The organism is Faecalicatena orotica (genome assembly GCF_003149245.1).
GTDB lineage: Bacteria > Bacillota > Clostridia > Lachnospirales > Lachnospiraceae > Faecalicatena_A > Faecalicatena_A orotica.
In genome coordinates this window covers 115,344-230,686 of sequence record NZ_QGDL01000003.1, presented here as the reverse complement: position 1 = coordinate 230,686, position 115,343 = coordinate 115,344, and the positions used below count along the sequence as shown (strand labels likewise).

109 protein-coding genes (2 of these 109 cut by a window edge) are annotated in these 115,343 nt (G+C 46.1%); 79 read left to right on the top strand and 30 right to left on the bottom strand.

Going from position 1 to position 115,343, the window contains the following annotated elements; genetic code table 11:
• From serC to A8806_RS06815, 5 genes are all read left to right on the top strand, one after another.
• Positions 1 to 239: the 3' end of a 3-phosphoserine/phosphohydroxythreonine transaminase gene (gene serC / locus A8806_RS06835; protein WP_109730439.1), read on the top strand. 844 nt of this gene lie to the left of the window's left edge; 239 of the gene's 1,083 nt are visible here — the last part of the coding sequence; its start codon lies off the left edge, out of view; its stop codon occupies positions 237 to 239.
• 1 nt (position 240) lies between these two features.
• The gene (locus A8806_RS06830; RefSeq protein WP_109730438.1) at positions 241 to 1,404 is read left to right on the top strand and encodes a phosphoglycerate dehydrogenase; all 1,164 of its coding nucleotides are present in this window, start codon (positions 241 to 243) and stop codon (positions 1,402 to 1,404) included.
• A 263-nt stretch (positions 1,405 to 1,667) separates the two neighbouring features.
• Positions 1,668 to 3,056 carry a 2-isopropylmalate synthase gene (locus tag A8806_RS06825; protein WP_109730437.1) on the top strand — a complete coding sequence of 463 codons (1,389 nt, stop codon included), beginning with the start codon at positions 1,668 to 1,670 and terminating at the stop codon, positions 3,054 to 3,056.
• Between the two features lie 22 nt (positions 3,057 to 3,078).
• On the top strand, positions 3,079 to 3,759 hold the full coding sequence (locus A8806_RS06820; protein WP_109730436.1) for a GntR family transcriptional regulator: 681 nt from the start codon (positions 3,079 to 3,081) through the stop codon (positions 3,757 to 3,759).
• Between the two features lies 1 nt (position 3,760).
• Complete coding sequence (locus tag A8806_RS06815; protein ID WP_109730435.1) at positions 3,761 to 4,957, top strand: NADP-dependent isocitrate dehydrogenase; 1,197 nt, start codon at positions 3,761 to 3,763, stop codon at positions 4,955 to 4,957.
• Between the two features lie 69 nt (positions 4,958 to 5,026).
• On the opposite strand, the gene abc-f is transcribed toward A8806_RS06815, so the two are convergent.
• On the bottom strand, positions 5,027 to 6,970 hold the full coding sequence (gene abc-f, locus A8806_RS06810; RefSeq protein ID WP_109730434.1) for a ribosomal protection-like ABC-F family protein: 1,944 nt from the start codon (positions 6,968 to 6,970) through the stop codon (positions 5,027 to 5,029).
• Positions 6,971 to 7,211: 241 nt separating this feature from the next.
• On the opposite strand from abc-f, the gene A8806_RS06805 reads away from it, so the two are divergent.
• The 34 genes from A8806_RS06805 (at position 7,212) to A8806_RS06640 (ending at position 44,006) form a co-directional block, all read left to right on the top strand.
• Positions 7,212 to 7,862, top strand: coding sequence for a redox-sensing transcriptional repressor Rex (locus A8806_RS06805; protein ID WP_109730433.1), 651 nt, complete (start codon positions 7,212 to 7,214; stop codon positions 7,860 to 7,862).
• Between the two features lie 123 nt (positions 7,863 to 7,985).
• Positions 7,986 to 9,491: an NAD(P)H-hydrate dehydratase gene (locus A8806_RS06800; protein WP_109730432.1), complete on the top strand. Its 1,506-nt coding sequence runs from the start codon at positions 7,986 to 7,988 to the stop codon at positions 9,489 to 9,491.
• Positions 9,488 to 10,654, top strand: coding sequence for an alanine racemase (gene alr, locus A8806_RS06795; RefSeq protein ID WP_109730431.1), 1,167 nt, complete (start codon positions 9,488 to 9,490; stop codon positions 10,652 to 10,654). The genes A8806_RS06800 and alr overlap by 4 nt, the downstream gene beginning before the upstream one ends.
• A 228-nt stretch (positions 10,655 to 10,882) precedes the next feature.
• A complete protein-coding gene (locus tag A8806_RS06790; protein WP_109730430.1) occupies positions 10,883 to 11,230 on the top strand; it encodes a type II toxin-antitoxin system PemK/MazF family toxin in 348 nt (115 codons plus the stop codon).
• 205 nt (positions 11,231 to 11,435) lie between these two features.
• Positions 11,436 to 12,167 carry a YebC/PmpR family DNA-binding transcriptional regulator gene (locus tag A8806_RS06785; protein ID WP_109730429.1) on the top strand — a complete coding sequence of 244 codons (732 nt, stop codon included), beginning with the start codon at positions 11,436 to 11,438 and terminating at the stop codon, positions 12,165 to 12,167.
• A gap of 322 nt (positions 12,168 to 12,489) precedes the next feature.
• Entirely contained in the window at positions 12,490 to 13,245 is a 756-nt protein-coding gene (locus A8806_RS06780; protein WP_109730428.1) for a CFI-box-CTERM domain-containing protein, read from the top strand.
• A gap of 11 nt (positions 13,246 to 13,256) precedes the next feature.
• Entirely contained in the window at positions 13,257 to 14,531 is a 1,275-nt protein-coding gene (locus A8806_RS06775) for an O-acetylhomoserine aminocarboxypropyltransferase/cysteine synthase family protein (RefSeq protein WP_109730427.1), read from the top strand.
• Between the two features lie 231 nt (positions 14,532 to 14,762).
• A complete protein-coding gene (locus A8806_RS06770) occupies positions 14,763 to 15,482 on the top strand; it encodes a ClpP family protease (protein ID WP_109730575.1) in 720 nt (239 codons plus the stop codon).
• Positions 15,483 to 15,561: 79 nt separating this feature from the next.
• Positions 15,562 to 18,024 (top strand): FtsK/SpoIIIE family DNA translocase, encoded by a 2,463-nt coding sequence (locus A8806_RS06765; protein ID WP_109730426.1) that lies wholly within the window; start codon positions 15,562 to 15,564, stop codon positions 18,022 to 18,024.
• A gap of 55 nt (positions 18,025 to 18,079) precedes the next feature.
• A complete protein-coding gene (locus tag A8806_RS06760; RefSeq protein ID WP_109730425.1) occupies positions 18,080 to 19,750 on the top strand; it encodes a formate--tetrahydrofolate ligase in 1,671 nt (556 codons plus the stop codon).
• Positions 19,751 to 19,826: 76 nt separating this feature from the next.
• A complete protein-coding gene (gene folD / locus A8806_RS06755) occupies positions 19,827 to 20,666 on the top strand; it encodes a bifunctional methylenetetrahydrofolate dehydrogenase/methenyltetrahydrofolate cyclohydrolase FolD (protein ID WP_109730424.1) in 840 nt (279 codons plus the stop codon).
• Between the two features lie 11 nt (positions 20,667 to 20,677).
• Complete coding sequence (locus tag A8806_RS06750) at positions 20,678 to 22,099, top strand: chitobiase/beta-hexosaminidase C-terminal domain-containing protein (RefSeq protein ID WP_109730423.1); 1,422 nt, start codon at positions 20,678 to 20,680, stop codon at positions 22,097 to 22,099.
• Between the two features lie 182 nt (positions 22,100 to 22,281).
• The gene (locus A8806_RS06745; RefSeq protein WP_109730422.1) at positions 22,282 to 23,463 is read left to right on the top strand and encodes an iron-containing alcohol dehydrogenase; all 1,182 of its coding nucleotides are present in this window, start codon (positions 22,282 to 22,284) and stop codon (positions 23,461 to 23,463) included.
• Positions 23,464 to 23,681: 218 nt separating this feature from the next.
• Positions 23,682 to 24,572, top strand: coding sequence for a sulfide/dihydroorotate dehydrogenase-like FAD/NAD-binding protein (locus tag A8806_RS06740; protein ID WP_109730421.1), 891 nt, complete (start codon positions 23,682 to 23,684; stop codon positions 24,570 to 24,572).
• Entirely contained in the window at positions 24,572 to 25,960 is a 1,389-nt protein-coding gene (gltA, locus tag A8806_RS06735) for an NADPH-dependent glutamate synthase (protein WP_109730420.1), read from the top strand. Before A8806_RS06740 ends, gltA begins: the two co-directional genes overlap by 1 nt.
• 78 nt (positions 25,961 to 26,038) lie before the next feature.
• Entirely contained in the window at positions 26,039 to 26,452 is a 414-nt protein-coding gene (locus tag A8806_RS06730; RefSeq protein WP_109730419.1) for a C-GCAxxG-C-C family protein, read from the top strand.
• Between the two features lie 17 nt (positions 26,453 to 26,469).
• Positions 26,470 to 26,949 carry a 23S rRNA (pseudouridine(1915)-N(3))-methyltransferase RlmH gene (gene rlmH / locus A8806_RS06725; protein WP_109730418.1) on the top strand — a complete coding sequence of 160 codons (480 nt, stop codon included), beginning with the start codon at positions 26,470 to 26,472 and terminating at the stop codon, positions 26,947 to 26,949.
• Between the two features lie 91 nt (positions 26,950 to 27,040).
• Positions 27,041 to 28,096 carry a 16S rRNA (cytosine(1402)-N(4))-methyltransferase RsmH gene (gene rsmH / locus A8806_RS06720; RefSeq protein WP_109730417.1) on the top strand — a complete coding sequence of 352 codons (1,056 nt, stop codon included), beginning with the start codon at positions 27,041 to 27,043 and terminating at the stop codon, positions 28,094 to 28,096.
• Positions 28,097 to 28,221: 125 nt separating this feature from the next.
• On the top strand, positions 28,222 to 29,127 hold the full coding sequence (locus tag A8806_RS06715) for a CAP domain-containing protein (protein ID WP_109730416.1): 906 nt from the start codon (positions 28,222 to 28,224) through the stop codon (positions 29,125 to 29,127).
• A gap of 297 nt (positions 29,128 to 29,424) precedes the next feature.
• The gene (locus A8806_RS06710; protein WP_109730415.1) at positions 29,425 to 30,201 is read left to right on the top strand and encodes an ABC transporter ATP-binding protein; all 777 of its coding nucleotides are present in this window, start codon (positions 29,425 to 29,427) and stop codon (positions 30,199 to 30,201) included.
• The gene (locus tag A8806_RS06705) at positions 30,191 to 32,263 is read left to right on the top strand and encodes an ABC transporter permease (protein ID WP_109730414.1); all 2,073 of its coding nucleotides are present in this window, start codon (positions 30,191 to 30,193) and stop codon (positions 32,261 to 32,263) included. The genes A8806_RS06710 and A8806_RS06705 overlap by 11 nt, the downstream gene beginning before the upstream one ends.
• A gap of 9 nt (positions 32,264 to 32,272) precedes the next feature.
• On the top strand, positions 32,273 to 32,983 hold the full coding sequence (locus A8806_RS06700) for a response regulator transcription factor (protein ID WP_109730413.1): 711 nt from the start codon (positions 32,273 to 32,275) through the stop codon (positions 32,981 to 32,983).
• The gene (locus A8806_RS06695) at positions 32,952 to 33,983 is read left to right on the top strand and encodes a sensor histidine kinase (RefSeq protein ID WP_109730412.1); all 1,032 of its coding nucleotides are present in this window, start codon (positions 32,952 to 32,954) and stop codon (positions 33,981 to 33,983) included. The genes A8806_RS06700 and A8806_RS06695 overlap by 32 nt, the downstream gene beginning before the upstream one ends.
• 116 nt (positions 33,984 to 34,099) lie before the next feature.
• Positions 34,100 to 35,167 carry a helix-turn-helix domain-containing protein gene (locus A8806_RS06690; RefSeq protein WP_109730411.1) on the top strand — a complete coding sequence of 356 codons (1,068 nt, stop codon included), beginning with the start codon at positions 34,100 to 34,102 and terminating at the stop codon, positions 35,165 to 35,167.
• A 105-nt stretch (positions 35,168 to 35,272) separates the two neighbouring features.
• Positions 35,273 to 36,334 carry an endonuclease/exonuclease/phosphatase family protein gene (locus A8806_RS06685; RefSeq protein ID WP_181368612.1) on the top strand — a complete coding sequence of 354 codons (1,062 nt, stop codon included), beginning with the start codon at positions 35,273 to 35,275 and terminating at the stop codon, positions 36,332 to 36,334.
• A 188-nt stretch (positions 36,335 to 36,522) separates the two neighbouring features.
• On the top strand, positions 36,523 to 36,990 hold the full coding sequence (locus A8806_RS06680) for an NADH-quinone oxidoreductase subunit NuoE family protein (RefSeq protein ID WP_242995972.1): 468 nt from the start codon (positions 36,523 to 36,525) through the stop codon (positions 36,988 to 36,990).
• An 89-nt stretch (positions 36,991 to 37,079) separates the two neighbouring features.
• Entirely contained in the window at positions 37,080 to 37,751 is a 672-nt protein-coding gene (locus tag A8806_RS06675) for a response regulator transcription factor (RefSeq protein WP_109730409.1), read from the top strand.
• A complete protein-coding gene (locus A8806_RS06670) occupies positions 37,739 to 38,983 on the top strand; it encodes a HAMP domain-containing sensor histidine kinase (protein ID WP_109730408.1) in 1,245 nt (414 codons plus the stop codon). The genes A8806_RS06675 and A8806_RS06670 overlap by 13 nt, the downstream gene beginning before the upstream one ends.
• Positions 38,984 to 39,124: 141 nt before the next feature.
• Complete coding sequence (locus A8806_RS06665; RefSeq protein WP_109730407.1) at positions 39,125 to 40,003, top strand: ABC transporter ATP-binding protein; 879 nt, start codon at positions 39,125 to 39,127, stop codon at positions 40,001 to 40,003.
• Positions 40,003 to 41,238: an ABC transporter permease gene (locus tag A8806_RS06660; protein WP_109730406.1), complete on the top strand. Its 1,236-nt coding sequence runs from the start codon at positions 40,003 to 40,005 to the stop codon at positions 41,236 to 41,238. The genes A8806_RS06665 and A8806_RS06660 overlap by 1 nt, the downstream gene beginning before the upstream one ends.
• Positions 41,195 to 41,812 (top strand): hypothetical protein, encoded by a 618-nt coding sequence (locus A8806_RS06655; protein WP_109730405.1) that lies wholly within the window; start codon positions 41,195 to 41,197, stop codon positions 41,810 to 41,812. The genes A8806_RS06660 and A8806_RS06655 overlap by 44 nt, the downstream gene beginning before the upstream one ends.
• Before the next feature lie 71 nt (positions 41,813 to 41,883).
• The gene (locus tag A8806_RS06650) at positions 41,884 to 42,168 is read left to right on the top strand and encodes a YabP/YqfC family sporulation protein (protein WP_109730404.1); all 285 of its coding nucleotides are present in this window, start codon (positions 41,884 to 41,886) and stop codon (positions 42,166 to 42,168) included.
• A 13-nt stretch (positions 42,169 to 42,181) separates the two neighbouring features.
• Complete coding sequence (locus A8806_RS06645) at positions 42,182 to 43,501, top strand: sporulation protein YqfD (protein WP_181368611.1); 1,320 nt, start codon at positions 42,182 to 42,184, stop codon at positions 43,499 to 43,501.
• A 148-nt stretch (positions 43,502 to 43,649) separates the two neighbouring features.
• Positions 43,650 to 44,006 (top strand): molecular chaperone Hsp90, encoded by a 357-nt coding sequence (locus A8806_RS06640; RefSeq protein WP_109730403.1) that lies wholly within the window; start codon positions 43,650 to 43,652, stop codon positions 44,004 to 44,006.
• A 71-nt stretch (positions 44,007 to 44,077) separates the two neighbouring features.
• Here the strand turns inward: A8806_RS06640 and A8806_RS06635 are convergent, their stop codons facing one another.
• Complete coding sequence (locus A8806_RS06635) at positions 44,078 to 44,563, bottom strand: hypothetical protein (protein WP_109730402.1); 486 nt, start codon at positions 44,561 to 44,563, stop codon at positions 44,078 to 44,080.
• A 416-nt stretch (positions 44,564 to 44,979) separates the two neighbouring features.
• On the opposite strand from A8806_RS06635, the gene A8806_RS06630 reads away from it, so the two are divergent.
• The 27 genes from A8806_RS06630 (at position 44,980) to A8806_RS06505 (ending at position 73,041) form a co-directional block, all read left to right on the top strand.
• Positions 44,980 to 45,990, top strand: coding sequence for a PhoH family protein (locus tag A8806_RS06630; RefSeq protein ID WP_109730401.1), 1,011 nt, complete (start codon positions 44,980 to 44,982; stop codon positions 45,988 to 45,990).
• The gene (ybeY, locus tag A8806_RS06625) at positions 45,990 to 46,487 is read left to right on the top strand and encodes an rRNA maturation RNase YbeY (protein ID WP_109730400.1); all 498 of its coding nucleotides are present in this window, start codon (positions 45,990 to 45,992) and stop codon (positions 46,485 to 46,487) included. The genes A8806_RS06630 and ybeY overlap by 1 nt, the downstream gene beginning before the upstream one ends.
• Positions 46,488 to 46,507: 20 nt before the next feature.
• On the top strand, positions 46,508 to 48,187 hold the full coding sequence (locus A8806_RS06620) for a putative polysaccharide biosynthesis protein (protein ID WP_109730399.1): 1,680 nt from the start codon (positions 46,508 to 46,510) through the stop codon (positions 48,185 to 48,187).
• 72 nt (positions 48,188 to 48,259) lie between these two features.
• Entirely contained in the window at positions 48,260 to 48,628 is a 369-nt protein-coding gene (locus tag A8806_RS06615; protein WP_109730398.1) for a hypothetical protein, read from the top strand.
• A gap of 62 nt (positions 48,629 to 48,690) precedes the next feature.
• Complete coding sequence (locus tag A8806_RS26100) at positions 48,691 to 48,912, top strand: DUF896 domain-containing protein (RefSeq protein WP_181368610.1); 222 nt, start codon at positions 48,691 to 48,693, stop codon at positions 48,910 to 48,912.
• Positions 48,890 to 49,468: a 5-formyltetrahydrofolate cyclo-ligase gene (locus tag A8806_RS06610; RefSeq protein WP_181368609.1), complete on the top strand. Its 579-nt coding sequence runs from the start codon at positions 48,890 to 48,892 to the stop codon at positions 49,466 to 49,468. The genes A8806_RS26100 and A8806_RS06610 overlap by 23 nt, the downstream gene beginning before the upstream one ends.
• The gene (locus A8806_RS06605; protein WP_109730396.1) at positions 49,462 to 49,644 is read left to right on the top strand and encodes a DUF4250 domain-containing protein; all 183 of its coding nucleotides are present in this window, start codon (positions 49,462 to 49,464) and stop codon (positions 49,642 to 49,644) included. Before A8806_RS06610 ends, A8806_RS06605 begins: the two co-directional genes overlap by 7 nt.
• 50 nt (positions 49,645 to 49,694) lie before the next feature.
• On the top strand, positions 49,695 to 51,149 hold the full coding sequence (miaB, locus tag A8806_RS06600) for a tRNA (N6-isopentenyl adenosine(37)-C2)-methylthiotransferase MiaB (protein WP_242995970.1): 1,455 nt from the start codon (positions 49,695 to 49,697) through the stop codon (positions 51,147 to 51,149).
• A gap of 122 nt (positions 51,150 to 51,271) precedes the next feature.
• The gene (locus tag A8806_RS06595) at positions 51,272 to 51,688 is read left to right on the top strand and encodes a putative ABC transporter permease (protein WP_109730394.1); all 417 of its coding nucleotides are present in this window, start codon (positions 51,272 to 51,274) and stop codon (positions 51,686 to 51,688) included.
• Between the two features lie 106 nt (positions 51,689 to 51,794).
• The gene (mutS, locus tag A8806_RS06590) at positions 51,795 to 54,446 is read left to right on the top strand and encodes a DNA mismatch repair protein MutS (RefSeq protein ID WP_330405278.1); all 2,652 of its coding nucleotides are present in this window, start codon (positions 51,795 to 51,797) and stop codon (positions 54,444 to 54,446) included.
• Between the two features lie 115 nt (positions 54,447 to 54,561).
• Positions 54,562 to 56,649: a DNA mismatch repair endonuclease MutL gene (mutL, locus tag A8806_RS06585; protein WP_109730393.1), complete on the top strand. Its 2,088-nt coding sequence runs from the start codon at positions 54,562 to 54,564 to the stop codon at positions 56,647 to 56,649.
• An 18-nt stretch (positions 56,650 to 56,667) separates the two neighbouring features.
• Complete coding sequence (gene miaA, locus A8806_RS06580; protein ID WP_109730392.1) at positions 56,668 to 57,612, top strand: tRNA (adenosine(37)-N6)-dimethylallyltransferase MiaA; 945 nt, start codon at positions 56,668 to 56,670, stop codon at positions 57,610 to 57,612.
• 60 nt (positions 57,613 to 57,672) lie between these two features.
• A complete protein-coding gene (locus tag A8806_RS06575) occupies positions 57,673 to 58,974 on the top strand; it encodes a methionine gamma-lyase family protein (protein ID WP_109730391.1) in 1,302 nt (433 codons plus the stop codon).
• Positions 58,975 to 59,099: 125 nt separating this feature from the next.
• Complete coding sequence (locus tag A8806_RS06570) at positions 59,100 to 59,765, top strand: hypothetical protein (RefSeq protein WP_109730390.1); 666 nt, start codon at positions 59,100 to 59,102, stop codon at positions 59,763 to 59,765.
• Positions 59,766 to 59,798: 33 nt separating this feature from the next.
• Positions 59,799 to 61,025, top strand: a complete 1,227-nt coding sequence (locus tag A8806_RS06565) for a BaiN/RdsA family NAD(P)/FAD-dependent oxidoreductase (protein WP_109730389.1) — start codon at positions 59,799 to 59,801, stop codon at positions 61,023 to 61,025.
• Entirely contained in the window at positions 61,012 to 62,616 is a 1,605-nt protein-coding gene (locus A8806_RS06560; protein ID WP_109730388.1) for an NAD(P)/FAD-dependent oxidoreductase, read from the top strand. Before A8806_RS06565 ends, A8806_RS06560 begins: the two co-directional genes overlap by 14 nt.
• A gap of 101 nt (positions 62,617 to 62,717) precedes the next feature.
• Positions 62,718 to 63,413 carry a RadC family protein gene (gene radC, locus A8806_RS06555; RefSeq protein WP_109730387.1) on the top strand — a complete coding sequence of 232 codons (696 nt, stop codon included), beginning with the start codon at positions 62,718 to 62,720 and terminating at the stop codon, positions 63,411 to 63,413.
• A 38-nt stretch (positions 63,414 to 63,451) separates the two neighbouring features.
• On the top strand, positions 63,452 to 64,474 hold the full coding sequence (locus tag A8806_RS06550) for a rod shape-determining protein (RefSeq protein ID WP_109730386.1): 1,023 nt from the start codon (positions 63,452 to 63,454) through the stop codon (positions 64,472 to 64,474).
• Position 64,475: 1 nt separating this feature from the next.
• The gene (gene mreC / locus A8806_RS06545; protein ID WP_109730385.1) at positions 64,476 to 65,348 is read left to right on the top strand and encodes a rod shape-determining protein MreC; all 873 of its coding nucleotides are present in this window, start codon (positions 64,476 to 64,478) and stop codon (positions 65,346 to 65,348) included.
• A gap of 38 nt (positions 65,349 to 65,386) precedes the next feature.
• A complete protein-coding gene (gene mreD, locus A8806_RS06540; protein ID WP_109730384.1) occupies positions 65,387 to 65,920 on the top strand; it encodes a rod shape-determining protein MreD in 534 nt (177 codons plus the stop codon).
• Positions 65,913 to 68,774 carry a penicillin-binding transpeptidase domain-containing protein gene (locus A8806_RS06535; protein WP_109730383.1) on the top strand — a complete coding sequence of 954 codons (2,862 nt, stop codon included), beginning with the start codon at positions 65,913 to 65,915 and terminating at the stop codon, positions 68,772 to 68,774. Before mreD ends, A8806_RS06535 begins: the two co-directional genes overlap by 8 nt.
• Positions 68,775 to 68,814: 40 nt before the next feature.
• Positions 68,815 to 69,459, top strand: a complete 645-nt coding sequence (locus A8806_RS06530; protein WP_109730382.1) for a septum site-determining protein MinC — start codon at positions 68,815 to 68,817, stop codon at positions 69,457 to 69,459.
• A gap of 35 nt (positions 69,460 to 69,494) precedes the next feature.
• Positions 69,495 to 70,286 carry a septum site-determining protein MinD gene (gene minD / locus A8806_RS06525; RefSeq protein WP_109730381.1) on the top strand — a complete coding sequence of 264 codons (792 nt, stop codon included), beginning with the start codon at positions 69,495 to 69,497 and terminating at the stop codon, positions 70,284 to 70,286.
• Positions 70,287 to 70,299: 13 nt separating this feature from the next.
• Entirely contained in the window at positions 70,300 to 70,509 is a 210-nt protein-coding gene (locus A8806_RS06520) for a cell division topological specificity factor MinE (RefSeq protein ID WP_109730380.1), read from the top strand.
• Positions 70,510 to 70,532: 23 nt separating this feature from the next.
• Positions 70,533 to 71,648, top strand: a complete 1,116-nt coding sequence (locus tag A8806_RS06515; RefSeq protein ID WP_109730571.1) for an FtsW/RodA/SpoVE family cell cycle protein — start codon at positions 70,533 to 70,535, stop codon at positions 71,646 to 71,648.
• 15 nt (positions 71,649 to 71,663) lie between these two features.
• Positions 71,664 to 72,068, top strand: coding sequence for a methylglyoxal synthase (locus A8806_RS06510; RefSeq protein ID WP_109730379.1), 405 nt, complete (start codon positions 71,664 to 71,666; stop codon positions 72,066 to 72,068).
• Complete coding sequence (locus A8806_RS06505) at positions 72,043 to 73,041, top strand: D-alanyl-D-alanine carboxypeptidase family protein (protein ID WP_330405273.1); 999 nt, start codon at positions 72,043 to 72,045, stop codon at positions 73,039 to 73,041. The genes A8806_RS06510 and A8806_RS06505 overlap by 26 nt, the downstream gene beginning before the upstream one ends.
• Before the next feature lie 66 nt (positions 73,042 to 73,107).
• Here the strand turns inward: A8806_RS06505 and A8806_RS06500 are convergent, their stop codons facing one another.
• Positions 73,108 to 73,311: a DUF378 domain-containing protein gene (locus A8806_RS06500; protein ID WP_109730377.1), complete on the bottom strand. Its 204-nt coding sequence runs from the start codon at positions 73,309 to 73,311 to the stop codon at positions 73,108 to 73,110.
• Between the two features lie 119 nt (positions 73,312 to 73,430).
• Between A8806_RS06500 and A8806_RS06495 the strand changes: the two genes are divergently transcribed.
• The 7 genes from A8806_RS06495 to A8806_RS06465 all read left to right on the top strand — a co-directional run bounded on the left by A8806_RS06495 (position 73,431) and on the right by A8806_RS06465 (position 79,250).
• The gene (locus tag A8806_RS06495) at positions 73,431 to 74,813 is read left to right on the top strand and encodes a biotin/lipoyl attachment domain-containing protein (protein WP_181368608.1); all 1,383 of its coding nucleotides are present in this window, start codon (positions 73,431 to 73,433) and stop codon (positions 74,811 to 74,813) included.
• Positions 74,814 to 74,862: 49 nt separating this feature from the next.
• Complete coding sequence (locus A8806_RS06490; RefSeq protein WP_109730376.1) at positions 74,863 to 75,555, top strand: YggS family pyridoxal phosphate-dependent enzyme; 693 nt, start codon at positions 74,863 to 74,865, stop codon at positions 75,553 to 75,555.
• Between the two features lie 75 nt (positions 75,556 to 75,630).
• Positions 75,631 to 76,161 carry a cell division protein SepF gene (locus A8806_RS06485; protein ID WP_109730375.1) on the top strand — a complete coding sequence of 177 codons (531 nt, stop codon included), beginning with the start codon at positions 75,631 to 75,633 and terminating at the stop codon, positions 76,159 to 76,161.
• A 38-nt stretch (positions 76,162 to 76,199) separates the two neighbouring features.
• The gene (locus A8806_RS06480; RefSeq protein ID WP_109730374.1) at positions 76,200 to 77,000 is read left to right on the top strand and encodes a YlmH family RNA-binding protein; all 801 of its coding nucleotides are present in this window, start codon (positions 76,200 to 76,202) and stop codon (positions 76,998 to 77,000) included.
• An 11-nt stretch (positions 77,001 to 77,011) separates the two neighbouring features.
• A complete protein-coding gene (gene lspA, locus A8806_RS06475; protein WP_109730373.1) occupies positions 77,012 to 77,536 on the top strand; it encodes a signal peptidase II in 525 nt (174 codons plus the stop codon).
• 1 nt (position 77,537) lies between these two features.
• Positions 77,538 to 78,446, top strand: a complete 909-nt coding sequence (locus tag A8806_RS06470) for an RluA family pseudouridine synthase (RefSeq protein WP_109730372.1) — start codon at positions 77,538 to 77,540, stop codon at positions 78,444 to 78,446.
• 156 nt (positions 78,447 to 78,602) lie between these two features.
• On the top strand, positions 78,603 to 79,250 hold the full coding sequence (locus A8806_RS06465) for a cytidylate kinase-like family protein (protein ID WP_109730371.1): 648 nt from the start codon (positions 78,603 to 78,605) through the stop codon (positions 79,248 to 79,250).
• A 94-nt stretch (positions 79,251 to 79,344) separates the two neighbouring features.
• Here the strand turns inward: A8806_RS06465 and A8806_RS06460 are convergent, their stop codons facing one another.
• Entirely contained in the window at positions 79,345 to 80,079 is a 735-nt protein-coding gene (locus A8806_RS06460) for a tRNA lysidine(34) synthetase (protein WP_109730370.1), read from the bottom strand.
• A 293-nt stretch (positions 80,080 to 80,372) separates the two neighbouring features.
• Between A8806_RS06460 and A8806_RS06455 the strand changes: the two genes are divergently transcribed.
• From A8806_RS06455 to A8806_RS06445, 3 genes are read left to right on the top strand one after another with little or no spacing between them, the layout of a single operon-like run.
• Positions 80,373 to 81,215 (top strand): hypothetical protein, encoded by an 843-nt coding sequence (locus A8806_RS06455; protein ID WP_109730369.1) that lies wholly within the window; start codon positions 80,373 to 80,375, stop codon positions 81,213 to 81,215.
• Positions 81,216 to 81,255: 40 nt separating this feature from the next.
• Complete coding sequence (locus A8806_RS06450) at positions 81,256 to 83,301, top strand: methyl-accepting chemotaxis protein (protein ID WP_109730368.1); 2,046 nt, start codon at positions 81,256 to 81,258, stop codon at positions 83,299 to 83,301.
• 10 nt (positions 83,302 to 83,311) lie between these two features.
• A complete protein-coding gene (locus A8806_RS06445; RefSeq protein WP_109730367.1) occupies positions 83,312 to 87,610 on the top strand; it encodes a DEAD/DEAH box helicase in 4,299 nt (1,432 codons plus the stop codon).
• Between the two features lie 23 nt (positions 87,611 to 87,633).
• Here the strand turns inward: A8806_RS06445 and A8806_RS06440 are convergent, their stop codons facing one another.
• Entirely contained in the window at positions 87,634 to 89,886 is a 2,253-nt protein-coding gene (locus A8806_RS06440; RefSeq protein WP_109730366.1) for an ATP-binding cassette domain-containing protein, read from the bottom strand.
• A 314-nt stretch (positions 89,887 to 90,200) separates the two neighbouring features.
• Here A8806_RS06440 and A8806_RS06435 point away from each other — a divergent pair, with 314 nt between their 5' ends.
• Entirely contained in the window at positions 90,201 to 90,821 is a 621-nt protein-coding gene (locus A8806_RS06435) for a DUF4317 family protein (protein ID WP_109730569.1), read from the top strand.
• A gap of 8 nt (positions 90,822 to 90,829) precedes the next feature.
• On the opposite strand, the gene A8806_RS06430 is transcribed toward A8806_RS06435, so the two are convergent.
• On the bottom strand, positions 90,830 to 91,897 hold the full coding sequence (locus A8806_RS06430) for a tyrosine-type recombinase/integrase (RefSeq protein ID WP_109730365.1): 1,068 nt from the start codon (positions 91,895 to 91,897) through the stop codon (positions 90,830 to 90,832).
• A 218-nt stretch (positions 91,898 to 92,115) separates the two neighbouring features.
• A complete protein-coding gene (locus tag A8806_RS06425; protein ID WP_109730364.1) occupies positions 92,116 to 92,481 on the bottom strand; it encodes a LysM peptidoglycan-binding domain-containing protein in 366 nt (121 codons plus the stop codon).
• A 225-nt stretch (positions 92,482 to 92,706) separates the two neighbouring features.
• On the opposite strand from A8806_RS06425, the gene lexA reads away from it, so the two are divergent.
• The gene (gene lexA / locus A8806_RS06420; RefSeq protein WP_109730363.1) at positions 92,707 to 93,321 is read left to right on the top strand and encodes a transcriptional repressor LexA; all 615 of its coding nucleotides are present in this window, start codon (positions 92,707 to 92,709) and stop codon (positions 93,319 to 93,321) included.
• 118 nt (positions 93,322 to 93,439) lie between these two features.
• Here lexA and A8806_RS06415 read toward each other — a convergent pair whose 3' ends face one another.
• The 18 genes from A8806_RS06415 to A8806_RS06330 all read right to left on the bottom strand — a co-directional run bounded on the left by A8806_RS06415 (position 93,440) and on the right by A8806_RS06330 (position 110,626).
• Positions 93,440 to 96,430, bottom strand: a complete 2,991-nt coding sequence (locus tag A8806_RS06415; RefSeq protein WP_109730362.1) for a bifunctional diguanylate cyclase/phosphodiesterase — start codon at positions 96,428 to 96,430, stop codon at positions 93,440 to 93,442.
• 89 nt (positions 96,431 to 96,519) lie between these two features.
• Complete coding sequence (locus tag A8806_RS06410; protein ID WP_109730568.1) at positions 96,520 to 97,989, bottom strand: extracellular solute-binding protein; 1,470 nt, start codon at positions 97,987 to 97,989, stop codon at positions 96,520 to 96,522.
• A gap of 27 nt (positions 97,990 to 98,016) precedes the next feature.
• A complete protein-coding gene (rsfS, locus tag A8806_RS06405; RefSeq protein WP_109730361.1) occupies positions 98,017 to 98,364 on the bottom strand; it encodes a ribosome silencing factor in 348 nt (115 codons plus the stop codon).
• A 22-nt stretch (positions 98,365 to 98,386) separates the two neighbouring features.
• Positions 98,387 to 98,956 carry a bis(5'-nucleosyl)-tetraphosphatase (symmetrical) YqeK gene (gene yqeK / locus A8806_RS06400; protein ID WP_109730360.1) on the bottom strand — a complete coding sequence of 190 codons (570 nt, stop codon included), beginning with the start codon at positions 98,954 to 98,956 and terminating at the stop codon, positions 98,387 to 98,389.
• 3 nt (positions 98,957 to 98,959) lie between these two features.
• Positions 98,960 to 99,565 (bottom strand): nicotinate-nucleotide adenylyltransferase, encoded by a 606-nt coding sequence (nadD, locus tag A8806_RS06395; RefSeq protein WP_109730359.1) that lies wholly within the window; start codon positions 99,563 to 99,565, stop codon positions 98,960 to 98,962.
• Positions 99,566 to 99,574: 9 nt separating this feature from the next.
• The gene (gene yhbY, locus A8806_RS06390) at positions 99,575 to 99,865 is read right to left on the bottom strand and encodes a ribosome assembly RNA-binding protein YhbY (protein WP_109730358.1); all 291 of its coding nucleotides are present in this window, start codon (positions 99,863 to 99,865) and stop codon (positions 99,575 to 99,577) included.
• A 16-nt stretch (positions 99,866 to 99,881) separates the two neighbouring features.
• Positions 99,882 to 101,165 (bottom strand): GTPase ObgE, encoded by a 1,284-nt coding sequence (obgE, locus tag A8806_RS06385; RefSeq protein WP_109730357.1) that lies wholly within the window; start codon positions 101,163 to 101,165, stop codon positions 99,882 to 99,884.
• A 241-nt stretch (positions 101,166 to 101,406) separates the two neighbouring features.
• Complete coding sequence (gene rpmA, locus A8806_RS06380; RefSeq protein WP_109730356.1) at positions 101,407 to 101,691, bottom strand: 50S ribosomal protein L27; 285 nt, start codon at positions 101,689 to 101,691, stop codon at positions 101,407 to 101,409.
• Positions 101,692 to 101,696: 5 nt separating this feature from the next.
• Positions 101,697 to 102,038, bottom strand: coding sequence for a ribosomal-processing cysteine protease Prp (locus tag A8806_RS06375; RefSeq protein ID WP_109730355.1), 342 nt, complete (start codon positions 102,036 to 102,038; stop codon positions 101,697 to 101,699).
• Positions 102,039 to 102,050: 12 nt separating this feature from the next.
• The gene (gene rplU / locus A8806_RS06370; protein ID WP_109730354.1) at positions 102,051 to 102,359 is read right to left on the bottom strand and encodes a 50S ribosomal protein L21; all 309 of its coding nucleotides are present in this window, start codon (positions 102,357 to 102,359) and stop codon (positions 102,051 to 102,053) included.
• Between the two features lie 102 nt (positions 102,360 to 102,461).
• Positions 102,462 to 103,247 carry an amidohydrolase family protein gene (locus tag A8806_RS06365; protein ID WP_109730353.1) on the bottom strand — a complete coding sequence of 262 codons (786 nt, stop codon included), beginning with the start codon at positions 103,245 to 103,247 and terminating at the stop codon, positions 102,462 to 102,464.
• 12 nt (positions 103,248 to 103,259) lie between these two features.
• Positions 103,260 to 103,673, bottom strand: coding sequence for a CBS domain-containing protein (locus A8806_RS06360; protein WP_109730352.1), 414 nt, complete (start codon positions 103,671 to 103,673; stop codon positions 103,260 to 103,262).
• 20 nt (positions 103,674 to 103,693) lie between these two features.
• Positions 103,694 to 105,013: an aspartate kinase gene (locus A8806_RS06355; RefSeq protein ID WP_109730351.1), complete on the bottom strand. Its 1,320-nt coding sequence runs from the start codon at positions 105,011 to 105,013 to the stop codon at positions 103,694 to 103,696.
• 224 nt (positions 105,014 to 105,237) lie between these two features.
• Positions 105,238 to 105,717: a Cys-tRNA(Pro) deacylase gene (gene ybaK / locus A8806_RS06350; RefSeq protein WP_109730350.1), complete on the bottom strand. Its 480-nt coding sequence runs from the start codon at positions 105,715 to 105,717 to the stop codon at positions 105,238 to 105,240.
• Between the two features lie 37 nt (positions 105,718 to 105,754).
• Positions 105,755 to 106,651, bottom strand: a complete 897-nt coding sequence (locus A8806_RS06345; protein ID WP_109730349.1) for an SPL family radical SAM protein — start codon at positions 106,649 to 106,651, stop codon at positions 105,755 to 105,757.
• A gap of 211 nt (positions 106,652 to 106,862) precedes the next feature.
• Entirely contained in the window at positions 106,863 to 108,056 is a 1,194-nt protein-coding gene (locus A8806_RS06340) for a ribonuclease E/G (RefSeq protein ID WP_109730567.1), read from the bottom strand.
• Complete coding sequence (locus tag A8806_RS06335; protein ID WP_109730348.1) at positions 108,019 to 108,777, bottom strand: TIGR03936 family radical SAM-associated protein; 759 nt, start codon at positions 108,775 to 108,777, stop codon at positions 108,019 to 108,021. The genes A8806_RS06340 and A8806_RS06335 overlap by 38 nt, the downstream gene beginning before the upstream one ends.
• Positions 108,761 to 110,626, bottom strand: a complete 1,866-nt coding sequence (locus tag A8806_RS06330) for a TIGR03960 family B12-binding radical SAM protein (protein WP_109730347.1) — start codon at positions 110,624 to 110,626, stop codon at positions 108,761 to 108,763. The genes A8806_RS06335 and A8806_RS06330 overlap by 17 nt, the downstream gene beginning before the upstream one ends.
• A gap of 403 nt (positions 110,627 to 111,029) precedes the next feature.
• Between A8806_RS06330 and A8806_RS06325 the strand changes: the two genes are divergently transcribed.
• The gene (locus A8806_RS06325) at positions 111,030 to 111,851 is read left to right on the top strand and encodes a hypothetical protein (protein ID WP_109730346.1); all 822 of its coding nucleotides are present in this window, start codon (positions 111,030 to 111,032) and stop codon (positions 111,849 to 111,851) included.
• 23 nt (positions 111,852 to 111,874) lie between these two features.
• On the opposite strand, the gene A8806_RS06320 is transcribed toward A8806_RS06325, so the two are convergent.
• The 5 genes from A8806_RS06320 to A8806_RS06290 all read right to left on the bottom strand — a co-directional run.
• Positions 111,875 to 112,282 (bottom strand): C-GCAxxG-C-C family protein, encoded by a 408-nt coding sequence (locus A8806_RS06320; protein WP_109730345.1) that lies wholly within the window; start codon positions 112,280 to 112,282, stop codon positions 111,875 to 111,877.
• A 38-nt stretch (positions 112,283 to 112,320) separates the two neighbouring features.
• Positions 112,321 to 112,923, bottom strand: a complete 603-nt coding sequence (locus A8806_RS06315) for a DUF1349 domain-containing protein (RefSeq protein ID WP_109730344.1) — start codon at positions 112,921 to 112,923, stop codon at positions 112,321 to 112,323.
• Between the two features lie 73 nt (positions 112,924 to 112,996).
• The gene (locus A8806_RS06310; protein ID WP_330405270.1) at positions 112,997 to 113,548 is read right to left on the bottom strand and encodes a YdeI/OmpD-associated family protein; all 552 of its coding nucleotides are present in this window, start codon (positions 113,546 to 113,548) and stop codon (positions 112,997 to 112,999) included.
• Positions 113,549 to 113,612: 64 nt separating this feature from the next.
• On the bottom strand, positions 113,613 to 114,083 hold the full coding sequence (locus A8806_RS06305) for a dihydrofolate reductase (protein ID WP_109730342.1): 471 nt from the start codon (positions 114,081 to 114,083) through the stop codon (positions 113,613 to 113,615).
• 1,037 nt (positions 114,084 to 115,120) lie between these two features.
• Positions 115,121 to 115,343, bottom strand: the final stretch of a protein-coding gene (locus A8806_RS06290; protein WP_109730339.1) for a YbhB/YbcL family Raf kinase inhibitor-like protein. 239 nt of this gene lie beyond the right edge of the window; the window shows 223 of its 462 coding nt (coding positions 240-462); its start codon lies off the right edge, out of view; the stop codon is at positions 115,121 to 115,123.

The following is a 115,343-nucleotide window of genomic DNA, read 5'->3' as shown; positions in this document are numbered from 1 at the left end:
GACTGTTTAAAGGCACGGTAGAGAAGAAAGACCGCTCCCTGATGAACGTCCCGTTTGTGACAGGAGATGCTGATTTGGATGCCAGGTTTGTGAAAGAGGCGAAAGCGGCAGGCCTTGAGAACCTGAAAGGGCACAGAAGCGTGGGCGGAATGCGCGCAAGTATTTATAATGCCATGCCATATGAAGGAGTGGAAGCACTCGTTGCATTTATGAAGAAGTTCGAGGAGGAGAATCTGTAAGATGTATAAGTATAATTGTCTGAATCCAATCGCTCATGTAGGACTGGAGAAATTTGATGAAAGTTATGTAAAAACCGAAAAGCCTGAGGAGGCAGATGCGATACTCGTAAGGAGTGCATCTATGCATGAGATGGAATTCAGTGGGAATCTGAAGGTGATAGCCCGTGCAGGAGCCGGGGTCAACAACATTCCTCTCGAAAAATGTGCAGAGAAGGGGATTGTCGTTTTCAATACACCGGGCGCAAATGCAAACGGTGTAAAGGAACTTGTGATTGCAGGTATGCTGCTTGCAGCGCGTGATATCATCGGCGGAATTAACTGGGTACAGGAAAATGAAGAAGACGGCGATATCGCAAAAATAACAGAAAAGAAGAAAAAAGCTTTTGCAGGGACAGAGCTGGAAGGCAAAAAACTCGGTGTAATCGGACTCGGGGCAATTGGTGTCCTTGTTGCCAATGCTGCAACACATCTGGGGATGGATGTATACGGATATGACCCGTATGTGTCTGTGGATGCCGCATGGAAGCTTTCAAGAAGTATTCACCACGCAAAAACGGTCGATGAGCTCTATAAAGAATGTGATTATATTACCATCCATGTTCCGGCGCTGGATGATACGAAGGGCATGATCAACAAAGATACAATCAGCCTGATGAAGAAAAATGTGGTCATCCTGAACTTTGCAAGAGACCTTCTTGTAAATGGCGAGGATATGGTAGATGCACTTGTATCCGGAAGGGTAAAGGGCTATGTAACAGACTTTCCGACACCGGAGGTCGCAGGAGTGAAGGGTGCAATTGTAATCCCGCACCTTGGCGCGTCCACAGAGGAGTCGGAAGACAACTGTGCGAAGATGGCCGTCAAGGAGACCATCGATTATCTAGAGAACGGCAATATCACACATTCTGTAAATTATCCGGACTGCGATATGGGTAAAAAAGAAGGCGGCTCCAGAATCACGATCCTTCACCATAACAAACCGAACATGCTGGGACAGTTTACCGCTCTTCTTGCAAAGGCAGACATGAATATTTCCCTGATGGCAAACAAGAGCAGGAAAGAATATGCCTATACCATGATGGATATCGACGGAGATGTCAGCAAAGAAGTAGAAGAGGAATTAAGCAGGATCGAGGGTGTTCTGAAGGTGCGTGTAATCCTGTAGTGTACAGGAAAGAAAACTGCACAGCCAGACACTTCCAATAAGGCAGGAGGTACCGGAAGGAGACGTTTGATTTTTAATAATCAGGCAGTTCTTTCCGGGTGCTTCCTTTTTTGTTTCAAAAATTCTCCATTTTCTCCACTTTTTTATTGACAGGAAAAAGAAGATTGTATACAATTATACAAGGATGCAAATATACAATATGTATCGAGGGCTTATTGCCTGTGTGAATAAAGCAGTTTGATTAGACCAGGAGGTATTTTAAAATGGAGAACAGGAAGGTATTTTTAAACAAGCATACGAATTTGCTGGAACTGGAAGAACATATGTATCCGCTGGTGGATGTGGATACTCCGAATGTTTTCCGGAATTTGTTTCATTATGACGAGATTCCGAAGATCGCTTTCAATGACAGGATCGTGCCGCATAATATGCCGGACGAGATTTGGATCACAGATACGACTTTCCGTGACGGTCAGCAGTCAAGGGCTCCTTATACGACAGAACAGATCGTGATGATTTTTGATTATTTACATAAACTCGGAGGCCATAAGGGAAAGATCAGACAGAGCGAGTTCTTCTTGTATAGCAAGAAGGACAGGGATGCTGTTTATAAATGTCTGGAAAAGGGATATCAGTTTCCGGAAGTGACAAGCTGGATCCGGGCAAGCAAGAAGGATTTCCAGCTTGTTAAGGATATCGGGCTGAAGGAAACAGGGATCCTCGTAAGCTGTTCCGATTATCATATCTTTTACAAGCTTAAGATGACAAGGAGAGAGGCGCTGGAACATTATCTTTCTGTAGTCAGGGAATGTATGGAGACGGGAGTACGGCCGAGATGCCATCTGGAAGATATCACCAGATCTGACATTTACGGGTTTGTGATCCCGTTCTGTCTGGAACTGATGAAGCTGATGGAAGAATATCAGATTCCGGTGAAAATCCGTGCCTGTGATACGATGGGATATGGGGTGAATTTCCCAGGTGCAGTTATACCGCGGTCTGTACCGGGAATCATCTATGGATTAATGACTCATGCCGGGGTTCCGAGTGAACTGATTGAATTCCACGGACATAACGATTTCTACAAAGCGGTCAACAACTCTACCACGGCATGGCTGTACGGGGCATCCGGCGTGAACTGTTCCCTGTTCGGAATCGGGGAGCGCACCGGAAATACACCGCTGGAGGCAATGGTATTTGAATATGCGCAGCTGCGCGGGACACTGGACGGGATGGATACAACAGTGATTACTGAGCTGGCCGAATATTACGAGAAAGAACTTGGCTACCGTGTTCCTTCGAGAACACCATTTGTTGGAAGGAACTTCAATGTTACACGTGCGGGAATCCATGCAGACGGTATGCTGAAGAATGAAGAAATTTATAATATTTTCGATACTGAAAAATACCTGAACCGGCCGGCGCTTGTTTCGGTTTCCAACACATCCGGCGCTGCAGGGATTGCATACTGGATCAATGCTTATTATAAACTTTCGGGTGACCGTCAGGTCGATAAAAATTCGCAAATTGTGAAAGAAATAAAACAGTGGGTCGACAAAGAATATGAAGAAGGTCGGGTTACGGTCTTGACAGATGAAGAATTAATTGCCAAAATAGACAGTGTATGCAGTGAACTGCATATAACACTCTGACCTGGGAGGACATAAAAACAAAATGGGAGATTATCAGGACAATTCCTTAAGCAGCCGTGTGTTTCAAAGAATCCGAGATGATATTCTGAAAGGAAAATATAAGGAACACGATGAATTAAGGGAGAACACGATTGGGAAAGAATTAGGGGTCAGCAGGACACCCGTGCGGGAGGCTTTAAGACAGCTGGAGCTGGAAGGGCTTGTTTCCATCATTCCCAATAAGGGGGCATATGTAACGGGCATTTCACCGAAGGACGTCAGTGATATCTACATGATCCGTTCCATGCTGGAAGGACTCTGTGCCAGATGGGCAACAGAAAATATTACGGACGAACAGTTAGATGAACTTGATGAGATTATGCTTCTTTCTGAATTCCATATGAAAAGAGAAGGGGGCGGCAGTGCAGAACAGATGGCAGAGCTGGACGGTAAGTTCCATGCGATTCTCTATGAGGCATCCGACAGCCGTATATTAAGCCATGTATTACTGGATTTCCACAAATATGTACAGCTGGCACGAAAGACATCTGTTGTGGCAGAAGAACGCGCCCGCAAGTCGATCCGGGAACACAAGCAGCTTTTACGTGCAATTCGTGACAAAGATGCAGACCTTGCAGAGCAGCTCGCTAACGAGCACATTCTGCATGTCATACAGAACCTGAAGAAACAAGGTTACGAAGAAATTTTAGGAGGAGACAGATAAGATGGAAAAGATTAAGATGACGACACCTATAGTTGAGATGGATGGGGACGAAATGACACGTATCCTCTGGAAGATGATCAAAGACAATCTTCTTGAACCATACATTGAACTCAACACAGAATACTATGACCTGGGACTGGAACACAGAAACGAGACAGACGATCAGGTAACCATTGATTCTGCCAATGCGACGAAGAAATATAAAGTAGCCGTAAAGTGTGCAACAATCACTCCGAATGCCGCACGTATGGATGAGTACGACCTGAAAGAAATGTGGAAGAGCCCGAACGGTACAATCAGGGCAATCCTCGATGGAACCGTTTTCCGTGCTCCGATTGTTGTTAAAGGAATCGAACCGTGTGTCAGAAACTGGAAGAAGCCAATCACTATTGCAAGACATGCATACGGTGACGTGTATAAAGGATCAGAGATGAAGATTCCGGGTGCAGGAAAAGTAGAATTAGTCTATACTGCCGAAGACGGGACACAGACAAAAGAGCTGGTACATAACTTTGCCGGACCGGGTATCGTGCAGGGAATGCATAACCTGAACCAGTCCATCGAAAGCTTTGCAAGAAGCTGCTTTAGCTATGCACTGGATACAAAGCAGGATCTGTGGTTTGCAACAAAGGATACGATCTCAAAGAAATATGACCACACCTTCAAGGATATTTTCCAGGAAATTTATGATGCTGAATTTGATGATAAATTCAAGGCTGCGGGGATCGAATATTTCTATACCCTCATCGATGATGCGGTTGCCCGCGTTATGAAATCAGAAGGCGGTTATATCTGGGCCTGCAAGAATTATGACGGTGATGTTATGAGTGATATGGTATCCTCTGCATTCGGCTCCCTCGCAATGATGACATCCGTACTTGTATCTCCGGAAGGATACTTTGAATACGAGGCTGCCCACGGAACTGTTCAGCGCCACTATTACAAACACCTGAAAGGGGAGGAGACTTCCACAAATTCTGTTGCCACTATTTTTGCATGGACAGGCGCACTCAGAAAACGCGGTGAACTGGACGGGAACAAAGAGCTGATGGAATTTGCAGACAGACTGGAAAAGGCCACAATTGACACGATTGAAGCAGGAAGCATGACAAAGGATCTGGCCCTGATTACCACTATTGAGAATCCTACAGTATTAAACAGCGAGGACTTCATCAAAGCAATCGCAGCACACCTATAGAATGTACAGCCCCCAAAGGGGCTGCAAAAAAGGAACACCCGGCACTTGCGTGTGTCAGGTGTTCCTCTTTTATTGGGCCAGTTCCTCCCACTTTTCATAAAGCAGTTCCAGTTCTTCTTCATTTCCAGATTTCTCTACGGCGAGCTCCTGACATTTCACAGAGTTGGAATAGACATCCTCATGTGTCATCAGCTCATCAATCCTGGCATTTCTTTCTTCCAAAACTGCGATCCTGTCCTCGGTCTTTTTCAAATCACTTTGCCGTTTACGTTCTTTCGCCTGCTGTTCCTTCTGTTCCTGCCAGCTTAAACGCCCATCTGGTGCAGATCCGATATCCTCCCCGTATGATGCGGTATTGTCTGAAACAGATGCCGGGGAGGCGGTGGAAGATGCATAAACCGCAGTCAGTTCTTCTTTCTTTTCAAGGTAATAATCATAATTCCCGATATAGTTCACGAACGTCTGATTGACAAGTTCCAGAATCCGCCCGGCCGTCTGGTTAATAAAATACCTGTCGTGTGATACATAGAGGACGGTGCCCGTATATTCATTCAGGGCCTTTTCCAGAATCTCCTTGGATGTGATGTCCAGATGGTTCGTCGGCTCATCGAGAATCAGGAAATTCGCCTCGGACAACATAAGCTTTGCAAGAGAAACGCGGCCTTTTTCACCGCCGCTCAAATCGCCAATAAGTTTGTAGACATCATCCCCGGTAAACTGGAATGCAGCCAGTGTATTGCGTATCTGCGTATTCGTGAGGGTCGGGTAATCATCCGAGATTTCATCGAAAATATTCTTTCCGTCATGGAGTACATGGTGTTCCTGGTCATAATAGCCTATCTTCACTTTGGAACCCAGAGTAAATGACCCGGTATCCGGCGAAACTACCTGATTGAGTATCTTGAGCAGGGTTGTCTTTCCAGTCCCGTTGTCCCCGATAACAGCCACGTGTTCCCCTCGTTTGATATCAAAGCTGATATTCTGGAACAGGGTCTGATGATCGAAAGATTTGGATAATTCTTCCACGGACAGAACATCATTTCCGCTGATGCAGGATGGTTCCAGGGAAAAGTGTATCTCTTTAGCGGGCTCCTGTGGCTTTTCCACAAGCGTCATCTTGTTCAGCATCTTTTCCCGGCTCTCTGCACGCTTGATAGACTTTTCGCGGTTGAAGGAGCGGAGCTTTTCAATGACAGCTTCCTGATGCTTGATTTCACGCTGCTGGTTCAGGTATTCTTTGAGCATGGCATCCCGGATCTGCTGTTTCTTATCCGCATACGCCTTGTAATTCCCGGCATACATGCGGACAGCCCCATTCTCAACTTCGATTACCTTTGTCACGACACGGTTCAGGAAGAAACGGTCATGGGATACAATAAAAACAGCACCCGGGTAGTTCAGAAGATAGGTTTCCAGCCAGGTGATGGAATTCAGGTCCAGATGGTTCGTCGGTTCATCAAGGAGCAGGATATCCGGTTTGGTCAGCAGCAGCTTACCGAGGGAGACACGGGTTTTCTGCCCGCCAGAAAGGGTGTCCGTCATCTTATTAAAATCTTCTTCACCAAAACCAAGACCTTTTAAGACGCCGGTGATCTCACTTTCATAGGCATATCCATTCTGTGCTTCAAACTGTGACATAAGGCGGTTATAGGTTTCCAGCCGCTTCTCAAGTTCCTCACCGTTTAATGACTTCAATTCATGTTCGATCGTGCGGATTTGCTGTTCCGTTGCAATAATATCGGCCTTAGCGGTCTTGACCTCCTCATAAATGGAACGTCCGCTTTCCAGCTTCTGCTGCTGTGCAAGGTAGCCAAGCGTCTTCCCCCTTGTCAGAACAACCTCACCGCTGTCTATGGGTTCTTCCTTCACGATCATCTTTAAAATGGTGGATTTGCCCGCCCCGTTTACGCCGACAAGTGCGGCCTTTTCTCTGTCTTCTATATGGAAAGACCCGTCTTTTACGATCAGCTGGTCTCCGAATGATTTATTAAGATTATGACATGCGAGTATCATAATTAACCTCCTGCATCTTAAGTGTGCCTTATTTTACAGCGTTTTGGCCGTAATAAGGAAATACATACTTATTTCATTATAGCGAAAATAAAGTAAAATACAACTAAAAAATTGACTTTGTCCACACAATTCTATATAATAAAATTCGGTACATTGTTTTGTAAGTACCTATGTATCATATTATGGAGAGCATAGATCATTACAAAACGATGTACTAGACTAAGTTTGGAGGGTGATAACTGTGGAAGAGAGAGAAATATCACGTGCGGTAATAGGAAGGCTGCCAAGATATTACAGATATTTGGGAGAATTACTGGATGCAGGGGTTGAGCGGATTTCGTCAAATGACCTGAGCAAGAAGATGAGTGTCACTGCTTCACAGATCCGTCAGGATTTAAATAATTTCGGCGGCTTTGGACAACAGGGCTATGGATATAACGTAAAGTATCTTTATACAGAGATCGGGAAGATCCTCGGTTTAAACAGACAGCATAATATGATTATAATTGGAGCCGGCAATCTCGGGCAGGCACTTGCGAATTACGCGTCTTTTGAGAAGAGTGGTTTCAGTCTGAAAGGACTGTTCGATGTGAATCCGAGACTCGAAGGTGTTTCTATCCGCGGCATACCGGTCCGCATGATGGATGAATTAAAAGACTTTTTAAAACATAACGAAATAGAAATTGCAGCGCTTACGATTCCAAAATCAAAAGCAATAGAAGTAGCAGACCTGCTTGTAGCAAATGGAATTAAAGCTATCTGGAACTTTGCACATACGGATCTGAACCTTCCGGATGATGTCATTGTAGAGAGTGTACACCTCTCAGATAGTCTGATGAAACTTTCCTACAATATCACAAGCTATAATGAGGAACACGGCAGCAAAGCGTAAACAGCAGAGATTTGAGTTTAACAAAGACGTTCAGGACGTGTAACGAAGGCGGTGCCTTTTTTACACGTCGTTTCATTTCGGCGGATTTTGGGAAATTTGAAAGTAAACAAGGAGGAAGAGCATATGAGATATCTGCCTACAGGGGAATGGATGCAGAAAGCGGACAGCTTTACCATCAATGAGATTGGCCTGCCGTCCCTGGTTTTAATGGAGCGGGCCGCCTTAAAAGTTGTGGAAGCTATGGAGCGGGAACAAATCAATCTGGAAAAACCACTTATATTCTGCGGTTCCGGCAACAATGGCGGGGATGGTTTTGCCGTTGCCCGGCTGCTGAAAGAAAAAGGATATGATGCTACGGCCGTATTTGTGGGCCATGAATCCTCCATGAGTGCCGACTGCCGCAGGCAGAAGGGAATTGCAGAAAAATGTGGCGTGCCGATGGTAACAACTGTATGCCGTCAGGAATATACTACTATAGTGGATGCAGTTTTCGGGGTAGGACTCAATAGAGAAATCACGGGGGACTATCTGGAGTCAATCGTAAAAATGAATGCTTTAAGCGGGCAGAAAGTGGCCGTAGACATCCCGTCCGGGATCTGTTCTGCCACGGGCAGGGTGCTTGGCTGTGCTTTTCAGGCAGATTTGACAGTTACCTTCCAGTGTGAAAAGCTGGGACTGATCCTCCATCCCGGGCATATGTATGCAGGAAAGACAGTTGTGGCTGATATTGGTATCCAATGCGGATTATTTGAAAAGGAAAATGATATCTGTTATACCTATGAGAAAAAAGATCTGCCGGTCCTTATGCCGCCCAGACGGCCGAACTCCCATAAGGGCACTTACGGGAAGGTCCTGATGATTACAGGAAGCAAAGGCATGTCCGGTGCCGCCTACTTAAGTGCAAAGGCTGCTTATACAAGCGGGGCAGGACTTGTTCAGATCTATACCTCAGAGGATAACCGCGTGATTCTGCAGCAGCAGCTCCCCGAAGCCATCATCTCAACATATACTGAATTTGAAGAGGAAAAACTAAAGAGCCTGCTTGGCTGGGCGGACGTGGTATGTATTGGATGCGGTCTGGGGCAGAGCAGGCTTTCAGAAAGTATTCTGGAAACGACACTGAAAGAAGTCAGGGTCCCCTGTGTGGCTGATGCAGACGGACTGAATATATTAAGCTGTCATCCCGAACTCTTGATAACGACAGAGAGACCTCTTATCCTGACACCGCATATGAAGGAAATGTCCGGCCTTCTCGGCTGTTCGGTAGCGGAACTTCAGGAAGAACGTTTTGAAAAGGTAAAAGCCTTTACAGAAAAATATGGTGTTGTGTGTGTCCTGAAAGATGCAAGGACGGTGGTGGCTAAGAGGAAAAAACATAATTTTGTAAATACTGCGGGAAACAGTTCTATGGCAAAAGCCGGTTCCGGCGATGTCCTTGCGGGGGTAATTGCCGGCCTTCTTGCACAGCATATGTATCCTTATGAGGCAGCTGTACTGGGCGTTTACCTGCATGCCTGTGGCGGCGATGAGGCAAAAGCCGCAAAGGGTTCTTACAGTGTACTGGCAGAGGATTTGATCGCGGGAATTGCTTCCTGCACAAAAAAGACAGAGGAGAGTATGGGAAAATGAAACAATACAGCAGAGTATTTGTCAGGGTAGACCTGGATGCAGTTGCATATAATATGGAACAGATGAAACTGCGGATTGGGGACGGCGCACAGCTTATAGCCGTTGTCAAGGCAGACGGTTATGGACATGGTGCGGTACCGATTGCCCGAATGCTTGAGGAAAATAACGATGTCTGGGGATTTGCAACGGCAACTCTGGAGGAGGCTGTTTTACTAAGAAAGGCTGGGATTAAGAAGCCTGTTCTAGTTCTTGGCTGTATCTTTCCGGAACAGTATGAGGAGATGTTGGAATACGACATCCGTGCCACAATTTACATGGAAGAAACAGCATCAGAGATTGCAAAAGCAGCTGACCGTCTCGGAAAAACCGCACGATTCCATATCAAAATAGACACTGGGATGGGACGGCTTGGCTTTCTGCCAGACCATGACAGTGTAAAAAAGATTCAAAAGATCAGCAGCATGCCCCATGTGGAGCTGGAAGGTGCATTCACACACTTTGCAAAAGCAGATGAGACGGATAAGAGCTATACGTTAGAACAGCACGAAAAGTTTATATGGATGAAGAACGCCCTTGAGGAACAAGGGATCCATATTACATATTATCACTGTGACAACAGTGCAGGGATCATAGATTTCCCTGACATGAAGCATAACCTGGTCCGGGCGGGGATATCCACATACGGCATGTATCCTTCCGACGAGGTGTGCTGTGAGGCGGTCGATTTAAAACCGGCACTTGAACTGATCAGCCACGTGATTTTCGTCAAGGAGATAGAAGCCGGGACTTCCATCAGTTACGGGGGAACGTTTACAGCCGAAAGAAAAATGAAGGTTGCGACCGTTCCGGTCGGTTATGCGGACGGCTATTCCAGGGGACTGTCCAACAAGGCGGACGTCCTGATCCGTGGAAAACGTGCCCGGATATTGGGCCGCGTCTGCATGGACCAGTTTATGGTCGATGTGACAGACATACCGGACGTGAAGTTTATGGACCAGGTGGTTTTGGTTGGATACGACGGTGAGGAACACATTCCTGTAGAGGAACTGAGCAGCATCTGCGGAAGGTTCAACTACGAATTCGTCTGCTGTCTCGGCAGGAGAATTCCCCGTGTTTATATGAGGGGCGGAGAGATCGTAGAACAGGTAGAATACCTCTCCTGATATTCTGATATGTCAGTCCATGCAGAGCACCAGTCTGCATGGAAAAAAATCCGTGCACTTGCATACATCCGAAAAAGTCGGGAATACTCAAGTATGCTTTCAAATAAGGAACAGGAAAGCTGATACTGCCAGGTATCCCCATATGACATTGCGAAGCACCGTGTTATTAAGCTTACGTGCACCCGCATGTTCATAGGTTAAAGTATGAGAATCGGAGTGTGAAGTGAATTGGTTATAAAAAGAGGCGATATATATTATGCGGATTTAAGTCCGGTGGTAGGTTCAGAACAGGGAGGAATCCGGCCAGTACTGATTATCCAGAATGATGTGGGCAATAAACACAGCCCGACAGTCATCTGTGCGGCAATTACATCAAGAATGAATAAGGCAAAACTCCCTACCCACATAGAGATCAGCGCAGAAAAATATCACATTGTAAAGAATTCCGTGATTCTGCTGGAACAGATCCGTACGATTGATAAACAAAGGCTCAAAGAATTTGTCTGTCATGTGGACAGCGGATTAATGAGGAAGGTAAACGATGCTATCCGAATCAGTCTGGAACTTCCTACATAACAGAGAACGTAAACGTTTAGGCAGTGCCCGGAATGCGGATGGAAAAGAAACTTAAAGAATGTCAAGAAAGAATTGAAATTTTGTATAAAGAGTGATAAAATTGTTACTGTTCAAACTGTGCCGTGCACTTTACTGCACGGCATAACTGTTCATGGGTTCTGAACAGTTACATCTGAGATAAGAAAAGGGAAAGAGGAGATTAGAAATGTCAGGACATTCTAAATTTGCGAATATTAAGCATAAGAAAGAAAAAAATGATGCTGCAAAAGGGAAGGTATTTACAAAACTTGGCCGCGAGCTTGCAGTAGCAGTAAAAGAGGGCGGCGGTCCAGATCCTAATAATAACAGCAGACTGCGCGATGTCATCGCAAAGGCAAAATCCAACAACATGCCGAACGATACCATTGACAGAAATATCAAGAAAGCAGCCGGGGAAGGTGCAGGGGACAACTACGAGCATATTACATATGAAGGCTACGGACCAAACGGTACAGCCATCATCGTAAGAACTCTGACAGATAATAAGAACCGTACAGCTTCTAATGTAAAGAATGCATTCACAAAAGGAAGCGGTAATGTCGGAACACCTGGCTGTGTATCCTTTATGTTTGACGAAAAGGGACAGATTCTTGTAGACAAGGAAGAATGCAGCATGGATGCCGATGAGCTGATGATGGTTGCACTTGATGCAGGCGCTGAAGATTTTACTGAGAATGAGGACAGCTTCGAGATTCTTACCACACCGGAAGATTTCAGTGCGGTCCGCCTGAAACTGGAAGAAGAAGGCATCGCTATGGCAGACGCCGAGGTTACTATGATTCCACAGACATATGTAGAACTGACAAATGAAGAGGATATCAAGAATATCCAGAAGACTCTCGACCTGCTGGATGAAGATGATGATGTACAGGATGTATATCACAACTGGGACGAGTAATTATCGTTTAGATTTTACCATTTACAAAAGAGCTTTGATATAACGCTATGATAAATATACAAAACCGTAGATTATATGTAATTCACTATAAGTGATACATAACCTACGGTTTTTTCTCTGTATTTATAGACGGACACCCCAAACGGCCAATATGTATCGCCGATTATTTGGGAATGGCTTTATCTTTTTTCATTATCCATAGCGAAACTCTTTTTTTATTGATAGCAACCCCGGGATATGATATAATATTCTGTAATGTATTGAAAGAATCGAATATTTTGTGAATGAAAACAACAAGTATACGTTATTAAGAGGAGATAAAATGGAACAGGAAAATTTACAGTCAGAGATGATAGCATTATTCGGAGAAACTGCCGGATATGCAAAAAAGTTCCATAAGAAGACCTATGAGTCGGATATGGATACTTTGATGAACAAGTACAGTGCACTTCTGGGACGGATCAGGGAAGCTTTCGAAGAATCTGACGAGAAGCTGGATGAAGTTGCCGCCTATATTCCGGATCACGTGGCAAAATTGCTTGACGGGGAACCTTCTAAGAGAAAACGCGGCATTGTCTGTCTGGACTACAATATGAACATGGTGTCCTTTTTCGTACCGCTGCTGGGTGAGATTACCAGCCTGAAGACGAAAGAATTCACGGCCAGAATGATTGAACTCTGGAACCAGAAGATGCCGGATAACAAGATCGGACTTTCTACCCGCGAACAGATACAGGGCGGATTTAAAAAAGGATTGTGCTACATTACAACAGCAGTCTGCAAGAGCCTGGATAAGCCGGATGACTGCTACGAACTGACACTCCTTCGGGACTACCGCGACCAGTATATGATGAATTCCAAAGACGGCATGAATACTGTAAAAGAATATTACAATATCGCACCGACGATAGTCAAAAGAATTGACCGCCAGAAGGATTCCGCAAAGATATATGAAGGTATCTGGGAAGAGTACTTAAGTCCCTGTGTCAGTCTGATCGAGGCCGGTAAGAGAGAGGAATGCAAGGTACTTTACAGTGATATGGTACACGAACTGGAAAAGAAATATTTATATTCATAGGAGGAAAGAAAATGAGCAGCTATAAGATTGAGACAAAATGTATACAGTCCGGTTATGAACCGGGAAACGGGGAGCCGAGAGTTCTTCCTATTTATCAGAGTACAACATTCAAATATACAAGCAGCGAACAGATGGGGCGTCTTTTTGATCTGGAGGAGTCAGGATATTTCTATACAAGGCTCCAAAATCCAACAAATGATGCGGTTGCCGCCAAGATCTGCGATCTTGAGGGCGGTGCGGCTGCGATGCTGACTTCCTCCGGACAGGCGGCGAATTTTTATGCAATTATGAACATTGCCGGGGCGGGTGACCACATTGTATGTGCATCCGCGCTTTACGGCGGTACATATAACCTGTATGCCCATACGATCAGAAAGATGGGAGTAGAGGCTACTTTTGTGGACCCTGACTGCACACCGGAAGAACTGGATGCAGCTTTTCAGGATAATACGAAAGCCGTGTTTGGTGAAACAATCGCCAATCCGGCTCTTGTTGTGCTGGATATCGAGAAGTTTGCGAACGCTGCACATACCCACGGCGTACCGTTTATCATTGATAATACATTTGCAACACCGATTAACTGCCGCCCGTTCGAGTGGGGGGCGGATATTGTGACACACTCCACAACGAAATACATGGACGGACATGCAACATGCGTAGGCGGTGCAATCGTGGACAGCGGCAATTTTGACTGGGAGGCATACGCAGATAAATTTCCGGGCCTGACAACACCAGATGAGACATATCACGGGATCGTATATACCCAGAAATTCGGGAAAGGTGCCTACATCACGAAAGCAACCGCACAGCTGATGAGAGACCTCGGTTCCATCCAATCTCCGCAGAACGCGTTCCTTCTGAATATCGGGCTGGAGACACTTCATCTGAGAGTGCCCTGTCACTGCGAGAATGCGCTGACTGTTGCAAAGTACCTTAAGAATCACGAAAAAGTGGCATGGGTTTCCTGTCCGTCACTGCCGGGAGACAAATACTATGACCTGGCGCAGAAATATATGCCGAACGGAACATGCGGTGTTTTGACATTCGGCCTGAAGGGCGGAAGAGATGCGGCAGTTGAGATGATGGATAAGCTGAAAATGATTGCGATCGTAACACATGTCGCAGATGCACGCAGCTGTGTCCTTCATCCTGCAAGCCATACACACCGCCAGATGAATGACCAGGAACTGATGGAAGCGGGTGTTCAGCCGGATCTGATCAGATTCAGCGTCGGAATTGAAAATGTGAATGATATCATTGCGGATGTAGAGCAGGCATTGCTTTAAACAGGATGGTATGGATGTATACAATTTGCATCCATACCATTTTTTGCTGTAAAACCACTGCTTCAATACAGTTTTCTGATTCCGTTTAAAGCTTGCAGATTATGTATAATTCCTGTGTTCTTCCACATAATAAGTGAAGCGCTAAATACTTTTTTGCAGCGAATACTTAAATGACGGGAGTGGAAATTTACCATGCAGGAAAATAAACAAAACCAGGTCAATCAGGACGAAATGAACAAGGAAGAACAAATCCAGCAGAATCAGGCCGGCGAGAATGAGGAGATTAAAGAGACCGGGACTCTGCGCCTTGGAAAAGAAAGCGGCAGACATAACATCCAGCTCATGACAATCATCGGTGAGATAGAAGGCCATGAGGCGGTATCCGGGAATACGAAGGCGACAAAGTATGAGCACCTGATCCCGCGTCTCGCCGAAGCGGAGGACAACGATGATATAGAAGGAATTCTGATTCTTCTCAACACTCTGGGGGGAGATGTGGAAGCAGGTCTGGCAATTGCTGAAATGATTGCGTCTTTAAGCAAGCCAACTGTGTCACTCGTACTTGGCGGGAGCCATTCCATCGGCGGGCCGCTTGCAGTATCGGCTGACTATTCCTTTATTGTCCCGAGCGGCACGATGATCGTCCATCCGGTCCGTTCCTCCGGCATGTTCATCGGTGTGATCCAGAGCTACAGAAATATGGAAAAGACACAGGACAGAATCACGAAGTTTATTTCTTCCCATTCGAAAATCACACAGGAACGCCTCGAGGAGTTAATGCTCGACTCCACACAGCTTGTAAAGGATGTCGGAACACTTCTGGAAGGCGGGGACGCGGTACGGGAAGGGATCATCGACGAAGTAGGAGGAATCAGCCAGGCACTTAAGAAGCTGCATGAAATGATAGAAGGGGATCAAAAAGCAGGTTCACTGGAACTGCCTCCGCTGTAAAGAAAATTTATTAATGACAGGCTTTTGAAAAAATGATATACTAATAACAGTATGTTTAAAAAGCCAAGGGGGAAGTATAATGGCTGCAAAGTCAACAAAAAAGAGAAAAAGCACAAGAAGCAAGCCAAAGAAGACACAGGGGAATGCTGCAATAAGAGATGAGATTCTGATTCTTGTCCTGTTGGCAGCATGCATCCTGCTAGTCATCAGCAACTTTGGTCTCGGCGGGATTGCGGGGGAGGCAGTTTCGTCGGTAATGTTTGGATTATTTGGATTTATGGCGTATCTTCTGCCATTTATCCTGTTTGCTGTGGCTGCCTTTACGATATCCAATAAAGGCAATGCACACGCTTACATAAAAGTGGGCGCGTCGGCAGTCCTTCTGCTGATGCTCACAGCATTTCTGGAATTGATTATGAATCCCTATGACGCAAAAGCAGGTCTTTTAACCTATTATAAACTTGCCAGTGAGCACAGGAATGCGGGCGGCCTTTTAGGAGGCTGCATTGTAAAACTCCTGTGTCCGCTGACCGGTGTTGTCGGAAGTTATGTGATCATCATTATCGTAATGGTAATCTGTATCATTCTGATTACGGAAAAGTCACTGCTGACACCTCTGCGCCATACAGGCAGGAAGGCGTATGACGATGCAAGGCGGAGAAAAGAGGTCTCCTCCACGAAGCGTATGGAACGCCGTCAGGAACGCGCTGCCGGAAAGAATACAGAAAAAGCAAAGAGACAGGATCATAAAGTGTCCGGTGTTTCTTTTGCTACCACATTATCGGACAAAGTGTCAGGGAAGAAGTCTCCTGAGATGAAAGAACTGACTCTGGAGGAAGAACTGCCGGGGACTGCACCAATCCCTTCGCCATTTGAGAATCTGGTCATCAACCGGCCGGAGCCTGTGGCAGGAGAGAACCCGGAACCCGTGGAAGAGATTATTCCGGAGGAGCCTGTGAAGACCACAGAATCCGCGAAGAAGCAAAAGACCAAGGAGAGCGCCCAGAGCGTGGCCGCCGAAGCGGACCAGGTGGAGGCAGCAGTCAAGGCGCAGGAAGAGAAGCCGCCCAAAGTATATAGAACGCCGCCAATCTCGTTACTGAACCGGGGCAAGAAGACAAGCGGGGATTCTGACGCCCACTTAAGGGCAACTGCTTTGAAGCTGGAGCAGACACTCCAGAATTTCGGGGTAAAGGTTCATGTAACCAATGCGAGCTGCGGCCCATCCGTTACCCGGTATGAACTCCAGCCGGAACAGGGTGTTAAGGTCAGCAAGATTGTAGGGCTCTCTGATGATATTAAACTGAACCTCGCGGTAACGGACCTGAGAATCGAGGCCCCAATCCCGGGGAAAGCAGCCGTGGGCATTGAAGTGCCGAACAACGAAAACACAGCCGTCATGTTAAGAGACCTGCTTGACACTTCAGAATTTAAGAACAGCAAATCGGGAATCTCATTTGCAGTCGGTAAGGATATTGCAGGGAAAACCGTAGTTGCAGACATTGCAAAGATGCCCCATCTGCTTGTTGCAGGGGCAACCGGATCAGGTAAGTCGGTCTGCATCAATACGCTGATCATGAGCATCATTTATAAGGCAAGCCCGGATGATGTCAAACTGATCATGGTCGATCCAAAGGTTGTCGAACTGAGTGTATACAACGGGATCCCGCATCTTTTGATCCCTGTCGTGACAGATCCGAAAAAAGCGGCGGGCGCCCTGAACTGGGCCGTGGCCGAGATGGAAAAGCGGTACAAGCTTTTTGCAGATTATAATGTCCGGGATTTAAAAGGATTTAATGATAAAATAGAGCAGATGGAACCTGGCGACGGTGTGCCAAAGAAGATGCCGAAGATCGTGATTATCGTAGACGAGCTTGCAGACCTCATGATGGTAGCGCCCGGGGAAGTGGAAGGCGCAATCTGCCGGCTTGCACAGCTGGCCAGAGCTGCGGGACTCCATTTGATCCTTGCAACACAGCGTCCGTCCGTGAATGTTATCACAGGACTGATCAAGGCAAATATGCCTTCCAGAATTGCCTTCTCGGTTTCATCCGGGGTAGATTCCCGTACCATCATTGATATGAACGGTGCGGAAAAGCTGTTGGGCAAGGGGGATATGCTGTTTTACCCGACAGGATACCCAAAGCCGGTCAGAGTACAGGGATCTTTTGTATCGGATAAAGAAGTGCAGAAGGTGGTCGACTATCTGATCGAGCACAATGGCAATGCATCCTACAGTGAGGAGATTGAGGAACATGTCAATTCCGGTACGGTGGGAGCCTCCGGTTCACTGCCGGGAGCGGCAGACTCCGGTAGCGAGAGGGATACCTACTTTGTAGAGGCCGGAAAGCTGATTATAGACAAAGATAAAGCTTCAATTGGTATGCTGCAGCGGATGTTCAAAATTGGTTTCAACAGAGCCGCCCGCATCATGGACCAGCTTGCGGAAGCAGGCGTCGTAGGCGAGGAAGAGGGCACAAAGCCAAGAAAGATATTGATGTCACCGGAAGAATTTGAACAATACATAGAAGAAAATGTGTAGATGGCCGGAGTCATGGACAGAAGCACGAAATTATAACATACAGGAGGATAAACAAATGAAAACAGATATTCAGATTGCACAGGAAGCAGAGATGCTGCACATAAAAGATGTGGCGGCAAGTATTGGGATTGAGGAAGATGATCTGGAGTTTTACGGGAAGTATAAGGCAAAACTGTCTGACGGGCTCTGGGATAAACTGAAAGACAAAGAGGACGGCAAGCTTGTTCTGGTGACTGCAATCAACCCGACCCCGGCAGGGGAAGGCAAGACAACAACAACAGTCGGCCTTGGACAGGCAATGGCAAAACTGAATAAAAAAGCGCTGATTGCCTTAAGGGAACCTTCCCTGGGACCATGTTTCGGAATCAAAGGCGGAGCCGCCGGCGGCGGATATGCGCAGGTCGTGCCGATGGAAGACCTGAACCTTCATTTTACAGGTGATTTCCATGCTATCACGTCCGCAAACAATCTGCTTGCTGCTATGCTGGATAACCATATACAGCAGGGCAATGCACTTTGCATTGATCCGCGGCAGGTAGTCTGGAAACGCTGTCTCGACATGAACGACAGAGTATTGCGCAATACGGTTGTAGGACTAGGAAATAAAATGGACGGGATGGTAAGGGAAGATCATTTTGTAATTACCGTTGCTTCAGAAATCATGGCGATTCTTTGTCTTGCAGATGACCTTACAGACTTGAAACGCCGTCTGGGCAGAATTATTGTTGCTTATAATTTCAGTGGTGATCCGGTGACCGCAGACGATCTTCAGGCAACAGGAGCCATGACTGCACTTTTAAAGGATGCCATCAAACCGAACATCATCCAGACCCTGGAGCATACACCGGCCCTTGTTCACGGCGGGCCATTTGCCAATATTGCACACGGCTGCAACAGCGTACGTGCAACGAAGATGGCCCTAAAGATCAGTGATATTACGATCACAGAAGCCGGTTTCGGAGCCGATCTTGGAGCTGAGAAGTTTCTGGATATCAAATGCCGGAAGGCCGGGCTGAAACCGGACGCAGTAGTTTTAGTTGCAACTGTACGTGCTTTGAAGTATAATGGTGGGGTTGCCAAAAACGACTTAGGTGAAGAGAACCTGGAAGCACTTGCAAAAGGGATTGTGAATCTGGAAAAACATATTGAAAATATACAGAAATACGATGTGCCAGTAATCGTTACTTTGAATTCATTTGTAACGGATACCGAAGCTGAAAACGAATATATCCGCAGATTCTGCGAGGAACGCGGATGTGAATTTGCACTTTCCGAGGTTTGGGAAAAAGGCGGGGAGGGCGGTATTGCACTTGCCCGGAAAGTTCTGGATACATTGGAAAACAAGGAAAGCCATTTCCATCCATTGTATGAGGATGAATTGACTTTGAAAGAAAAAATAGAAAAAATCTCGAAAGAGATCTACGGTGCGCGCGGCGTAGTATATGAACCCGCGGCTGATAAACAGCTCGCAAAAATCGAATCAATGGGATTCGGTTCATTCCCTGTATGTATGGCAAAGAACCAGTATTCCCTGTCGGATGATGCGAAAAAGCTGGGACGGCCGGAAAACTTTGATATTCATATCCGTGAAGTATATGTAAGTGCCGGTGCCGGATTTGTTGTAGCACTGACAGGCGCAGTCATGACAATGCCCGGACTGCCGAAAGTCCCTGCCGCAAACAACATTGATGTGACAGAGGATGGTAAGATTACCGGCCTGTTTTAATAAAACCAGTCAGAGTAGAATATCACTGCCGGCATGTCCGCCCGGCTCGCTGGCCGCGTGAATAAAGGAGAATGAAATGGCACAGATTATTGATGGAAAACTGATTTCTAAGCAGATAAAGGATGAGTTAAAAGAAGAAGTCCAGTCAATGAAGGCGCAAGGCACCAATATCTGTCTGGCTGTCGTGCAGGTCGGAAGCGATCCCGCTTCTTCAGTCTATGTAAATAATAAAAAGAAAGCCTGCTCTTATATAGGTATAGAGTCCAGAGCATATGAACTTGCGGATTCCGTGACAGAAGAAGAATTGACAGGTCTTGTGGAACAGCTGAACAATGACGAAGGTGTAAACGGGATTCTGGTCCAGCTGCCGCTGCCTTCCCATATTGATGAAGACAGGATTATCCGGACAATTTCGCCGGATAAAGATGTGGATGGTTTCCATCCGGTCAGTGTAGGAAGGCTGTGGATCGGAGAGAAGGGATTTCTGTCCTGTACTCCGGCAGGGATTATCCAGCTCTTAAAGCGTTCCGGAATTGAAATTGAGGGGAAGGAATGTGTTGTAATCGGCAGAAGCAACATTGTCGGCAAGCCGATGGCCGCACTGCTTCTCCGTGAAAATGCGACTGTCACTGTTGCACATTCCCGGACAAAGAACTTAAAAGAGGTTGCAAAACGCGCCGATATACTGATTGTGGCTATCGGAAAACGGCAGTTTATCAATTCAGATTATGTAAAAGACGGGGCTGTTGTCATTGATGTGGGGATGCACAGGGATGAAAATAATAAACTGTGCGGAGATGTTGACTTTGCAGATGTTGCAGACAGGACGTCTGCCATAACGCCTGTACCGGGCGGGGTAGGACCAATGACAATCGCGATGTTGATGAACAATTGTGTGGAAACTGCGCGTAAGTAGGAGGAGTTAAGATGAGATGTACAAATTGTGGTGCCATGATTCCGGACGATATGCTGTATTGTCCGGAATGCGGTATGGAAGTTCAGATTGTACCGGATTATAACCCTCTGGAAGATGTCCTCGCGCAGGAAGTAAAAGGATCTATTGAAGACGCCACAAGACAGATAAGGACGGACGATATCAGAAGATACCGCCGTGAGGGGTCAAGGGAATACAGCAATTCAACAAGGGTATTAAGTCAGGGGGAGCTGGACGAGATACGCGCCAAGAGGAATGCCGCCATGAGGCAGAGCCGCCAGGCCGGGAGAAATACGGCAGGGAACCAGCGGCAGACAGGCAGGAATACGACAGGAAATATAAGGCAGACGGGCAGGGGTACAACAGGGAACATGCGGCAGACACGTCCCGATACCAGTTCTATACGCAGACAAACAACAGGTAATCTACGTCAGAGGAGTGAAGCAGAGGAAAAGAGACGCCAACAGATCGCACGCAAGAAGCGGCTTGCTAAAAAACGCCGCCAGAGGGCGCTTATTATTATCCTGCTTTTGATTATTCTGGGAGGTGTTCTTGGTTTTGCCTATTACCAGAATTCTTATGAGGGACAGATAAGAAAAGGAAATCAGGCCCTCCAGTCAAGTGATTATTCACTTGCTGAGACATATTATAACAAAGCAATTTCAAAAAATAACAAAAAGGCGGAGGCCTATACCGGGCTTTCAAAGGTCTATATCCAGCAGGATGATCTGGAGGCTGCAGAAACAGTATTTTTAACAGCGATCGGCTCACAGCCCTCCAATGTCGAGATCTATAAGGCTGCGATCAGTTTCTATGTGGATACAAAGCAGCTGATCAAAGTCTCAGAGCTTTTGGATGACTGCGAATACGATGAAGTCCTGGACGGGGTCAGGGATTATGTTTCCACTGAGCCGGAATTCAGCCTGGAGGAAGGCACATATGAGGAAGTACAGCAGGTAACCTTAAGTACGGATAACGGGACAATCTATTATACAGATGATGGTTCCGAACCAGATACTTCCAGCAAGAAGTATACGGAACCGATCCTGCTGAATAAGGAAGGAACAAACGTTATAAAGGCAATCACCGTGAACAAGAAGAAGATCCCGAGCCTGACCGCTTCGAAAACATATGTCATCGAACTCCCGATCGAGGATGCGCCATCTGTCACCCCTTCCACGGGACAGTATGAGTCAGCAGGGCAGATTACCATTACCGTGCCGGAAGGATACACGGCATATTATACGATGGACAATACTGATCCGACAGATCCGGCTGTGAGTGCTGAAGAATATACCGGCCCGATAGATATGCCTGAGGGACAGACTATGTTCTCTGCCGTTCTCAAAAATAATAATTCCGGCAAGTATACACAGGTCACCAAGCGGAATTACGTACTGGAAATCAGTGAATAGAATGCTGTATAAATGAATATAAAGGAAGAAGTACCGTTGTGTTAAAAAATAAACAAAAACACAGCGGTATTTTTGTACAAAATTTAACGTGATTTTTATGTTACTATGGTTGCGTTAAAAGTTTAACAGTGCTATAATGAAAACGTTAAAAAAATAACGTACTTATAAAGGAGATGCATAAAATGAGCAGATTCACATTACCAAGAGACATTTACCACGGAAAAGGCTGTCTGGAAGAACTGAAAAACCTGAAAGGAAAAAAGGCTATCCTTGTAGTAGGCGGCGGTTCCATGAAGCGTCAGGGATTTCTTGACAGGGCAGTCAATTACTTAAAAGAAGCAGGAATGGAAGTTCAGTTATTTGAGGGTGTAGAGCCGGACCCGTCTGTAGAGACCGTTATGAAAGGCGCCGAAGCTATGCGGGCATTCGAGCCGGACTGGATCGTAGCAATGGGCGGTGGTTCACCAATAGATGCAGCAAAAGCAATGTGGGCATTTTACGAATATCCGGAAGTTACATTCGAAGACTTATGTATCCCGTTTAACTTCCCGGAACTGAGACAGAAGGCGAAATTCGCTGCAATTCCGTCAACATCAGGTACAGCGACAGAAGTTACTGCATTCTCTGTTATCACAAACTACCAGACAGGAGTGAAATACCCTCTGGCTGACTTTAACATCACACCAGATGTTGCAATCGTAGATTCCGAACTGGTTGAAGGACTTCCTGCAAAACAGGTTGCCTACACAGGTATGGACGCACTGACTCATGCAATCGAGGCATATGTATCTACATTAAACTGTGCTTTCACAGATCCGCTTGCAATTCAGGCAATTGAGATGGTATTTGATTACCTGCCGGCTTCTTACAGAGGAAACATGGATGCAAGGGCAGAAATGCACACAGCCCAGTGTCTGGCAGGTATGGCATTCTCCAATGCACTGCTTGGTATTGTACATTCTATGGCACACAAGACAGGCGCTGCATTCTCAACCGGACATATCACACACGGATGCGCCAATGCAATGTACCTGCCATATGTAATCAAATACAATGCAAAAGACCCGGTAGCTGCTAAACGCTATGCAGAGATCGCCCGCAGGGTGGGCCTTCAGGGTGCTTCAGAAAAGGCATTAATCAACAGCCTCTGTGAAAAAATTGACGACTTCAATGTACAGATGAGCATTCCGAAGACTCTCAAAGAATTTGGAATTATCGAAGAAGAATTCAAAGAGAAGATCGCAAAGATTTCCGAGCTGGCAGTAGGAGATGCCTGCACAGGCTCCAACCCAAGAAGCATAACACCGGCCGAAATGGAAAGACTGTTTAACTGCATCTACTACGGAACAGAGGTAGATTTCTAAGAAAAGAAATTAACAGGCAGGCTTTAGGATTCTTGAAAAAATACCGTTTGGAATGCAGGGGACCTGCATTTCAGGCGGTATTTTTTCATTTCATTAGGAAAGTACGCCCTATGAAATAAAAAGCCCTCCGGGGCGTGAATTCATTGAAAGAATACTTGCCAATCCTTTGTTTATAGCGTATTATAAGGAAAGGGTGATTTTTTACAAGGAGGAATAAGATGTACAAGATATTAAAAGCAGAAAAACTGGCTGATAAAATCTATCTTATGGATGTACACGCACCGCGTGTTGCAAGCCATTGCCAGCCAGGCCAGTTCGTGATTGTGAAGATGGATGACAAAGGAGAAAGAATCCCTCTTACAATCTGTGATTACGACAGAGAGGCGGGGACAATCACAATCGTGTTCCAGGAAGTTGGAGCATCTACAACTAAGATGGCAGATTTAAAAGAAGGGGACAGTTTCCGTGATTTCGTTGGGCCTCTGGGATGTCCATCTGAGTTTATTCACGAAGATCTTGAAGAACTGAAGAACAAAAAGATGTTATTTGTAGCCGGCGGTGTAGGTGCTGCACCGGTTTACCCACAGGTAAAATGGCTGCATGAGAACGGAATAGATGCAGATGTCATCGTTGGTTCCAAGACACATGATATGTTGATTCTTGAAAAAGAACTGGAAGAGGTTGCAGGCAATCTCTATGTTACAACAGATGACGGTTCCTACGGTCGTTCAGGAATGGTTACGGCTGTAATCGAAGATCTGGTGAAGAATGAAGGAAAACAGTATGATGTCTGTGTTGCAATCGGACCGATGATCATGATGAAGTTTGTATGTCTGCTTACAAAGAAGCTGGAGCTTCCTACAATTGTCAGCATGAACCCGATCATGGTAGACGGAACAGGTATGTGCGGTGCATGCCGTCTTCAGGTAGGAGACGAAATTAAATTCGCATGTGTTGACGGACCGGAATTCGACGGACACCTCGTTGATTTTGACCAGGCTATGAAAAGAAGCCAGATGTACAAGTCTGAAGAAGGCCGTGCTATGCTGAAATTACAAGAAGGAGACACTCATCATGGTGGCTGCGGAAACTGCGGAGGTGACAACTAATGGCTGATGTATTAAAGAAAGTGCCTGTCAGAGAGCAGGACCCGAAAGTACGTGCAACAAACTTTGAAGAAGTTTGTCTTGGATATAATAAGGAAGAAGCAATGGAAGAAGCAGTCAGATGTTTAGGCTGCAAGAACGCAAAATGTATTGCCGGATGCCCGGTTGCGATTGATATTCCCGGATTCATCAAGGAAGTAAAGGAAGGTAATATCGAAGAGGCTTATAAAGTGATTGGTAAGTCTTCAGCACTCCCTGCGATCTGCGGACGTGTATGCCCGCAGGAATCCCAGTGTGAAGGAAAGTGTATCCGCGGAATCAAAGGCGAACCTGTTTCTATCGGAAAGCTGGAAAGATTCGTGGCAGATTATGCGCTGGAGCATGATATCAAGCCGGAATGCCCTGAGACGACAAACGGCCATAAAGTTGCAGTAATTGGATCAGGCCCGTCAGGACTCACATGTGCAGGCGACCTTGCCAAGATGGGGTATGATGTTACTGTATTTGAGGCACTCCATGAGCTCGGCGGCGTACTCGTATATGGTATTCCTGAATTCCGTCTTCCGAAGCAGAAAGTTGTTGCCAAGGAGATTGAAAAGGTAAAAGAATTAGGTGTTAAGTTTGAGCCTAACGTTGTAATCGGTAAATCCACAACCATCGACCAGCTGATCGAGGAAGAAGGATTTGAGGCTGTTTTTGTTGGTTCAGGAGCAGGACTTCCAATGTTCATGGGAATCCCGGGAGAAAATGCGAACGGCGTATTCTCAGCAAACGAATATCTGACGAGAAGCAACCTCATGAAAGCATTCGATGACAACTATGATACCCCGATTGTTGCCGGCACCAAGGTAGCAGTAGTCGGCGGAGGAAACGTTGCAATGGATGCTGCCAGAACTGCATTAAGACTAGGGGCTGAAGTACATATTGTATACAGGAGAAGTGAAGCTGAGCTTCCGGCCAGAGTGGAAGAAGTACACCATGCAAAAGAAGAGGGTGTAATCTTCGACCTTCTGACGAATCCAAAAGAGATTCTTGTGGACGACAACGGATATGTAAAAGGCATGAGAGTTATTAAGATGGAACTGGGCGAGCCGGATGCATCTGGCAGAAGACGTCCGGTTGAAATCCCGGGTTCTGAATACGAGATCGAATTAGATACCGTTGTTATGTCACTCGGAACTTCACCGAACCCGCTGATCTCTTCTACAACAAAGGGACTCGAAGTAAACAGAAGAAAATGTATTGTAGCAGAGGAAGAAAACGGCCAGACATCCAAGGAAGGCGTTTATGCCGGCGGTGATGCCGTAACAGGGGCTGCAACAGTAATCCTTGCAATGGGTGCCGGAAAAGCCGGTGCAAAAGGAATCGACGAATATTTGAATCACAAATAGAAAGCTTCTCCATAGCTGTAAAGACTGCGGAACATTCTGCAGACGGCTATGGAGAAGTTCTTTTATCAGGAGGAAAAGATGACAAAAAAAGAACTTGCATTAGAATATCATAAAAAAGGATACAATTGCTGTCAGGCCGTTGCCTGTTCTTTCTGCAAAGACTTTGGGGTTTCCGAGGAGGAAATGTTCCGTATTTCAGAAGGATTTGGTTTCGGAATGGGAATGATGGAAGTCTGCGGGGCATTGTCCGGACTGTTTATGATCATCGGTCTGAACAACAGCGTAGGTGACCTTGACAAAGGGAAATCAACAAAGGCAGATACCTACAGGAAAGTTAAGGACTATGCTGAAAAATTCAAAGAGAAGAACCGCTCCCTCCTCTGCCGCGAGTTAAAAGGAATCGGCTCAGACCGGCCAATCTGCAGCTGTGACCAGTGTATTGCAGATGCTGTTGATCTTGTAGAAGAATATCTCCGGGAAAATCCGGCATAAGGAAGACGGCTGACCATATGAAAATTACAGTTTTAACCGTAGGAAAAATAAAGGAAAAATATCTAAAAGACGCAGTCGCTGAATACAGCAAAAGACTGAGCAAATATTGTAAGCTGGAAATCATAGAGGTGGCGGATGAAAAGACCCCTGACCAGGCGGGTGAAACCGTGGAAGAACAGATCCGCGGGAAAGAAGGGGAGCGTCTGGTGAAGTATATCAGGGACGATGCCTATGTCATTACCCTCGAAATTCAGGGCAGGCAGCTGACTTCGGAAGAACTGGCGGATAAGATCGACAAGCTGGGAATTTCCAGTATCAGCCATATTATTTTTGTCATAGGGGGGTCTATCGGACTGGGCAAAGCGGTCTTGGAAAGGTCTGATTACGCATTGAGTTTTTCAAAAATGACATTCCCACATCAGCTGATGCGTGTAATCCTTTTAGAACAGATCTACCGGAGTTACCGGATTATCCAAAAAGAACCATACCATAAATAATGGAGGTTTTAACCTTCTTATGTAATCACACGCGCATATAACAGGGGCGGCTTTGAGTAAAACCGTACTTTGCTCTCAGGAAAGGAATATCATGGACAATCAGGAACAGAAACATAAAAGGCGTCCCCGGTACAAGGGTACGCATCCGAGAAATTATAAGGAAAAATACAAAGAACTGCAGCCTGAAAAATATGCAGACACGATTGAAAAGGTTATCCAGAAAGGAAGTACCCCTGCCGGAATGCATATTTCCATCTGCGTCAGGGAAATCCTTGACTTTCTGGAGATTAAACAGGGGCAGCGGGGGCTGGATGCCACGCTAGGTTACGGCGGACATACACTGGAGATGCTGAAGTGTCTGGAGCATGAAGGACACATTTATGCGCTGGACGTCGATCCGATCGAATCAGCCAAAACGAAGGAACGTCTGGAAAATCTGGGATATGGCCCGGACATCCTTACAGTAAAGCTTCTGAATTTTGCGAATGTGGACCAGATTGCCAGTGAGGCCGGTTTATTTGATTTTGTGCTGGCTGATCTGGGTGTATCCTCTATGCAGATCGATAATCCCGAAAGAGGATTCTCCTATAAGACGGACGGTCCTCTTGACCTCCGGATGAACCCGGAAAAGGGAATTACCGCGGCAGAACGTCTGCGTACAATTGATGTACAGGAGCTTGAAGGGATGCTGACGGAAAATGCGGATGAACCTTATGCTGCCCTGATTGCCGAAGCGGTTGTGACTGAGATACAAAAGGGCAGGGAGATTGCCGCCACAAAGGATTTGCGGGATATTATCGCACAGACACTTGATTTTCTGCCCGCAGCCGAAAAAAAGGAAGCAGTCAAAAAATCCTGCCAGAGGACTTTTCAGGCACTCCGCATCGATGTGAACAGTGAATTCGAAGTTCTCTATGAGTTTCTGGATAAGCTGCCCCACATCCTTGCACCCGGGGGCCGCGCAGCCATTCTGACTTTCCATTCCGGGGAAGACCGGCTTGTGAAGAAGTCATTCAAACAGTATCAGAGAGAGGGCCTCTACAGCGAGATTGCAAAGGATGTCATCCGCCCATCCGCCGAGGAGTGTGCAAGAAACAGCAGGGCCCGTTCCACAAAGATGAGGTGGGCCGTCAGGTCAAATATGTAATATCAGGAATCTGTACCAGTTATTGCTTGTATCATTTTTTCACATTGCATGTTATTATCCTGTTTGTAACAATTATGTAATATCTACGTAATACTTACATAATAACAAAACAACAGGAGGTTCATATGAGAAGGCTATCAATTTTAGCAATTACAACAGCAATCGGGGTTGCGGGAAGTACCGTTCTCCCGGCGCAGGCAGCAGATACAGGCACAGGCAGTCAGAAAGTGGCACCGGGCTACGGGGTAACCATCATCCAGGGAGATGACCTGAACAGCCTGAAAGACAAGCTAAACGGTCTGGGCGGTAACATAGGGGGGATCTACTGGCAGGTATGCCCGCCGGATTTTGCTCCTCCGGGTGAAAGTACACCGGATTTACCGGACACGGATACTCCGGATGCAGATCAGCCGGACGTTCCGGACAGTAATCTTCCAGATAACAATCTGCCCGATACTGACCGGCCGGGGACAGATACCCCTGACATGAATCTTCCGGATACGGATCATCCGGGAACGGATAATGAAGTGCCGGGCGGCGGAACAGGCCAGCCGGATCAGGATATAGACGGGCCGGGAGAAGACGCCGACAAACCCGGCGGAGATATCAATCATCCGGAGGGGGATGACAGCCAGCCGGAAACAGATTCACAGGACCGTACTTTCATACAGCAGGTAGCAGATTTAGTAAATGCCGAAAGAGTAAAAGCAGGCCTAACCCCTCTTGCGATTGACAGCAAAATCGAGGCGGCGGCACTTGTGAGGGCAAAAGAGACAGAAACATCCTTTTCGCACACAAGGCCAGACGGGAGTTCTTTCAGCACAGCACTCACAGAACAGGGGGTCAGCTTTCAGGGCTCCGGTGAGAACATCGCATGGGGACAGCGCACTCCCCAGGAAGTTATGACAGGCTGGATGAACAGTGACGGGCACAGGGCGAATATCCTGAATCCCAAATTCACGAAAATTGGTGTTGGGTATTACCAGAATGCAGCCGGGCGCAATTACTGGACACAGTTGTTTACATACTAGAGTGTGTTTGAAAAGTTCTGTTGCAGGTTTGTCCGGCAGGCTCACACTGTGACAGTATCTCGATCAAAGCGGAACAGGGTCAGAAAACCTTGTTCCGCTTTTTGTACGGCAGGTAATTGTTCACATGACTATTCCTTTCTTTGGACACACACAGTACCTTCAATAGTATTTTTCCTGAATCCTTACAAAGACTGTAAGTGTTTTCCTGCACAGGAATCCTGTATACTATGAATAGAGATCCACCAAATGAAACAGTCAGCAGACTGACAGATAGAGTAGAAAGGGGAAAGGATTTAAATGAAGGAAAAATTACTGGACATCCAATCACTAAAGAAAAACTATGGAAAGAATGGTAACGTGACAAAAGCGTTAAACGGAATTACATTTCAGGTGTTGGACCGTGAGTTTCTAGGGATCATGGGAAGCAGCGGCTCTGGAAAGACGACTCTTTTGAACTGTATTGCGACCGCGGTGCACCCGACAGAAGGCGAAATCCTTTTAAACGGGGAGGACATCAGTGCCTATAAGGGGAAGAGACTCGCGGAATACCGGGGAAAGCGTATCGGTTACCTGTTTCAGAATTTTGAATTGCTCGATAATCTTACCGGCCGGGAAAATATTATGCTTCCGCCTGCAATCCAGAATGTGCCGGAAAAAGAGGGGGCGGCCCGTCTGGCACAACTGGCGGAATATCTGGAGATTGAGGACATTCTGGACAAATTCCCGTCACAGATGTCAGGGGGAGAGAAACAGCGTATCGCAGCGGCCAGAGCAATGATTCTGAATCCGGACATGCTTCTTGCGGATGAACCGACGGGTTCTCTGGATTCTAAGAATGCCAGATCGCTGATGGAAAAACTGTCTTTACTGAACCAGCAGGATGGCTCAACCATCCTTATGGTTACGCATGACTGCAATGCGGCAAGCTATTGCTCGCGTATCCTTTTCATTCAGGATGGAAGGATTTTCCATGAATTAAGGAGAAAATATCCAAAGGAGACACAGCAGGATTTTTACGAGCGCATTCTAAGTGTCATGGCTCAGCTGGGAGGGGGAAGCGCAAATGTTCTTTAAACTTGTCCTGAAAAACGGCAGGAGGAGCCGGAAAGAAAACGGTTTATTCTTCCTCTCACTGATTGTTTCTATCATTGCATTTTACATTATCCTGTCTCTTGAAAACCAGGATGTCATGAAATTTCTGCTCCGGATGGAAAGCGATGCGGTAAATAAGATCTACCGGCTTCTTCCGGTACTCTACGGTGTTTCGCTCTTCTTACTGTTCTTTCTCGTTTATTTTGCAGGAAAGTACCAGATCGAAAGAAGAAGCCATGAGCTGGGAATGTATCTGATGATGGGGATGCGGCGCTCAAAGCTCTTTGCCATGATGATGGCGGAAGATATCTTCAACAGCATCTTTTCGCTGCTGATTGGTATCCCGATTGCCATATTTCTTTCAGAAATGATCAGCCTGATTACTGCGAAAGTGGTTGGACTGGGAATCATAGGGCATCGCTTTACATTGTCATGGAAGGCGGTCTTATGGACCTTTATCGGATTCTTTACCATCAAATTTTTTGCAATGCTGCTATTTAGCGGTTCTGTCGTCAAAAAAGAAGTCATCAGCCTGCTGTCAGATACACAGGAGAAAAAACAGAAGAGGAAGAGACGCGGAATCGGGTATGTACAGGTCATTGCCGGAATCCTCTCTCTGGCAGTGGCTTACTATACGGCGATCCGTGGAAACGCATGGGAGTCGCCTCTCAGGTTTGGGATGACAGTTGTACTGGGAATTGCAGGGACCTTCCTTTGGTTTCATGGAGCAGGGCTTCTTCTGGAACTGACTTTCAGATTAAAGAAAACAAACAGGGGGCTGTCGACATTTACATTCCGCCAGCTGCAGGAAAATGTTTTTCTGCGCCCGGCCTCCCTGGCAGTGTCCTCCCTGCTCATTCTGGCCGCACTTTGCTGTTTTGGCTATGGCATGTCTGTAAGCCTCGAAGCATCCGGCAGTGAGGCACACCATATAGATTACACATTCATAGATTACAGCCAAAGCGTTCCTGACAAGGAGACAGCAGACGAAGAACCATCCGTCAAAGAGATTTTGAAAAACACAGGATTAGATGCGGAATTTTCGCAACTGTTCGAAGTAAAGACGGGGATGCCTGATGATGAAAACGCATTCTCCGGAGAAGGTTTTCGCCGTGCAGTAAATTCACTTGGAAATTCAGAAAACGTGCAAAGCCTGTCAGAGAGCCTTGAATATTTTACAACGCCTTATTTTATTTCCCTGTCCGGATACAACCAGATCCTTGAGACTGACGGGAAAGCCCCTATTGAGCTTTCCGGGAATCAGGCCGCGCTGTACAGTGACCAGGACTTTTATTTCGGAGAACGGCTGGACCTTTTAAATGAGGTACTCTCCCAAAATCCTGTTATAGAGCTCAATGGTGTCCCTTTCGAATTGAAGGATCAGGTATACCAGACAAATTTAGTTGTGGACCGCTCCATTACGCTTGCCCTCGGAGTCATTATCCCGGACAGCGTATATGACCGCCTTGTGACCAGAAATTCCGATTCTTACTGGAATGCGGTTTTAAAAGAGAACCTTGTTCAGAAAGAGGGGCTGATGCAGGCCATGATGGGTATTAATGAAAGATTGAATCAGACTTCCCTTGAATATGAAAGCTATCTGCAGAATATGGGCAGGCAGTTGTTCTATTTCATCGCATTGGGATATATTACGATCTACCTTGCCGTCATTTTCCTGATCATAGCCAATACTGTCATGGGAGTACAATTCCTGATGCACCAGCGGAAAACAGGCAGGCGTTACCATGTCCTGATCCGCCTCGGGAGTTCGTACAAGGCATTATGCAAAAGCGCAGACAAACAGATCAAATGGTATTTCGGCCTGCCCGTCCTGACCGCGGCAGTCAGCAGTTTCTTCGGTATACAGGCGCTGTTTGCAGGCTTTATTTCAATGGAAATGAAAACGGAGGTGCCCATGCTTTTAAAGCTGGGTTGTGCTATGATAATCCTGCTTGTTGTGGTAGAATTTATTTATATTGCTGCCGTAACGAGATTAAGCCGCAGGCAGCTTCTTGGTATGATTGAGAATAAGAGGGAAGAGTAGGAGATTTATATGAGCAGGATTGTAATAGCAGAAGACGAGGAATTTATGAGGGAAGAACTGGAGTATCTTCTCTCCGGGGCCGGCTATGAAACGGTAAGCCTGAACCATTTTTCGGATACGGCTTCGGAAATACTTGCAAACAATCCGGACCTTGTGCTGCTGGATATCAATCTGCCGGGGCAGACCGGATTCGAGGTATGCAGATTCATCCGCCGGAAAAGTCTGGTACCGGTACTCGTTCTGACAAGCAGGGACAATATGAAGGACGAACTGCATGCCCTGGGGCTTGGGGCGGATGAATATCTGCCAAAGCCCTGCCACAGGGACCGCCTGCTGGCGAGGATTGCCAATCTGCTCAGAAGATACAAGGACAAAGAGCACTTTCTGGAAGTGCCCGGAATCCGGTTGGATTTAAATACTTATACGATATATACAAATCAGACATCCTATGTACTCCCTGAGAACCAGGGAAAGATCGTGGAACAGCTGTTATCCCCATTGGGCAGAATTGTTTCGAAGGAGGAGCTTTTTCAGACGCTTTGGGGAACTTCCGAATATGTAGATGAAAATGCACTTCAGGTCAACATGACCCGGTTGAAAAAGACGCTGGAACGGCTGGCGCTGAACTATAGAATCGTTACTGTGCGCGGCACTGGATATTTTATTGAGCAAAAACAGGAGGATCCGCATGCTGAAGAAACTGCTTCATTACTGTTATAACCATAGCATCTGGCTGGCACTGCTTGTGTGTACCGATTTTCTGTTCATAATTTTCTTATGGCTGCTTAGTCCGGGCAAATTCCTGATCCTGCTCGGTGCCATGCTCTTTGTGTCTTTTCTCATGTTCAGCATCGCTCTGTGGATCGCTTACAGCAGTGATTCAAAAAAGGAAAAAGCCTATATGGAACTGTTGGAAAACCGGGAGCTGGCGGAAGATGAAAGCTTTCTGACCGCTTTTTGCGGAACAGATTATACGATTGCACAGGCTCTGGTGAAAAGGCTTCAGAGCGAATACCGCGAAAACAAGAAGCAGAAGAGTGATATTCAGGAATATGAAGATTATATGGAAACATGGGCACACGAGGTTAAGACGCCGCTGGCATTAATGACGTTTGTACTCGATAACAGAAAAGAGGAGATGTCCACCGGTGTTTTCCATAAGCTGGAGTATGCAAGAAGCCAGCTGCAGGAAGATATTGACCAGGTCCTGTACTATGCAGGACTGAAGGCCGTACATTCGGATTTCCTGTTCGAAAAGGTATCTTTAAGGGATTGTTGTACGGAGGCTCTGTCTGAATACAGGGCCCTGTTGGATGAAGCGGGTTTCCTGATACAAAACGAAACAGAGGACATCGGGGTTTTATCGGACAGAAAGGGACTCATTTTCATCATCGGACAGGCTGTCAGCAACAGCATCAAATACGCAGACCCGGAGAAAGAGAAAAATACTCTTAAACTGTATACAGAGTGGGCCCCGTCTGGGAATGAAACCATGCTGCATATCCGCGACAACGGTATCGGAGTCCCTGAATATGATATTCCCTTCATTTTCGACAAAGGATTTACCGGCGGAAATCTCAGGCAGCGGAAAAAAGCAACCGGCATGGGGCTCTACCTGGTTAGAGAATTAGCGAAAAGGCTCAAGATCCGTGTCGGCACAAACCCGGAATATAAGACTGGATTTGAACTCGTATTAACATTTCCCCGTGTGTCGAAGTAAACCACAGGTTAAATTCTGCCTCCGGTTAGTTGCCCGGTGGTAAATTGTAAAAGTGCCTCCTTAAATGATATAATTATTTTGTCAGGAAGAAGATAAAAAGTTTGGGAGGACAAATTATGCCGATTAATACAATTATCCGTGAAAAAAGGAAGGAACTGGGGCTGACCCAGGAGAGAATTGCCGAATATCTGGGTGTATCCACCCCTGCCGTAAATAAGTGGGAAAAGGGTTCGTCGTATCCGGATGTTACACTACTTCCGCCGCTGGCGCGCCTGTTGCAGGTAGATATGAATACTTTGTTTTGTTTCCATGAGGAACTCTCAGAACAGGAAATCGAATCTTTCTGCAAAGAATTATCACAGGCCATCAGCGAAAGCGGGCTCGATGCCGGTTTTACACTTTTACACGAAAAATTGCGGGCATATCCCCGCTGCGCCCCGTTGGTACATAAATCGGCCCTCCTGCTGGACGGTGCCCTAATCATGGCGGGAATGCCTGCTGACGAAAAAGGCCAGTATACGGACCAGATCATGGAACTGTATCATCGTGCAGTGGAAGACGGAGATGAAAAAATCCGGATTTCTTCTGCATTTATGCTTTCTTCCAAGTATGAATTGCGGGGAGATTACCAGAAGGCCCATGAAATGCTGGAACTGGTCCCGGAACGGCTGGGAATAGACAAGAAGCAGCAGGAAGCCTCGATTTATATGAAGGAGGGGAAGATGGATGACGCGGTCAGAATACTGGAACATTTGCTGCAAATGAGACTGAGTGAAATCATGATCATTCTGATGTATCTGGGCGAATGTGCCGTAAAAAAAGATGATCATGAGATGGCCGGATATGCTGCTAAAGCATGGGAAAAGACTGCCGAAACCTTCGGACTATGGGAGTACAGCAGCCAGGTGCTCAAGTTTCACACGGCAGTCCTTCTAAAAGATGAAGAAAGAGCGGTCTCTCTCCTAAAAAGAATGCTCTTTGCTATTCGGACTCCCTGGGATATGAAAAGCACCGTTTTGTTCCGGGATATAGCACCTGATATTTCTGGAATCGATGCGTCACAAAAACAGAACTCAGAAAAAAAGCTGCTTTCGGGACTGATGTCTGAAATGAAAAATAATCCAATGTATGATTTTCTCCAGACGAATGAAGAATTTTTAAGAATAGCAAAACGGTTTCTGTGAATGTTTTCTCCTCCTACTATACAAAATGTTAAGTTTAAGTTAAAATAAGTTCAAGGTATATACATCATTTTTATCCTTAAACAAAGTATGGAGAGAGGCGGTTTTATGAAAAAGAAGAGAAAAGGATTGAAAATAGCAGGAGGAATTGTAATTGCTGTCATACTGATTCTCGCAGTTTTAGTAGGATATCTGACGATACGGGAATACCGTCCGGAGGCGGTTGAAGCCGTTGAAACGGGAAATGGAACAGATTCGCTGGATATTGGGGATTCATTTACAATACTTACATACAATACCGGTTATGCGGGATTAAGTAAAGATGAAGATTTTTTTATGGACGGCGGTACAAAAGTGCAGCCGGAGAGCAAAGAATTAGTAGAAAATAATCTAAAGGGGATCACGTCCATTTTAGAGAAACAGGACGCGGATATTTATTTTCTTCAGGAAGTAGACCGGGATTCCAAACGTTCCTACCATATTGACGAGCAGGAATACTATGAGGATGCACTCGGGTTAACCGGAATGTTCGCATGCAATTTTAAGTGTGATTATGTTCCGTACCCGCTGCCACCGATCGGAAAAGTAAAAAGCGGCCTTGTCACCATGACTAGTCTGGAAGTCACGGATGCATCCCGTATCGCACTTCCGGAGTCCTTCAGTTGGCCGGTCAAGACCTGTAACCTGAAACGCTGTATGCTTGAGACGAGGGTCCCGCTTGAAGGCACAGACAAAGAACTCGTCCTGATCAATTTCCATCTCGAGGCTTATGACAGCGGCGAAGGAAAGATTGCACAGAGCAGGATGCTTGCAGAAAAACTGGAAGCCGAATATGAAAAAGGTAATTATGTCATTGCGGGTGGAGACTTCAACCAGACATTCGAGGGCATGGATAAATACCCGATCCACAACAAAGACAACTGGGTTCCCGGTATTGTCGGCACGGAAGATATCCCTGACGGGTTCTCCTTCGCTGTTTCCGACAACGTACCCACATGCAGGCTGTTAAACGGGCCTTACAGCGGAAACTACGAGGACTCACAGGTCTATGTCCTGGACGGATTTATCGTATCAGATAATATAAAGGTTAATCAGGTAGAGAATATCAATACTGACTTTGAATACACAGACCACCAGCCGGTGCGGATGGAAGGGACACTTTTAAATTAATATGTTTATGGCTCCTTTTGCAAAACAGAGGTCAACCATCAAGAACAAACCGCAGGACATCCGGCCCTGCGGTTTATCTATGCCTGCGGGGTATTGGACTTCATAAGGAACCTTTGACTGTATTAAGATTAAGGCTGACAGTTTCAGGTAATACTGATAAAATGGAAGAGAAACGGAGGTTAATAGAAATGAATGATTCTCAGAAAGCAGGGCAGACAGAAGAAATACTGCAGTATTACAGCCAGATGGACAACAAAAGCGATCAGGATAATATTGTACAGATGCTGAGGGAACTTCAGGAAGTCAACGGCTGCATCACCTCGGAGTTAAAGCGACGTGCGGCCGAAGCCGCCGGGGTCAGCCCTTCTGTCATTCAGGTATTGGTCAAAATCTACCCCTCACTGAAGGAGGCAGCCTACCAGCATGAAATCGTAGTCTGCACAGGAAAAGCCTGCACGGACAAAGGCTCACAGGAACTTTTGAAAATTCTGGGCAGGGAACTTAAGACCCAGAAAAACGGCATCTCAAAAGACGGCAAAGTATGTATAAAGACAAGGCCATGCCTGAAACAATGCCGGACCGCCCCCAACATACTCATCGACGGAAAACTCTACTCAAACATGACTGCAAAAGATGTTTTAAAATTGGTTAAATAATGCCAGTCCTATCTCCTTGTAGACTTTTTGTAGAGAATTTATTAGTATAATAACAACACGAACTCTGTAGAAAGTTGGATGAATATTATATGAAAAAAATTTTAGCAGTTGATGATGAGCCTGGAATCCTCCAGCTCTTAAAAGATTATTTTGAAATACAGGGATATCAGGTGATCACAGCCACGAACGGAACCGAGGTTTTCAGCAGGCTGTCCATGAAACCGGACCTTATCCTGCTGGATGTAAACCTTCCCGGGATTGACGGATTTGAGGTGTGTACGATGATCCGCAGCCATGTATCCTGCCCGATCGTCTTTCTGACCGCCAAGATTGAGGAGGAGGACCGGATACGGGGACTCCTTCTGGGCGGTGACGATTATATCGTTAAGCCGTTCAGTATCGAGGAACTGGGTGCAAGGGTTGAGGCACACCTGCGCCGGGAGGAGCGGAAGAATCAGACACAGGCTGTCAGAGTACAGGGGGCTCTGGCCATACACTATGAGGAGCGCTGTGTTTATTACGATAACCGGCCAGTGAACCTGACAAAAACAGAATTCAATATTGTGGAGCTTTTGTCCATGAACAGTGGACAGGTATTTTCCAAGGAACAGGTGTATGAGAAAGTGCGTGGCTACGACGGCTGCGGTGACAGCAGCATTGTGACTGAGCATATCCGACGCATCCGGCTGAAGCTGTCCGGGTTCACAAAGAAAACATACATAGAAACGGTATGGGGAGTGGGGTACAAATGGATTGGTTAGAAGAAAAAACATCTGTGGTCAGCCATAAAATACGCAATATCTCATTTCGAAGCGCAATCGCCGCATATATCCTCGTGTTTGCCGCGGCTGGGGCGGTACTGTCTTATCTGACGATAACGGCCTGCTACCGGTATGAAAGCATGATCTGGAGCAGATACAGCGGTGACAGCGAATTATGGTTCTTTACCATCAAATTGTCGGAGTGGCCGTTCTGGACGGACAGTTACACCGGTTTTCAGAATCACGACGGGCTCTGGATGCTCCTGCTCGACACGATACGTGTGTGGAGTCCCTTTGTCTATGGAGTAGCAGGGTCTATTGCCGCAAGCCTGCTTTTTTATAAGAAAAGATTGAAAAAACCGCTGAATATTCTAAAAGAAGGCACAGAGCAGGTACGGCGGAATAATCTGGATTTTGACCTGACATATGAAAGCAGGGATGAGATGGGGCTGCTCTGCCGTTCCTTCGACGAAATGCGGCTTGAACTCATACATAATAAGGAAATGATGTGGGAGCTGGTAGAGAACCAGAAACAGCTCAATGCCGCATTTGCCCATGACTTAAGGACGCCGCTAACCGTTCTGAAAGGATATTCTGACTTTCTGGAGCGCTACCTGCCGCAGGGGAAAATCAGTCAGGAGAAAATGTTAGAGACGCTCAGACTGATGTCAGAGCATTTAAGCCGTCTGGAACAGTACAGCAGGACAATGAAAGGAATCCGCAGCCTTGATGAGATTCCGGTACAAAAAGAACTCTATACGCCCGGGCAGATCCAGAGTGAAATTTTAGAGGTTATCTTTGCACTGAACCAGATCGGCGATGTGGAAATTATTCTCAGCGGACAAACTGAAACCCTGCCCTCAAAAAAAGCTGCTGTCGATGTAAATCTCCTTCTGGAGGTTCTGGAAAATCTGCTGTCAAATGCCATCCGCTTTGCATCCAGACGGATTACAGTCACACTTCAATATGAAGAAAGAGAAGAGATGTTGTATCTGGTCGTTCAGGATGACGGAAGCGGATTTACGGAATATGACTTTCAAAAAGCCCTCCTTCCTTACCACAGGGAGCACCGGAAACTGCCGGAAGAGAATGACGGTGAGAATCCCCATTTTGGAATCGGGCTCCATATCTGCAGGCAGCTTTGTGCCAAGCACGGCGGTGAGTTAAGTCTGGCCAACTCCATAGAAGGCGGTGCGGTTGTGACAGCTTCATTTTCCAGTAAGAATGAATGAAGAGAATCTTAAGTTTTCATAGAGAAAATATAGACATTTCTTCGGTATGATAGCTTCATAGACAAGAAGATCACATAAAAATGAAATGGACTAAGACAAAACAAGTCCGGGGATCTTCAGGAAAGAGAGGTTAATCAAAGAATGTCTGCTGAAATTAAGATTGAACATTTGAATCAATATTATGGAAAGAAACAGGCTTTAAAGGAGGTTGATCTGACCATTCAACAGGGAATGTTCGGACTGCTCGGGCGAAACGGCGCCGGAAAAACGACTCTTATGAAGGTGCTTGCCACACTGCTGCCAAAATCAGACGGACGGATTACAGTCTGTGGAATTCCGGTAGAAGACTCTGCCAGAATCCGTAAGATGACCGGGTACCTGCCCCAGGATTTTTCCATGTACCCGAATATGAGCGTCTATGAGGCAATGGATTATCTGGGCGTTCTCTCCGGACTGAGTACAGCCGAACGCAGAAAGAGAATTCCATATCTGCTGGAGAAGGTGAATCTCCAGAATGACAGAAAAACAAAAGTAAAGGCACTTTCCGGCGGAATGAAACGCCGCCTCGGTATCGCCCAGGCGATCCTGCATAACCCAAGAATTCTTATTGTAGACGAACCGACGGCCGGATTGGACCCGGAGGAAAGAGTCCGTTTCCGGAATCTTCTCTGTGAGATTGCAGAAGAACGCATCGTCATTCTCTCTACCCATATTGTAGGGGACATCGAAGCAACCTGCGAACAGATAGCCGTCTTAAATAATGGGGAAATCCTTTATCAGGGAACCGTTTCCGGCCTGATTGAAATGGCTGACGGAAAAGTTTATACTGCCCAGATCAGCAGACACGAACTTCCGCAATTAAAAGAAAGATACATCGTAACCAGCATGCTGACACTTGGAAACAATGTCATGATCCGTTTTATCGCAGAGAAGAAGCCCTTCGCTTCGGCCGAAAGCTGTGATGCGGGTGTAGAAGATGCTTACATGTATCTGATGAACGGAGAAGGGAGTGAGGCCTGATGTTTGGACATCTATTCATAAAAGAATGTAAACAGACGGCCAAAAGCATGATCTACTGGCTGATCATCCTGATCCTGCTTATTTTTTTCAACTCCCAGCTCGGCAGCATGGAATTTGCCGAGAAACCGGAACCGGGGCAGGAAGACTACGGCATGGTCGCAGGCGGTGATGAACAGGCCACAATGGAGGCAACGCTTGGATATCTGGTCAGTGAGTACAGGAGCGGCTCCTTTACAACGTACCCGATCGGGTTTTATAAAACAGTCAAGCCCAGTCAAAAGGAGTTAAAGAGGATCCATGAGATTGTTACTGAAACAACAGGGCTGTCCACAGATCAGGAGATCGACGATGCGATGACAGCGGCCCAGGGAGACAGCCAGATCGTATACGGCAGTTCGCCGGTCAAGCCAAAAGACGGGCTTACTTTTGAACGGTTCTGTGCATTAATGGAAGAAACAGACGATATGCTTGGAGGAGGTTCCAATTACAGTAAAGAGAGTCTTAAAACAAATGCAAAAACACCAATGACTTATGAACAGGCACTGCAGCAATATAATGACCTGACAGAAAAAGATCATTTTACCGGTGCATATGCAAGACTGTTTAGTGATTACATGGGAATTATGCTCGGGATACTGCCCGTATTTCTGGCAGCCACGCGGGGCATGCGTGACAGGCGTTCCCGCATGCAGGCGCTGATCGCATCAAGAAAGGCCTCTTCAGCCGTGATTATCTTCAGCCGTTACTTTTCCATGATTGTAATGCTGATGCTGCCGGTTCTCCTCATTTCCTGCATACCGCTGTCCGAATGTATCAAAGCTGCAGGAGGAGGTATCCGTCTGGATTATCTGGCATTCGTGAAATACAGTGTTGGCTGGCTGATGCCGACTGCCATGATCTCCACTGCCGTGGGAATGGTTCTGACGGAACTTACGGACACGGCTCTGGGTGTACTGGTACAGCTTATTTGGTGGTTTCTGTCTGTCTTTAGTTCCATGTCAGCCATGCACGGCGGAATATACGGCTGGGATCTCGTTCCCAGACACAACACACCGTTTAATTATGAAGGTTTTCATGCAGGTTTCAGCCAGCTGGCTGCAAACAGGGCGCTGTACGCAGGAATTTCCATCCTGCTCGCTGCAGTTACTGTCTGGATCTATTCATTAAAGAGGAAAGGGAGGCTTGATATCCGTGGCAAATTATTTGGAAATCGCAAGAGAGAACATAAGGCATAACCTGCCCGTCCATGCCGTCACGGCAGGCATCCTGCTCTGCCTTTCCCCGCTCGTACTGGGGGTAAAGAACCTGCCTTTGGCGGACACTGCCAAGGTTCTGGAAATGTATGTGGCCCTGATCGGGATTATCCTGATCCCCCCTGTCTTCCTTCCCGAGCAGAATCCGGATTTAAGAGACCTGATCCGGTCGAAATATACAAAAATAAGCACTGTTTACAGCATCCGGGCCATAGAGGCCGTGCTTGTCCTCGCATTATATCTCGGCGTATACATCTTAATCCTCCACATAAATGGCTGCCAGATGGAGGCACCGGCATACTATGCAGGGACACTCGCGGAAATGATCTTTATGGGAGGGCTCGGACTTTTGTTTTACAGCCTGACGGATAACCTGATTGCGGGTTACATGATCCCTGTATTCTACTATATCACCGCAATGGGGGCAGGCTCTAAATATCTGAAGGTATTCTATCCCTTCTCGATGACGAAGGGCAGCTATACCGAAAAATACTGGCTCCTTGCCGGGGGTGTTATTTTGATGGCCACAGCAGTCCGCATCAGAAGCCGGAAATAAGAATTCATAAGAATAGGACAATTGTGCCGCACATATACTTCAAATAAAGGGCGTATGTGTGGCATTTCTATATGGGCAGAGATTTAGATAACGAAAAATTCAAAGAAAAACTGGCATCTGCTGCAAGTATGCCAAAGGATGTAGTCCTCGGTGCAGCCGTTGTCACAATCGTGGGCTGTCAGGAAGTCTGCATCGAAAATTACCGCGGCATCATTGAATACACGGATGTCCTGATCCGTGTCCAGACCAAAGGGTGCCAGATCCGGCTTCAGGGGAAAAACCTTCAAATAGAGTATTATACCAACGATGAAATGAAGATTACAGGCAGAATTTGTTCGCTAGAATATTGTAAGTGAGGTAAGAAAAACTGTGATACAGTCAATCATCCGGTATGTACATGGCTATGTAAAGGTCCGCGTCGAGGGATATTCCCCCGAACGCTTTTTAAATCTGTGCAGCCACCATCAAATTTATATATGGGGACTGACTCCCTGCGGCAATGCGTATGAGATGTATATGAGCCTCAAAGGTTTTCGAAAGCTTCGACCGATCGTCCGTAAAACGCATACAAGAGTGGTACTGACAGGCAGGGCCGGTCTTCCTTTTTTTCTGCAGAGGTACCGGAAGCGGAAGCTGTTTTTTATCAGCTTCTTCCTTTGTCTCGGGCTTTTATACCTGTATTCCAGCTTTATCTGGGACATTCATTTTGAGGGAAACGAAAAATGGACAAACGAGACGCTGCTTGAATTTCTCGAGACGAAAGAGGTCACTCCCCATATGCCGAAAAAACAGGTTGACTGTGCACAGATCGTAAAAGAAATCCGAAAAGAGTACGACGATATCGTCTGGGTATCTGCATCCATTGACGGCAGCCGGCTCCGTATCCAGATCAAGGAAAATGAAGATACGTTCCGGGAGGACGGAGAGGATGCGGACCCTAAAAGTGCCTCCTCCGATTCCACTCCCCCAGAAGTCCCAAAAACCGAGAGCAGCCAGGCTCAGCCGAAGGAGCCGAAAGACCTGGTTGCAACGAAAGACGGTGTGATTACCAGTATCATCACCCGGACGGGAGTCCCGATGGTGCATGTCGGAGATACCGTCGCAAAAGGCGACATCCTCGTGTCCGGCAGGATCGAGGTCATGAACGATGCAGGCGAAGTCATCGACTACCAGTACCAGACTTCGGATGCGGATATATTTGCGGATACACAGATGGCTTACGAGGATACAATCAGCACAAAATATAAAAAGAAATACTATGAGAAGTCCCAGAGACGCTTGTATTATCTAAAAATCGGTTCCCGGATACTCTCAGTCGGCACACTGAAGAATGATTATAAAGAATGGGAGATGTACACAAAGGAGCACCAGCTGAAATTAGGTGAGAATTTCTACCTCCCTGTATCTTACGGCAGTAAGATTGTTAGATCATACACCTCCAAAGAGAAACCACACACAAAAGAAGACCTCCAGAAACAGCTGAGTGAAAACTTCAGCCTGTTCTCCAAAGATCTGGAAGAGAAGGATGTCCAGATGAAAGATAACAGTGTGAAAATACATATCGGTCAGGACACGGCAACAGCAAAAGGCATCTTATACCTGAATGAGCGGATCACACAGGAGAAGGACACCGAAATCATGCAGATTGAGAATAAGACTTCGGATGGAACAGAAGAAACACAGGAATGATCCCTATAAAGGAGAACCAGACGTGCATGGTAACGCTTGGTTCTCTTGTTTTGAATAGGGTTTTGAATAGGAAAGAGGTTCAAATTGCGTTACCCGGATAAGTATGGTAAAATATAGGAAAAGTTCTGGAAGAAAAGGAGTGTTAATTATGGACAAGGAAGTATTGAACTACGTTGTTGAGAAGACACACGAATTAGTGGACGCACCGACATGCAGCAGTGAGACAAAGGCTGCGGCTCTGGCATGGCTGGATGCCGTCGGCACAGAAGGGGAGGCCGCAGAAACCAGAAAGTATATAGAAGAACTGGAAGAGGATATTATGCCGGTCGACAATCTGATCGGATTTGCAGAGTCTGAAGCCGGGGCCCAGGTGTTCGGGGCGGATAAGGCAAAAGAAGTAGCGGCACACGCCCGCGAGATTAAGGCTGCCGGGGCAAAATACTGTGACTGCCCGGCCTGTGCGGCAGTGGAAGCGATTCTAGAAAAGAAAGATCTTATGATCTAAGGCAATTAGTTGCAAAAAGACACCTGTGCTTTTTCGAAACACAGGTGTCTTTTTGCATGGCAGGGGCAGACTTACCTTCTGCAGATCAGTTCTGTCGTCCTGCCGTCTTCTGTCAGACGGACAACGCCTCTGTGGATGAGTGGGTGTACATGTGATATTTCGCTGTATTTCTGTAAGATTGTCTTAAAAAATTCCCCATCCTCCAGAGAATGATAGACATAAATCTTATCCTTCCCGCCGAAATCCATTTCCAAAAGTCCTAGCCCGCACAGATACCTCAGATCTTCTGAGGATTCGAGTATCTCTTCATCCGTTTCCATGTCACTGGTGACATAAAACGGGTCTTTTGACATTTCGGCGTATACATGGCTTGTATCATACATATTCATGAGCCTGAATACCGGAAAACTTTTTGTCCTGTGCAGGAGGGTTAATAATGCGGCCTGCTGCCGGGATAGATATATTTCCCTGCATTCATCCCTGCCAGATCCGGAAGCCTTAGGACGATAGCGGCAAATATAATCATACTTTTTATTTGTTAAAACTTCAGTTCCCATTTCTTTGCCCTCCCTTTTCATTTACAATAAACATTTTACTTATTACTTATATTTATTATACCATTTTATATATTGTTATTCAATAATATGAAAGCACAATAAATTATCTGATATATTATTTGTATTAATTAAAGGTTACAGTTTATTAGCACCGATGAAAGTATTTTCAATCTGTACATATCTTAGAAATTAATTTTTTCTCATAGAAAATTTCATCCAGCGGTATCAACCTGATTTATGACAAATTTTTGAAATCATACATATCCGGGTGAAAAAGTTATACAATAAAATGAATGTGAAAATAATTAAAAGAAAATTTAATTCTTTTTTCTTAGGAAATACTGGAAAAGGGTATTCCAATTAAGAAAAATAGTGTTAAAATACACATAGAATATATATGGAAAGGAAAAAACAGGATGAGTCTGGCAGAACTGATGATTGACATACCGGCCGAACACGAGAAAAATGTATTCGGCCAGTTTGATGCATATGCGAAAAAGATGGAGCGCACATTTCACGTCACATTAATCGCCCGTGACGGACAGACAAAAATATTAGGAGAGGGACATGCCGCCGAAAAGGCAAAGAGGGTACTGGAACAGCTCACTGAGTTATCCCGGCGCGGAAACGTGATTACGGAACAGAATGTAGACTATGCCATATCCCTTGTCTTTGAAGACCAGGAAGAAGGGATCGTGGAGATCGACAGGGACCTGATCTGCCATACACTTCAGGGCAAACCAATCAAGCCTAAGACGCTCGGGCAGAAGAAGTATGTGGATGCGATCCGCAGCCGCATGATTACTTTTGGCCTAGGGCCGGCCGGGACCGGAAAGACATATCTGGCGATGGCAATGGCGATTACAGCTTTTAAAAGCAATGAGGTCAGCCGGATTATCATGACCCGTCCGGCTATCGAGGCAGGAGAAAAGCTGGGATTCCTCCCGGGGGACCTGCAGAGCAAGGTAGACCCTTACCTGCGTCCACTGTACGATGCACTGTATCAGATCATGGGGGCCGAAAGCTTTTTGAAGAATTCTGAAAAAGGGCTGATTGAGGTTGCCCCGCTGGCTTATATGAGAGGGCGCACGCTTGACAATGCCTTCATTATTCTGGATGAAGCGCAGAACACAACCCCCGCACAGATGAAGATGTTCCTGACCCGTATCGGCTTTGGATCCAAGGTTGTTATCACAGGCGATACCACACAGAAGGACCTGCCGCCGGGAACAGTCTCAGGACTCGATGTAGCGGTTAATGTCATAAAAAATATCGACGATATCAGTATCTGTACACTGACGAGCAAGGATGTCGTGAGACACCCGCTTGTGCAGAAGATCGTTAAGGCATATGAAGAATATGAAAAGAAAAGTATCCGGCCGGGTAATAAGGATGGCAGGAGAAACAGCGGCAAAAGGAGAAAGTAATGAGTCTATACATGGAAGAAGAAGGGGCAGTCAGACTGCCGTTTGATACTGAAGAAACCGCAGAGCTTGTCATAGAGGCTGCACTGGAATACGAAGGATGTCCTTATGAGGCGGAGATTAATCTGCTTCTGACAACCGATGAAGATATCAGGGAGATGAACCAGATGTTCCGCCAGATTGACAGGGCAACAGATGTCCTGTCATTTCCGATGCTGGAATATGGCACACCGGGAGATTTTTCCGGCCTCGAAGAGAATCCGGGGGACAGCTTCAATCCGGAATCCGGGGAGCTTATGCTGGGGGATATCGTGATTTCCAAAGATAAGGTCCTTGCACAGGCAGAAGCATACGGCCACACTCCGAAGAGAGAATATGCTTTCCTGATCGCCCATAGTATGTTACACTTATTTGGCTATGACCATATGGAGGAGGACGAACGCATCCAGATGGAACAGAAGCAGAGAGAGATCTTAGAAAAGATTCAGATATTACGGTAGCTGAATAAACGGAGGACTTTATGGCTGAAACACATAAGAATAAAAAGAAGAAAAAAGATGATTTCCTGATGCAGGGAGCCATACTCGCCGCCGCTGCCATGCTCACCAAAATTATAGGTGTTGCATACAGGATTCCGCTTGCAAATATACTCGGGGATGAAGGAAACGGATTTTATGGTTATGCATTTGAGGTATATTCCCTTGCATTGCTCCTTTCTTCTTTAAGCTTTCCGATCGTTGTCTCCAAACTGGTTTCCGCCAGAATGGCAATGCGGCAGCGCAGGAATGCTTTCCGGGTATTTACGTGTGCGCTGGCATTTTCGATCGTGATAGGCGCCGTCGTGGCACTTTTCATCTTTTTCGGCGCGGATGCCATTTCCACACACCTGATGGAATCCCCGCTGAGTGTATATGCATTGAAGGTACTGGCTCCCGGCCTGTTCATTGTATCCGTCATGGGTGTGCTGCGCGGGTATTTTCAGGGACTCGGGACCATGGTCCCGACTGCGGTGTCACAGGTTATTGAACAGATCATCAATGCCGTGATCAGTCTGGTCGGGGCAAGTGTGCTGTTTAAAATCGGGGCAGGCGCCGCCGAAAAAAATAACGAAGAACTCTTAGGACCCGCCTACGGTGCGGCAGGTGGAACCGTTGGTACAATTATGGGTGCACTGGCAGGGCTCCTGTTTTTGCTTTTTGCTTTATTTGCATTCAAGAATGTCATCCGCCGGCAGCTTAAAACGGACAGGACGAGACGGCAGGAGAGTTACAGCCGTATCCTGAAGATCCTGCTTCTTACTATGGTTCCGGTTATATTTAGTACGGCAATCTATAATATCAACCAGTTAATTGACCTGACGCTTTTTAATAAAATTATGGCTGCACAGGGATTTTCCGAGAAGGAGTATATGGCGCTCCAGGGAATCTATACCGGGAAGTATAATACCCTGATTAATGTTCCAATGGCTATGGCGAACGGACTGGCGGCATCTGTCATCCCGAGTCTGACGGCGGCTGTCCCGACAGGCAATAAGACTTTGATACATGGTAAGATCAGCCAGACCATCCGGTTTACCATGCTGGTGGCGATTCCGTGTTTTGTAGGTTTTGTCGTGCTGGCTTCACCACTTATGGTACTTTTATTTAATGACTCCCGCAAAACACCGGCGCTTCTCCTTTCCCTGGGGGCGGTTACCGTAGTATTCTACTGCTGGTCCACCGTGTCCAACTCCATTCTGCAGGGACTGGACAGGATTTCAACGCCCGCAAAGAACGCGGCGATTTCACTTGTTATACATATCGCTGCGTTACTGCTCATGCTCGTTGTTTTTAAATGGAATATTTACGCACTGGTTGGAAGTAATATCGTTTTCGCCGTCTGCATGTGTTTCTTAAATGCAAGGGCAATCGGCAAGGCGAGTGGTTATAAGCAGGAGATGGAGCGGACCTTTGTCAAACCGCTGATCGCCGCCGTGATCATGGGTATCGTGACTTATGCCGTGCATCTTGTGCTGGCTATCGTGTTCCCGGGGCGCGTCGTGGCAACGATGATATCCGTCCTTGCAGCCGTGGCTGTATACGCCTTTAGTATTTTGAAACTGGGAACGCTTACGGAACAGGACATCAAGGATCTGCCGCAGGGTTATAAGCTTTTAAGAATCTGCCGCCGCTTCCACCTTCTTCCTCGTAAAGAAGGATAATGAAAAAGTGTAAAACTGTATATTTTTTATATAAAAAGCCAATACTGTATGTAAAAAAGGAGTTGGATCCTTATGAAACCGAGATACTGTATTGGCTTTTTTGCGGGTGTGTTCCTGCTTGTTTCCGCAATCGGGATTGGTTACCAGTTAAGCTATAAATTTGCATTGGACAGGCAGCAGGCCAGGGTGGAGTCCGAGATTCCTAAACAAAATACGGAGAGCGTCACGACAAAAGGTGAAGCAACTAAGAACGAAGGATACTATATATGTGAACTGCACGGCTATGTAGTAGTCTATCTCTATGATAAGAAGACCATTTTCGAGGTTACCAATATTCCGCTTACAGACCTGCCCGAGGAAGTGCAGGAGGAAATCAGGGGTGCGAAATATATGGAAACAGAGGAAGCACTTTACGGATTTTTAGAAAATTATTCGAGCTGACAAGTAGACGAATGGTATCAAATAGTGTAATATAAAGGTTGGTTTACAAAAAGGAGATACAAATGGACGAACAAAAGATTAAACGAATTAATGAATTATACAGGAAATCAAAGGCTGAAGGGCTGACTGATGCCGAAAAAAAGGAACAGAAGATCCTGCGTCAGGAGTATGTGGATTCCTTTCGGAGAAATCTCCGCAGCCAGCTCGACAGAATTGACATTGAGGAAAAAGACGGAAGCGTCACGAATCTGGGTGAGAAGTTTGGAATCAAAAAAGGAAATTAGAAAAATAGTCCGATCAAAGAGAGCCGCCCTTCCTGAAGATGAGCGGCTTAAATACAGCGCCCTGATCAGGGACAGGCTCTTTGATCAGCCGCTGTACCAACAGGCAGACGAGGTATACTGTTATGTTTCCTTTGAGGAAGAGGTCATAACATACGGGATACTGGAACATGTCTGGAAATCGGGCAGGAAGCTTGCCGTTCCGAAAATTCTTACGGACAGCGGGCCCTTTATGCGGATGGAGTTTTTCTATATAGAGAGTCTGGCTGATCTGAAAAAAGGATATTTCGGCATTCCGGAACCGGATGAAGACAGACCTGCCGGGAATCCTGATTCTGGTAAAAATGTGCTGGTGGTCATGCCCGGTGTTGCCTTTGATAAGAACCGGCGGCGCATCGGCTATGGAAAAGGATTTTACGATGCCTATCTTAAACGCCATCCTGACTACCGGACGATCGCACTGGCTTATTCCATACAATGTCTGGACTCCATCCCATCCAGGGAACATGACATCCGTCCGGATATGATTATAACAGAAAGGGAGATATACACATGTTAAACAAACTTCCGGCTGACCCGGTCATTCTGCTCGGTATCATTAACACAAAGCTCAGAGATTATTACAGGACACTGGACGATCTGTGTGATGATATGGATATATCAAGAACAGAACTGTCCGGCAGGCTTAAAATGATTGATTATGAATATGATGCAGGGAGGAACCAGTTTATCTGACATGCACCATTGCTACATAACGAATGAATGATAGAAGAGGATTCATACATATGAACACGATTGATTATACGACGATTGACCCGTCAAAAGGGGCTCCGGCCAGAGAGCCGGAAAGACAGTACTATTTTATCGCAAAGGCAAAAGAATATTTAAAAAAGCAGTCTCAGGAAGCCGGAAGGCCGCTGACCTTCTGTGTGACCACTTTCGGCTGCCAGATGAATGCCAGAGACTCTGAGAAGCTCTCCGGCATTCTCGAGCAGATCGGCTACGTGGAAGAACCGGATGAAGAAAAAGCAGACTTTGTAATATACAACACCTGTACGGTCCGCGAGAACGCCAACCAGCGTGTCTATGGGCGGCTGGGACAGTTAAACAGGGTGAAAAAGAAGAACCCGCACATGATGATCGGCCTTTGCGGCTGCATGATGCAGGAACCTGAGGTAGTTGAAAAATTAAAGAAAAGCTACCGTTTTGTGGATCTGATCTTCGGAACCCACAACATCTTTAAGTTTGCCGAGCTGATTGTAACCCGCATGGAATCGAAACGGATGGTCATTGATATCTGGAAAGATACGGATAAGATCGTGGAAGACCTGCCGAGTGAGCGGAAGTATTCCTTTAAATCGGGTGTCAACATCATGTTTGGCTGCAATAATTTCTGCAGCTACTGTATCGTCCCTTATGTAAGAGGGCGGGAGAGGAGCCGGAACCCGGAGGATATCATCCGCGAGATACGCAGGCTTGTCGATGACGGTGTCGTTGAAGTTATGCTGCTCGGACAGAATGTCAATTCCTACGGGAAGACACTTGAGCACCCAATGAGCTTTGCACAGCTCCTCATGGAGATTGAAAAAATCGAGGGACTGGAACGGATCCGTTTCATGACTTCCCATCCGAAAGATCTTTCCGATGAACTGATCGAGGTCATGAGAACTTCGAAAAAAATATGCAGGCACCTGCATCTACCTGTCCAGTCCGGAAGTTCAAGGATTCTGGAAAAGATGAACCGCAGGTATACGAAAGAGCATTATCTGGAACTGGTTGAAAAAATCCGAGCCGCAGTGCCGGACATCTCCCTTACTACGGATATCATTGTCGGATTTCCCGGTGAGACAGAGGAAGATTTTCTGGAGACAATGGATGTTGTCAGAAAGGTCCGCTATGACAGTGCCTTTACCTTCATCTATTCCAAACGGACAGGCACGCCCGCAGCGGTAATGGAAGACCAGGTTCCGGCGGACGTGGTAAAAGACCGCTTTGACCGTCTGTTAAAGGAGGTGCAGCATATCTCCAGCGAAGTCTGCAGTATATACACGGATACTATTCAGGAGGTTCTCGTCGAAACTGTGAATGACCATGATTCGTTCCTGATGACCGGAAGAATGAGCAATAACCTGCTCGTACATTTTCCGGGAGATGAAAGCCTGGTTGGCAGAATCGTACCTGTAGAACTGAAAGAATGCAAAGGTTTTTATTATATCGGAGAACTGGTACGCGAATCATAAAAGAAAATGGATGCCGTATGGAGATTAGGAATAAATTCCAACTATATTTCAGGCAAAAACGTCCAAACTATATATCAATGACAGCAACAGACCGGAATGATATATAGGAGGACGTTTTTTCTGTGAAGAAAGTGAGCGAATATCTGGTGTTATTTGCACTGGGCGGGACAATTTATTATTCATTCGAGATGATTTTCAGAGGATTTTCACACTGGTCCATGTTTGTACTCGGGGGACTCTGCCTTGTCTTTTTTGGGCAGCAGGGACTCTGGATCAAATGGGAGGACCCACTGTGGCTCCAGCTGCTGCGCTGCACATTATTTGTAACGGCAGGAGAATTCATCACGGGAATCATAGTCAACAAATGGCTGAAATGGAATGTATGGGATTACTCGGACCAGCCGTTCCAGCTGTTCGGGCAGATATGCGCCCCCTTCACCATTCTTTTTTCGGGCTTATGCCTGCTTGGCATCCTGCTGACCGGGTACCTTTTATACTGGCTGTATGGCGAAACAAAGCCCCATTTTCATGTGCTATAGAGTTTTTTACTGAGAAAAATTATCTTTCACAACTTTTTAAAAAATGATATACTTTGGATAGCGTCTTTAGCCGCTATCCATTACAAAAGCGAAAGGAAGTAATAACGTGGCAGAATTAACCCCTATGATGCAGAAATACTTAGAGACAAAAGAAACTTATCCTGACTGCATCTTATTTTATAGATTAGGCGACTTTTATGAGATGTTCTTTGAAGATGCGGTTACCGCGTCCCGGGAACTGGAGATCACACTGACTGGCAAAAGCTGCGGCTTGGAGGAGAGGGCGCCAATGTGCGGCATTCCCTACCATGCAGTGGACGGCTATCTGAATAAGCTGGTTGCCAAAGGATATAAGGTAGCCATCTGTGAACAGGTGGAGGACCCGAAGCAGGCCAAGGGACTCGTAAAAAGGGAGGTTACACGAATCGTGACGCCCGGGACGAACCTGGCCCCACAGGCCCTCGATGAGACAAAGAACAATTACCTGATGTGTATCGTTTACATAGCCGACAGATATGGCATCTCTATTGCTGATATCACGACCGGTGATTATTTTGTAACAGAACTGGAAGACAGTGCAAAACTGATGGATGAAATCTATAAATTCATGCCCTCCGAGATCATTTGCAATGAATCCTTTTACATGAGCGGCATGGATCTGGAAGACTTGAGAAACAGGCTGGGGATTACGATCTATTCTCTGGATTCGTGGTACTTCGACGATGCAATCTGCAGGAAGAAGCTGCTGGAGCATTTCCACGTTTCTTCGTTTGCAGGCCTCGGCCTGGAGGATTATGACTGCGGAATCATCAGTGCCGGTGCTCTTTTGCAGTACCTGATTGAGACACAGAAGAATTCGCTGGCCCAGCTGACGCATATTACACCTTATACAACGGCAAAGTACATGATGCTGGACAGTTCCACAAGAAGGAATCTGGAGCTGACAGAAACACTCAGGGAAAAGCAAAAGAGAGGCTCCCTCCTCTGGGTGCTGGACAAGACCAAAACAGCGATGGGGGCGCGCCTCCTCCGCAAGTATCTGGAACAGCCGCTGATTGAAAAACAAGAGATCCTCAAACGTCTGGATGCGGTAGAGGAGCTGAAAAGCATGGCGATCTCCCGGGAGGAAATCCGGGAATACCTGACTCCTGTCTATGATCTGGAACGCCTGATCACGAGGATTACATACGGTTCCGCCAACCCGAGGGACCTGACCGCTTTTAAGACCTCTCTGGAGATGCTGCCTTCCCTGCATTATATTCTGGAGGAAATGCAGTCCCCCCTGCTTACCGGGATCCGAGGAGATCTGGATACGCTGGAAGACCTCTGTATGCTGATTCGGGATGCGATCATTGACGATCCCCCGCTGGCCATGAAGGAAGGCGGGATCATCCGCGACGGTTACCATGAGGAGGTTGACACACTCCGGCGCGCGAAGTCAGAAGGGAAAGACTGGCTCGCAAAGCTGGAGGAAGAAGAACGCGAAAAGACAGGGATCAAGACCATGAAGATCAAGTACAACAAGGTCTTCGGCTATTATCTGGAAGTGACGAATTCCTACAAGGATATGGTTCCTGATTACTACACAAGAAAACAGACACTCGCAAACGCGGAGCGGTATATTACCCCCGAACTCAAGGAACTGGAGGATACGATTCTGGGAGCGGAGGACAAACTGTTCGCACTGGAATATGACCTCTACAGCACTGTCAGGGATACCATCGCAGGAGAGGTCGAGCGAATCCAGAAGACGGCAAAGGCTGTCGCAGCCCTGGACGTGTTTGCATCCCTTGCGCTGGTGGCTGAACGGAACAATTATGTGCGCCCGAAGATTAACGAGAAGGGGACAATTGATATCAAGGATGGCAGGCACCCTGTCGTGGAGAAGATGATTCCGAATGATATGTTTATCTCCAACGATACCTATCTGGACGATAAGAAACAGCGGATTTCCATCATTACCGGCCCGAACATGGCCGGAAAATCTACCTATATGAGGCAGGCCGCCCTGATCGTCCTGATGGCCCAGCTCGGCTCCTTTGTGCCGGCGGCCAGTGCCAATATCGGGCTGGTGGACAGGATCTTCACGAGGGTTGGCGCGTCTGACGATCTGGCTTCAGGACAGAGTACTTTCATGGTGGAGATGACGGAAGTTGCCAATATCCTTCGCAATGCAACGAGCAGAAGCCTTTTGATTCTGGACGAGATTGGACGCGGGACCAGTACATTTGACGGCCTTTCCATTGCATGGGCCGTTGTCGAATATATTTCAGATACAAAGCTTTTGGGCGCAAAGACACTCTTTGCCACACATTACCACGAATTGACCGAGCTGGAAGGGAAGATCGAAAACGTCAACAACTACTGTATCGCCGTGAAGGAAAAAGGCGACGACATCGTATTCCTCCGCAAGATCGTGAAGGGCGGGGCAGACAAGAGTTACGGAATTCAGGTGGCGAAGCTTGCCGGAGTCCCGGATATCGTCATTGACAGGGCCAAAGAAATCGTGGAAGAATTAAGTGAGGAAGATATTACAACACGTGTAAGCGAGATTGCCGTGAAAGACCACGATTCCAGAAAAAAACCGAAAACAAAGAAATATGACGAAGTTGATATTGCACAAATGTCCCTCTTTGATACGGTAAAAGACGATGATGTTCTGGAAGAATTGAAGAACATGGATGTAGGCAATCTGACACCGATTGATGCATTAAACGCGATTTACAGATTACAGAATAAATTAAAAAACCGCTGGTAGGCAAAGGGGTCTGACCCTTCCTTAGAAAATGGCTTCTGCCTTTTTACGGGAGGGCCGGGCCCTTGGGCGTGTCTGATCATCCGCCGGCCGGCACCTAAGATAAAGGAGGGAATGTATGCCGCATATTCAGGTATTAGATCAAATTACAATCGATAAGATCGCCGCCGGAGAAGTCATTGAGCGTCCGGCCTCTATTGTGAAGGAATTAGTGGAAAATGCCATAGATGCGAAGGCTGCCGCAGTTGTTGTAGAGATACAGGAGGGAGGGATATCTTTCATCCGTATCACAGATAATGGCAGCGGAATCCCGAGGGAAGATGTACCGAACGCATTTTTGAGACATTCCACAAGTAAAATCCGCAGCGTGGACGACCTGACCCATGTCGCCTCCCTCGGATTCAGGGGTGAGGCGCTTTCCAGCATCGCCGCTGTCACAAAGACGGAGCTGATCACCAAAACAAGGGAAGAAACCTTCGGGACCCGCTATATCATTGAGGGAGGGCAGGAGCTGTCTCTGGAGGATACCGGTGCACCGGACGGAACCACTTTTTTGATCCGCCAGCTTTTCTACAATGTCCCTGCCAGAAGGAAATTTCTGAAGACAGCGATGACAGAAGCCGGGCACATTCAGGACCTGCTGATGCGTCTGGCCCTTTCCCATCCGGAAGTCTCCTTTCAGTTCATCAATAACGGACAGGAAAAGCTCCGCACTGCGGGGAACGGCAGACTCAAAGATGTCATCTACAGCATTTACGGGCGTGAAGTGGCCGCCAGCCTCATTGAGATGGACTATGAGAAGGGCGGGCTCCACATGAAAGGGTTCCTTGGAAAACCACTTATCAGTCGTGGAAACCGGAACTTCGAGAACTTTTTCATCAACGGCCGCTATATCAAGAGCGCTATGATTTCCAAGGCTGTCGAGGACGCCTACCGGGATTTTGTCATGCAGCATAAGTTCCCGTTTGTTGTCCTGCACTTTGAAATTGACGGGGAAGACATTGATGTCAACGTCCATCCGACAAAGATGGAACTGCGGTTCCAAAAGCAGCAGGAGGTTTACAATACAGTCTACGAGGGTGTGCACAGGACACTTCTCGAGCCGGAACTGATTCCTGTCGTCGATGTGCCAGAACCGAAGAAGGCCGTACAGCCTCCCGAGCAGGACAGCCCTTTCCTGCTGAAACCTAAAGCAAGGCCCAGTGCCGAAGCAGGGGCGGCAGGACTTTCCTCCCCCGTACAAAAAGCGGCGCCCCTTCCGGAAACGAAAGACGAAGATTATTTTCTCAGGAAAATGAAGGAGCGAGTCTTGTCCTACCATAACAGAACTTCCTCTGCCGAAATCAAGGCTCCCGGCCAGATACACCGGGCGGAAGAACAGGAAGACCGCATCCGAGTGGCTGCTGAGAGCAGGAGGGAAAAGGAAAATAACCCTGAGACGAAAAGCATTCCGGAAACGAATAGGATATGTGAAACCGGCAATTATCATATAGAAGAGCAGAAGAGTACCGGGGAACAGAAGGCTCCTGAACCAGAAACGGCCGCACCGCCGGCTGGGGAAAGCCTGCCCGGAAGCGGGAAACAGATGAACCTCTTCGAGGAAAAGCTGCTCCGGCGCGATATCAGGGCAGAATATAAGCTGATTGGGCAGGTATTTGACACGTACTGGCTCGTTGAGTTTCACGACAGCCTCTACATCATTGACCAGCATGCCGCCCATGAGAGGGTTCTATATGAAAGGACACTGCGTGAGATGAAGAACAGGGAGTTTACGTCCCAGTACTTAAGTCCCCCTATCATCTTAAGCCTTTCTATGCAGGAGACGGAGCTGTTAAAGGAACACATGGACCGGTTCCGGAGGATTGGCTTTGAAATCGAGCCATTCGGCGGCGAGGAATATGCGGTGCGTGCCGTACCGGATAATCTCTTTAGTATTGCCAAGAAGGAGCTTCTCATGGAGATGCTGGACTCCCTTGCAGACGGGGTAACCACGACCATGACGCCGGAGCTGATCGATGAGAAAGTGGCTTCTATGTCCTGTAAAGCGGCAGTCAAGGGGAATAACCGCCTTTCCACAATGGAGGTGGATTCCCTGATCGGTGAACTGCTGGGGCTTGAGAATCCGTACCACTGCCCCCACGGCAGGCCGACGATCATCTCCATGACCAAACGGGAACTGGAAAAGAAGTTTAAGAGAATTGTATAGAAATTAAGGGTGGAAAACATGAAGAAACCATTGATTATTCTGACAGGCCCGACCGCTGTCGGGAAGACAAAGGCATCCATCGGGCTTGCAAAGGCAGTCGGCGGCGAGATTATATCCGCCGACTCCATGCAGGTGTATAAACATATGGATATCGGTTCGGCGAAAATCCGGGCAGAAGAAATGGAAGGCGTCCCCCATCACCTTGTCGATGTGCTTGAGCCAGACGAGGAGTTCCATGTCGTGCGTTTCCAGCAGATGGCAAAAGAGGCGATGGAAGGCATTTACAAAAGGGGCCGGATCCCCATTGTCGTAGGAGGAACAGGTTTTTATATCCAGGCCCTGCTCTATGACATTGATTTTACGGAAAGTGACAGCGATACCGGTTACCGGGAAGAACTGGAGCGTCTTGCAAAAGAGAAGGGGGCAGCATTTCTGCATGGGATGCTGAAGGAAATCGACGAAAAAGCCGCCGGAAGCATTCATGAAAACAATGTGAAACGGGTCATCCGGGCACTGGAGTTCCACCATCAGACAGGGAAAAAGATCTCGGAGCATAATGAAGAAGAACGGCAGAAGTCTTCCCCGTACCGGTCCGCTTACTTCGTCCTTAGTGACGAGAGGGCACGCCTGTACGAACGGATTGACATGCGCGTTGACCAGATGATCGAAGAGGGACTGGTGGAAGAAGTAAAAGGCTTAAAAGAACGCGGCTATACCCGAGGTATGGTATCCATGCAGGGGCTCGGGTATAAAGAAATCCTTGCTTACCTGGACGGTGAAATGAGTCTTGATGAAGCTGTCTATGTCATTAAACGGGATACGAGACACTTTGCCAAACGCCAGATCACATGGTTCAAACGGGAAAGAGACGTGATCTGGCTAAACAAGCAGGATTATGCATATGAGGAAACAAAACTTCTGGATCAGATGCTTTCAGAATTGAAGATACGCGGGATCATCTGAAGCATGATGATTCCGCCCCATGTATGGGGTGCAAAAGGAAAAAGAATAGAGGTTAGATAAATGAATTCAGAAATCAGTCAGATATACAAAAAATTAGGAATCAAACAGGAAACTCTGGAATTTGGATTAAGAATCGAGGATGAACTCTCCGAACGTTTCAAAATTTTCGATGAAACCGCTGAATATAATCAGCTGAAGGTCCTCCATGCGATGCAGGAAAACCGTGTCAGTGAAGGGTGTTTCCAGTACGCAAGTGGATACGGATATAACGATATGGGAAGAGATACACTGGAAGCCGTCTATGCCAGCGCCTTCCACACCGAGTCCGCCCTTGTACGCCCGCAGATTACATGTGGCACCCATGCACTGGCACTCGCCCTCGCTGCAAACCTGCGTCCGGGCGATGAGCTGCTCTCCCCGGTCGGAAAGCCTTACGACACACTGGAAGAAGTGATAGGAATCCGTCCGTCCAAAGGCTCACTGGCAGAGTATGGCATTACATACCGCCAGGTGGAACTTCTGGAGGATGGGTACTTCGATTATCCCGCAATCCGGGAAGCAATCAACGAAAAAACGAAGCTGGTCACGATCCAGCGTTCCAAAGGGTATCAGACCCGCCCCAGCTATTCCGTGGAGAAAATCGGTGAGCTGATTGCATTTGTAAAGAGCATCAAACCGGATGTGATCTGTATGGTTGACAACTGCTACGGTGAATTTGTCGAGACAAGAGAGCCGAGTGATGTAGGTGCGGACATGATCGTTGGTTCCCTGATCAAAAATCCGGGCGGCGGACTGGCCCCGATCGGCGGATATATTGCAGGAAGAGAAGACCTGATTGAAAACTGCGCTTACCGCCTGACTTCCCCGGGACTCGGGAAAGAAGTAGGAGCCTCTCTGGGCGTTATGCAGTCCTTTTACCAGGGCTTCTTCCTCGCCCCGACTGTCGTGTGCAGTGCGGTAAAAGGCGCTGTGTTTGCGGCAAATATTTATGAGAAGCTGGGCTTTGGAGTCATACCGGACGGAAATGAAAGCCGCCATGACATCATACAGGCGGTTGAACTCGGGACCCCTGAGGGTGTGATTGCATTTTGCAAGGGGATTCAGGCCGCGGCGCCGGTAGACAGCTACGTGACTCCCGAGCCCTGGGCAATGCCGGGGTATGACAGTGACGTCATCATGGCAGCCGGTGCATTCGTGCAGGGATCATCCATCGAACTGAGCGCCGACGGACCAATCAAGCCGCCTTACGCTGTATATTTTCAGGGCGGGCTGACATGGCCTCATGCGAAGCTCGGCATCCTGAAATCCCTCCAGAACCTTGTGGATGCAGGCATTGTTTCCGCAAAGTCTCTGGAAAACTGACATTCATCCCACGTATTTTAGCATATTATGTAGAACGATTTATGAGGAAAGACCTGCCGTGTTGGGCTATAATAGGCTCATATAGAAAACTAGGTTGACATCATTTGAAACACAGGAGGTCTTTTATGTTGTACAATGTAATTGCTGACACAAATATCATTTTTTATCTCATGGCTGCCGTGGGCGTCATCGGGATTCTCTCAAAGATCATAAACCAGCTTACCCTTCACCGTCTGGTAAAAGCGGCGGGAAATCTGTCTAAAAGCAGGCACCGGCTGATGGAATGTATTCTCTCTGAATATGGACATGCATACAGGACGTACGGTCCCGTCAGTAATGTCCTTGCATTTATCCGGAAATACCTGTACGAATACCGGGGATTTTTGTTCAGGATACATACATGGCGGCAGCTGGAGATACAGACGGTCTGGTTTTCCGGAATTCTGGCAGTGCTGGGGGCTGCCACCCACTATATGGCACATGGCTTCTGTGAGGGCATGTTCCAGTATTTAGCTGTCGGGGCGGCAGAAATGATTACAATTTCCGTCATCTCACAGCTCTCGGATGAGGCTTATAAAATAAAAGGCGTGGAAACCTATCTGGCTGATTATCTGGATAATGTATACGCACACCGTTTCCTAAAGGAGAAGCAGACGGAGGAACCACCTCGCCAGAAAAGGTGGGAATCCGCGGGACAGCCTGTTCCTTATGCGGCGGTTCAGGATGAGGAGACTTTATCTGAGCAGAAAAAAGAAGCGATACGGCTGATATTAACAGAATATCTGGCCTGACAAACAAAGCAGCAAAAACGTAAGGAGACACATATGAGAAAAATCGCAGTAATCGGCGGCGGTGCATCCGGCTTGATGGCAGCCGTCACTGCCGCTTCTGAAGGGGCGGAGGTCTTTATTCTGGAACATAAAGACAAAGTCGGCAGGAAAATCTTATCAACCGGAAACGGACGGTGCAATTTCACAAATCTGGCACAGGAACCCATCTATTATCATTCCGAAAATATGATGTTTCCCTGGCATATTGTGGAGAAGTTCAACGCCCAGCAGACCATCGCTTTTTTCCTGAAGCTGGGAATCTATTCGAAAAACAGGAACGGGTACCTTTACCCACATTCGGACCAGGCATCTGCTGTACTGGATGTACTCAGGATGGAGGCCGCGCGGTTAGGCGTGCACGTTATCACCGGGGCCGAATGTCAGGAGATCATCCCCGGGAAAAAGAAATTCCGGATCCATACAGATCAGGGAGAGTTTACAGCAGATAAAGTGATCCTTGCTGCCGGGTCCAAGGCGGCACCCGCGTCCGGTTCCGACGGTTCTGGTTATACGCTGGCTAAAAAACTTGGACACCACCTGATCCCGGTGCTCCCGTCCCTCGTGCAGCTAAAATGCAGGGAGAAATACTATAAAAGTATCGCAGGGGTCAGGGTGAACGGACAGGTCAGCATCTATACAGATGGAGAATGTCAGGCGAGGGACACCGGGGAAATCCAGCTTGCCAATTACGGAATCTCTGGAATCCCGGTCTTTCAGGTGAGCCGTTATGCGGCTATCGGCCTGTATGAAAAGAAAAAAGTAGAGGCAGTTTTGAATTTTATGCCAGACTTTACACAAAAGCAGTTCCTAGCTTTCCTGAAAACAAGAATTTCCACACGGCCGCAAAAGACAATGGAAGAATTTTTCACCGGCCTGTTCCATAAGAAACTCTCGGACCTCTGGCTGAAACTTGCGCGTATCGATCGTGGCAGAAAGGCAGGGGACTTAAATGACAGGGAGATTTCGGAACTGGCAGAACTGATCCAGAACTTCCGTACAGAAGTCACAGAAACCAATTCGTTTGAACATGCCCAGGTATGCAGAGGCGGCGTGGATACGAAAGAGGTAAACCCGGATACTCTGGAATCACTGTATGTGAAAGGTCTGTATTTTGCAGGGGAGATACTGGATGTGGATGCGGTCTGCGGCGGTTATAACCTGCAGTGGGCATGGTCCAGCGGATATCTCACGGGAAAGGAGGCAGCTCATGCTCAGGATTAACCAGATCAAACTGCGTCCCGGGCATTCCCGGGAGGAACTGGAGGATAAGATTTTAAAATACCTCCATATAAAAAAGGATGCATTATTAGATTACCAGATACAAAAACAGTCCATTGATGCCCGGAAAAAGCCGGACATCTTTTTCTCGTATACGATTGATGTGAAAGTAAAGCAGGAGAGCAGTATTCTCCGGAAAATGAAGAATCAGGTGCTTAAGGTCGTAAGACAGGACTACGAGATACCTGCCTGTGGGGAATTATCACTGCATTCGCGCCCGGTCATTGCAGGGAGCGGGCCTGCGGGCCTGTTCTGCGGATACCTGCTCGCCAAAGCGGGGTACAGGCCCCTGATTCTGGAGCGGGGCGGCAGTGTGGATGAGCGCATGCAGGATGTGGAGGAATTCTGGAAAAGCGGACGGCTGAACCTTTCTTCCAATGTACAGTTCGGGGAAGGCGGCGCGGGGACGTTTTCGGATGGAAAGCTCAACACCCTTGTAAAAGATGCAAAGGGAAGGGGCCGTTTCGTACTCGAGACATTCGTGGCACACGGCGCACCTGAAAGTATCCTGTATGAACAAAAACCACATATCGGGACGGACATCTTAATCCACGTTGTAAAGAGTATGAGGCAGAGCATCGAAGCGATGGGTGGAGAAATCCGTTTCCACACGCAGCTCACGGATCTGGACCTGAAACCAGATACACAGAACGGCCACCCGGTGCTCAAAGGAATCATCGTAAATCAAGAAGAATATCTCGAAACGGAGCTTCTCATACTGGCTGTCGGACACAGTGCGAGAGATACCTTCCACATGCTGTATGAAAAGCAGTTGGACATGCAGGCGAAATCTTTTGCCGTCGGGGTGCGTATCGAGCATCCGCAGGCCATGATGAATGTGTGCCAGTATGGAAAAGAGGCAGCCGGGGAACTCCCTGCCGCTTCCTACAAACTGACGGCCCAGCTGGAAAACGGCCGCGGGGCCTATACCTTCTGCATGTGCCCGGGCGGTTATGTGGTCAATGCCTCCTCGGAGGAAGGCCGTCTGGCGGTAAATGGAATGAGTTACCATGACCGCGGCGGGGTCAATGCAAACAGTGCCGTCATTGTTACGGTTACACCTGAGGATTACGGCAGTGCACATCCACTGGCCGGTATCCGGTTCCAGCGCATGCTGGAGGAGCGTGCATGGGAACAGGGACAAGGCAGGGTGCCTGTACAGTGTTTTAAGGATTTCTGTGCGAATCAGGTGTCTGACCAGTTCGGGGATGTAAAACCCCAGATCAAGGGGGCCTTTGTACCCGCCAATGTGCGTGCCATTTTCCCTGAAGGCCTCGGGGACTCCCTGGAGGAAGGAATCCGGCTCATGGACCACAAGATTCACGGGTTTGCCAGAGAGGATGCTGTACTTTCCGGTGTGGAAAGCCGTACATCTTCACCGGTAAAAATATTCAGAAACGAAGAGTTTGAGAGTAATATCCCCGGGGTTTATCCCTGCGGGGAAGGCGCCGGATACGCCGGGGGCATCACTTCCGCGGCTATGGACGGCATGAAAACAGCGGAGGCTGTCATCCTGAAATACAGGCCTAAATAGACTGTCTTCACAAAATTTTAAGAATGCAGACCTATACATGAATTTTAATTTATGCTAAAATAAGTCATTGTATTGTAATCATCGCAGTCGGGAATGATGTAATGAAAGAGAACAGTACAATGAAAGAGATGATGGAAGAAGAGAGGCCTTACGAGAAGTGCGCGAGGTTTGGGGCGAGTAATTTAACGGATATTGAATTACTGGCTGTTTTGCTGCGTACCGGCACAAGGGGAGAGACTTCCTTAAGTCTTGCAGAGAAGCTCCTCCACCCGGTTTTCTCTCAGGAAGGAATCTTAAATATCCATCAGTGGACACTGGAACAGCTTTTGCGGGTCAAGGGGATTGGCAAAGTAAAGGCCGTCCAGATCTTATGTCTGTCCGAGCTGGCAAAGAGACTCTCCAAGGCCACGGCACAGACAGGGCTTAATTTTTCCACTCCGTCTTCCATCGCACAATATTATATGGAAGATATGAGGCACGGCAGGCAGGAAAGCATGAAACTTCTGCTGCTCAATACGAAAACAAGGCTCATTGGGGAGACCAATATTTCCAAAGGTACCGTCAATTCGGCTGTGATTTCGCCACGCGAACTGTTTGTGGAGGCGCTTCAGAAGAATGCCGTTTCTATCATTCTGCTCCATAACCATCCAAGCGGCGACCCGGCTCCAAGCAGAGACGATATTCTGATTACGAAGAGGATACAGGAGGCAGGCATGCTGATCGGGATCGAACTTTTGGACCATATTATAATCGGAAATAACTGTTATGTCAGCATGAGGGAAAAAAAGCTGATATAGGACAGATCTAAGTGACATAAAAGGGGATAAAATACAGCATGGCTAGGAATGTGTATGGCCTCGATCTCGGCACTTATGAGATTAAGGTGTTTGATAAAAAGAAAGATAAATTATGGAAAGCAAAGAATGTCATTGCGATGCAGGATAAGAAATATATCTTTTCTGTCGGGGATGAGGCTTTCGCGATGTATGAAAAGGCGCCGGCCAATATACAGGTTGTTTTTCCGATGAAGAACGGTGTGATAGCCCATTTTGACGATATGCAGTACCTGCTTCAGAATCTGCTGGGCATGGACCGCCAGTTCTCAAGAGGGGCGGAATATGTCATCGCCGTTCCAACGGATGTGACAGAAGTAGAGAAGAAAGCCTTCTATGACCTCGTCTTCCATTCTACGGCAAAGGCCAAATCGGTCCGCATTGTGGAACGCGGGATAGCGGATGCCGTGGGCATGGGGATTGATATCTGGAATGAAAAGGGGATCTTTATCGCTAATTTCGGCGGGGAGACAACAGAGTTATCCGTTCTGGCATCGGGCGGCATGGTGCTGAACCGGCTTATAAAGATAGGCGGGGTCCATATGGATGCGGCGATCGCCAATCTTGTCAGGCACAATCTGGACTTTCTGATCGGACGCCTGACGGCCGAGGCACTGCGAAAGGAATTCGGTGTGTTTGATCAGGAAGGCGATGCAACCCTCAAGGTGGCGGGAAGGAACCTGCTCACCGGGGTCCCCCAGCAGGAGGATATCCCGATCGGCATCATTAGGGCTGCCATGAAGGAACCGCTTGCAGAATGTGTGCGTTCCATCAAAGCACTGCTCGACCGTACGCCGCCTGATGTACGCAGGGGGATTGACGAGAAAGGAATTTACCTGACCGGCGGGCTTGCAGGCCTGAAAGGTCTTTCTACATATCTGGAGGAAAGCACCGGCCTTAAGGTGACGACTCTGCCTGATCCTGAACTTTGTGCGGTGAGAGGGCTCAAACAGATTATATTGAACAAAGATTATAAAAAGTTAACATATTCTATGTTAGATGAAGATTATAGGTGGCTGAGATAATATGAAAAAGAAAAATCAAACCTCTTCGAAAAGTAAATACTACCTTGTGGGACTTAGTCTTTTCTGCATCCTTTTGATGGTGCTGTCCTTATTCTATGACAAAGCAGCGGCCCCTTTCAATGGAATCGCCAGTGTAACAATCATCCCGATGCAGAAGGGAATCAACCAGGTCGGCACGTGGCTCGGCGATATCAGTGATAATTTTGATACGCTGCAGGAAGTCCGGAAGGAGAACAAGGCACTCCAGACCAAGGTGGATGAACTGATCACGGAGAATAATAACCTGCAGGAAGAAAAGTATGAGCTGGAAAGGCTCCAGGCCTTATATAAGCTGGACCAGAACTATGCGGATTATGAAAAGACAGGTGCACATGTTATCAGTAAGGATTCCGGGAACTGGTTCAGTACATTTACGATTGATAAAGGAAGCCGCGACGGCATCAAGGTTGATATGAATGTCATGGCCGGGAGCGGCCTTGTCGGTATTGTCACGAAAGTCGCGCCAACATGGTCAACCGTCCGCTCTATTATTGATGATTCGAGCAATGTCAGTGGAATGACGCTTACTTCCTCTGACAGGTGTATGGTCCGGGGGGACCTGTCCCTGATCAATGAAGGCAAGATCCGTTTCGAAGAGATGGAGAATAATGAGAATAAGGTGCAGGTCGGGGACCAGATCGTCACCTCCCACATCAGTGACAAATATCTGCAGGGCATCCTGATTGGTTATATCAGCGAGATTTCCGTAGATTCCAACAACCTGACACGTTCTGGTTACATCACCCCGGTTGTGGATTTTAAGAATCTGCAGGAAGTACTGGTCATCACAACAACCAAAGCCGACCTGACCGGCAAAGACGAGAAAGGGAAGTAAATGTACGGAAATCCAAAAAGAAAGGAGAATACGAACCTGTGAAAAAAATGAAGGCGAAAAGAATCGGTGTGACTGCGGCGATCGTAATTATATGCTACCTGCTTCAGTGCACCCTGTTTCCTCATCTGGCACTTGCATCCATAAAGCCCAACCTCATGATTATCGTTACCGCGGCATTCGGCTTTATGAGAGGTCCAAAAGAAGGAATGCTGGCAGGTTTTTTCTCCGGCCTGATGATTGATATACAGTTTGGATCTATCCTTGGCTTTTATGCCCTGATCTATCTGCTGATCGGATTTGGCAACAGCCTGTTCCAGCAGGTGTACTACGACGAAGACATCAAACTGCCGCTGGTCCTGATTGCAGCAAGTGAGTTCCTTTACGGGCTGGTCATCTATCTTTTGATGTTCATGCTGCGCAGTGAGTTTAATTTTATCTATTACCTGAGTCATAATATCATCCCTGAACTGATCTACACAATTGTGATCGCCCTCGGATTGTATCCACTGATTCTATTTTTGAACCATAAACTGGAAGCAGAAGAAAAAAGGAGTGCAAGTAAATTTGTTTGAGCGAATGAAAGATGCAGTATATCGAATCGTAAAATCACGGCTTTTTGTTTTAATCCTTGTGTTCTGCGTTATGTTTGCAGTACTGATCAACCGGGTATTTTACCTGCAGATCGTAAAGGGGCAGGATTATCTGGACAACTATAAGCTGCAGATTCGAAAAACAAGAGAAACCGCCGGAACACGCGGGAAAATTTATGACCGTAACGGGAACCTGCTGGCTTATAATGAGCTGGCTTATACCGTGACTATAGAAGATAACATAACGGCCGATACAAGAAAAGAAAAGAACGAGATCATTAACGGCATTCTGGATGAGATTATAACCATCGTGGAATCAAACGGAGATTCTGTAATCAGTGATTTCGGTGTAGTTCTGGATTCTGCGGGAAATTATGAATTCTCACAGACGAACGAAACGCTCAAACTGCGTTTTATCGCCGACGTATATGGCCTGAAGACCATTGATGAGCTGACGGAAAAACAGCGCGCATCCAGTGCGGAAGACATCATCAATTATCTGTGTACAGACAAGACTTACGGTTACGGGCTGGACGTGAAAAAACTGGAGAAGCCATATATCCTGAAGATGGTAAATCTCAGATATGCCATAGGCCTTAACAGTTTCCAGAAATTCATCCCGACTACACTTGCGACCGATGTCAGTGATGAAACGGTTGCTGCGATTATGGAGAATATGGACAGGCTCGAGGGAGTCGATGTCGTGGCCGATTCCATGCGCCGTTACACGGACAGCAAGTATTTTGCCTCCATCATCGGTTATACGGGCAAGATCTCACAGGAAGAATACAACAAACTGGACAAAGACCAGAAAGAAAAGTACTCCCAGACGGATATTGTCGGAAAAGCCGGACTGGAACAGACGATGGATGAGGTCCTTCAGGGGACAAAAGGTGAGACACAGTATTATGTGGACAGTGTCGGAAAGGTAACGGATACTGTCAGCAATAAAGAGCCTGAGGCGGGCAATGATGTCTACCTGACTATTGATAAAGACCTGCAGGAGCAGACCTACCAGCTTCTGGAAGAGAAACTGGCTGGAATCGTCCTCGCAAAGCTTCGCAATGTCATGAATTATGACCCGAGTAAGACGTCCGATGCAAGTGAGATCATCATCCCGGTCGACGACGCCTATAATTCTTTTATTGCCAACGAGATCATTGATGAGAGCCATTTCGGCGCGGACGATGCGAAACCGGTGGAGAAACAGGTATACAGCACTTTCACGGAGAGGAAGAAGTCCGCAATCACGGAGATCATCAATGAAATGAACAACAGCAAGGCCGGCTCTTATGAGTCGCTGTCAGATGAGATGAAGGCATTCATGGACTACATTTCCATCAATGTGCTCCAGACCGATACCGGAATCCTGATGCCGGATGCCATTGACACGAATGACGAAGTCTACAAACAGTGGACTAAGGATGAAACAATCAGTATCAATAAGTACCTGAATTACGCGATTTCCAAGAACTGGATCGATACTTCCAAACTCTCTGATTACATTTCAGAAGAGAAATACTCTGATTCCGCCGAAATTTACCAGGGAATTTTAACATTTTTACAAAATTATTTAGATTCGGATGTTAATTTCGACAAACTTCTCTACAAATATCTTATAAAATCAGGGGGTATCAGTGGCGGACAGATTTGCGCCATGGTATATGAGCAGGGAGTCCTGCCTATGGATGAGGGGGCTTACAAGGGTCTGACTGATGGCAGTGTAGATTCCTACACATGGCTGTACCAGAAAATACAGAGTCTTGAGATTACACCGGGACAGCTGGCGCTGGAACCTTGTACAGGCTCTGCCGTGGTCAGTGACCCGGATACCGGGGAAGTACTGGCCTGCGTATCCTATCCCGGATATGACAATAACAGGCTTGCAAACACAATGGATTCCAGTTACTATAATCAGCTGGTAACCGGGCTGTCCCGTCCGTTTTACAATAATGCCACACAGGAGACAACGGCGCCCGGTTCTACCTACAAGATGGTTTCTGCGGTGGCAGGCCTGACAGAAGGGGTCATAAACAGAGAGTCTTTCATTAACTGTACAGGTGAATTCGACAAGGTTACTCCAAGCCCGAAATGCTGGAACCAATATGGGCACGGGGGGCTGGATGTGGTCGGTGCGCTGAATGAATCCTGCAATGTCTTCTTCTATGAAGTCGGCTATGACCTTGGCCTTGACGCAGAGGGGAACTATGACAGCGACGCCGGAATCGAGAAGCTTGCCAAATATGCGAAGGAATTCGGCCTTGGTGAAAAGTCCGGGATCGAGATTCCGGAGTCAGAACCGCAGATTTCGGATGAATATGCCGTACAGAGTGCGATCGGACAGGGTACGAATAACTTTACAGTCAGCCAGCTCAACCGTTATGTTTCGACAGTGGCAAACAAAGGCACGGTATACAACCTGACGCTTCTGAACAAGACTACGGATGTAAACGGCAAGATTATCAAGCAGTACGAACCTGTTGCCGCCAATAAGATAGAGAATGTAAGCGCAGAGACATGGGATCTGGTGCACCAGGGTATGATCGCCATGGTAGCAAATAATCCAAGCTTTACAAATTTGGGGATCCAGATGGCCGGCAAGACCGGTACGGCACAGCAGAGTGCAGTACATCCGGACCACGGCCTGTTTGTTGGATTTGCACCGGCAGAGGATCCCGAGATTGCAGTGGCAGTGCGTATTGCAAACGGTTACAGCTCATCCTATGCCGCAGAAATAGGCAGAGATATCGTAAGGGCAAACTTCAAGCTTGCCGACAAAGACGAATTAATCACAGGTTCTGCTGCACAGCTTGGCACAGCGATTGCAGGTGACTAATACCTGCTGGCTGAACTATTTATAAAGGATGTGAATATACATGGACAGGCTGGTAACAATTAAAAGCAACCGGTATGGTATCGAAGTTCACCTGAATCCGGAGGTATCCTTTGAGGTACTTCTGGAAAGTGTCGCCGCCAAATTCAAAGATTCTGCAAAATTCTTTGAGGGGGCGAAGATGGCAGTTACGTTTTTAGACCGTAAGCTGTCTGACCAGGAAGAACAGACAATTCTGGGCCTGATTGCTGAAATCACGGGAATTGATATCGTATGTATCATAGACCGCGATGAAACCAATGAGATGACATACAAAAGCATTGTGGAAAATACGCTCACCAATATCCAGAAACGGGAAGGGCAGTTCTACAGAGGTACATTAAGCAAAAGACAAGTGCTGGAATCCGATTCAAGTATCATCATACTGGGTGATGTGGAGCTCGGCGCCAGGGTGATTGCCAAAGGAAATGTTGTCATTGTTGGTTCTCTGTCAGGTTCCGTCCATGCGGGTGCGTCAGGGAACAGGGACGCGTTTATCGTAGCCCTTTCCATGCAGCCCAAACAACTTCGAATTGGCGACATCGAAGCAAAACGTCAGGTGATCTATCAGGAAAGCCTCAATATCAGGGGGCCTAAGATAGCCGTTGTAGACGGACGCCGGATCTATCTGGATCCGCTTGTAGACTAATCTTTAGAATAAGAAGTTGTAGGAGGAAGAAAAACATGGGAGAAGTTATTGTCATTACATCGGGAAAAGGCGGAGTCGGGAAGACGACTACGACAGCAAATATAGGAATCGGTTTATCGCAGATGGACAAGAAGGTAATCGTCATTGACACAGACTTAGGGCTTCGTAACCTGGATGTTGTCATGGGACTGGAAAACCGGATCGTCTATAATCTGGTTGATGTGATAGAAGGCAGCTGCCGCTTGAAACAGGCGCTGATCAAAGATAAAAGGTTTCCTGAATTATACCTGCTCCCGTCTGCACAGACGAAGGACAAGACAGCCGTTTCTCCGGAACAGATGCGCAAGCTCATCGCGGATCTGAAAGATGAATTTGATTACATACTTCTGGACTGTCCGGCCGGTATCGAACAGGGATTCGAGAATGCGGTCGCCGGGGCAGACAGGGCCATCATCGTTACGACACCGGAAGTATCAGCCATCCGTGATGCAGACCGCATCATCGGACTTTTAGAGACACACGGCATCAAGAATAACGACCTGATTATTAACCGCCTCAGGGTGGACATGGTAAAGCGGGGGGACATGATGTCTGTGGAGGATGTCACGGAAATTCTCGCGATTAACCTGCTTGGCGTCATTCCGGATGATGAGCAGGTAGTCATCGCAACGAATCAGGGTGAACCAATCGTCGGCACAGACTGTATGTCCGGACAGGCATATTTAAATGTATGCAGAAGAATCTTAGGTGATGACATCCCGATCACAGATTTTAGCAAGCCGGAAGGATTCTTTGCAAAGTTCTCCAGCCTATTTAAAAAGAATTAGGAGGGAAACTTATATGAGTGTACCTTCTGTTCACGTTGCAAAAGAAAGATTGAAAACTCTGCTTATGGCAGACAGAATGCAGTGTACACCCGAGACGGCTGAAAAGTTCTCTTCAGATATATACCACACGGTATCAAAATACCTGGAGGTTAAGCCCGAAGATTTCCACATAAAGATAACACATTCAGATATACATATAAAGATAACAGGAGAAAACTATTGAAACTTCAATTGAAACTTCATTTTCTGAATATCAAACAAAGGTATCACTTAAGAGATTATAAATTCAGCCTCGTTGCACTTGTAACTGCGATCTCCATCATTGGAATTTTTGTAGTGGGAAGTGCACAGGCGTCTGTACAGGGGAAGCAGGCACTCGGAGTCATACTCGGCACGATTGCTATGGTTGTCATCTCACTTATTGATTACAAATGGGTAATGAACTGGTACTGGCCCTTGTACGGATTAAATATCGTCCTGCTTCTGGCCGTGCATTTTTTCGGTGAAGAAGTAAATGGAGCAACGAGATGGCTGAATCTGGGATTTGTGCAATTTCAGCCATCCGACCTGACTAAGATCATTATGATCCTGTTCTACGCAAAGTTCTATATGGACCGGGAACAGGCGATTAACAATAAAAAGACCATTATACAGGCGGTCGCCCTGCTGCTGCCGTCGCTGATACTAATCTACAAGCAGCCTAACCTGTCCAATACGATCTGCCTTGCCATACTGTTCTGCATCATTTTGTTTCTGGCAGGGTTAAGCTATAAGTTCATTGGGACTGTACTGGCTATTGTAATTCCGACTGCCGCCTTGTTTTTAAGTATTGTCGTGCAGCCCAACCAGCCGTTTTTGAAGGATTACCAGCAGAAGCGTATCCTTGCATGGCTGGAACCGGAGAAGTATGCCACGGATGAAGCCTACCAGCAGATTAATTCGGTTATGGCCATTGGATCCGGGCAGCTGACAGGAAAAGGGTACAACAGTAATACGACTACCTCCGTTAAAAACGGAAATTTCATCTCCGAACCCCAGACAGACTTTATTTTTGCGATTATCGGAGAAGAATTAGGATTTGTGGGTTGTTGTGTCGTCATAATTTTGTTATTATTAATTGTGATAGAATGTATTCTAATAGGAGTAAAGGCCAAAGACACCGGAGGGCGCCTGATATGCGGCGGGGTTGCCACACTGATAGGGGTACAGACTTTTATCAATATCAGTGTGGCTACACAGATTTTTCCGAATACAGGTATTTCCCTGCCTTTTGTCAGTTACGGGATGACGTCTGTTGTCTGTTTCTATATGGGAATTGGTTTTGTACTCAATGTAGGTTTACAGCCTAATAAATATCAGTAGAGGAGAGTAGCAGCTATGAACATAGGATTAGTGGCACATGATGCCAAAAAGAAATTAATGCAGAACTTCTGTATCGCCTACAGGGGGATATTGAGCAAGCACCATCTGTTTGCTACAGAGACCACAGGTATGCTGGTTGAAAGCGTGACAAATCTGAATATCCACAAATATCTTGCCGGGCATCTGGGCGGAAACCAGCAGATCGGGGCACAGATCGAACATAATGAGATGGACCTTCTGATTTTTTTCCGTGATCCTCTGACCCCGCGCTCACATGAACCGAATGTCAACGACATTGTACGCCTGTGTGATATGTACAATATTCCGATCGCGACAAATATTGCCACAGCAGAAGCATTGATATTAGCATTAGACAGGGGAGATCTTGACTGGCGTGAGATATATAAAAACAAAAACTAAAAGAAAATTGGGGGCTGCAGTCTGTCTGATTCTGGCTTTCACTACAACCGGCTGTGGTTTCAGACCGTCATATGACCAGGCAGCCGCCTATGAACATTCGAATTACGATAAGAACCTGTATCAGGGAAGCCTGTTCGCAGAGGATTTATGCGTGACTGACAAGGATGTCCCTCTGGCTGGGTTCACTGAGGATACCAGTCTCCATGCTGCGGGATTGTTCGATCTGAAAGATGAGGAAGTACTGTATGCATACCAGCTCCACGAGAAGCTTTTTCCTGCAAGTACGACAAAGGTTATGACAGCCTATCTGACACTGAAATACGGCAATCTCGACGACATTGTGACAGTCAGCAGCAATGCGACTGATTTTGCGGCAGATGAGCAGACCTGTAACCTCCGTACCGGTGACCAGATCAGTCTTTATGATTTACTGTGCGGCCTTGTCCTGCACTCCGGCAACGACTGTGCCGTGGCGATAGCCGAGCATCTCGCCGGAAGCGTGGAAGAATTTGCCGCCATGATGAACCGGGAAGCAAAAGCACTCGGGGCCACGAATACACATTTTGTGAACCCACATGGACTTCAGGACGAAGATCACTACACAACTGCATATGACCTGTACCTGATGTTCAATGCATGTGTGAAGGACCAGCGGTTTCTGGATATTATCTCGCTGCCCTCCTATACAGGGGAACTGACCGGGGCGGACGGTGTTTACCGTACAGAACAGTGGCTGCCGACGAATTATTATTCCCTGGGGGAAGCGTATGCGCCTTACGGGGTCAATATTTTCGGAGGCAAGACAGGGACGACTGATGAGGCCGGGTCCTGTGTCATCCTGTATTCCCAGGATCTGGAAGATAATCCTTACATATCGATCGTTATGGGTGCAGATGACAAAACGATCCTCTATGATGATATGACGAATCTGCTTGCAGCAGGAGCAGCAGGCGGCAGTTATGATACCGAGTAAAACAAAAAGCAGAACCTTATGATACCAGATGTGATATCATAAGATCCTGCTTTTTTTCTCTTTCATTTATTCTGACATGTTATTGATTCTGCCAAAAAGACTGATCAGATAGAGGCCGCAAAGGCCAACGATCGTATAAATTATTCTGGAAAGCCAGCTTAAATTTCCAAAGAGAAAGGCTACTAAATCAAATCGAAAAATGCCAACCAGAAGCCAGTTGACCGCTCCAATAATCACAATGGTAAGAGCAGTGTTATCGAACCACTTCATATTATTTCCTCCTTTTCAATATCAATGCTCTTATTATTGCCACAAAAACTGGAAATATACATTTAAAAATGTTATACTGTTAAAGTTATAAAATTAAAGATTTTACGGAGGAGTTAGATTTGGCATCACAGAAAGACAATTCCATAAGCCTCAAAAAATATAAAAGAAAGCGGGAGATGAATATCGGTATTTTTTTATTTGCCATTGTGTTCATCTATCTCGTAGTTACGATTATCATGTATGCATCTTCCAAGAAAATCTCTATATATGAGGTACGCGAAGGCAGTATTTTAAAAGACAATTCATACACAGGGCTTGTCATACGTAGCGAGACCGTAGTGGATGCGGAAAAGACGGGTTATATTAATTATTTTCAAAACGAGAACAGCAAGGTGAAGGCCGGTACAAACATTTATGCCGTCACCACGGGTAAGTTAAACTACAGTGCGGATACGGATTCAGAGGGTGCTGCTTTAAGTTCGGACGAGATGACCTCGCTGGTTGTCAAGACACAAAGTTTTAATGAGAATTTCAACCCGCAGAAGTTTTCCTCTGTTTATTCTCTGAAAAATGAGGTCGACAATGCCCTGCTGGACGCGTCCAACCAGACAAAGACCGCGCAGATGGACGCTGTGATTGCCCAGAACGGCGGCAGTGCGGATATTTTCACAACACCAGCAGATGGTATTATTGTGTTGAGCTATGACGGGTACGAATCCGTGACTGCGGATTCTTTTGAAAAGGCAGACTTTGACAGAAGTAACTATAAGCATACCGTCCGCGGGGACAACGTACAGGTAAAGAAGGGCGATCCTGCCTATAAACTTGTCACGAGCGAGAACTGGTCCATCATCGTTCCGCTTGAAAAGGATACCGCATCGGAGCTTTCCGACGTTACCTACATTAAGACACGGATTGACAAGGACAGTGAAGCACTCTGGGCGGATTTTTCCATTTTGAAAAAAGGCGGGGACTTTTATGGGAAACTGGATTACGACAATTCCATGATCCGCTACGCCGGTGAAAGATTCCTGAACGTTGAATTGATCCGCGAGGATGAAAGTGGGCTGAAAATTCCGAAAAGTGCTGTCGTGGATAAAGATTTTTATGCTGTTCCCGACAGTTATATCACGACAGGGGGGAACAGCTCTTCGTCGGGGGTTATGATACAGAAAAGAGGTGGGTCCACAGTTTTCCAGACTGTGAATATCTATAAAACAACGGATGACGGCACGGTATACCTGAATCCCGCGGAATTTGACAAAGGAACCGTCCTCGTACGCCCTGATTCCTCCGAGACACTCCAGCTTTCAAAGACGGAGCCGTTAAAAGGGGTCTATAACATCAACAAGGGCTACGCTGTATTCAGACAGGTAACGATACTGTGTGAGAGTGATGAATATTATATTGTACAGGAGGGTGATTCCTACGGACTGTACAATTATGACCATATCGTGCAGGACGGTGAGACAGTCGATGACGAGGAAGTCGTTTTTCAATAGAATTAGAAATTGTGTTACAACTATATCATCAAATAAGGAGTGAAAGAACATGTTAAAAGAACAGCTTATGGAAGTAGAGGCAAAGATTCAGGCCGCCTGTGACAGGTCCGGCCGTGACCGCAGTGAGGTGACACTGATTGCAGTCAGTAAGACGAAGCCGCTGCCGGTCTTAAAAGAAGCCTATGAGCTGGGAGTGAGGGTCTTTGGTGAAAATAAAGTGCAGGAACTGGATGAGAAACACGGCCTCCTCCCTGACGATATTCACTGGCATATGATCGGACACCTTCAGACGAACAAAGTAAAATACATCATAGATAAAGTGGACCTGATCCATTCTGTTGATACCCTGAAGCTCGCAGAGACGATTGAAAAGGAGGCTGCCAAGCGTAATATCACGGCCAGAGTCCTCATCGAAGTAAACGTGGCAGAGGAGGAAAGTAAGTTCGGACTGAAAGTTGAGGAAGTAATTCCATTTGTAGAAAAAATAGCCACATTTCCACATCTGCGCGTATGCGGGCTTATGACTATCGCGCCTTTTGTTGAAAATCCCGAGGAAAACCGCCCAATTTTCGCAAATTTACATAAATTATCTGTTGACATTGGGATGAAAAACATTGATAATGTTAATGTGAGCATACTTTCAATGGGGATGACCAATGATTATGAAGTCGCAATCGAAGAAGGAGCGACAATGGTCCGCGTTGGGACCGGAATCTTTGGTGCCAGGAACTATGCCGTTTAGGCATCAGTATACCGGAACAGAAAGTGCTTTAAAAATAAATTATGCACGAAAAAGGCATAAGATAGGAGTGTAAACATGGGTGTGTTTGATAAATTTTTAGACATCATGAAATTGAATGACGATGAGTATGATGATGACGATATCTATGATGATGAATTTGATGATGACGATTTTGATGAAAAACCACGCCGTTCTCTGTTTAATAAAAAAGGAAAAGATGAGTACGACGATTTTGATATCCAGGAAGATAAGAAATATGCACAGGCAGGCAATAAAGTAACGCCGATGCGCCAGCCTGCATCCAGAAGGAACGCCAACATGGAGGTCTGCGTTGTCAAACCGGCATCTGTGGATGACTCCAGAGAGATCACGGAAACTCTGCTGGCAGGACGTACCGTAATCCTGAACTTAGAAGGTATGGATCTGGAGATCGCACAGCGTATCATAGATTTTATTTCCGGTGCGACATTTGCCATCAGCGGCAACCTTCAGAAGATTTCTAATTACATTTTCCTTGTGACACCTACGAACGTAGATATTTCCGGTGATCTTCAGGATCTGCTGGGCGGTTCTATGGAGTCGGCAAATGTAAGAGGCAGATACTAATCATAAGCAGTTACTAAGAGGAAGCAGTTTATTCTGATATGTTAAAAGAAGAGCAGTTATTGGAAAAAAGGCTGATTGAGCTGTCAAAGACAGCATATCACCGTGACATCATTACATATTCGGATTTTCTGAATCTGAATGAATTGAATATACTACATTCCCTTCCGAAAGACCAACTATATACAAGGTATATCACTTTCGGCGGATATGAATTAGCAGAGCGTCAGATGGCAGCATTTATACCTGATGCTCTTTATTTGCGTGGGGCATCCGATTCCGGGGAAGAACAGGCGGTGCTGGCGGACAGTTGTAATTTTCCGTTCTGTGTGCTTTCCATTGAACCGCTGCATAATAAATATGCGGAGGAACTGACACACCGGGATTATCTGGGGGCAATCCTGAATCTGGGGATTGAACGCTCAAAACTGGGAGATATTATAATAGACGGAAAGCAGGCTTACATTTTCATACAGTCTGCCTTATGCGTTTTTCTAAAGGATGAGCTTACCCGGGTGCGCCATACAGGCGTGCTTTTAAAGGAGGTTACTTTAGAGGACTGTCATTACTCACCCCGCTATGAGGAACTGAAAGGCACGGTTGCATCTGTCAGGCTGGACAGCCTGCTGGCACTGGCGTTTTCTTCTTCAAGGACAAAACTGACCGGACTCATCGAAGGGGCGAAAGTATTCGTAAACGGACGCCTGATGACAACAAACAGCTATCAGGTAAGAGAGGGAGATATCATTTCCGTCAGGGGCATGGGAAAGTTCCGGTATATCGGAACTTTATCGCGCACGAAGAAGAACCGGATTTTTGTAACGATCCATAAATATATATAAAAGGAAGAGCCATGAGAGATAAAAATACGAAATTAACTCAAAGCTATCTGCTTGCAATTTTCAGCTGTATCCTTCTTGTCGTGCTGGATCAGCTTACGAAGTGGCTGGCAGTCACACATCTGAAGGACCAGCCCCCGTTCGTCATCTGGCAGGGGGTATTCAGACTGGAATATCTGGAAAACCGCGGTGCCGCTTTCGGCATTATGCAGGACAGGCAGATACTGTTTGCTGCCGGGGCCGTCATCATCGTTGCCCTGATCGGCTTTTTATACGGCAGAATGCCACATACAGGCAGATACTATATCCTGCGCATCTGTTCCGTTTTAATCTGTGCAGGTGCCTTCGGCAACCTCATAGACCGCATGCGGCTGAACTATGTGGTAGATTTTTTCTATTTTGAGCTCATTGATTTCCCGATTTTTAATGTTGCGGACTGCTATGTAGTCGTATCATGCATTTTATTTGCAGTCTCTATCCTGTTCTACTATAAAGAAGATGAGTTAAAGTGTTTTTCATTAAGAAAGGGACAGAACTAAGATGGAAGAATTGAACTTTACGGCAGAAGTCCCCGGAAGCAGGATCGACAGGTTCCTCTCCGACGAAATGCCCGATGTCTCCCGCTCCCACATCCAGAAGCTGATTAAGGAGCATCTTGTTACCGTAAATGGAAATCAGGTCAAATCCAATTATAAAGTCAATACCGGGGATGCTGTTTCAGTTTCCCTGCCGGATCCGGAAGTACCTGACATTGTACCGGAAGATATCCCTCTGGACATTCTGTATGAAGATGATGATATTCTGATCGTCAACAAGCCGAAGGGAATGGTCGTGCACCCTGCACCGGGCCATTACAGCCAGACGCTTGTAAATGCGGTTATGTTTCACTGCAAGGACAACCTTTCCGGTATCAACGGCGTATCCAGACCCGGGATCGTACACCGGATCGACATGGATACCACCGGCTCTCTGATCATCTGTAAAAACGACCTGGCCCACCAGTCTCTGGCTAAACAGCTGAAAGATCACAGTATTACAAGAAAATACCACGCCATCGTACACGGAAACTTAAAAGAAGATACAGGTACTGTCAACGCCCCCATAGGGCGTCACCCGGTCAGCCGGAAGAAGATGAGTACCCATGCGCCAAATGGCCGGCCGGCTGTAACGCATTATAAAGTACTGGAACGGTTCGGAGCCTACACATATATCGAGTGCCAGCTGGAAACCGGACGCACCCACCAGATCCGCGTGCATATGGCCAGCATTGGCCACCCGATCCTCGGGGACGCGGTATATGGTCCCGTCAAATGCCCGTTCAAACTGGAAGGGCAGACCCTCCATGCCAAAGTACTCGGAATTAAACATCCCCGCACAGGAGAATACATGGAATTTGATGCCCCCCTGCCCGCCTACTTTGAAGAACTCCTCCGGAAATTGCGTCAATAAGCCCGTACTATAGCATATACGTTCGCCATTAACTGGTGAATTTGCACAATAAACAGGATTTTTCTTGTAAATTTCTGCACCATCTTGTATAATACTAATAAGGTTATCCGAAAACGGATGGCAACGCCTGGTTTGACGCAAAGGAGAGTGACTTATATGAAAACAAACACAATTATTACAATCGGCAGACAGTATGGCAGCGCAGGGCGCGAGATCGGCTACAAAGTAGCAGAGTATTTTGGAATCAAGCTTTATGATAAAGAGATGCTTGCAAGAGCTGCAAAAGAGAGCGGGATTTGTGAAGAGATTTTTGAATCCCACGATGAGAAACCAACGAACAGTTTCCTGTATTCTCTAGTAATGGATACGTATTCAATGGGTTATCCGGGGAATACATATTCCGATATGCCCATCAATCATAAGGTTTTTCTTGCACAGTTTGATGCAATTAAGAAGATTGCTGACGAAGGACCGTGTATTCTGGTCGGACGCTGTGCAGACTACGCACTGGAATCTTATGAGAATGTAGTCAGTGTATTCATCCATGCAGATTTGGATGCACGTATCCGCCGTATCGCAAGGCTTTATGACCTTACGGATGCCAAGGCGAAAGATATGATCATTAAGACAGACAAGAAGCGTGCAAGCTACTATAACTATTATACGAATAAAAAGTGGTCCGATTCCGAGAGCTACGAACTGTGCTTAAGCAGTTCCGAACTTGGGATCGAAGGTACAGCGAAGGCAATCGAACAGTATATTGCATTGAAGCAGGATATTACTGCAGCAGATAAGAAGCTATAGTCTGTGACAGTCCGGATCTGTATAAGCACAGGGCAGGGAATGAAGTGAACCTTTCATTCCCTGCCCTTATGTTTCTGTTCCCGGTATTTTCATTTTATCTTATATGTGGGATTCTTTCCGGCCATCCCTTGATATTCCCGTTTAAGACTGCATGAAACATTCTTTCCCTGGCTCCCGGGTGCTCCTCATTCAGCTGCTTTACGAGTTCTTTGGCATACTGCCGCTTCGTATAACCATCCACCGGGCATTTACTCTTCACAACCGGCAGGTCATATTTATTCTTAAACCCGATCACGTCTTTCTCGTCAATAAACATAATAGGACGAATCACAGTCAGGTCCATGCGGTCCAGATATGTTTTCGGAGAAAAGGAATGGAAACGTCCCTCAAAGATCAGCGAGAGCAGCATCGTTTCTATGATATCATCTTTATGGTGTGCATATGCCACCTTGTTGCATCCCATTTCCTTAACAGCATCATTTAGTGCCCCTTTCCTCATCTTTGCGCACAATGAACATGGATTCGCCTCCTTGCGCACATCAAAGAGTATATGGTATATCTCGGACTTTACGATCCGGTAAGGAATCCCAAGTTCTTTGCACAAATCCTGTATCGGGCTCAGGTCAAAATTTTCAAAACCTAAGTCCACGGTCACTGCACTGAGTTCAAAGTGCTTCGGATAGAACCGCTTCAGACCATGCAGGGCATAGAGCAGGGTCAGGCTGTCCTTGCCGCCGGATATCCCGACCGCGATATGGTCCCCTTCCTGAATCATGTCATATTCATCAACGGCTTTTCTTGTAAAGCTTAGTAATCTCTGTAACTGCATCGTTATAATCCTCTTTCTTATGTATTGGAGCGTGTTAGATAAATCCTGTACGACTTTTCTATTATAAATTCCCTGCCAGCGAAATACAATACTTATTTTGCATAAGTGCGGGCATCTTCCGCCTATCTGGTCTAAATGATAACTCTATGATCTCATTTACATATGATTATACTGACAAAAAGATACAAAAGAAAACTGTTTTGGGGCCTGTGCCGGCCGATTATTGTATGCTATAATGAATCTATTATACTGCATGAATCAGGATGGATTTTCAGGAAAGGGGGAAGATAAATATGCATCGAAAACAAAAATGGCTGGCCGCAGGAATTGCTGTGTTTGCCTTGCTGGCAGCCGCAGGCATCTTAATATGGCAGCATACTCACAGGGGGGCTGAAACTACCGGAACAAATAAGAATCTTGTCATGTATGTTCCTTTCGGCGACAATTCCCATGTTATGGTGGATCAGGACACGGGCAGTGTCTTTTGTGTAACGATGCCCGAGGATATCTATGATACCGATGGGAGCCGGATTACGGAATCAGACTTGAAAAAAGGGGACCTGCTGACCATTTACGGGAACGGCATCATGCTGGAATCTTATCCGGGCCAGTACCCGGGTGTCACGAAGATAGAAGTGACAAAACGGGGGAAGCCTTCCGATGCCGACCAGTATCAGAACATCGTGGACCAGATCTATCAGGAGCCGGATCCATCTGAAAGGCCGCATCTTGGTATCGAATATAGGACAGACACCATGAATGTTTACACCTATATAACGGAGGGCGGCTTTCAATGGACGTATACAGATGAGAACGGGCAGACCCAGTCTGTTACAACGGATTCTGCATTTATCCTCAGTTGGAAGAATATAGCCGACATGACGCTGGATCCGGAACACGGTACAGACCTGACATTATGTTTTTCAGCAGAGCCGGAGAGTATCACGGCCGAGAGATGGCCGTCCGGACTTATGGATACCTATCAGGACGGTGACGAGGTTCCCGGCAGTGAAACGGTAACCGTTACAAAAGACAGCGAAGGATTTGTGATAAAAGATGCCCTCTCCGGGTATGTATACCGCATCACAGGCACATGGGAGAACGGAACTGTGGAATACGGTTTCCTGACAAAATAAGTGTGCTCACTATACAAAAAAGAAGAAGAGGTTCATAAATATGTCCAGTCACAGAAAATCAAAAAAAATACCTGCGAAGAAGACAGCCGGGAAGCATAGCAGCATCAGCCGGAAAATCAGCTGGAGTCTGCTTGCTGTTCTTGTACCGGCACTGGTTGGTATGATCACCATTGCCGGCCTCATGGCTTCAGGCTCCATATCAGGCTTAAATACTAAGCTGATAGACGCACAGACTGATTATGCCGTTTCTGTTGTCGATGATTTCTTCAGCGGAAAGATTTCCATAGTCAGCCTTTATGAAAATGACAGTATTTTCGGCAAATATTTTCATGCAGTTTCAACCCCCGATGATATCGGAAACTATGAATATCTAAGTGATGTTACACAGGAATTGAACAATATTATGGCGGCAACTGAGGACGAGCAGGTGCTCCAGGCATGGATCGCCGATGAAAGAACAGACTGTTACGTCATCCCTTCCGGCGAATACGGAAAGGCCGGTTTAGATGACCTGGAATGGTATCATCTGGCCCTGGCGGAAAAGAAAACAGCAATCTCCAACCCTTATGTTGACGGAATAACAGGAAAAACCGTTGTTACGATCGTAACACCTGTATATTATAATTCTGAAATAGCAGGCTTCATGGGTCTGGATGTAACACTGGACAGCCTAAGTGAACTGATATCCGGTATCCATGTCGGGGAACATGGATATATGGAACTGATTTCAAATAATGATGTATATGTATACAGCAATGACCCTGCAGCTGTAAATAAAAATGTAGACGGGCTTGACATCACGGATGAATATAAACAAAAGGTAAAGGAAAACTATAATGGTAACTACAATTTCACTTACCAGGGTATCCGGTACACCTCTGTGTTCAGAGACAGCAAAACAACAGACTGGCTGGCTATTGCCACACTGCCGGTTTCCGAGATGAATGCGACACGCAACCACCTCATATCTATTCTTGCTGTTCTGGCCATTGTAGTGCTTGCACTGCTGGTGTTTATCATCATTACCATTATCCGGAGGATTACAAAACCTTTATCGGAGATCAGTGGAGGAATGCAGGCGTTTGCCAAAGGCAATCTGAATGTGGAGCTTAAGACCATGCGCAATGATGAGATCGGACTTCTGGCGGACAGCACCCGGTCTGCAATCCGTTCATTAAAAGAGATGATTCAGGATATTTCCTACATACTCGGGGAGATTTCACGCGGAAATCTGGATGTTGCTGTGAAGGGGAATTATGTCGGAGATTTTCAGGATATCAGGAATGCCCTCGAGCAAATTATTGAATCTCTAAATACAACTCTGAAACAGATCAGGGGAGCTGCCGAACAGGTATCAGTTGGTTCTGAACAGGTTTCCGACGGTGCCCAGTCACTTGCCCAGGGCGCTTCTGAACAGGCTGGGACGGTGGAAGAACTCGCGGCTAGTATACATGAGATATCCCGCAAGGTCAGTTCAAATGCCGATCATTCAGATACCGCCAGCAAAAAGGCGGCCGCTGTTGGAATGGAAGCCGTGGAGAGTGACCGGCGGATGCAGGAGATGCTCAAAGCAATGAAGGAGATTCAGGAGAGTTCACACAAGATAGGAAGCATCCTGAAAGTCATCGAAGATATCGCTTTCCAGACAAATATTCTTTCTCTAAACGCTGCTGTCGAAGCTGCCAGGGCGGGTGATGCTGGAAAAGGATTCTCCGTAGTGGCCGGAGAGGTCAGAAATCTGGCTGCCAAGAGTTCTGAGGCAGCAAAAACTACAGGCACGCTGATTGACAGTTCTCTGGATATCGTGGAAAACGGTGTACAGATAGCAGACGAAACAGCCATGTCCCTTCAGAATGTCAAAGAAGGGGCCGGGGAAGTTGCAGAAGCACTGGCTGAAATCACCAGAGCTTCCAGTGAACAGGCAGATTCTGTCGAACATATCACACGGGCAATTTCCCAGATCTCTAACGTCATACAGGGGAATTCCGCTACTGCAGAGGAAAGTGCCGCTGCCAGCGAAGAACTTTCCGCCCAGGCGGTCCTTCTGGAAGAATTGATTGCAAAATTCGAAATGCAGGATAATTGAGGTAGTAAAGATGAAAAAAGACAGTAAGTGCAGTATGGAATTATTTTCTCCGCCGACTGCCTCCTGGTTTCAGGGGCGATTCGGCAGCCCAACAAAAGTCCAGCAGGAAGCATGGCCTGCCATAGCATCCGGCAGGCCGGTCCTGATCAGTGCACCGACAGGGACAGGGAAGACGTTATCTGCATTTCTTGTATTTATTGACCGCATGCAGGATCTTGCCTCGAAAGATGAACTGAAGAATGAATTGTATCTGATCTATGTATCCCCCTTAAAGTCTCTGGCCGGAGATATCCGTGAGAATCTGAATACTCCACTGGATGGTATCACTAACACGCCGGGCGGGGAGGGCTCAGGGAAGATACGTGTTGGAATACGGACAGGCGATACGCCCCAGAAAGACCGTCAGCGGATGATCAAGCATCCGCCCCATATCCTGATCATCACTCCGGAGTCTCTGTTCCTCATGCTGACAAGCAGGACCGGGAGAAACGTCCTTCGGACGGCAAAAGCCCTGATTATTGATGAGCTCCACGCATTGATTGACACAAAACGCGGGGCCCATTTGATGCTTTCCGCCGCCAGACTGGACCATCTCTGCAAAGTGCCCCTCCAAAGAATCGGTCTCTCGGCAACCATAGAGCCTCTTCAAACCGCGGCTTCCTATTTATCTACAGAGCCGGCTGATATCATTTCCCCTTCCATGCGCAAGGAGGTCCTGATTGAAGTGGACGGCCTCACCCCTTCTGCCGGCCGGAAGAAAGATCCTGTCTGGGAAGAGCTTGCCGGAAAGGTTTATGATCGATGCCTGCAGTGCAGAAGCGTTATCGCATTTTCAGAAGGGCGGAGGTATGCGGAAAAACTGGCATACTATGTGAATCAGCTGGCTGGAGAAGATTTTGCACGCGTACACCACGGCAGCATGTCAAAAGAACAGCGCCGTGAGGCAGAGGATGCCCTGCGAAGCGGTACGCTGCGCCTTTTGTGCGCCACCTCATCTATGGAACTCGGAATCGATGTAGGAGATATTGACCAGGTCCTCCAGATCGGCTGTCCCCGTACCATCTCCAGCACCATGCAGCGTCTCGGGAGAGCTGGGCACAGTCCGGGCCGGGTCAGTGTGATGTACATGTACCCGCGTACGTCACCCGAGACGCTCTTCTGCGGCATGACGGCCCAGATTGCAAGGGAGGGCGGTGTGGAGCAGGCCAGGCCGCCAAGGCTCTGTCTGGATGTTCTCGCCCAGCATCTGGTTTCTATGGCGGCAGTCTCTGATACAGACGTCGGCAAGACGAAGGACTCCGAAACGACTGGGAAGACCCCTGCGGGCACCGCCTATACAGTGGATGAGGTGATGGATATCCTTGCGCGCACCTATTCTTTCAGGGAAGTGACAAGGCAGGATGTCATATCCATCCTGAAAATGCTGGCAGGAGATTATGAACATAAACGGGAGATCCCGGTTCGCCCGAGGATCCTGTATGACAGGCTGCATGACCGTGTCTTCGCCGATTCGTACAGCAGAATGCTTTCCGTAGCTGCAGGCGGTACAATTCCCGACAAGGGATTATATACGGCTAAGACCGAGGATGGAGTCAAGGTGGGAGAACTGGATGAGGAGTTCGTCTACGAATCCCAGCGCGGGGACCGTTTTATTCTGGGTGCGTTTGCATGGAAGATCGTGAGTCTGGATAAAGATACCGTGGTTGTGACCCAGACAAAAGCGGAAGGGGCACGGCTGCCATTCTGGAAAGGGGAACTCAAGGGAAGGGATTTAAAGACCAGTCTGTCCTTCGGCCGGATTATGCGGACTCTTTCTGACGCAGATAAGCGTGGGACATTGAAGGATGAGCTCAAGCATCTCGGGATGGATGAAGCGGCACAGGAAAATACCGCAGGATTTCTGGAAAGACAGCGTAAAGCCGCAGGGGTACTGCCGGATGACCGCACCATCGTCATCGAACATTTTAAAGATTCAACAGGCAGTCATCAGGCAATGATACATGCACTGTTTGGAAGACGCATCAATGCCCCGCTTTCACTTCTTATGCAGGATGCGGTCCGAAAGTCTCTGGGATGCAATATCGGCTGTGTAGATGAGGAAGACGGCATTCTTCTGTACTCTTACGGGGAGGAAGCTGTGCCTGAAGATATTCTTTTTTCCATCGATCCGGATACTGTCAGAGAAATACTTCGCACGATACTGCCTGTCACACCGGTATTTAACATGACTTTCCGTTATAATGCTGCAAGGGCACTGATGATGGGGATGCGGCAAAACGGCAGGCAGCCCTTGTGGATGCAGAGACTTAGAAGTACAGAGATGCTTGAGACACTGGTCCGGGAGCCTGACCACCCCCTGATACGAGAAACCACGAGGGAATGTCTGGAAGACCAATGGGATATAAGCGGACTTCTGGAGGTCTTAAACGGGATCCGAAGCGGCCGGATCGCAGTACGGGAATTATATCTGGATCTGCCTTCCCCCATGTCCCTGCCAATGCAGTGGCGCGTGGAAGCGGCCGAGATGTATGAATATACTCCCACAACACCGGGGATCCGCCAGGCTGTATATGACGAGCTGAACGAGATGGAAAAACTGAAGCCTTCCGCTGAGGAACTGAAGCGTGTCCGGGAAAGGAAAAAAGTACCTGCAAGCGCGGAAGAACTCCATACGCTCCTGATGATTGAAGGCGATATTTCTGCACCGGAACTAGGTAAGCTGTATGAAACTCTCAGTCATTCCGGCATTTCAGCCACCGTCACCGCAGAAGTATCAGGCTGGCTGGAAGAGCTGGCTGCACGGGGGCTGGCAGAATATATCGAGCCCGGACTCTGGATCGCAGCCGAACAGAACAAGGAATATGCCAAAGCCATGACAGATCAAGACCCGGAATCCGGCACCCACATGATACGGCGGCTGCTTTATTACCGTGGCCCGTTCTCCGCAGAACAGATTCAGAAACGCTACATTCCGGACCAGGCTGATTGTATAGACAATTGGCTGGAAATGCTGTGTGCACACGGGGAAATCGTAGAAGCGGAAGGGCTTTATTATCATGCAAAGCTTTACGACCGGGCAAGAAAAGCAACCCTGCGTAATCTCCGCACAGAGGCCGTGACACAGCCCCCTGCACATTATGCAGCCCTGATGGCCGACCGGGTCAGGATCAACGCACCTTCCACAGACCAGTTAAAGCAGACCGCGGAAATGTTCTGCGGACAGTCTCTTCCCGCAGCATACTGGGAGAGTATCGTGTTTCCGAGGAGAGTCCATGAATACCGGGAGGGGCTTTTAGATAAGCTTCTCACAGAAGGGGATTATTTCTGGAAAATGTCTCCCGATAAAACCCTTTCTTTCTGCCGGTACGAGGACATTGACTGGGAGGATCCGCAGACAGATGAAGATTCCGTCAGCCACAGGACATTGGAAGAGGAAGAAGAAATTGTCTACCGGGAATTACGGCGCCGCGGTGCAAGTTTCCTGAAAGCATTGTCAAAACTTCCGGTAACAGGAGATATCCGCGATCTTCTCATCCATCTCGCCGAGAAGGGGCTTGTAAGTGCCGACAGTTTCGTCCCAGTAAGGCAGTGGCTCAATCAGGACAAACTTAAAAAGGCTGGCCCCAGAGCGCGGGTCAATGCAAGGATCGCCGCACTCTCCGCAGGACGATGGGATATCATCCGGCCCCGGAAAAAAGAAAGCATGGAAGAACTGCTGGAATCATTCTTTCAGGAAAATATCGTCCTGTGCAGGGAAACCTTCCGGCGTTCACTCCTCCAGCGCCAGAATATGGTGCAGACAGCCGGAGGACGCCCCGCAGACTGGGGCAATGCACTGGAACTGCTGCGGATATGGGAGATTACCGGCCGTGTCCGCAGAGGATATTTCATAAAAGGGCTGACAGGGGCACAGTTTATAAGAAAAGAGGACTATGAAGGGACTATCCGGGCACTCGGGCGTCCCGGTGAAGAGATCATCTGGCTGAATGCCGCGGACCCAGTTCAGATATGGGGGAAGGTCCTGGAACACAGGGAGGGCTGCTCCTTTCTGAATATACCGGGAACCGCAGTCGCCCTGCATGGAGGAATACCAGTCATGGTACTGGAACGGCAGGGAAAGGTGCTCAGGGTCTTTGATACAAAAGATGCCGGACAGGTACTAAAAGAGTTCGTCTATACTTTCAGGACGAAAGCCATCTTTCCCGAAAAGAACCGAATCACTGTCCGGGAATATCCCGATGAAATGAAAGATGTACTAATTAATGCAGGTTTCAGCCGGGAGATTATGAATTATGTGCTTTACCGTTAGGATTTTCCAGCAGAGGCAGTGATTTACTCCAAAGATTTTCTCAGGTATCTGGCTGTGATCGTATCCGCGTTATCAGCCATTTCCTGAGGGGTGCCGGTAAATACGACCTCTCCCCCGTTTGTTCCGCCGTCAGGACCTATATCAATGATATAATCTGCCTGCTTCATTACATCCAGATTATGCTCTATTACAATGACTGTATTTCCCCGCCTTACAAAACCATCTAAAAGTTTCATGATATTTTTAACATCTGAAGCATGCAGGCCTGTGGTGGGCTCATCAAGCAGGTAGATATTTCCCTTCTTATCCAGATACTTTGCAAGCTTTACCCGCTGCCTTTCACCACCGGAGAGGGTGGAAAGCGGCTGTCCGAGTGTCAGATAGGAGAGACCTGCATCGATCATTGTCTGAAGCTGCTTATGGATTTTTTTGCTGTCACTGAAGAATTCTGCCGCTTCTTCCGCTGTCATGTTTAAGATATCAATCATGTTCTTCCCTTTATATCTGTAGGATAAGGCTTCATCACTATACCGGCTGCCATCGCAGGCTTCACATACGGTAGTCACCGGATCCATAAACACCAGCTCCGTAATGACAACACCCCTTCCCTTGCAGGCCGGGCAGGCGCCCCTGCTGTTGAAAGAGAAGAGGGAAGCCTCCACACCGTTTTCATCTGCAAGCAGCTTGCGTATATGATCGAAAAAGCCCAAAAATGTAGCTGGAGTAGATCGCCCGGTAGCAGTAATCGGAGACTGGTCTACAAGTACCACCCGGTCTTCATATTCCCGGGCAAAAACATCACGGATCAGGCTGGATTTACCCGAACCTGCTACCCCTGTCACAACAGTCAGCACATTTGTCGGAATATCCACGGATACATTTTTCAGATTATGAAGGGCCGCCCCGCGCACGGGCAGAAAATGCTCCGCCTTCCTCGGGTACTCTTTAACCGGAATATATTCTTTCATGGCATTTCCCGTAAGGGTGCCAGAATCTAAAAGTCCTTCATAACTCCCCTGGTACAGAATCCGGCCTCCATTGCGGCCTGCCATGGGACCGACATCGATCACCTCGTCTGCAATCGATATGACGTCTTTGTCATGCTCCACTACAAGGACCGTATTTCCTTTACTGCGCAGGCTCTTTAGCAGCCCGGTCATACGGTGCACGTCTCTCGGGTGCATTCCCGTACTGGGCTCATCAAAGATATAGATCATATTCGTGAGGGAACTCCCCATATAACGCACCAGTTTCAGACGTTGTGCCTCACCACCTGATAAAGTCGTAGACTCCCGGTTCATGCTCAGATACGGAAGCCCGATCTCGATCATGCGCTCCAGGGACGCCGTCAGGCTGCCTGTGATTGCTTCTCCCCGCGGGTCTCTGACCTCACTCAGGACAGAATATAGCCTGGTGAATTCCATCTCACACATCTCATCAATACTGTACCCGTTTACCCGGCAGGAGAGTGCTGCTTCATTCAGACGCTTCCCACGGCATACAGGGCATTCCCGTTCTTTCACCAGCTTATTCAGGCGCATCAGGGAGCGGTCGCTGGATGATGATAAATCACGCTTAATGAGCAGCCGGTTCAGGTGATTGTAGATTCCTTCTATTTTCTTGTTTACCTGCTTCCCGCCGCGTTCATAAGCTCCGTATAACAGAAGATTCTTTTCCCTCTCTGAATAATCCGCCCACTTTTTATCAAGATCAAAAAGACCTGTCTGTGTATACTGTTTCCAATACCAGTTATTGACACTGAAAGCCGGAAGCTGCACCATACCTTCATTCCAGCTTTTATCCTGCGCCAGCACCTGGTCCATGTCCAGATCCAGAATCTTACCGATACCCGAGCATTCCGGACACATTCCGTTCGGATCATTAAAGGAAAAGTAAGATGCAGTTCCCACATAAGGCTTCCCAATGCGTGAGTACAGCAGCCGCATTGCGGAATACATATCACTGATGGTCCCCACAGTAGAACGAGCATTGCCACCCAGCCTTGACTGGTCAATGATGACAGAAGCGGAAAGATTATCTATAAAATCGACCCTTGGTTTCTTATATTTCGGAAGCCTCCCCCTGATGAATGCGGAATAGGTTTCGTTCATCTGACGCTGGCTTTCCGCAGCGATCGTATCAAATACGATACTCGATTTTCCGGAGCCTGAAACACCTGTAAAAACTATGATTTTTCCTTTCGGAATCTCTAAAGATACATTTTTTAGATTATTTTGCTTTAACCCTTTGATGATAATGTGATCCTGATAAGACATGTTATTCCCTTCTTTCTGTAAATTGTAGTTCATTATAGCAGTACATAGAAAAAATAACCTGACTTTCTCTGCTTTCTCAGGTCAGGAGCGTGAAGACTCCCGCCGGACTGCTATGTTCAGGATACACCCTCCCCCAGTGGGAGAGTCAAGTTACCATCACGTAAATTTCCCAGTACTGTTAAGAATTTATTGTTCAGGGAATTGCAAAGGGGAGGGGAGATATGAGATAATATACGATACAACAGCAATATTCGAATAAATGTGCCGGGCAGGCACCAAGAACTATGGAGGTAATGAACGTGATTAACAACGAGATGATAAACAGGGAGGATATGCTGGCTTTAACCCGGCGCATGACACAGGCAAGATCCTCTGTTACGAGAATTGCGGGGAGCTATATGGATCAGGATGGAGAAATCGACGGGACATTTAATACAAATTTCCTGAAACTTTCTCCGCAGGAAAAGGGAAAAAACCTTAAGATTGCCAAGGCAATTCCCTTTTCAGAAACAAATGTCAATCTGAAAAGGTATCGATTTCCCGATCGCGCCATGAAACCGGGCAGCATGTGGCAGCTTCTTATGGGTATGAAAACCTGCGGACTGAAAAATGATGCGCTGATGGAAACCTTATATGAACTGATAGCTGAATCCTACCAGTCAGATCATGAGTATGCAGTTTTTGTGTTCCACGACCGGTATGATATCCCGGCCAAGGCAGCAGACCATGAACGGCTGGGGGAATCTGAAGAGGTCTTCGAGTATATTATCTGTGCGGTATGTCCTCTGGCAGGGGACTATGAGCCGGATAAGCCGGAATGCGGTTTTCTGTTTCCCGCCTTCTATGACGGGGGCGCGGCACAGAATTTTGTGGATGTCTTTCAGGCAGATGAAAAGCATCCACACCCGGAAATACTGAAAATATTAGGACTTTAGCCTGCGTTTTACGGTTCCCGCAGCTTAACAGCCCCTGCCGCCTGCCTGCGGCGGTTCTCATCGATAGCCGCATAATGCTTTTTCGTAGTATTCACATCTTTGTGCCCTAAAACATCCGCTACAAGGTATATATCACCTGTTTCCTTGTACAGTGCGGTGCCATAGGTACTGCGGAGCTTATGCGGCGTAATTTTTTTATTCGGCGTGATCTGGCGTGCATACTTCTTAACCATATTCTCAACTGCCTGTACCCCGATCCGTCTGCGCTGGGTAGAAAGGAACAGTGCATTTTCATGGCCGGGCAGGGCAGTAGTGGACTTCCTCGTTGTATAGAGATACATCTTCAGTGCATTCTCGACCTCCTCGCCAAAGTATACAACCATTTCGTTCCCGCCTTTCCGGGTAACCTTCACACCATTATTCTTAAAATCCACATCCTGGATATCAAGTCCCACGCATTCAGAAACGCGGATCCCTGTGCCTAAAAGTAAAGTTAAGATCGCCAGGTCACGATTCTTAGTTTTTTCAAAATATACCTTGCGCTGGCCGGTCAGGTCATCACCCCCGTGTTCCACGTATTCCAGAAGGGTGGCAACTTCATCGGTATCCAGACGTATAATCGCCTTATCATGCAGCTTCGGCATATCGACAAGCAGGGTGGGGTTCTTATCGATAATCTGATGCTTAAAGAAATATGCGTAGAAGCTTCGAAGCGCTGACATTTTACGTGCCAGACCTTTTTCCGTATTTGTGATCTGTTTGTTCCCGTCCCCTTTATAGACCTTCAGATATTCCTGATATTCTTCAATATCGACCGGCTCAATACGTTCCAGATCTTTGACTGTGAACTGGTCCATCTTATAGTTCTTATAAACCGGATTATTCTCCATCAGGAAATGAAAGAAAATCCGGATATCATAGGCATAAGAAATCCGTGTCTTTGCAGAGCTTTTCGGCTCAATGGCACGAAAATAATCCTTCGCAAAAGGCGGCATCGTCTTAAGGATCTCCCTGAGGCGCAATGTGTTATCTATGTAAGTCTGTTCATGGTATGTCTTAGAATCCTGTGTGGACATCTGAATAATTCCCCCTTAATGAATGTAAGAATAATTATACCATATATACGGATTTCTGTCTATATCTATTGGAAAAATCGGTATTTGTCGTATAGATATATTGCTATTACTATACTTCTTTTTGTACATAGGATGAGGCAGCCATGCGGATGACTCCGGCAGGCTGCCTCTGGGTGAGTTTATATATCAATACATAGGGATGTATATTGATACCGTATCTAATTTACAAATTCTGTATTATTATAAGCAACGATCAGATTCTGACCAGCTTTAATCTTGTCTGAGTTCAGTGAATTTATTTCTTTCAGTGTCTGGACGTATTCCTGTACGGAATCGTAATCCTCAGTTATATATGCTTTGGCAATGTCCCATAAAGTATCTCCTGGCTGAATCTCTATGCTTGTATAGTACTTAAAATTGACAGGATTCTCTGAACGGCTTCCATGTGCAGAACTCCGTATATTGCCAAACACTGCACATGCAGCAAATATGATAAATATTGTGGCAATACATATTAGGATTCTCTTTTTTAATCCATCGTCCTGTCTCACTGCTTTTACCTTTGTACACTTCTGGCTTCTCATCTGTATCTCCCCCTGATTCATACTGCATATTTGGATCCCTCGTTCCGTGTCGAACATTTGTTCTTCATAGTTAAGATTATAGTACACGAACACATGTTTGTCAATAGTTTAAACAGTATTTTCGAACGTATTTTCGTAACAAGTGTTTGCTTTTTAACAGGACCTATGGTACTATATTTATACAGCATATCAGATATACTTTAACAATATGAGGAGGTTCCGTGTATGTCACAGGGGAAGATCAGCAAGAAGCAGCTGGAAATATTAGAATACATAAAGTCACAGATTCTTGAAAGGGGATTCCCGCCTGCAGTCAGGGAGATTTGCGAGGCTGTCAGCCTGAAGTCCACCTCATCTGTCCACTCTCATCTGGAGACGCTGGAGAAGAACGGGTATATCAGACGAGATCCAACGAAGCCAAGGGCAATCGAGATTCTGGACGATACTTTTAATCTGACCAGACGTGAAGTTGTGAACGTACCGCTTATCGGCCGTGTAGCCGCCGGAGAGCCGCTGCTCGCCCAGGAGAACATCGAGAACTACTTTCCAATCCCAATGGAATTCATGCCAAACAAACAGACCTTCCTGCTGACCGTAAAGGGTGAAAGCATGATCAATGCGGGCATTCTGGATGGTGATATGGTCCTTGTGGAGCAGGCGCAGACTGCAGATAACGGGGATATGGTCGTGGCCCTTATAGAGGATGGAGCCACTGTCAAGACATTTTACAGAGAAGAAGGCGTCTGCCGCCTCCAGCCAGAGAATGATTATATGGATCCGATCATTGTAAAGGATGTTTCCATTCTGGGCAAAGTAATCGGTGTCTTCCGTTTCTTTTAATTAATGATCCATGATAATAGGAGTACTTTCTTATGAAATAAAAAACATCCTGTCTGAATTGGTAATTCCAGTATCGGAATTCCTCTTCAGACAGGATGTTTTTAACTGACAGTACTTATTAGTTTTGAAATTCTCTGATCTGCTTTAGGACATAGTCATTGATCTTCGGTGGTTCAGCATCCGGACGGGCCAGATAATATCCCTGAAGATAGTCGGCTCCCAGTTCAATCACCTTTTTCATCTCCTGCTCTGTCTCAATTCCTTCCGCAATTACTTTGATGTTTCGCTCTTTCGCATAGGAAATTGTATTCTCCACAATCTTCTGCTTGTCAGTATTAAGATGGATCCCGAAGATGATCTCCCTGTCTATCTTAATATATTTAGGTGCAAGCTCTAGCAATATCCGCTCGCCATTGTAGCCGCTGCCATAATCATCCAGGGCAAAATCAGAGTTCCATCTGTTTACAATCACCCGCTTCACATCCATCGCCTCTTTATTTGTCTCTGAGTCTTCTGTGATTTCCAGTACAAAGTGGTCTAAATAGCCCCTGCATTCTGATTCAATCCGTTCGAGTGCCTGATTACTCAATCTATAGTCAGCCAGAGAGTTGATAAATACTTTGCAGTCATCATCTATTTTATGTTCCCTGATATGCTGCATGTATGTCCTTGTGGCCATTCTCCATGTAAGATCTTCTACCTTATCGAGCTTATGTTCTTCCCGTGCAAGTGAGAGGATCTCTGCCGGACTACGCAGTGTTGGCATTTTCCCGCGCATCAGTGCTTCATATGCAAAGATTCTGCCTGTACGCGCATCCACGATCGGCTGGAAGAAATATTCAACTTCTTCTCTTTCCAGCAGTTCAGTCAGCTCACGGCGGTTCTGGGAAATATATTCTTCACTGTGGTAGGCTCCGATATCAAAATCGCCGATCTCGCCTTTCGTCGAATGCTTCACCTGGTACATTGCAAAATCAGAATACTGCAGCAGCTGCTCGTAATGTCTTGAATCTCTCGGATACCAGGATATACCGCCGGACATCTTCAGTCTCACCCGCTGCATCGGGGGAAGCATAATATACTCCTTGGCAATTCCTTCTCTGAATAGTTTTATCTTCTGGCTGATCTCCTCCTCTGTCTGGTATCCATACAAGAACATATAGAACTCATCCCCGGAAATTCGTGCAATAACAGTGTCAGGAGGCGTATACTTCCGGAAAGAGTCGGCCGCGGCCTGTATATATTTATCTCCATAATCATGCCCGTATTTATCATTAATCTGCTTTAAGTTATCCAGGTCAATCATAACAAGCGCTGCTTTCTTGAGGAGCATTTCTCCTCCCGCAAACAACTGCTGCATGATACGCTGGAATGCCCGTCTGTTTTTCAGTCCGGTCAGAAGGTCATGGTCGCGCTCATGTTCGAGAAGCTGTTTTTCCTGGATTGTCTTCGTAATGTCTTCTGCCACGCCTATGATCCTGCGGCCTTCCAGCCTTGAATAGCTCAGCCTGATGTATGTGTCTCTTTCCCCATAAGGGATCTTGTAGAGAACGTAACTTTCATTCTCTTCTTCCTTATATATATCAAATGAACTCATTTCCTGAATGAATAAATTAATGTCCAGCGTCTGGGATGGGACATCATTTTCACCGAAAATGTGGAAGAAGCCATCCGTTATAAACAGCGTATTATACTCCATATTCAGTTCAAAGCCTGCAATGCGGATACTTGCTTTATTCAGAATCTGTGCGAACTTAGTGGCAGAATCTATCACGTCACTGCTGAGCTTCTCAATCGAGCGCTCCATCTGGTCAAACTCTAAAATATTTGTCCGCGGGAGACGAATCTTTTTCTGGGTATTCATGCGCTGCATATTTCTGGAAACAATATGGATCGGTCTGGAAATCATAAAACTGACCAGAATACTTCCGCCAATACCAATACTGATCGTAACTAAAATTGCGACACCAATATAATTCAGGATATGTCTGGAAAATTCTGTAATGTCGCGTTCCCTGACTACACCTGCAATACCCCAGTGGTCTGATTCAAACGGGCCATTGGAATCATACAGCTGGAGATAATCAATATCAATGAACAACTTTTCCTCTTCCATATCAATATACTGAAGGCCATCTTCTGTGGTCCTGATATGCAGTTCCTCCCCTTGTGGTATACAACTGCTGTCAGATGAAAAAATAGTCTGGTACGTTCCGTCAGCGTCATTTTTGACAAGCACCAGATATGAGGCATCATTTCTGTCATTCATCAGCTCTTCATATGGAAGCATTGTAGAAAGATAATCCAGTGTAATCTCCATCCCAAGCACGCCGTATACCTGTCCGTCTGATGTTATGAGCGGAACAGTGTAGGAGATCATCTCCTTATCATCGTCAGTCAGCGTATGAGGTTTTGACCAGTATCCAAGTTCCGTCAGAGAATCCGCCTTTGGATTCAGGACTCCCTGTTCATAGGGATTCAGGAACAAATTCATCGTTTCCGGATTCTGGGCACTGAATACAAACTGTGGCTTCCATGCGCTGTCTGTTGCAATATCAAGGCTATGTACAAGCTCTACAGAACCTCTTTCTATGAGCAGGTCACTGTTGCGGATAGAAGGGCTCGTTTCCGGATCCAGGTCTCTGAAATAAATACCAGGTTTTGTGATTTGGTCTGCCCCGCGCAGTGTGTCCGGATTGTCTGTATTAAATACAACAAATGCCCCCGTCACTTTATTAGAGCGGAGCATGTCGATCAGGTAACCTGAAATCTGTGACACCAGGGGATAGCAGGCCTCAGAGTTATCTCCTACTGCTGAAAGGTCCAGCATACCGTCTGACTCCAGCTCCTCTGCTTTTGCACTGATCAGCTGTGCTGTGTAGGATACATTTGACCAGTTATTCAGCATCTCATTCTGTAAATAACTGCTTCTGTTTTGAACTTTCCCCTGCACGATACCACGCGCGTTCTGATTTAGTTCCTTTATCGTTCCGCCGAAAATAAATGTTCCCGAGAGCAGAAATACTTCCAATAAAGTAAGGAGAATCATGGGAATCAGTATTCTCTTTAAGATAGGCTTTGCCTTCCGGTGCTTCATACTCATTCTCATTCATCTCCTTCCTTTTATTTTCCGTATTCACTTATGATAAACATCATTTCAGACCATGAATAAAATCAGATGTATAGATATGATACTGCTTAATCAGCCTCAACAAGTGCTGACAGAGATGTAAGCGTTTCCTGATACCATGTTTCAAAGTTCTCATCCGTATCGAATCGGCTGACCGCCTCTGCTCTGGACTGGCCGCCCTGAATCAGTTCAAGTACCTCTTCCCTGTCCGCAGCGGCTTTATCTGAAAGAGAATATTCCAGGACATTGCGTGCATTCGTACCGTTCTTAAAAGCACGGGTAGTGTATAACGTATTATTTTCAATCTGGTCCAGAGATGCATCCAGAACCTGCAGCACACTGCTGTCCGTACTTTCCACTTTCTGGTTAATCATTTCCTTTGTATTTGCTTCCTTCTTTACAGGAAGATAACCGGATGAAACCGCAAAGTCAATATTACGCTCCGTGTCTGTAAACCACTTCAAAAATTCGACGGATGCTTCTATTTCCGCCTTATCTTCTTTGTTCATTACCACCATTCCGGCTCCCTGCTGAACCGCATAGTCCTCTCCGTCTTCAAACTTCGGACAGGTTAATGCCTTCATTTCAATAGGATATGTATGCTCATCATCCAGAGTTACCTGATCCGGAAAAAATGTAGCTCCTGCAGAAGATCCAACAAATGCAAGGATGTTTCCTGTTTTGATGTCATCGCTTCTGAATTTACCTGAAGAAGCAAAGTAACCGTTTACATATGGTACATAATAGTTATCCCAGAGCTTGCGGACGACATCTTTATCAAAATTCAATTCTGGTTTGCCGTCTTTTACAGAGAAAATTTCAACCCCCAGTTCTCTTGCACCAATAATAAAGTAATTTGCCATCGCGTCCCTTCCGAAAAATGCTTTCCCGTCATCCGGCGTATCGGTAAGGCTGTCCGTCCATTCATAATACTCCTGTGCCGTAGCTGTGATCCCTTCGATTGTAGAAATATCTTCCTGAGATGCCCCCGTTGCATCGGCAAATTTCTCCCAGTCAGTCTCATTGAGCATGAATATTTCAGTCGCTTTCGCTACCGGGAATATTTTCAGGGTATCTTCAGAAGAAAACTTTCCTTCATCGATGTAACTGTCCATGTATTCACTGATTTCCTCATCGGTCATGTATTCCTTCAGGTCAACTGCCATTCCCTTCTGGTCTACGGCATAGGCAGTATCTGCATATGCAGCAAAGATATTCGGAATCTCCTTCGCCCCTACTTTCCCGTCTATGGAGGCTATCACATTTTCTTCCAGATCAGCAACATTGCCGAGGCTGGAGGCTTTCACTTTGATTCCAAGCTCTTTTCCTTTCCCTTCATTAAACTCTGTCACAAGCTTGTTGAATGCATCCTGCTGGGCACCATTATAATAATGCCATACCTCAATTGATACCGGTTTTTCTGCATTCAGAAGGCTGTCTTTTTTGCTCTCCTTTTTATCTGCGGCAGAACATCCTGCCGTCAGCATCAGAGCCGCCGCTGTCAGCAGGCTGATTCCCGTTCTATATATACTTTTCACCAGCATTTCCCCCTGATTCATTTTCTGTTATAGTGTGTCAATATCCACAACTTTTCCGTCTCTCCAGATTCTCTCCAGGTTATAGAACAGCCTGTTTTCTTTGTCAAATATATGCACAATAATGTCGGCAAAATCAAGCAGTACCCAGCTACTTCCATATCCTTCACGCTGTTTCAGTGAATATCCTGCCTTATGCAGGCATTCCTCCACATTGTCAACCAGTGCCTTAACCTGACTTTCATTATTTCCGTTCGCAATAATAAAATAATCTGCCAGAACAGATACTCCTGATATATCAATGACCTTGATATCCTCTCCCTTTTTCTCATCCAGTGCCCTGTAGGCGATCTGTGCCATTTCTCTTGCCTGATCCATAAAACAATATCTCCTTTACTTTTTATGATTCTTTATAATAAAATTCATAAGTCTTAACAGTCATCGGGTCGATCTCTCTTCTGGCCCCTTTCAGATAAGATATAGTTGATCCCGCACTTAATGCAACAGCCTTATCAATATCTGTAAAAGCAGCCTTTCTCACCCTTGTAAGCCCCGGAATCTCCATTCGTCCCGGTTCAATATAATCTGCTATATACACAATCTTCTCAAGAAGCGTCATGTCAGGCCTCCCGGTTGTGTGATAGTTGACTGCCCCGAGGATTTCCTGTTCATTGATCCCATACTCATGTTCCGCCAGATATGCGCCCAGACGTGCGTGTATCAGGGCCGGCATCTTTACTTCCGATTCCGTCAGCCGGATGCCGTACTCGTCACAGAGCTTCATCTGCTCTTTGCCCGAACAGAACTTTGCACAGTCATGGAGCAGTCCGGCCAGCAGTGCATTACGGATGTCTTCACCATAACGCATGGCAAGTGAAGATGCCGTATACATGACGCCCAGCGTATGCTCATACCGGTCCGGTTTCAGCTTTCTCTCTAACTTTCTGCGAATTCCTGTTATATCTGTCATGCTTTAACCTTCCTTATATAAATGATGTTCTTTAATATAAGCAGCCACAGCATCAGGTACCATATAGTGGACTGTAAGCCCTTTTGCAGCCCGTTCCCTGATCGTAGTTGAAGAAATCTCAAGAAGCGGTGCGCGCAGCAGTTCGATGTCGGCCGCATATTTCTCTTTTAAATAAGCAATCTGTTTCTGCATATCCCCTACATCTTTGTCATCCCGCATCGCAGCCAGTATTGTACATGTAGGAAAAATTTCTTTAAAAAACTTCCACTGTTCAATAGAAAACAGAGAATCTGCCCCCAGTATAAAGTAAAACTCATTGCCGGGATACAATTCATGAAACTCCAGCATAGTCTTATAGGTATAATGAACTCCCTCTTTTGCCTCATGAAGCGAAACTTTAAAGTGCGGAGCACCCTTGATCGCTGCTTTGACCATTGATACTCTGTGTACCAGTGAAGTATCCATCTCGTCAGTATCTTTGTGGGGCGGATTTCCGTTTGGCAGAAACCAGATCTCATCCAGTTCAAACTGCTCGAACGCAAATTCCCCTAAAAGCAGATGCCCGATGTGGATCGGGTCAAAGGTCCCCCCCATAATTCCAATCTTCATACTATCCCCCTATGGAAGAACAATTTTTTTCTTGTCGTCTTTTCCTTCTTTGTATAATACAATCTTCTTGCCGATCACCTGTACTACCTGTGAACGTGTACGCTCTGCAACCATCTCAGCCAGCTCCCTTGGATCGTCTGCACAATTCTGCAGCACACTGATCTTAATCAGCTCTCTGGCCTCCAGTGCCTCCGCGATTGCGGCCGTCAGGCCGGGTGTCATACTGGACTTTCCTATCTGGAAAATCGGGTCCATTGTCATTGCAAGGCTCTTTAAATATGCTCTTTGTTTTGTCGTCATTCTCTCTTATCTCCTGTTACTTGTAATAATCAAATTGTAATCCATACATTCTTACTGTATCGCCTTCCTGTATGCCTGCCTGCTCCAGTTCATCCAGAATCCCTGCATCTTTGAGGAACTTCTGGAAGAAAGCAAATCCTTTTTCTGAGTCCAGATTCGTATAACCAAGCATCTTATCGATCTTCGGTCCCTCTATTACATAAGCATCTTCCTCTTTTGTGACCGTGTACGGAAGGTCGTCGTAGATGAGTTCGTCTTCCGGGAAGAATTCCTGTTCAAACATGACAGGTTCACTGTCCATGTTCTGAAGCTGTTCACTGACATAGTAAAGCAGTTCAGAGATTCCCTTTCCTGAAACACCGGAAATTGCAAATACCTTCATTCCTTTTGGCTCAAATTCCGCTTTCAGCTTTTCTACAGGATCTTCATCCTCACTATAGATCAGATCTGTCTTATTTGCCGCGATTACCTGGGGACGTTTGGCAATCTCCGGATTATATGCTTCTAATTCTGCATTGATCTTATAAATATCATCTATCGGGTCACGGCCCTCCGTTCCGGCCGCATCGACAACATGGATCATCATCTTGGTCCGCTCTATATGGCGCAGGAACTCATGTCCGAGTCCGACTCCCTCCGAAGCGCCCTCGATCAGTCCCGGGATGTCCGCCATAACGAATCCCTTGGCACCGTCCAGATCCACAACCCCGAGATTCGGATTCAGGGTTGTGAAGTGATAGTTGGCAATCTTGGGATCAGCATTTGTCACTCTGGACAGCAGCGTTGACTTTCCGACATTCGGGAATCCGATCAGTCCCACGTCCGCGATTACTTTCAATTCCATATTCACTTCTAATTCCATCGCCGGCTGTCCCGGCTGGGCATACTTCGGCACCTGCATGGTTGCCGTGGCAAAATGCTGGTTCCCCAGTCCGCCTTTTCCGCCTTTTAAGACGATCTGGCGGCTGTTCTCACCGGACATGTCCGCGATAACCTTACCGGATCGGGATTCTTTAATAACGGTTCCTTCCGGAACCTTTAAAATCAGGTCTTTCCCGTCTTTCCCGTGGCAGCGGCGCTTACCGCCCTGTTCCCCGTCTTCGGCCGCATACTTCCTTTTATGTCTGAAGTCTACAAGTGTGTTCAGCCCCTTGTCTACTTCAAATATCAGATCCCCGCCTTTTCCGCCGTCGCCGCCGTCCGGCCCGCCGTTTGGAACATACAGCTCCCTGCGGAAACTGCAGTGCCCGTCTCCGCCTTTTCCGGATCTGATAAAAATTTTAGCTCTGTCTGCAAACATAATATCTATTTCCTTTTCTTCTTGCTATATTTACTGAATTTTCCAATTCATAATCTTTTTTATTATATCATAACGCATGTATTTTTACTATGAATAATTCACTTTTGATAATAACCAGTATACAACTTTTTCATAAAAATATCCGTTAATGGCCCGTTGCCCGCAGGAAATAAAAAGACGTACTTCCTGTGAAATAATAAAAAGCCCCAGACTGTTAGGTCTGAGGCCACATACGCTACGCTTATTCAGCTACCGGATAGATAGAAACCTGTTTCTTGTCTCTGCCTTTTCTCTCGTATCTAACAACACCGTCTGCTAATGCGAACAGTGTATCATCTCCGCCGCGTCCTACGTTCACGCCTGGATGAATCTTAGTTCCACGCTGTCTGTAAAGGATGTTTCCAGCTTTTACAAACTGTCCGTCAGCTCTCTTTGCGCCTAATCTCTTAGACTCGGAATCACGTCCGTTCCTTGTAGAACCAACTCCCTTTTTATGAGCGAAATACTGAAGGTTCAATTTCATCATGGTTATTACACCTCCTTGAAGATAATATCAATATATGGTTCATAGTCGCTGTCGTCTTCTATCTCTTCTAATCCAAGAATCATAGTCTTTAACAGCAGTTCAGCGTCATGTGCAGGATGATTCACAAACCGAAACTGAATCAGTCCATCTGCATCTTCTGAGTCATCTGTTACAACGGACGTCTCATCATCCGTGTATCTTTCGATTGCATTAATCGTGTTGATAATCAGTGCAGATGCTGCTGCGCATACGACATCCATGCCCTCATCTGCGAACCCGGCATGTCCCTGCGCATCGAATCCCACATATTCGTGCCTGTCGGTTTTATAAATGGTTACCTTAATCATTCTGTCACCAGATTATGCATTGATCTTGTCGATCTTTACTGCAGTATACTGCTGTCTGTGACCATTCTTTTTATGGTATCCAGATTTTCTCTTATACTTATAAACGACAACTTTTTTGCCTTTGCCGTCGCCAACTACAGAAGCTGTAACTGTTGCACCTTCTACTGTCGGGTTCCCAACGACAAGCTTGTCATTGTTCACTGCAAGTACCTGGTCAAATGTATAAGTTTCCCCAGCTTCTACCCCAAGTTTCTCTACTTTAATGATATCGCCTTCGGCTACTTTGTACTGTTTACCACCTGTTGCTATAATTGCGTACATATGGCACCTCCTATTATCATTACTCGCCAATTACGGTGTCTGCAGGGCAGAACTTCAAAACCTCATTGTGCGGCATACCGTTGTAGTATAGCATATCCATTTTTACAAAGTCAAGAGTTTTCTTGCATTTTCGTCAAGAATCTTCTGCTTTTCGTCCTCGCTTAACGGCAGGCTTTTCAAATATGCCACTGACTCCGCCTGGCCCGACCAGGGGGAATCTGTGGCAAACAAGATCTTATCCACACCATGCTCTCTTGCAATACGTACGAACTGCATATCATTGATTACACCGAAGACAACCGCTGTATCCAGATATACCTGCTTTCCAACAAGAAATCGTTCTACGTCATCCCAGCATTTGAAGCCTCCCATATGGGCAGCCACCATTTTCTCAGGGCATACCTCATCAATCACCTCTGCCGCCATCTGCGGGGTACAGTAAATACAATCCGGGTATCCCGGATCATACCCGCCGTGAACGGTAATGATAAGTCCCAGCTCTGATGCGTAAGACACAATACGCTTGTAACGGATATCATTAAACATCGTCTCCTGATAGGCTGGATGCAGCTTAATTCCTTTGAAACCAATATACTTTAATTCTCTCAGCTCGGCCTTATAATCTGCGCTTTCCGGGTGGATTCCGCCAAAAGACAGAATCCGGCCCTCCAGAAATTGTGCTGCAAACCGGTTGATACTTTTAAACTGTGCCGGATTCGTCACTACAGGAAGGGCAACGGAAATATCCATTCCGGACTCTTCGGCAGACTGCTTAAGGCCATCGGCAGTCCCGTCTGTAAATGGTATCGTCTTACATCTGGAGCTTAAAAATTCTAATGTCTTACCTGCAATTTTATCAGGAAAAATGTGTGTATGAAAGTCTATCATGTTGTACCTCTGTTATTTGTCACAGTCATTCAGCTTATCATAACAATACTCTATGATGCTTCTGCGTGTAATGATCCCGATAAACTTATTCTGGTCATCCACAACAGGCACAAAATTCTGGTTCATCGCTTTTTTGACCAGATCCTCCATGTCTGCATCAGCAGCTACCACGTCGAATCTCGCTTTGCGCGGGAAATCGCGGATAAAGACCGTCTCGGCATCCTTGATGCTCAGATTCTTATAGTCCTTGATCCCCCAGAGCAGGTCGCCTTCCGTGATCGTACCTACAAATTCCCCCTGCCTGTTCAGCATGGGGATGGATGCATATTTGTGATACTCCATCGTTTCCAGTACCTGGCGCAGTGTACAGTCATCATATATGTATGCAACTTCAATTTTCGGTTTTAAGAAGAACAAAATGTTCATAATAAGTTAAATACCTTCCTTTAAATTTGTGTCAATACAAAAATCTCGTATAAAGCACGGATTGCATTCTTGAAATCATCGTGTCTGACACCTACGATGATGTTCAGCTCGCTGGAACCCTGGTCGATCATCTTGACATTGATGTGCGCGTGTGCCAGCGCCGAAAAAATCCTTCCCGCAGTTCCGCGTGTCGCGCGCATGCCGCGTCCCACAATGGCAATCAGTGCCAGATCAGATTCCAGCTCAATATGATCCGGATCGACAGCCTTGTGAATGCCTGCAAGTACCTGCTGTTCCTTCTCCTCGAACTCATCTTTGTGTACAAAGATAGTCATTGTATCAATTCCGGAAGGCATATGCTCGATGGAAACTTCATTCTCCTCGAACACCTGAAGCACCTTGCGGCAGAAACCAATCTCCGAGTTCATCATTGCTTTCTCAACTGTAATGGAGGCAAATCCATCTGTGCCCGCTATACCTGTAATCGTATACTTCGGCTGTCTGCATGTACCCTCCACGATCAGTGTCCCCTTATCCTGAGGGGCATTTGTATTGCGGATATTGATCGGGATTCCTGCTTTCCTTACCGGGAAAATGGCGTCTTCATGGAGCACACTCGCCCCCATGTAAGACAGCTCCCTTAGTTCTTTATAGGTAATTGTCTCGATAGACTTCGGATTCTTAACGATTCTCGGATCGGCAATCAAAAAGCCTGATACGTCGGTCCAGTTTTCATACAGGTCCGCTGATGCTGCAAGTGCAACGAGAGAGCCCGTTACATCAGATCCCCCTCTTGAAAAGGTAACTACGGTCCCGTCTTCTTTTGCCCCGTAGAATCCGGGTATGACAGCATATTCCGTCTTATCAAGGCGCCCGGATAATAGTGTATTCGTCACATCGTCATTAAAAGAACCATCCTCATTAAAGCGGACCACTTCAGCAGCATCAATGAATTCGAATCCAAGGTATGCTGCCATGATCTTACTGTTCAGATACTCTCCTCTGGATGCTGCATAATCCCTGCCTGCCTTTTTGCCAAAATTTTCGCGGATGATTTCAAAATCCTTATCCAGGGAAAGAGTCAGATTCAATCCTTCTATAATTTCATTATATCTGTTCTGGATTGCAGAAAGTAAATCAGTGAAATTCTTTTCTTTCATTGCGGCGCCGTAACAGGTATAAAGCATGTCGGTTACTTTTGTATCATTCGAAAAGCGTTTTCCCGGTGCAGATGGTACGACATATCTTCTGGACCCGTCGGAACGGATGATTTCTCCTACCTTCTTAAACTGCTCGGCACTTGCCAAAGAACTTCCTCCAAATTTGACTACTTTTTTCATTCCTCTTTTCCTCCAATATCCTATAAAGGGAATCCATGTTACTGTTCCCACGCTGCGGGCGTTCGCAGTAACGAATACCTTACTTTTTTCGCGTTCTCGGTACATTATTATACCCCACCTGAACCCGCTTGTAAATCTCTTATTCTTGATTTTTTTGCATTTTTTTACAGGACATCCTGCATTTTATGCACCAATTCCTCATTTTTAGATACTTTTATGCAAAATCAGAAGATTACATTTGCATACTTTGCATTCGATGCCTTTTTTAAATCTTCCGGTGAAAGTCTCAGCTGCATGCCGAGTTTGCCGCCGCTGACATAGATCTGTCCGAGTTGCTCTGCTGTCTCATTTATTATAGTAGGAAAAGATTTTTTCATCCCGATTGCCGTGCAGCCTCCCCTGACATACCCGGTGACCGCGGTAATCTCCTTAACGGGCAGCATCTCCAGAGATTTCTCCCCCACTGCCTTTGCCGCTTTTTTCAGATCCAGTTCTGCCTCTACCGGAATGACAAATACATAGTGTTCTTTACTCTTTCCGGTTGTGACCAGCGTCTTGTATACTAATTCATGTGCCAGCCCTGCCTTATCAGCAACACTGACCCCGTCTACAAACTGTTCACATTCATATGTCTCATATGAATAAGGGATCTTAAGTCTGTCAAGTATACGCATCGCATTTGTTTTCAATTCTTTCCTGCCCATGATTCCTCCTAAATGTAATTCCGGCCCCACCGTTTTTCTACAGGTCAAACAAGCTGAGCTGTTCAACCTTATAAGGCCGCCTGTAGCTTGATATAATATCCTTCATTCTATACAGGACCCCCGCCTTTTTACACTCTTCTTCAAACACTCTCCAGAGCTGCCGGGCCCTGGGACTCCTGCATTCATAAGAATTCCCGAAACGCTTTTGATACCGCGTTACCAGGTCTTTATCCGGAAACAGGCAGTTCAGCTTTTCATAATACCATTCTCTCTGGTTATCACGCAGTGTCATCCCGAATGCCGGATAAATGAATCTGGCCCCGGCTTCTCCTGCCATGCGCACGATTTCACAAATATTCTCATCTGTGTCTTCAATAAAAGGAAGCACCGGCATCAGAAGTATACCTGTATATATTCCCTGATCCGAGAGTTTACGGATCAGCCGAAACCTCTCGGAAGACACCGGTACACCCGGTTCCAGTTTCTTAGAAAGCGCATCGTCCGATGTTGTGATCGTGATCTTGCACAGAACCGGTGAATGTTCCCTGATATCACTTAATACATCAATATCCCGTTCAAGCAGTACGCTCTTCGTCGCTATTGCGATCCCAAACTCAAATGCATTGCATAGTTCCAACGCATGCCTTGTCAGTTCGAGCTTCTTTTCAAAAGGATTGTAAGGATCACTCATGGCCCCGGTAGAGATCACTCCACGCATTGTTTTTCTGCGCAGCTCGTCCCTGATAATCTGGAGTGCATTCTCCTTTGCCCGTACTGTATCAAATGAAGATACACCATAACATTCTGAACGGCTGTCACAATATATACAGCCATGACAGCAGCCTTTATATATATTCATATTATACTCCGTTCCAAACCAGGCTTCAGGCTTTTTTGAACGGGTAATGATTGTCTTTGCAGGAATATATTCCATCACCTGTTTCTCCTTTTTGTGCAGGCAGTTTCCTAAGTTTTTTGGCAATTGTATAAATGTATACAACCCATTTTAATTTCAAATCCTCATTTCAAAGTATATACTTTATCAAGAATTTAAATTGTATTATTGTATACATTTTAAAAGCTATCTTTTTTTCTCTTTATTCACTGTATACAAGTATACAATTAATAAAAATGGTATAAAAAAATCACCTTCCAATGCTTTCATGTAAAGGTTTTCGAACTTTTTTCCGCGTCACCTCGACGAGCTGCAGCCCGGTCACATCAACCAGTGTTGACTGAATCGGGTCTTTTACCAGATACTGCCGGAATGCCCTGAGCAGTTCTTTCGTAGCATCTTCATCATCCAGATTAATAAAATCAACAATAATAATGCCTGAAAGATTCCTGATTCTCATCTGCTTCGCCACTTCTTTTGCCGCTTCCATGTTAATCTTCAGATAAGTATCTGTCGGATTCTTTTTCGCAACACATTTTCCAGAATTCACGTCAATCACCGTCAGTGCCTCTGTATACTGGATGATCAGATAGGCCCCGTTTTTCAGCCATACCCTTTCCCCAAGTGCGCGGCTTAAAGTCGTTTCCGTATTATACAGCTTTGCAAGCGGCAGGCTGCTGTCATCATAGAGTCTCAGTTTTGTGAGATCCTCCGGCTGTTCTTTTTCATAATATCCCTTAACTTCTTCGTAGAGCTTTGCACCCTCAATTACGATTTCCGCGAGGCCTTCTGTATAAACGTTTTTCAGGTCTGTGATATAAGTATTAGGCGCATGCTGCAGGCAGGAAAAGCAGGTTCTGGACCCCGCTGTCTTTCTAAGGGTTTGAAAACTGCTTTCTAGTTCCTTTATCTCTCTCAAAACAGCAGAAAAATCGGCATCTTTTGCATTCGTCCGGATAATCAGCCCATATTCTTCGTTTTTCAGGGGCCGCAGCTGTTCCTTCAGTTCTTCCCTGAGAGACTTCGGCAGTTTTGAGGATGTTCCGATCCTTGTATTTCCGGTCGTCAGGATTGCATACCTGCCTGTAAAGCTCAAATTACTGCTCACCGTAGGCGCTTTCGTCTTGACTGCCTCTTTGCTGATCTGTACAATCAGTTCATCTCCGATGCAGAGGGGCTTTTTGCCTATTTTCTTTGTAAAAATGGCATTCGGTGCCTGACTGATATCATAATAACACTCAACGCCGCTTTCAATTTCAATGAAAGCGGCCCCGATATTCGCTACAATATTCTTCACTTTTCCAACGTATATGTTTCCGATGACATGCTGCTTCACAGCCCCGTCTCCGGCCGGTTCACAATGTATTTCCACTATCTCGTCATCTTCCAAAAGAAACATCCAGATCTTATCTTCCTCTTTCATCATGAGGATTTTCCGTGAAATCATTTTTATTTTCCTCTCCGTAAATTTCTGTCCCCATATCTTCCAGTGTTACAAGCCTGCGATCGCCGTTTGTTCCCATATCCGCATACATTTCCAGCCTGTGGTGTGCAAAGTCTGTCTCAGCCGGATCTATTCCCAGGAAGCCACAGAAAGCTTCCATTACAAGTCCCGGTTTCAGGTTTTCCACACTGCCCGATGCGACCTGCATATAAACAGAATCGCCCTCCGCTTCCAGCCGGTAGATCAACGGTTTGATATCCACTTCCTTCTCACTGCGCTTCGTCTGTTTCATGATACAGATTTCCGGCTGTTCCATAAATGCTGCTATCTTTTCCCTCCAGTCATCCGGAAGTGTCCCCTTGGTGAGTCTTGTCCGGTAATCGGCTGCTGCTACGATTGCCATACCGGTCATCTTCTTTTCTTCGGCAATCTGCCGGAAACTGACCACTTCCATTCCATCTACCATCACTTGATTCAGCTGTCTGACAGCATCATGGCTGGATATGGGCTCTTTTAATTCAATATCAAAATATTCTCCGTCACTGGAAAGTCCGATTCCCAACGGGCTTGCAAACGACATGATCATATGCGGGCTGTATCCGCCTGTGAACGCAATCGGAATCCCGGCCCGCCTCATCGCCTTCTGAAAGAACCTCATTACATCAAGGTGTCCAATGAATCTCAAAGCCCCATATTTTTTAAATTTAATTCTTGCCTTCATAGCAGACACCCCCTCCAAATTGTGCGGCCCCGCAGCCAGAACACTGCATCCGGCAGTTCGGTGTAACAGTTCCTGATTCAGCCCGCTCCCACTCCTTTTTCAAAAACTGCTTGCTGACTCCAATATCAATGAAGTCCCAGGGCAGCAGTTCATCCAGCTCTCTTTTCCGGGTTGTATAGAATTCAATATCTACCCCCATATTGTCGAACGCCTCCATCCAGGGTTCATTGTGAAAGGATTCCGTCCACGAATCATAAAGGCAGCCCAGCCGGTATGCCTCCTCGATCACTTTCCCGACCTTCCTGTCCCCGCGGGCGAATACACCTTCCAGCACCGTTACATCCGCTTCATGCCAGTTATACTTCAGACTCTTCCGGTTCAGCTGTTCCTGAAATTCATGCTTCACAACGTAAGCCCTGTGAATATATTCTTCACTTGTACACATGGATGCCCACTGGAAAGGTGTGAACGGTTTCGGTACGAAGAATGACGAACTTGCCGTGATCTGGCACTTTCCATGCCTTTCTTCTTTCGGAATCTCATAATACCGGCGGGCAATCTTATCTGCAAGGCGGGCAATCTGCTTCATGTCTTCCTCTGTCTCTGTCGGGAGTCCAAGCATAAAATACAGCTTTACTTTAGACCACCCGCCTTCAAAAGCCTGTCCCGCGCCATCCAGAATGATTTCCTCCGTAAGGCCCTTATTAATAACATCGCGTAGACGCTGGGAACCTGCCTCGGGAGCAAACGTAAGGCTGCTCCTCCGGATGTCCTGCACCTGGCTCATAACGTCAAGTGAAAAGGCATCGATACGCAGTGAAGGCAATGAAATATTTACGCCCTCCCCCTTAAACTCTTCGATTAAAAAGTCAACCAGTTCCTTCAACTGAGAGTAATCGCTGGAACTCAAAGAACTGAGTGAAATCTCTTCATGACCTGTATTCTTCAGCATAACTTTGGCATATTCTTTCAGGGTATCGACGTCCCTCTCACGGGTAGGGCGGTACAGCATTCCGGCCTGGCAGAACCTGCATCCACGTATACAACCCCTCTGGATCTCCAGAACAACTCTGTCCTGCGTTGCTTTTATGAAGGGAACGATCGGTGCTTCCGGATACACGGCTTTTGTCATATCCATTACGACCTGTTTCTTTATTATAGAAGGAATACCTTCCCTGACAGAGCCAAATGATTTCAAAGTCCCATCTTCATGATATTTTGCCTCGTAGAACATTGGAACATAGAGCCCTTCGATATTTGCCGCCTTTACAAGAAACTCCTCGCGGCTGTCACCTCTGGCGCGGCTTGCCTTATACAGATCAAGAAGCTCATCGTAAACAGTTTCGCCTTCCCCAATATAAAAGATGTCAAAAAATTCTGCCAGTGGTTCCGGATTATAAGTACACGGGCCGCCGCCAATCACAACCGGATGCTCCCATGTCCTGTCCTTTGCATGAATAGGAATCTGGCTCAGTTCCAGAATCTGCAGGATATTTGTATAGCACATCTCATATTGGATCGTAATACCTAAAAAGTCAAAATCCTTAACCGGATCCTGTGATTCCAGCGCAAACAGAGGAATCTTTTCTTCTCTCATCACCTTGTCCAGATCAAGCCAGGGGGAATACACACGTTCACACCATACATCCTCCCGCCTGTTGAACATATCATACAGGATCTGGATACCCAGATGGGACATCCCGATTTCATAGACGTCCGGGAAGCACATAGCAAACCGCACGTCCACCTTACTTACGTCCTTATTTACCGAATTCACCTCATTCCCAATATAGCGGGCCGGTTTTTCAATTTTTAGTAATATCTCATCACTTAAAGCTAGTTTTCTCATTATTTCTCCTTGTATTTTGTTAATATTGCAGGATTTCACCTGTTTTGCAACACTTCTTTCAAATTGCAACTGGTTGATACTGTTTGATATTAAATTGCAACAGCGCGCAATACAGTATGTAGCACTTTAAGTCCATTGCTATTACTGTGGAAGTCAATCTGCATAACTTTACATGCTTGTTCAATTATACGAAGTTTCAGAAAGAACTTCAAGTAAATAATTATGGTCAATCTCGATTTCATGACGTTTTTTCGGCCCTGAAAGGAAGTGTATATCAAAGTAATCTACATCTAACAAGCTTCATTCTTATTTATAACTGTTATTTAAGGTTACAATCTTAAATTGGATTTCATGAAAAACTCTGATATAATATATATACATTTTTAAGAATAGAGGAAAAAATATGCTTGTAAAAATACAACAGACAAAATCCAATTTTGAAAACATATTCGAAGTATCTTCAAATGGTCAGGTACTGTTTAACGCAAAAGCCCCATGGCTGAAAATCTCAGCGCCCTTTAATATGGAGAATGTTCGTAAACTGGTCTTTTCTGACGTAAACGGAACCACTCTGTACACGACAAGGTATAGTATTATAGACAATGCTCTGGAAGAAAGTATACCGTTTAAATACCTGATTTCAAAAGAACAGAAATTTGGACAGTTCGAAATCATAGGAAAAGACGGCAAAGAAGGCACTTTTTATACAATGCAGAATGGAATGTTTGAAAGAAAATTCTGCATCGAGCATATGGGAAAAGTTTATTGGGGATACAGCATTGATAAGGGAAAAAAGAATATTGTCTCCATTTATGATGAAGATGCACAGATAGCACAGATTACGAAACCTCTTACTGTAATTGAAAATCTTGATATCTATTTTCTGCATATAAAAGAGGATTTTGTATCATTGATCCCTGTACTTTCATTTTTTACTGTCTACTACGATTATAGAAAATACAATAATGCTGGAGAATTCACAAAAAATTCTGTTGAGATTTCTGTAAGCTATTCCTACGACAAAAACAACAGCAAATACAATCCCAACTGGATTGCAGAGGAATTTGGACAGCAGACACTTGATGAGTTAAATGCGTTTCTGGATAACTTAGAGGCAGAAGGGCGTGCCCAGGCAAAAAAAATCGGGAAATTAGTAGCTCTTTCTTTTTTGATTATAATTATAATAGCATTGATTATTCTATTTATTGTTTTTGTATTATTATGATGATTAACAGCCGTAACATGATGTCACGGCTGTTTTTTAATAAACTCGTATGCGAATGATACTGCCTCACAAGTCAATTTTTCACACATATGCGGTGGGGCGTTTTCAGTAAATCCATCAGGACGTAAATGGTAACAGCTTAATGAACCAAAGCGCTGCTTAAATGCTTCTGCATAATCGTAGCAGACGGACACAATTGTTTCCTCAGTTTTGCCAAGCTGGCTATAATAGATTCCAATAAACATTAATCCGCCTTCAACCAGCCCGCACTGCGCTCGGAATCCTCCAGCGCCATGCAAACCAATAGCCGAATGAAGTGTTTGTGCATTATATTCAATTTTAAAGAGTTTTCCCAGGCAAATCAAAATGGTTCTTGCACAATTTATATCATTATTCCAATATAACTCATGTACTGCTTCTATTATATTCATTTTACAGACCTCGCTTTTTTAGACTAACAGAAAGCGGTCTACTCATCAGGCTGTTGACCGTCATGTGCTTTCCACATGCATTCTGTAATTTCCATATTAGAGAAAATTGCCTTGAATGATGATTCTTCGGGAGAACAAGCATAAATGCCAAACTTTATAGTTCCATTTCCTTTGTGTATATGGCAAATTCTCATCTGTTTATATACAACTCCATCCTCTGAACATTCTATACAATAGTCATCTTCTCTTCGGCTAAACCGATACCACATTGACTTTATGTCAGTGTTGATTTCTGTAGTCGCCCAATCGGAATATCCATGATTTGTAACCACACTGCCCAAGTGTTGAAAATCTTCATTTTCATATTCTATAGAAGCTTTCAACCAATTTTCGCTGTCTAAGTACATTACAATTCCACATTGGTCAAACCTGTGATGACTATCATCAAATTCCGTCCTGACCACAAAACTGAAGAACTTTTCATCTGTTTCCATTTGAAATACTGGTGCATTATCGTTTTGAAAATGATAGTATGTTCTCTGCCACAAATCAGTATGTGGTTTTGTAGTAATTTCTACTCTGCAGTCAATGATTTCATAATCAAGGGGTTCTCTCATCCACTGAAATTTACTTAAATCCATAATTTTTTTCCTCCATAAATTCATACTTTCATAATAGATTTTAATTCTTCCATAGTGATTCATTTTTCATTGCTTACATTGGTTTCAAATTTTTATTGAGCCTGTCCACCATCCAGACAATTCGTTTTTTCCGTCCAGCGTCTGTCTTTGCATCAAGATATGCCCGCGTATAAGTCTTTTTTACGGATGGCGACATAGCTTGAAAATTTGTGTAAGCGGGTTCGTGCCCTTCCAGCAGCTTAGACAGACATTCTATCTGTTCCTCTGTAATGACTGCCAAAGGGTTTGAAGTATCCCACTGACCGTTCTTTTTGGCTTCATCTATCTTTTTCCTGCCAAAGTCCGTCATAAGCCCCTGTTCCTCCAGTTTCTTCACCAGCGTCTTGTTTTTCTCTGACCATTTACTGTTCTTTCTTCGCAGAGAAAAAAACTTCTTGTAAGTCTTATCGTCAATCCTTTCCATCAGTCCATCAATCCAGCCAAAACAGAGAGCTTCTTCCAGAGCTTCTCCCGCTTTTACAGTTTTCGGTCCGCCAGTCTTGCCGAATAAAAGCCAAATACCATCATTTGATAAACAATGCTCACTGAGCCATTCACGGAATTCTTCTCTGTTGGCAAATTTCATTATTTCGCTTATGATATGTCCCTCCTATTGTTTGTCTTGCAAGTTGTACTATAATCTCCAATTATTATGATTTTCTTGTGTACGTTACATATGAATATGATATATCAGTTTCAATTCTTTCGTTGATTTCTTTAATAAAACTGTTCTCATCAAAATCAGGAAAGTACGTATCGCCGTCAATTACTTTTTCAATTTCAGTAACATACATTTTTTTCACAATGGGAATGGCTTCTTCATACAGCTTTGCTCCACCGGAAATATACACGTCCTTCTCTCCGGCTAACTCAATAGCGTCCTTTAGAGACGATACAGTATAGCAGTTCTCACCTTCAAATTTACGGGTTCTGGATACTACTATCGTCATTCTGTTTGGCAAAGGCTTACCAATTTCCTCATATGAGCGTCTACCCATAACTACCACGTTACCCGTGGTCAGTTCCTTAAATCTTTTCTGCTCTCCTTTGATTTTCCAAGGAATTATTCCCTGATTTCCAATGATACGATTTTGAGAATAAGCTACAATTAGAGCAATCATTTTGGTATTCTCCTGCAACATCTAATTCCCCCATTAAAAGCTGTAATTTTACGATTCATATAAAAATTTACAACTTCTACGTTTTCCAGTCAGGACAAACAGATAACATATATTGAAATGCCTGCGTGCCTATTCCATTTCTTCTTTTGTTTTTCCATAACCAGGACATTCACCATACCGGATATAATTCATCATAAAATGAAGCGTTATAAATATCAATCAGTAAATCCGAATCATCTTTTATCGCTTTTCTATATGTTAGTTCCATTCTTTACTCCGAATTTTATTTTTTCTATCATAAGCTAAACTTTACATATTAGCTGTATCTATTATTATGACCCACACAATGACTACCAGCAGTGAAGAAATATTCATAAAAATGTTACTGATTTTCTTATATCTACGAAAAAAGAACAGACTGCCAATTGTGGATAAAACACTCATAATAATTAAAATGCTATTTCCTACATACCGGTAATATATTACTTCATTCCACGGAAGGCGTGAAACAATATTTGAAATACTTATGTAAATTATAAATATCGTCAAAATAACTTCTGCAATATATGATATAAATGCCAAATGTTTAAATCTGTTATAAGACCAGAGCAACATCGAGCAAATCAACAATATAACCGGCACACCCATAATAAAGACAAAAAACCATAATAATCTCGTTGAAGAACCTATTGAATCCATAGCTCTTTTACACATCCCCTAATTAACCTTTTTAATATTCAATAATAATTGTTTTAGTTCTTCCTGTAAATATTCCCACAAAGAATTGTATTTACTCTATCAGCCCAAGAAATTCCTTTTCGTTTCATAGACGAAGTACATTTTGTATAATTATTTTCATAGCCTGTATCAATCATTATAAACCCATCTTTAATCTGGTAAAGATATGTATTCATGACTCTGTTTCCTACATTATATATTTTCACGCATCTCCTCCAACAAATTATTTGTAGATATATCGGACTTCCCGCAATTCTTTCCCTTCGATATTATCATCCCAAAAATCATCTGTCGGTGTGCTACTCAAATTCACCTATTACATTTCCGCTTTGAATAATATGACCTTTTGCCCTTCTTAAAAAAGTTCCTTTCATAGAATTGGCACTTATATTTAATTCACAATCCAAAGCATAGATAGTAAAGAGGTAGATATGCTTTTTCCCTTTCGGAGGTTTAGGCCCAGCATATTGATGGAAACCATATCCAACCCCTTGAACTGCATTTCCCAACACTTTCTTACCC

Excerpts from the sequence above, each read along its gene's own strand:
- A8806_RS06705 (WP_109730414.1), top strand. The coding sequence starts at position 30,191 with ATGTTCTTTAAACTTGTCCTGAAAAACGGCAGGAGGAGCCGGAAAGAA.
- A8806_RS06695 (WP_109730412.1), top strand. The coding sequence starts at position 32,952 with ATGCTGAAGAAACTGCTTCATTACTGTTATAACCATAGCATCTGGCTG.
- rlmH (WP_109730418.1), top strand. The coding sequence starts at position 26,470 with ATGAAAATTACAGTTTTAACCGTAGGAAAAATAAAGGAAAAATATCTA.
- A8806_RS06575 (WP_109730391.1), top strand. The coding sequence starts at position 57,673 with ATGAATTCAGAAATCAGTCAGATATACAAAAAATTAGGAATCAAACAG.
- gltA (WP_109730420.1), top strand. The coding sequence starts at position 24,572 with ATGGCTGATGTATTAAAGAAAGTGCCTGTCAGAGAGCAGGACCCGAAA.
- A8806_RS06640 (WP_109730403.1), top strand. The coding sequence starts at position 43,650 with ATGGACAAGGAAGTATTGAACTACGTTGTTGAGAAGACACACGAATTA.
- A8806_RS06375 (WP_109730355.1), bottom strand. The coding sequence starts at position 102,038 with ATGATTAAGGTAACCATTTATAAAACCGACAGGCACGAATATGTGGGA.
- mutL (WP_109730393.1), top strand. The coding sequence starts at position 54,562 with ATGCCGCATATTCAGGTATTAGATCAAATTACAATCGATAAGATCGCC.
- A8806_RS06620 (WP_109730399.1), top strand. The coding sequence starts at position 46,508 with ATGGCTGAAACACATAAGAATAAAAAGAAGAAAAAAGATGATTTCCTG.
- A8806_RS06740 (WP_109730421.1), top strand. The coding sequence starts at position 23,682 with ATGTACAAGATATTAAAAGCAGAAAAACTGGCTGATAAAATCTATCTT.
- A8806_RS06825 (WP_109730437.1), top strand. The coding sequence starts at position 1,668 with ATGGAGAACAGGAAGGTATTTTTAAACAAGCATACGAATTTGCTGGAA.
- A8806_RS06605 (WP_109730396.1), top strand. The coding sequence starts at position 49,462 with ATGTTAAACAAACTTCCGGCTGACCCGGTCATTCTGCTCGGTATCATT.
- A8806_RS06365 (WP_109730353.1), bottom strand. The coding sequence starts at position 103,247 with ATGATAGACTTTCATACACACATTTTTCCTGATAAAATTGCAGGTAAG.
- A8806_RS06320 (WP_109730345.1), bottom strand. The coding sequence starts at position 112,282 with ATGAATATAATAGAAGCAGTACATGAGTTATATTGGAATAATGATATA.
- lspA (WP_109730373.1), top strand. The coding sequence starts at position 77,012 with ATGAGAGATAAAAATACGAAATTAACTCAAAGCTATCTGCTTGCAATT.
- A8806_RS06360 (WP_109730352.1), bottom strand. The coding sequence starts at position 103,673 with ATGAACATTTTGTTCTTCTTAAAACCGAAAATTGAAGTTGCATACATA.
- A8806_RS06560 (WP_109730388.1), top strand. The coding sequence starts at position 61,012 with ATGCTCAGGATTAACCAGATCAAACTGCGTCCCGGGCATTCCCGGGAG.
- obgE (WP_109730357.1), bottom strand. The coding sequence starts at position 101,165 with ATGTTTGCAGACAGAGCTAAAATTTTTATCAGATCCGGAAAAGGCGGA.
- A8806_RS06530 (WP_109730382.1), top strand. The coding sequence starts at position 68,815 with ATGGACAGGCTGGTAACAATTAAAAGCAACCGGTATGGTATCGAAGTT.
- A8806_RS06510 (WP_109730379.1), top strand. The coding sequence starts at position 71,664 with ATGAACATAGGATTAGTGGCACATGATGCCAAAAAGAAATTAATGCAG.
- A8806_RS06455 (WP_109730369.1), top strand. The coding sequence starts at position 80,373 with ATGCATCGAAAACAAAAATGGCTGGCCGCAGGAATTGCTGTGTTTGCC.
- A8806_RS06445 (WP_109730367.1), top strand. The coding sequence starts at position 83,312 with ATGAAAAAAGACAGTAAGTGCAGTATGGAATTATTTTCTCCGCCGACT.
- A8806_RS06650 (WP_109730404.1), top strand. The coding sequence starts at position 41,884 with ATGGGCAGAGATTTAGATAACGAAAAATTCAAAGAAAAACTGGCATCT.
- A8806_RS06775 (WP_109730427.1), top strand. The coding sequence starts at position 13,257 with ATGAGCAGCTATAAGATTGAGACAAAATGTATACAGTCCGGTTATGAA.
- A8806_RS06355 (WP_109730351.1), bottom strand. The coding sequence starts at position 105,013 with ATGAAAAAAGTAGTCAAATTTGGAGGAAGTTCTTTGGCAAGTGCCGAG.
- A8806_RS06830 (WP_109730438.1), top strand. The coding sequence starts at position 241 with ATGTATAAGTATAATTGTCTGAATCCAATCGCTCATGTAGGACTGGAG.
- A8806_RS06820 (WP_109730436.1), top strand. The coding sequence starts at position 3,079 with ATGGGAGATTATCAGGACAATTCCTTAAGCAGCCGTGTGTTTCAAAGA.
- A8806_RS06665 (WP_109730407.1), top strand. The coding sequence starts at position 39,125 with ATGTCTGCTGAAATTAAGATTGAACATTTGAATCAATATTATGGAAAG.
- A8806_RS06700 (WP_109730413.1), top strand. The coding sequence starts at position 32,273 with ATGAGCAGGATTGTAATAGCAGAAGACGAGGAATTTATGAGGGAAGAA.
- miaA (WP_109730392.1), top strand. The coding sequence starts at position 56,668 with ATGAAGAAACCATTGATTATTCTGACAGGCCCGACCGCTGTCGGGAAG.
- A8806_RS06745 (WP_109730422.1), top strand. The coding sequence starts at position 22,282 with ATGAGCAGATTCACATTACCAAGAGACATTTACCACGGAAAAGGCTGT.
- nadD (WP_109730359.1), bottom strand. The coding sequence starts at position 99,565 with ATGAAGATTGGAATTATGGGGGGGACCTTTGACCCGATCCACATCGGG.
- A8806_RS06520 (WP_109730380.1), top strand. The coding sequence starts at position 70,300 with ATGAGTGTACCTTCTGTTCACGTTGCAAAAGAAAGATTGAAAACTCTG.
- A8806_RS06430 (WP_109730365.1), bottom strand. The coding sequence starts at position 91,897 with ATGTCCACACAGGATTCTAAGACATACCATGAACAGACTTACATAGAT.
- rpmA (WP_109730356.1), bottom strand. The coding sequence starts at position 101,691 with ATGATGAAATTGAACCTTCAGTATTTCGCTCATAAAAAGGGAGTTGGT.
- A8806_RS06460 (WP_109730370.1), bottom strand. The coding sequence starts at position 80,079 with ATGCAGTTACAGAGATTACTAAGCTTTACAAGAAAAGCCGTTGATGAA.
- miaB (WP_242995970.1), top strand. The coding sequence starts at position 49,695 with ATGAACACGATTGATTATACGACGATTGACCCGTCAAAAGGGGCTCCG.
- A8806_RS06550 (WP_109730386.1), top strand. The coding sequence starts at position 63,452 with ATGGCTAGGAATGTGTATGGCCTCGATCTCGGCACTTATGAGATTAAG.
- A8806_RS06715 (WP_109730416.1), top strand. The coding sequence starts at position 28,222 with ATGAGAAGGCTATCAATTTTAGCAATTACAACAGCAATCGGGGTTGCG.
- A8806_RS06565 (WP_109730389.1), top strand. The coding sequence starts at position 59,799 with ATGAGAAAAATCGCAGTAATCGGCGGCGGTGCATCCGGCTTGATGGCA.
- A8806_RS06450 (WP_109730368.1), top strand. The coding sequence starts at position 81,256 with ATGTCCAGTCACAGAAAATCAAAAAAAATACCTGCGAAGAAGACAGCC.
- A8806_RS06690 (WP_109730411.1), top strand. The coding sequence starts at position 34,100 with ATGCCGATTAATACAATTATCCGTGAAAAAAGGAAGGAACTGGGGCTG.
- A8806_RS06750 (WP_109730423.1), top strand. The coding sequence starts at position 20,678 with ATGAGATGTACAAATTGTGGTGCCATGATTCCGGACGATATGCTGTAT.
- A8806_RS06570 (WP_109730390.1), top strand. The coding sequence starts at position 59,100 with ATGTTGTACAATGTAATTGCTGACACAAATATCATTTTTTATCTCATG.
- A8806_RS06440 (WP_109730366.1), bottom strand. The coding sequence starts at position 89,886 with ATGTCTTATCAGGATCACATTATCATCAAAGGGTTAAAGCAAAATAAT.
- A8806_RS06465 (WP_109730371.1), top strand. The coding sequence starts at position 78,603 with ATGAAAACAAACACAATTATTACAATCGGCAGACAGTATGGCAGCGCA.
- rsfS (WP_109730361.1), bottom strand. The coding sequence starts at position 98,364 with ATGGATCAGGCAAGAGAAATGGCACAGATCGCCTACAGGGCACTGGAT.
- yhbY (WP_109730358.1), bottom strand. The coding sequence starts at position 99,865 with ATGACGACAAAACAAAGAGCATATTTAAAGAGCCTTGCAATGACAATG.
- A8806_RS06500 (WP_109730377.1), bottom strand. The coding sequence starts at position 73,311 with ATGAAGTGGTTCGATAACACTGCTCTTACCATTGTGATTATTGGAGCG.
- ybeY (WP_109730400.1), top strand. The coding sequence starts at position 45,990 with ATGAGTCTATACATGGAAGAAGAAGGGGCAGTCAGACTGCCGTTTGAT.
- A8806_RS06765 (WP_109730426.1), top strand. The coding sequence starts at position 15,562 with ATGGCTGCAAAGTCAACAAAAAAGAGAAAAAGCACAAGAAGCAAGCCA.
- A8806_RS06670 (WP_109730408.1), top strand. The coding sequence starts at position 37,739 with ATGGATTGGTTAGAAGAAAAAACATCTGTGGTCAGCCATAAAATACGC.
- A8806_RS06615 (WP_109730398.1), top strand. The coding sequence starts at position 48,260 with ATGAAACCGAGATACTGTATTGGCTTTTTTGCGGGTGTGTTCCTGCTT.
- alr (WP_109730431.1), top strand. The coding sequence starts at position 9,488 with ATGAAACAATACAGCAGAGTATTTGTCAGGGTAGACCTGGATGCAGTT.
- A8806_RS06310 (WP_330405270.1), bottom strand. The coding sequence starts at position 113,548 with ATGAAATTTGCCAACAGAGAAGAATTCCGTGAATGGCTCAGTGAGCAT.
- radC (WP_109730387.1), top strand. The coding sequence starts at position 62,718 with ATGAAAGAGAACAGTACAATGAAAGAGATGATGGAAGAAGAGAGGCCT.
- yqeK (WP_109730360.1), bottom strand. The coding sequence starts at position 98,956 with ATGACAGATATAACAGGAATTCGCAGAAAGTTAGAGAGAAAGCTGAAA.
- A8806_RS06680 (WP_242995972.1), top strand. The coding sequence starts at position 36,523 with ATGAATGATTCTCAGAAAGCAGGGCAGACAGAAGAAATACTGCAGTAT.
- A8806_RS06635 (WP_109730402.1), bottom strand. The coding sequence starts at position 44,563 with ATGGGAACTGAAGTTTTAACAAATAAAAAGTATGATTATATTTGCCGC.
- A8806_RS06760 (WP_109730425.1), top strand. The coding sequence starts at position 18,080 with ATGAAAACAGATATTCAGATTGCACAGGAAGCAGAGATGCTGCACATA.
- A8806_RS06800 (WP_109730432.1), top strand. The coding sequence starts at position 7,986 with ATGAGATATCTGCCTACAGGGGAATGGATGCAGAAAGCGGACAGCTTT.
- rplU (WP_109730354.1), bottom strand. The coding sequence starts at position 102,359 with ATGTACGCAATTATAGCAACAGGTGGTAAACAGTACAAAGTAGCCGAA.
- A8806_RS26100 (WP_181368610.1), top strand. The coding sequence starts at position 48,691 with ATGGACGAACAAAAGATTAAACGAATTAATGAATTATACAGGAAATCA.
- minD (WP_109730381.1), top strand. The coding sequence starts at position 69,495 with ATGGGAGAAGTTATTGTCATTACATCGGGAAAAGGCGGAGTCGGGAAG.
- A8806_RS06770 (WP_109730575.1), top strand. The coding sequence starts at position 14,763 with ATGAACAAGGAAGAACAAATCCAGCAGAATCAGGCCGGCGAGAATGAG.
- A8806_RS06815 (WP_109730435.1), top strand. The coding sequence starts at position 3,761 with ATGGAAAAGATTAAGATGACGACACCTATAGTTGAGATGGATGGGGAC.
- A8806_RS06425 (WP_109730364.1), bottom strand. The coding sequence starts at position 92,481 with ATGAGAAGCCAGAAGTGTACAAAGGTAAAAGCAGTGAGACAGGACGAT.
- A8806_RS06685 (WP_181368612.1), top strand. The coding sequence starts at position 35,273 with ATGAAAAAGAAGAGAAAAGGATTGAAAATAGCAGGAGGAATTGTAATT.
- A8806_RS06345 (WP_109730349.1), bottom strand. The coding sequence starts at position 106,651 with ATGGAATATATTCCTGCAAAGACAATCATTACCCGTTCAAAAAAGCCT.
- A8806_RS06335 (WP_109730348.1), bottom strand. The coding sequence starts at position 108,777 with ATGAAGGCAAGAATTAAATTTAAAAAATATGGGGCTTTGAGATTCATT.
- A8806_RS06710 (WP_109730415.1), top strand. The coding sequence starts at position 29,425 with ATGAAGGAAAAATTACTGGACATCCAATCACTAAAGAAAAACTATGGA.
- rsmH (WP_109730417.1), top strand. The coding sequence starts at position 27,041 with ATGGACAATCAGGAACAGAAACATAAAAGGCGTCCCCGGTACAAGGGT.
- A8806_RS06470 (WP_109730372.1), top strand. The coding sequence starts at position 77,538 with ATGGAAGAATTGAACTTTACGGCAGAAGTCCCCGGAAGCAGGATCGAC.
- A8806_RS06485 (WP_109730375.1), top strand. The coding sequence starts at position 75,631 with ATGGGTGTGTTTGATAAATTTTTAGACATCATGAAATTGAATGACGAT.
- abc-f (WP_109730434.1), bottom strand. The coding sequence starts at position 6,970 with ATGATACTCGCATGTCATAATCTTAATAAATCATTCGGAGACCAGCTG.
- A8806_RS06785 (WP_109730429.1), top strand. The coding sequence starts at position 11,436 with ATGTCAGGACATTCTAAATTTGCGAATATTAAGCATAAGAAAGAAAAA.
- A8806_RS06730 (WP_109730419.1), top strand. The coding sequence starts at position 26,039 with ATGACAAAAAAAGAACTTGCATTAGAATATCATAAAAAAGGATACAAT.
- A8806_RS06305 (WP_109730342.1), bottom strand. The coding sequence starts at position 114,083 with ATGATTGCTCTAATTGTAGCTTATTCTCAAAATCGTATCATTGGAAAT.
- A8806_RS06490 (WP_109730376.1), top strand. The coding sequence starts at position 74,863 with ATGTTAAAAGAACAGCTTATGGAAGTAGAGGCAAAGATTCAGGCCGCC.
- A8806_RS06630 (WP_109730401.1), top strand. The coding sequence starts at position 44,980 with ATGAGTCTGGCAGAACTGATGATTGACATACCGGCCGAACACGAGAAA.
- A8806_RS06325 (WP_109730346.1), top strand. The coding sequence starts at position 111,030 with ATGCTTGTAAAAATACAACAGACAAAATCCAATTTTGAAAACATATTC.
- lexA (WP_109730363.1), top strand. The coding sequence starts at position 92,707 with ATGTCACAGGGGAAGATCAGCAAGAAGCAGCTGGAAATATTAGAATAC.
- A8806_RS06780 (WP_109730428.1), top strand. The coding sequence starts at position 12,490 with ATGGAACAGGAAAATTTACAGTCAGAGATGATAGCATTATTCGGAGAA.
- A8806_RS06480 (WP_109730374.1), top strand. The coding sequence starts at position 76,200 with ATGTTAAAAGAAGAGCAGTTATTGGAAAAAAGGCTGATTGAGCTGTCA.
- ybaK (WP_109730350.1), bottom strand. The coding sequence starts at position 105,717 with ATGGGCAGGAAAGAATTGAAAACAAATGCGATGCGTATACTTGACAGA.
- A8806_RS06315 (WP_109730344.1), bottom strand. The coding sequence starts at position 112,923 with ATGGATTTAAGTAAATTTCAGTGGATGAGAGAACCCCTTGATTATGAA.
- mreC (WP_109730385.1), top strand. The coding sequence starts at position 64,476 with ATGAAAAAGAAAAATCAAACCTCTTCGAAAAGTAAATACTACCTTGTG.
- A8806_RS06675 (WP_109730409.1), top strand. The coding sequence starts at position 37,080 with ATGAAAAAAATTTTAGCAGTTGATGATGAGCCTGGAATCCTCCAGCTC.
- A8806_RS06660 (WP_109730406.1), top strand. The coding sequence starts at position 40,003 with ATGTTTGGACATCTATTCATAAAAGAATGTAAACAGACGGCCAAAAGC.
- A8806_RS06415 (WP_109730362.1), bottom strand. The coding sequence starts at position 96,430 with ATGAGAATGAGTATGAAGCACCGGAAGGCAAAGCCTATCTTAAAGAGA.
- A8806_RS06330 (WP_109730347.1), bottom strand. The coding sequence starts at position 110,626 with ATGAGAAAACTAGCTTTAAGTGATGAGATATTACTAAAAATTGAAAAA.
- folD (WP_109730424.1), top strand. The coding sequence starts at position 19,827 with ATGGCACAGATTATTGATGGAAAACTGATTTCTAAGCAGATAAAGGAT.
- A8806_RS06435 (WP_109730569.1), top strand. The coding sequence starts at position 90,201 with ATGATAAACAGGGAGGATATGCTGGCTTTAACCCGGCGCATGACACAG.